Source organism: Streptomyces sp. WP-1 (assembly GCF_030450125.1).
GTDB classification, from domain to species: domain Bacteria; phylum Actinomycetota; class Actinomycetes; order Streptomycetales; family Streptomycetaceae; genus Streptomyces; species Streptomyces incarnatus.
Genome location: NZ_CP123923.1, coordinates 4,795,796 through 4,911,138, shown reverse-complemented (window position 1 = coordinate 4,911,138; position 115,343 = coordinate 4,795,796). Strand labels below are relative to the sequence as shown.

General features: G+C 71.7%; 87 protein-coding genes, 3 rRNA genes and 2 pseudogenes (2 of these 92 running past the window's edge). 46 read left to right on the top strand and 46 right to left on the bottom strand.

From position 1 onward, the window contains the following. The 4 genes from QHG49_RS21550 to QHG49_RS21535 form a co-directional block, all read left to right on the top strand. Positions 1–2,368 carry the 3' portion of an FHA domain-containing protein gene (locus QHG49_RS21550; protein WP_301490806.1) on the top strand. The gene continues 905 nt to the left of window position 1, outside the view, so 2,368 of the gene's 3,273 nt are visible here — the last part of the coding sequence; its start codon lies beyond the left edge, outside the window; the stop codon is at positions 2,366–2,368. Positions 2,369–2,586: 218 nt separating this feature from the next. Continuing rightward, positions 2,587–3,963 (top strand): ABC transporter substrate-binding protein, encoded by a 1,377-nt coding sequence (locus QHG49_RS21545; RefSeq protein WP_159701846.1) that lies wholly within the window; start codon positions 2,587–2,589, stop codon positions 3,961–3,963. A 7-nt stretch (positions 3,964–3,970) separates the two neighbouring features. Further along, positions 3,971–5,314 (top strand): carbohydrate ABC transporter permease, encoded by a 1,344-nt coding sequence (locus tag QHG49_RS21540; protein ID WP_301490804.1) that lies wholly within the window; start codon positions 3,971–3,973, stop codon positions 5,312–5,314. Next, the gene (locus tag QHG49_RS21535; protein ID WP_159701850.1) at positions 5,311–6,216 is read left to right on the top strand and encodes a carbohydrate ABC transporter permease; all 906 of its coding nucleotides are present in this window, start codon (positions 5,311–5,313) and stop codon (positions 6,214–6,216) included. Before QHG49_RS21540 ends, QHG49_RS21535 begins: the two co-directional genes overlap by 4 nt. Before the next feature lie 56 nt (positions 6,217–6,272). Here the strand turns inward: QHG49_RS21535 and QHG49_RS21530 are convergent, their stop codons facing one another. Then, positions 6,273–6,527: a GNAT family N-acetyltransferase gene (locus tag QHG49_RS21530; protein WP_301490803.1), complete on the bottom strand. Its 255-nt coding sequence runs from the start codon at positions 6,525–6,527 to the stop codon at positions 6,273–6,275. A gap of 112 nt (positions 6,528–6,639) precedes the next feature. Here QHG49_RS21530 and QHG49_RS21525 point away from each other — a divergent pair. The 6 genes and pseudogenes from QHG49_RS21525 to QHG49_RS21500 form a co-directional block, all read left to right on the top strand. Then, positions 6,640–6,897, top strand: a pseudogene (locus QHG49_RS21525) (Scr1 family TA system antitoxin-like transcriptional regulator); the annotation flags it as partial. Beyond that, positions 6,884–7,075, top strand: coding sequence for a DUF397 domain-containing protein (locus QHG49_RS21520; protein WP_159701854.1), 192 nt, complete (start codon positions 6,884–6,886; stop codon positions 7,073–7,075). The pseudogene QHG49_RS21525 and the gene QHG49_RS21520, both read left to right, overlap by 14 nt. Before the next feature lie 177 nt (positions 7,076–7,252). Next, complete coding sequence (locus QHG49_RS21515) at positions 7,253–7,696, top strand: NUDIX domain-containing protein (protein ID WP_301490800.1); 444 nt, start codon at positions 7,253–7,255, stop codon at positions 7,694–7,696. A 287-nt stretch (positions 7,697–7,983) separates the two neighbouring features. Next, positions 7,984–10,233 carry a bifunctional glycosyltransferase family 2 protein/CDP-glycerol:glycerophosphate glycerophosphotransferase gene (locus QHG49_RS21510; RefSeq protein WP_301490798.1) on the top strand — a complete coding sequence of 750 codons (2,250 nt, stop codon included), beginning with the start codon at positions 7,984–7,986 and terminating at the stop codon, positions 10,231–10,233. A gap of 166 nt (positions 10,234–10,399) precedes the next feature. Continuing rightward, positions 10,400–12,601: a bifunctional glycosyltransferase/CDP-glycerol:glycerophosphate glycerophosphotransferase gene (locus QHG49_RS21505; RefSeq protein WP_301490796.1), complete on the top strand. Its 2,202-nt coding sequence runs from the start codon at positions 10,400–10,402 to the stop codon at positions 12,599–12,601. A 2-nt stretch (positions 12,602–12,603) separates the two neighbouring features. Continuing rightward, on the top strand, positions 12,604–14,808 hold the full coding sequence (locus QHG49_RS21500; protein WP_301490795.1) for a bifunctional glycosyltransferase/CDP-glycerol:glycerophosphate glycerophosphotransferase: 2,205 nt from the start codon (positions 12,604–12,606) through the stop codon (positions 14,806–14,808). 112 nt (positions 14,809–14,920) lie between these two features. Here the strand turns inward: QHG49_RS21500 and QHG49_RS21495 are convergent, their stop codons facing one another. Then, positions 14,921–15,334 carry an organic hydroperoxide resistance protein gene (locus QHG49_RS21495; protein WP_111584347.1) on the bottom strand — a complete coding sequence of 138 codons (414 nt, stop codon included), beginning with the start codon at positions 15,332–15,334 and terminating at the stop codon, positions 14,921–14,923. Between the two features lie 123 nt (positions 15,335–15,457). On the opposite strand from QHG49_RS21495, the gene QHG49_RS21490 reads away from it, so the two are divergent. After that, positions 15,458–15,943: a MarR family winged helix-turn-helix transcriptional regulator gene (locus QHG49_RS21490; RefSeq protein ID WP_159701865.1), complete on the top strand. Its 486-nt coding sequence runs from the start codon at positions 15,458–15,460 to the stop codon at positions 15,941–15,943. Here QHG49_RS21490 and QHG49_RS21485 read toward each other — a convergent pair. After that, the gene (locus QHG49_RS21485) at positions 15,888–17,468 is read right to left on the bottom strand and encodes a glycosyltransferase family 39 protein (RefSeq protein WP_301490793.1); all 1,581 of its coding nucleotides are present in this window, start codon (positions 17,466–17,468) and stop codon (positions 15,888–15,890) included. The two genes, QHG49_RS21490 and QHG49_RS21485, sit on opposite strands and share 56 nt — an antisense overlap. A gap of 204 nt (positions 17,469–17,672) precedes the next feature. Here QHG49_RS21485 and QHG49_RS21480 point away from each other — a divergent pair, with 204 nt between their 5' ends. From QHG49_RS21480 to QHG49_RS21465, 4 genes and pseudogenes are all read left to right on the top strand, one after another. Continuing rightward, complete coding sequence (locus QHG49_RS21480) at positions 17,673–18,944, top strand: glycosyltransferase 87 family protein (protein WP_301490792.1); 1,272 nt, start codon at positions 17,673–17,675, stop codon at positions 18,942–18,944. Between the two features lie 43 nt (positions 18,945–18,987). After that, positions 18,988–20,628 carry a glycosyltransferase family A protein gene (locus tag QHG49_RS21475; RefSeq protein ID WP_301492878.1) on the top strand — a complete coding sequence of 547 codons (1,641 nt, stop codon included), beginning with the start codon at positions 18,988–18,990 and terminating at the stop codon, positions 20,626–20,628. Positions 20,629–20,729: 101 nt separating this feature from the next. After that, on the top strand, positions 20,730–21,725 hold the full coding sequence (gene galE / locus QHG49_RS21470) for a UDP-glucose 4-epimerase GalE (protein ID WP_145485228.1): 996 nt from the start codon (positions 20,730–20,732) through the stop codon (positions 21,723–21,725). 236 nt (positions 21,726–21,961) lie between these two features. Further along, a pseudogene (locus QHG49_RS21465) lies at positions 21,962–22,463 on the top strand (ADP-ribosylglycohydrolase family protein); the annotation flags it as partial. Positions 22,464–22,483: 20 nt separating this feature from the next. On the opposite strand, the gene QHG49_RS21460 reads toward QHG49_RS21465, so the two are convergent. Continuing rightward, on the bottom strand, positions 22,484–23,122 hold the full coding sequence (locus tag QHG49_RS21460; RefSeq protein ID WP_145485227.1) for a TetR/AcrR family transcriptional regulator: 639 nt from the start codon (positions 23,120–23,122) through the stop codon (positions 22,484–22,486). Positions 23,123–23,331: 209 nt separating this feature from the next. Between QHG49_RS21460 and QHG49_RS21455 the strand changes: the two genes are divergently transcribed. The 4 genes from QHG49_RS21455 to QHG49_RS21440 all read left to right on the top strand — a co-directional run bounded on the left by QHG49_RS21455 (position 23,332) and on the right by QHG49_RS21440 (position 29,170). Beyond that, positions 23,332–24,243, top strand: coding sequence for an ABC transporter permease (locus QHG49_RS21455; RefSeq protein ID WP_159701874.1), 912 nt, complete (start codon positions 23,332–23,334; stop codon positions 24,241–24,243). 58 nt (positions 24,244–24,301) lie between these two features. Then, positions 24,302–25,123: an ABC transporter ATP-binding protein gene (locus tag QHG49_RS21450; RefSeq protein ID WP_159708233.1), complete on the top strand. Its 822-nt coding sequence runs from the start codon at positions 24,302–24,304 to the stop codon at positions 25,121–25,123. Positions 25,124–25,304: 181 nt separating this feature from the next. Then, positions 25,305–27,500, top strand: coding sequence for a CDP-glycerol glycerophosphotransferase family protein (locus QHG49_RS21445; protein WP_145485225.1), 2,196 nt, complete (start codon positions 25,305–25,307; stop codon positions 27,498–27,500). Next, a complete protein-coding gene (locus tag QHG49_RS21440; RefSeq protein WP_159701880.1) occupies positions 27,497–29,170 on the top strand; it encodes a glycosyltransferase family 2 protein in 1,674 nt (557 codons plus the stop codon). Before QHG49_RS21445 ends, QHG49_RS21440 begins: the two co-directional genes overlap by 4 nt. Before the next feature lie 111 nt (positions 29,171–29,281). Here the strand turns inward: QHG49_RS21440 and QHG49_RS21435 are convergent, their stop codons facing one another. Both QHG49_RS21435 and QHG49_RS21430 read right to left on the bottom strand, forming a co-directional pair. Beyond that, positions 29,282–30,796: a hypothetical protein gene (locus QHG49_RS21435; protein ID WP_301490787.1), complete on the bottom strand. Its 1,515-nt coding sequence runs from the start codon at positions 30,794–30,796 to the stop codon at positions 29,282–29,284. A 182-nt stretch (positions 30,797–30,978) separates the two neighbouring features. Then, on the bottom strand, positions 30,979–35,940 hold the full coding sequence (locus QHG49_RS21430; protein ID WP_159701883.1) for an NAD-glutamate dehydrogenase: 4,962 nt from the start codon (positions 35,938–35,940) through the stop codon (positions 30,979–30,981). 582 nt (positions 35,941–36,522) lie between these two features. On the opposite strand from QHG49_RS21430, the gene QHG49_RS21425 reads away from it, so the two are divergent. Next, positions 36,523–37,089, top strand: a complete 567-nt coding sequence (locus QHG49_RS21425) for a DJ-1/PfpI family protein (protein WP_301490786.1) — start codon at positions 36,523–36,525, stop codon at positions 37,087–37,089. A gap of 226 nt (positions 37,090–37,315) precedes the next feature. Here the strand turns inward: QHG49_RS21425 and QHG49_RS21420 are convergent, their stop codons facing one another. Both QHG49_RS21420 and QHG49_RS21415 read right to left on the bottom strand, forming a co-directional pair. Continuing rightward, the gene (locus QHG49_RS21420) at positions 37,316–37,984 is read right to left on the bottom strand and encodes an HAD family hydrolase (protein WP_145485221.1); all 669 of its coding nucleotides are present in this window, start codon (positions 37,982–37,984) and stop codon (positions 37,316–37,318) included. Positions 37,985–38,042: 58 nt separating this feature from the next. After that, positions 38,043–38,546, bottom strand: a complete 504-nt coding sequence (locus QHG49_RS21415) for a hypothetical protein (protein ID WP_159701889.1) — start codon at positions 38,544–38,546, stop codon at positions 38,043–38,045. A 287-nt stretch (positions 38,547–38,833) separates the two neighbouring features. On the opposite strand from QHG49_RS21415, the gene QHG49_RS21410 reads away from it, so the two are divergent. Next, positions 38,834–39,334: an Rv3235 family protein gene (locus QHG49_RS21410; protein ID WP_159701892.1), complete on the top strand. Its 501-nt coding sequence runs from the start codon at positions 38,834–38,836 to the stop codon at positions 39,332–39,334. A gap of 139 nt (positions 39,335–39,473) precedes the next feature. On the opposite strand, the gene secA is transcribed toward QHG49_RS21410, so the two are convergent. Then, a complete protein-coding gene (gene secA, locus QHG49_RS21405; RefSeq protein ID WP_145485218.1) occupies positions 39,474–42,287 on the bottom strand; it encodes a preprotein translocase subunit SecA in 2,814 nt (937 codons plus the stop codon). A 252-nt stretch (positions 42,288–42,539) separates the two neighbouring features. Here secA and QHG49_RS21400 point away from each other — a divergent pair, with 252 nt between their 5' ends. Continuing rightward, complete coding sequence (locus QHG49_RS21400) at positions 42,540–43,112, top strand: GNAT family N-acetyltransferase (protein ID WP_301490784.1); 573 nt, start codon at positions 42,540–42,542, stop codon at positions 43,110–43,112. Positions 43,113–43,160: 48 nt separating this feature from the next. Beyond that, complete coding sequence (locus QHG49_RS21395) at positions 43,161–44,336, top strand: winged helix-turn-helix domain-containing protein (RefSeq protein ID WP_301490782.1); 1,176 nt, start codon at positions 43,161–43,163, stop codon at positions 44,334–44,336. A 16-nt stretch (positions 44,337–44,352) separates the two neighbouring features. Here QHG49_RS21395 and QHG49_RS21390 read toward each other — a convergent pair whose 3' ends face one another. The 7 genes from QHG49_RS21390 to mtnA all read right to left on the bottom strand — a co-directional run bounded on the left by QHG49_RS21390 (position 44,353) and on the right by mtnA (position 53,277). Further along, on the bottom strand, positions 44,353–45,108 hold the full coding sequence (locus QHG49_RS21390) for a response regulator transcription factor (protein ID WP_037661626.1): 756 nt from the start codon (positions 45,106–45,108) through the stop codon (positions 44,353–44,355). Between the two features lie 205 nt (positions 45,109–45,313). Continuing rightward, a complete protein-coding gene (gene hpf, locus QHG49_RS21385; protein WP_145485215.1) occupies positions 45,314–46,006 on the bottom strand; it encodes a ribosome hibernation-promoting factor, HPF/YfiA family in 693 nt (230 codons plus the stop codon). 313 nt (positions 46,007–46,319) lie between these two features. Continuing rightward, positions 46,320–47,165, bottom strand: a complete 846-nt coding sequence (locus QHG49_RS21380; protein WP_159701898.1) for a ComF family protein — start codon at positions 47,163–47,165, stop codon at positions 46,320–46,322. A 194-nt stretch (positions 47,166–47,359) separates the two neighbouring features. Next, positions 47,360–49,192: an LpqB family beta-propeller domain-containing protein gene (locus QHG49_RS21375; protein ID WP_201300573.1), complete on the bottom strand. Its 1,833-nt coding sequence runs from the start codon at positions 49,190–49,192 to the stop codon at positions 47,360–47,362. Then, the gene (mtrB, locus tag QHG49_RS21370) at positions 49,182–51,299 is read right to left on the bottom strand and encodes an MtrAB system histidine kinase MtrB (RefSeq protein WP_301490778.1); all 2,118 of its coding nucleotides are present in this window, start codon (positions 51,297–51,299) and stop codon (positions 49,182–49,184) included. The genes QHG49_RS21375 and mtrB overlap by 11 nt, the downstream gene beginning before the upstream one ends. Position 51,300: 1 nt before the next feature. Beyond that, positions 51,301–51,990, bottom strand: coding sequence for a two-component system response regulator MtrA (gene mtrA, locus QHG49_RS21365; RefSeq protein WP_187279108.1), 690 nt, complete (start codon positions 51,988–51,990; stop codon positions 51,301–51,303). 144 nt (positions 51,991–52,134) lie between these two features. Next, on the bottom strand, positions 52,135–53,277 hold the full coding sequence (mtnA, locus tag QHG49_RS21360) for an S-methyl-5-thioribose-1-phosphate isomerase (RefSeq protein ID WP_145485212.1): 1,143 nt from the start codon (positions 53,275–53,277) through the stop codon (positions 52,135–52,137). Positions 53,278–53,417: 140 nt separating this feature from the next. Here mtnA and QHG49_RS21355 point away from each other — a divergent pair, with 140 nt between their 5' ends. From QHG49_RS21355 to QHG49_RS21335, 5 genes are read left to right on the top strand one after another with little or no spacing between them, the layout of a single operon-like run. Then, entirely contained in the window at positions 53,418–54,773 is a 1,356-nt protein-coding gene (locus QHG49_RS21355) for a hypothetical protein (RefSeq protein WP_301490774.1), read from the top strand. A gap of 52 nt (positions 54,774–54,825) precedes the next feature. Next, positions 54,826–55,557 (top strand): DUF4129 domain-containing protein, encoded by a 732-nt coding sequence (locus QHG49_RS21350; RefSeq protein ID WP_370530493.1) that lies wholly within the window; start codon positions 54,826–54,828, stop codon positions 55,555–55,557. Then, a complete protein-coding gene (locus QHG49_RS21345; RefSeq protein WP_301490772.1) occupies positions 55,554–56,750 on the top strand; it encodes a DUF4350 domain-containing protein in 1,197 nt (398 codons plus the stop codon). The genes QHG49_RS21350 and QHG49_RS21345 overlap by 4 nt, the downstream gene beginning before the upstream one ends. Further along, positions 56,750–57,739 carry a MoxR family ATPase gene (locus QHG49_RS21340; protein WP_159701909.1) on the top strand — a complete coding sequence of 330 codons (990 nt, stop codon included), beginning with the start codon at positions 56,750–56,752 and terminating at the stop codon, positions 57,737–57,739. The genes QHG49_RS21345 and QHG49_RS21340 overlap by 1 nt, the downstream gene beginning before the upstream one ends. Then, the gene (locus QHG49_RS21335) at positions 57,739–59,049 is read left to right on the top strand and encodes a DUF58 domain-containing protein (protein WP_301490769.1); all 1,311 of its coding nucleotides are present in this window, start codon (positions 57,739–57,741) and stop codon (positions 59,047–59,049) included. Before QHG49_RS21340 ends, QHG49_RS21335 begins: the two co-directional genes overlap by 1 nt. Before the next feature lie 113 nt (positions 59,050–59,162). Here QHG49_RS21335 and rrf read toward each other — a convergent pair. The 4 genes from rrf to QHG49_RS21315 all read right to left on the bottom strand — a co-directional run bounded on the left by rrf (position 59,163) and on the right by QHG49_RS21315 (position 65,855). Beyond that, a 5S ribosomal RNA gene (gene rrf / locus QHG49_RS21330) occupies positions 59,163–59,279 on the bottom strand. A gap of 71 nt (positions 59,280–59,350) precedes the next feature. Further along, positions 59,351–62,471, bottom strand: a 23S ribosomal RNA gene (locus tag QHG49_RS21325). 285 nt (positions 62,472–62,756) lie between these two features. Further along, positions 62,757–64,281 (bottom strand): 16S ribosomal RNA (locus tag QHG49_RS21320). The 16S, 23S and 5S rRNA genes sit together here, the layout of an rRNA operon. Positions 64,282–64,847: 566 nt before the next feature. Then, positions 64,848–65,855 carry a stage II sporulation protein M gene (locus QHG49_RS21315; protein WP_301490768.1) on the bottom strand — a complete coding sequence of 336 codons (1,008 nt, stop codon included), beginning with the start codon at positions 65,853–65,855 and terminating at the stop codon, positions 64,848–64,850. Positions 65,856–65,955: 100 nt separating this feature from the next. Between QHG49_RS21315 and QHG49_RS21310 the strand changes: the two genes are divergently transcribed. Next, positions 65,956–66,840, top strand: coding sequence for an RDD family protein (locus QHG49_RS21310; protein WP_301490767.1), 885 nt, complete (start codon positions 65,956–65,958; stop codon positions 66,838–66,840). Positions 66,841–66,939: 99 nt separating this feature from the next. Here QHG49_RS21310 and QHG49_RS21305 read toward each other — a convergent pair whose 3' ends face one another. The 8 genes from QHG49_RS21305 to QHG49_RS21270 form a co-directional block, all read right to left on the bottom strand. Further along, complete coding sequence (locus tag QHG49_RS21305; RefSeq protein WP_301490765.1) at positions 66,940–67,551, bottom strand: hypothetical protein; 612 nt, start codon at positions 67,549–67,551, stop codon at positions 66,940–66,942. Positions 67,552–67,735: 184 nt separating this feature from the next. Next, the gene (gene ahcY, locus QHG49_RS21300) at positions 67,736–69,193 is read right to left on the bottom strand and encodes an adenosylhomocysteinase (RefSeq protein WP_301490763.1); all 1,458 of its coding nucleotides are present in this window, start codon (positions 69,191–69,193) and stop codon (positions 67,736–67,738) included. 296 nt (positions 69,194–69,489) lie between these two features. After that, the gene (locus QHG49_RS21295; protein WP_301490762.1) at positions 69,490–70,470 is read right to left on the bottom strand and encodes a cation diffusion facilitator family transporter; all 981 of its coding nucleotides are present in this window, start codon (positions 70,468–70,470) and stop codon (positions 69,490–69,492) included. Between the two features lie 129 nt (positions 70,471–70,599). After that, complete coding sequence (gene manA / locus QHG49_RS21290) at positions 70,600–71,751, bottom strand: mannose-6-phosphate isomerase, class I (protein ID WP_301490761.1); 1,152 nt, start codon at positions 71,749–71,751, stop codon at positions 70,600–70,602. Positions 71,752–71,873: 122 nt separating this feature from the next. Further along, a complete protein-coding gene (locus QHG49_RS21285; protein ID WP_301490760.1) occupies positions 71,874–73,001 on the bottom strand; it encodes an SIS domain-containing protein in 1,128 nt (375 codons plus the stop codon). A 112-nt stretch (positions 73,002–73,113) separates the two neighbouring features. Next, positions 73,114–73,284: a Trm112 family protein gene (locus tag QHG49_RS21280; protein ID WP_014673093.1), complete on the bottom strand. Its 171-nt coding sequence runs from the start codon at positions 73,282–73,284 to the stop codon at positions 73,114–73,116. A gap of 438 nt (positions 73,285–73,722) precedes the next feature. Continuing rightward, positions 73,723–75,087, bottom strand: coding sequence for a phosphomannomutase/phosphoglucomutase (locus QHG49_RS21275; RefSeq protein ID WP_159701930.1), 1,365 nt, complete (start codon positions 75,085–75,087; stop codon positions 73,723–73,725). A gap of 184 nt (positions 75,088–75,271) precedes the next feature. Further along, a complete protein-coding gene (locus QHG49_RS21270) occupies positions 75,272–75,694 on the bottom strand; it encodes a DUF3499 domain-containing protein (protein WP_145488916.1) in 423 nt (140 codons plus the stop codon). Positions 75,695–75,988: 294 nt separating this feature from the next. Here QHG49_RS21270 and QHG49_RS21265 point away from each other — a divergent pair, with 294 nt between their 5' ends. After that, positions 75,989–76,444 (top strand): metallopeptidase family protein, encoded by a 456-nt coding sequence (locus QHG49_RS21265; RefSeq protein ID WP_145489085.1) that lies wholly within the window; start codon positions 75,989–75,991, stop codon positions 76,442–76,444. A gap of 38 nt (positions 76,445–76,482) precedes the next feature. Here QHG49_RS21265 and QHG49_RS21260 read toward each other — a convergent pair whose 3' ends face one another. Continuing rightward, positions 76,483–76,875 carry a nuclear transport factor 2 family protein gene (locus QHG49_RS21260; RefSeq protein ID WP_159701936.1) on the bottom strand — a complete coding sequence of 131 codons (393 nt, stop codon included), beginning with the start codon at positions 76,873–76,875 and terminating at the stop codon, positions 76,483–76,485. 98 nt (positions 76,876–76,973) lie between these two features. Between QHG49_RS21260 and QHG49_RS21255 the strand changes: the two genes are divergently transcribed. After that, positions 76,974–77,432 (top strand): MarR family winged helix-turn-helix transcriptional regulator, encoded by a 459-nt coding sequence (locus QHG49_RS21255; RefSeq protein ID WP_145488920.1) that lies wholly within the window; start codon positions 76,974–76,976, stop codon positions 77,430–77,432. A gap of 93 nt (positions 77,433–77,525) precedes the next feature. Here QHG49_RS21255 and QHG49_RS21250 read toward each other — a convergent pair whose 3' ends face one another. From QHG49_RS21250 to QHG49_RS21240, 3 genes are all read right to left on the bottom strand, one after another. Beyond that, positions 77,526–79,043 carry a DUF5719 family protein gene (locus QHG49_RS21250; RefSeq protein WP_301490754.1) on the bottom strand — a complete coding sequence of 506 codons (1,518 nt, stop codon included), beginning with the start codon at positions 79,041–79,043 and terminating at the stop codon, positions 77,526–77,528. Continuing rightward, positions 79,040–82,804 (bottom strand): glycosyltransferase, encoded by a 3,765-nt coding sequence (locus QHG49_RS21245; protein ID WP_301492873.1) that lies wholly within the window; start codon positions 82,802–82,804, stop codon positions 79,040–79,042. The genes QHG49_RS21250 and QHG49_RS21245 overlap by 4 nt, the downstream gene beginning before the upstream one ends. 224 nt (positions 82,805–83,028) lie before the next feature. Beyond that, the gene (locus QHG49_RS21240; RefSeq protein WP_003975777.1) at positions 83,029–83,292 is read right to left on the bottom strand and encodes a WhiB family transcriptional regulator; all 264 of its coding nucleotides are present in this window, start codon (positions 83,290–83,292) and stop codon (positions 83,029–83,031) included. A gap of 688 nt (positions 83,293–83,980) precedes the next feature. On the opposite strand from QHG49_RS21240, the gene QHG49_RS21235 reads away from it, so the two are divergent. The 4 genes from QHG49_RS21235 to QHG49_RS21220 all read left to right on the top strand — a co-directional run bounded on the left by QHG49_RS21235 (position 83,981) and on the right by QHG49_RS21220 (position 87,937). Then, positions 83,981–84,499 carry a cysteine dioxygenase family protein gene (locus QHG49_RS21235; RefSeq protein WP_159701942.1) on the top strand — a complete coding sequence of 173 codons (519 nt, stop codon included), beginning with the start codon at positions 83,981–83,983 and terminating at the stop codon, positions 84,497–84,499. A 34-nt stretch (positions 84,500–84,533) separates the two neighbouring features. Then, positions 84,534–85,493, top strand: a complete 960-nt coding sequence (gene cofD, locus QHG49_RS21230) for a 2-phospho-L-lactate transferase (protein ID WP_159701945.1) — start codon at positions 84,534–84,536, stop codon at positions 85,491–85,493. Beyond that, positions 85,490–86,812 (top strand): coenzyme F420-0:L-glutamate ligase, encoded by a 1,323-nt coding sequence (locus QHG49_RS21225; RefSeq protein WP_301490714.1) that lies wholly within the window; start codon positions 85,490–85,492, stop codon positions 86,810–86,812. The genes cofD and QHG49_RS21225 overlap by 4 nt, the downstream gene beginning before the upstream one ends. Positions 86,813–86,896: 84 nt before the next feature. Beyond that, positions 86,897–87,937 (top strand): DNA-3-methyladenine glycosylase, encoded by a 1,041-nt coding sequence (locus QHG49_RS21220; protein WP_301490713.1) that lies wholly within the window; start codon positions 86,897–86,899, stop codon positions 87,935–87,937. Positions 87,938–88,081: 144 nt separating this feature from the next. Here the strand turns inward: QHG49_RS21220 and QHG49_RS21215 are convergent, their stop codons facing one another. Then, a complete protein-coding gene (locus QHG49_RS21215; protein WP_145488930.1) occupies positions 88,082–89,164 on the bottom strand; it encodes a sugar phosphate nucleotidyltransferase in 1,083 nt (360 codons plus the stop codon). A gap of 183 nt (positions 89,165–89,347) precedes the next feature. Between QHG49_RS21215 and QHG49_RS21210 the strand changes: the two genes are divergently transcribed. The 4 genes from QHG49_RS21210 to QHG49_RS21195 all read left to right on the top strand — a co-directional run bounded on the left by QHG49_RS21210 (position 89,348) and on the right by QHG49_RS21195 (position 95,323). Beyond that, the gene (locus tag QHG49_RS21210; RefSeq protein WP_301490712.1) at positions 89,348–90,094 is read left to right on the top strand and encodes a TIGR03089 family protein; all 747 of its coding nucleotides are present in this window, start codon (positions 89,348–89,350) and stop codon (positions 90,092–90,094) included. Positions 90,095–90,304: 210 nt separating this feature from the next. After that, positions 90,305–91,483 (top strand): LCP family protein, encoded by a 1,179-nt coding sequence (locus QHG49_RS21205; protein ID WP_145488933.1) that lies wholly within the window; start codon positions 90,305–90,307, stop codon positions 91,481–91,483. A gap of 231 nt (positions 91,484–91,714) precedes the next feature. Continuing rightward, complete coding sequence (locus QHG49_RS21200) at positions 91,715–93,562, top strand: LCP family protein (RefSeq protein ID WP_159701957.1); 1,848 nt, start codon at positions 91,715–91,717, stop codon at positions 93,560–93,562. An 87-nt stretch (positions 93,563–93,649) separates the two neighbouring features. Further along, entirely contained in the window at positions 93,650–95,323 is a 1,674-nt protein-coding gene (locus tag QHG49_RS21195) for an LCP family protein (RefSeq protein WP_370530492.1), read from the top strand. 87 nt (positions 95,324–95,410) lie between these two features. Here QHG49_RS21195 and QHG49_RS21190 read toward each other — a convergent pair whose 3' ends face one another. Further along, a complete protein-coding gene (locus QHG49_RS21190) occupies positions 95,411–96,436 on the bottom strand; it encodes a glycosyltransferase family 2 protein (RefSeq protein WP_301490710.1) in 1,026 nt (341 codons plus the stop codon). Between the two features lie 246 nt (positions 96,437–96,682). On the opposite strand from QHG49_RS21190, the gene QHG49_RS21185 reads away from it, so the two are divergent. After that, positions 96,683–98,065, top strand: a complete 1,383-nt coding sequence (locus tag QHG49_RS21185; RefSeq protein ID WP_301492871.1) for an LCP family protein — start codon at positions 96,683–96,685, stop codon at positions 98,063–98,065. Between the two features lie 16 nt (positions 98,066–98,081). Here QHG49_RS21185 and QHG49_RS21180 read toward each other — a convergent pair whose 3' ends face one another. Then, positions 98,082–98,639 (bottom strand): acyl-CoA thioesterase, encoded by a 558-nt coding sequence (locus QHG49_RS21180; protein WP_370530491.1) that lies wholly within the window; start codon positions 98,637–98,639, stop codon positions 98,082–98,084. Between the two features lie 119 nt (positions 98,640–98,758). Here QHG49_RS21180 and QHG49_RS21175 point away from each other — a divergent pair, with 119 nt between their 5' ends. Next, a complete protein-coding gene (locus QHG49_RS21175; RefSeq protein ID WP_301490709.1) occupies positions 98,759–100,012 on the top strand; it encodes an LCP family protein in 1,254 nt (417 codons plus the stop codon). A 183-nt stretch (positions 100,013–100,195) separates the two neighbouring features. Here QHG49_RS21175 and QHG49_RS21170 read toward each other — a convergent pair whose 3' ends face one another. Both QHG49_RS21170 and QHG49_RS21165 read right to left on the bottom strand, forming a co-directional pair. Next, positions 100,196–100,561 (bottom strand): four-helix bundle copper-binding protein, encoded by a 366-nt coding sequence (locus QHG49_RS21170; RefSeq protein WP_145488943.1) that lies wholly within the window; start codon positions 100,559–100,561, stop codon positions 100,196–100,198. Between the two features lie 154 nt (positions 100,562–100,715). Then, positions 100,716–101,873, bottom strand: coding sequence for an acyl-CoA dehydrogenase family protein (locus QHG49_RS21165; protein WP_037660888.1), 1,158 nt, complete (start codon positions 101,871–101,873; stop codon positions 100,716–100,718). A 199-nt stretch (positions 101,874–102,072) separates the two neighbouring features. Here QHG49_RS21165 and QHG49_RS21160 point away from each other — a divergent pair, with 199 nt between their 5' ends. Further along, entirely contained in the window at positions 102,073–103,416 is a 1,344-nt protein-coding gene (locus QHG49_RS21160; protein WP_145488971.1) for a UDP-glucose/GDP-mannose dehydrogenase family protein, read from the top strand. A 124-nt stretch (positions 103,417–103,540) separates the two neighbouring features. Here the strand turns inward: QHG49_RS21160 and QHG49_RS21155 are convergent, their stop codons facing one another. Continuing rightward, the gene (locus QHG49_RS21155; RefSeq protein WP_301490708.1) at positions 103,541–104,047 is read right to left on the bottom strand and encodes a CGNR zinc finger domain-containing protein; all 507 of its coding nucleotides are present in this window, start codon (positions 104,045–104,047) and stop codon (positions 103,541–103,543) included. A gap of 83 nt (positions 104,048–104,130) precedes the next feature. Here QHG49_RS21155 and QHG49_RS21150 point away from each other — a divergent pair, with 83 nt between their 5' ends. Together QHG49_RS21150 and QHG49_RS21145 are read left to right on the top strand one after the other, a co-directional pair. Beyond that, entirely contained in the window at positions 104,131–104,499 is a 369-nt protein-coding gene (locus QHG49_RS21150; RefSeq protein ID WP_301490707.1) for a VOC family protein, read from the top strand. Between the two features lie 25 nt (positions 104,500–104,524). Continuing rightward, on the top strand, positions 104,525–104,917 hold the full coding sequence (locus QHG49_RS21145) for a VOC family protein (RefSeq protein ID WP_159701972.1): 393 nt from the start codon (positions 104,525–104,527) through the stop codon (positions 104,915–104,917). A gap of 72 nt (positions 104,918–104,989) precedes the next feature. Here the strand turns inward: QHG49_RS21145 and QHG49_RS21140 are convergent, their stop codons facing one another. From QHG49_RS21140 to QHG49_RS21130, 3 genes are read right to left on the bottom strand one after another with little or no spacing between them, the layout of a single operon-like run. Continuing rightward, positions 104,990–106,168 (bottom strand): dipeptidase, encoded by a 1,179-nt coding sequence (locus tag QHG49_RS21140; RefSeq protein WP_145489099.1) that lies wholly within the window; start codon positions 106,166–106,168, stop codon positions 104,990–104,992. 5 nt (positions 106,169–106,173) lie between these two features. Next, positions 106,174–106,695, bottom strand: a complete 522-nt coding sequence (gene purE, locus QHG49_RS21135; RefSeq protein ID WP_159701975.1) for a 5-(carboxyamino)imidazole ribonucleotide mutase — start codon at positions 106,693–106,695, stop codon at positions 106,174–106,176. Then, positions 106,692–107,885, bottom strand: coding sequence for a 5-(carboxyamino)imidazole ribonucleotide synthase (locus tag QHG49_RS21130; RefSeq protein WP_145488980.1), 1,194 nt, complete (start codon positions 107,883–107,885; stop codon positions 106,692–106,694). The genes purE and QHG49_RS21130 overlap by 4 nt, the downstream gene beginning before the upstream one ends. A 205-nt stretch (positions 107,886–108,090) precedes the next feature. Here QHG49_RS21130 and QHG49_RS21125 point away from each other — a divergent pair, with 205 nt between their 5' ends. Continuing rightward, a complete protein-coding gene (locus QHG49_RS21125; protein ID WP_145488982.1) occupies positions 108,091–108,597 on the top strand; it encodes a GtrA family protein in 507 nt (168 codons plus the stop codon). 56 nt (positions 108,598–108,653) lie between these two features. Here QHG49_RS21125 and QHG49_RS21120 read toward each other — a convergent pair whose 3' ends face one another. After that, positions 108,654–109,925: an ATP-binding protein gene (locus QHG49_RS21120; RefSeq protein WP_301490705.1), complete on the bottom strand. Its 1,272-nt coding sequence runs from the start codon at positions 109,923–109,925 to the stop codon at positions 108,654–108,656. A gap of 40 nt (positions 109,926–109,965) precedes the next feature. Further along, on the bottom strand, positions 109,966–110,643 hold the full coding sequence (locus tag QHG49_RS21115; protein ID WP_020940464.1) for a response regulator transcription factor: 678 nt from the start codon (positions 110,641–110,643) through the stop codon (positions 109,966–109,968). Between the two features lie 498 nt (positions 110,644–111,141). Between QHG49_RS21115 and QHG49_RS21110 the strand changes: the two genes are divergently transcribed. Further along, the gene (locus tag QHG49_RS21110; protein WP_159701978.1) at positions 111,142–112,647 is read left to right on the top strand and encodes a peptide MFS transporter; all 1,506 of its coding nucleotides are present in this window, start codon (positions 111,142–111,144) and stop codon (positions 112,645–112,647) included. A gap of 101 nt (positions 112,648–112,748) precedes the next feature. Here the strand turns inward: QHG49_RS21110 and QHG49_RS21105 are convergent, their stop codons facing one another. The 3 genes in view from QHG49_RS21105 to QHG49_RS21095 are tightly spaced (at most 2 nt apart) and all read right to left on the bottom strand, a layout consistent with a single transcriptional unit that may run on beyond the window. Beyond that, entirely contained in the window at positions 112,749–114,023 is a 1,275-nt protein-coding gene (locus QHG49_RS21105; RefSeq protein WP_301492870.1) for a hypothetical protein, read from the bottom strand. Positions 114,024–114,025: 2 nt separating this feature from the next. After that, positions 114,026–115,084 (bottom strand): hypothetical protein, encoded by a 1,059-nt coding sequence (locus tag QHG49_RS21100; protein ID WP_145488991.1) that lies wholly within the window; start codon positions 115,082–115,084, stop codon positions 114,026–114,028. Continuing rightward, positions 115,081–115,343, bottom strand: the 3' end of a protein-coding gene (locus QHG49_RS21095; protein ID WP_301490693.1) for a hypothetical protein. Its footprint extends 664 nt past the window's final position; the window shows 263 of its 927 coding nt (coding positions 665–927); its start codon lies off the right edge, out of view; its stop codon occupies positions 115,081–115,083. The genes QHG49_RS21100 and QHG49_RS21095 overlap by 4 nt, the downstream gene beginning before the upstream one ends.

Sequence of the window (115,343 nt, the reverse complement as noted above, 5' to 3'; positions counted from 1 at the left end):
GCTGGCCGGCGGGCGCGGGGAGCAGCCGGCGGACGGCGCGCCGTCGTACGGCGAGGCGCTCCCGGCCGGTGGCGCCCCGGACGCCGGGGTCCCGCAGCGGCCCGACACCTGGCCGGATCCCGCCGCGCTGCTGCTCACCGCGCTCGGCCCCGGGCCCCGGCTGTGGGAGCGCGGCCCCGGCCACCCGGAGGCGCTGGCCGTACGGCTCGGCACCGCCGACCGGAGCGCACCGGACGGCTCGGGCCTGCTGCCCGCCGTACCGGTGACCGCCGCGCTGCGGGAGGCGGGCGCGCTGGGCCTCGCCGGTCCCCGGCCCCGGCTGTCCGGGCTGGCCCGCGCGGTGCTGGCGCAGCTCGCCGCGCTGCACTCCCCCGATCTGCTGGAGATCGTGCTGATCAGCGCGGACGGCTCCCGGCCGGTGGCGGAGCGCGCGGCCGAGTGGTCCTGGCTGGGCTGGCTGCCGCACGTCCGTCCGAACCACGGCCAGGACTGCCGCCTGCTGCTGGCCTACGACCGCGAACAGGCCGCCGCCCGCGCGGAGGAGCTGCTGCGCCGGGTGGACGACCTCACGGCGCGCGGCGCGGGGACCGCCCGGCCCCATGCGATCCCGGCGCAGAGCACGGGGGGTGCCGGGGCGCGGTCGTACCCGCGGCCGTACGACGCCCCGCTGATCCCCCACCAGAGCCAGGCCCCCGGCACACCCGCCGCGCCCGCCGGTCCCCTCGGCGGCCCGGTCCCCGGCTCCCTCTCCCCCGCCTTCGGCGCGCCGCCCCGGAGTCCCCGCCGCCCCTCCTGGGCCAAGGACGAGGCCGACCTGGGCGGCACCGGCTTCCCGGGCCCGTACACGGTGGTCGTGGTGGACGGCGACCCCGGCGGGACCGGACTCCAGGAGGCCCTGGCCCGGCTCGCCGCGGTGGGCCCCCGGGCCGGGGTGCATGTGCTGTGTCTGGCGGAGGTCTCCGCGTCCACGGCGTCCTCCCCGGTGGCCCGTACCTACGACACCGCGTGCACGGTGACCCCGACGCTGCGGCACTGCGGGGCCGTGGCCCTGCTCAGCGGCGATGTGGCCGGCACCCTCCAGCTGATGCGGGTCGCGCCGGGCGGGCCGGTGACGCCCGGGGTGCTCGCGACCGTGGACGCGGTGTCTTCGGCGTGGGCGGAGCGGTTCGCGCGGGCGCTGGCGCCGCTGCGGCCGGACGGACCGGCCGGTGCCGGGCACGCGCGGGTGGCGGCGCCGCTGCCGCAGTCGGCGCGGCTGCTGGACGAGCTGGGCCTGGCCCGGGCCACCCCGGCCTCGCTGATGGCCCGCTGGGCGGACGCGGCCGACGATCCGGAGGCGCTGGGCGGCCGGGCGCGTGCCGTGCTCGGCGCCGGACCGCACGGCCCGGTCACCGCGGATCTGGTGGCCGACGGCCCGCATCTGCTGATCGAGGGCCCGGCGGGCAGCGGCCGTACCGAGCTGCTGCGGGCCGTGGTGGCCTCGCTGGCCGCGGCCGAGCGGCCGGACCGGCTCGGCCTGGTGCTCATCGACGGCCGGGACGGCGTGGGCACCGGCACCGGGCGCAACGAGGGCCTGCGGGTCTGCGTGGAGATACCCCATGTGACGACCCACCTGATCGCCAACGACCCTGTGCGCATGCGGGAGTTCGCGCAGTCGCTCGGCGCGGAGCTGAAGCGGCGCGCGGAGCTGCTGGGCCGCACCGACTTCGCGCAGTGGCACGCGGGGCGGGCGCTGCCGGGCCGCGTCGTCGCGCAGCGCACCCCGCCCGGCGCGGGCGACATCGAGACGCCGCCCAGCTCCACGCTGCGGCTGCGGCCGGGCGCGGCGGCACGCCAACGCGCCGAGGCGGTACCGCCGTTGCCCCGGCTCGTGGTGGTCGTCGACGACCTGGACGCGCTGGTCTCCCCCGCGCTCGGCGCCCCGGGCCGGCCCGCCGCCGGTTCGGTGACCCGGGCCCTGGAGGCGGTGGCCCGGGAGGGCGAGCGGCTCGGCGTGCACCTGGTGGCGGCGGCCGGCACGGACGGCCGTACGGCGGACAGCGAACCGGCCCGCCGGGCGACCCTGCGCGTCCGGCTCGCGGCACCCCAGCAGGGGCCCGACGAACCGGCCCCAGGACGAGGCGAGTTGAACCGCTCGGGCGCCCCCGCGGTGGAGTTCCAGGCGGGCCGGGTCACCGGCCGTATCCCGCGCACCGCGACCCAGCGCCCCACGGTCGTCCCGCTGGACTGGCACCGCATGGGCGACCCGCCCACCCGCCGCCCCGTCCGCGAACTCGGCAACGGCCCCACCGACCTGGCCCTGCTGGCCAGTGCCGTGGAACGCGCCGCCCGCCAGGTCGCGGCCGCCCAGGTGCCCTCGCTGCTGTAGACGCGGGCGAGTCCCAACTCGGCCTGGATCACGGCGCATACGCCTCTGATCACGACCCGGTCACGATCACCCCTTCCCGGACGCAGGCGCTCTTGCCCCGCCCCCACGGCCCGCGTACACCGGAGCGCACGGACAGCGTTCCGGCGTTCACGGTGCACGGACGTTCCCGGCGCCCGGACGTTCCCGGTGCGCGACGGAGAACGACGAACGGGGAAGTGATGCACAGCAGGAGCAGCACCATCCGGACCGGCCGGGCCGCCGGCGCGGTCGCCGCGTTGCTCGCGGGGGGCCTCGTGCTCGGCGCGTGCTCCGGCGGGGGCGGCGACGGCCGGAAGGACAAGGGGAGTTCGCCGTCCGCCGGCGGCTCGGTGTCGCTGCCCCGGCTGGACGGCGCGCATCTGGAGATCGCGGCCGTGTGGACCGGGCAGGAGCAGACGAACTTCAAGAAGGTGCTGGCGGAGTTCGAGAAGCGGACCGGCGCGAAGGTCACCTTCGTGCCCGCGCAGGACCCGATCATCAACTTCCTCGGCTCCAAGATCGCGGGTGGGCAGCCGCCGGACATCGCGCTGCTGCCGCAGCCCGGCGCCATCAAGCAGGCCGTGGACAAGGGCTGGGCCAAGCCGGTCGGACCGGACGCGCTCAAGGAGGTGCGGAAGAACTACTCGCCGGGCTGGCAGGACATCGGCAAGGTGAACGGCAAGGAGTACGGCGTCTACTACAAGGCCGCCAACAAGTCGCTCATCTGGTACAACGCCAAGGTCTTCGAGAACGCGGGCGCCAAGGAGCCCACGACGTGGAAGGACCTGCTGACGACCGCGCAGGCCGTCTACGACTCCGGGGTCACGCCCTTCTCCGTGCCGGGCGCGGACGGCTGGCCGCTGACGGACTGGTTCGAGAACGTCTACCTCTCGCAGGCCGGCCCCGAGAAGTACGACCAGCTGGCCCAGCACAAGATCAAGTGGACCGATCCCTCCGTGAAGCAGGCGCTGGAGACGCTGGCGCAGATCTGGGGCAAGAAGGACTACCTGGCGGGCGGGCAGGACGGCGCCCTCCAGACCGAGTTCCCGAACTCGGTCACCCAGACCTTCACCGGCGGCGACCAGCCGAAGGCCGCGATGATCTACGAGGGCGACTTCGTGCAGGTCAACATCGGTGAGACCAAGGCGAAGGTGGGCACGGACGCCAAGGTGTTCCCGTTCCCGGCGGTCGGCTCCACCGCGCCCGTGGTCTCCGGCGGCGACGCGGCGGTCGTCCTGAAGGACTCCAAGGCGGCGCAGGCCCTGATGACCTTCCTCGCCTCCCCGGACGCGGCCACCATCCAGGCGAAGCTGGGCGGCTACCTCTCGCCGAACAAGAACGTGCCCGTCTCGGCGTACCCGAACAGCGTCCAGCAGAAGATCGCCAAGTCGCTGATCGCGTCCGGCGACGACTTCCGCTTCGACATGTCCGACCAGGCCCCGCAGGCGTTCGGCGGCACCCCCGGCAAGGGCGAGTGGAAGGATCTCCAGGACTTCCTGAAGAACCCGGGCGATGTCGCGGGCGCCCAGGCCGCGCTGGAGAAGGACGCGGCGGCCGCGTACGGGAACGGGAGCTGAGCCGGCGATGGCTTCGGCAGCGGCGGCCGGGGCCCCACCGGGTCCCGCCGCACCCCGCGCGCGCAAGAGCGTGACCGGCACCCGCAGGACCGTGGCAGTGCTGTTCCTGCTGCCCGCCCTGGTGCTGCTGGGCGCGCTCGTGGTCTACCCGATCGGGTACTCGGTCGTCCGCAGCTTCGGCACGAACTCCGGGCACGGGTTCGCCGGATTCGACAACTACAGGACGGTCTTCACGGACGACGGCATCCTCACCGCCCTCAAGAACAACGTCATCTGGGTGGTGTTCGCGCCCGCCGTCTCCACCGCGCTCGGGCTGATCTTCGCGGTGCTGACCGAACGGGTGCGCTGGGGAACGGCGTTCAAGCTGGTCGTCTTCATGCCGATGGCTATCTCGATGCTCGCGGCCGGGATCATCTTCCGGCTGGTGTACGACCAGGACCCGGACAAGGGCGTCGCCAACGCCGCGTGGGTGTCGGTGCACGACACGTTCGCGCGGTCCTCGGCGTTCCCGATGGCCCACCCGGGCCGCGAGTCGCCGCTCGTCCCGCAGGGCGGCGGCTTCGTCACCAGGGCCGCCGTGCACGCCGGGCAGCCGGTCACCCTGCCGCTCGTCGGGGTCGCCCCGGACAAGATGCCCGGCGACGCGAAGAAGGCGACGGCCGCGACGGCCGAGCCGGGCAAGGTCACCGGCACCACCTGGCAGGACTTCACCCGCGGCAAGGGCGTCGGCCGGCTCGGCGCGCCCGACCCGGGCGAGCTGGGCTATCCGGGGATGCGGATCGAGGCGGTGAAGGACGGCAGGGTCGTGGCGTCCACGAAGGCGGCGGCGGACGGCACCTTCACGCTGCCCGCGGCGGCCGACGGCGCCCGGCTCCGGCTGCCCGCGGGCAACTTCCGGGAGCCGTACAACGGCGTGGAGTGGCTCGGCCCCTCGCTGGTCACCCCGGCGATCATCGGCGCGTACGTCTGGATGTGGGCGGGCTTCGCGATGGTGCTGATCGCGGCCGGGCTCGCGGGCATGCCCCGGGAGCTGCTGGAGGCCGCGCGGGTGGACGGCGCCAACGAGTGGCAGGTGTTCCGCAGGATCACCGTGCCGCTGCTCGCGCCCGTCCTCGCGGTCGTCGCCGTCACCTTGATGATCAACGTGCTCAAGGTCTTCGACCTCGTCTACATCATCGCCCCCGGCTCCTCCCAGGACGACGCGAACGTGCTCGCCCTGGAGCTGTACCGCAGGGGCTTCGCGGAGGGCCAGCCGGGCGTGGCGAGCGCGATCGCCGTGTTCCTGCTGGTGCTGGTGATCCCGGTGATGCTGTTCAACATCCGACGGCTTCGGCGGGAGGTACGACGATGACGGCACTCGCCACCGGCACCCGGGGGGCGACCCCGCCCGCCGCAGCGGCCCGGCCCTCGCTCGGCGCCCGGATCACTCGCGGCCTGGGCGGCCCCCTGGTCCGCGTCCTCCTCGTCCTCGTCGGCCTCTTCTGGCTGATACCGACCATCGGCCTGCTGATCTCCTCCCTCCGCTCCCCCGACGACATGAGCGCGAGCGGCTGGTGGACGGTGTTCACCAAGCCCTCCCAGCTGACCTTCGCCAGCTACCAGAAGCTGCTGGAGAACGGCGACATCACCCACTCCCTGCTGAACACGGTCCTGATCACGGTCCCGGCGACCGTCCTGGTCGTGGTCATCGGCTCCCTCGCCGGATACGCGTTCGCCTGGATGGAGTTCCCGGGCCGGGACTGGTGGTTCCTCGCCGTGGTCAGCCTGCTGGTGGTGCCGGTGCAGGTGGCGCTGATCCCGATCGCCGAACTCTTCGGCAAGATCGGCCTGTTCGGGACGATCCTCGGCGTGGTCCTGTTCCACACCGGCTTCGGACTGCCGTTCGCGGTGTTCCTGCTGCGGAACTTCTTCGCCGAGATCCCCCGCGAACTGCTGGAGGCGGCCCGCCTGGACGGCGCCGGCGAACTGCGCCTGTTCGCCCGCGTGGTGCTGCCCCTGGGCGGCCCGGCCATCGCGAGCCTCGGCATCTTCCAGTTCCTGTGGGTGTGGAACGACATGCTGGTCGCCCTGGTCTTCACCAAGTCCGGCACCCAGCCGATCACGGTCGCCCTCCAGACCCAGGTACGGCAGTTCGGCAACAACATCGACGTCCTGGCACCCGGCGCGTTCATCTCCATGGTGATCCCGTTGGCCGTCTTCTTCGCGTTCCAGCGGCAGTTCGTGTCGGGGGTGATGGCGGGGGCGGTGAAGTAGGCCCTGGCGGACGTGGCCGGCGGCCCTGGTGCCCCGTTCGCGGGGGCCGGGGCCGTCTACGACTCCAACGGGACGATCACGGAGGGACCGGCGAACTCGGCGGCGAGCGCGTCCATGATCAGCTCGTCACAGACCTGGCCGAGCCAGTACCCCGCCTGGCGGAGCCTTCCGGCGGCGCGGAAGCCGGCCTTCTCGTAGGCGTGAACGGCGGAGTCGGGCAGCAGGGTGGCGATTCCGGCGGGGACCGGTACCTCGCCGGTGAGGTCGTAGACGGTGAAGCGGATGTTGTCGCCCCGGATCTGGTGGGCCATGCCCTCGGTGCGGGCCTCCAGTGACCCGGGCTGCTGACGGCCGTAACCGACGAGGACGACGGGCGGCCTCCGATGGTGAGGACGGGCATGTAGACGAGGGTGGACTCGGGCGCCCTTCGCTGCTGGTATGCACTTGGGAGTTGTCACGGGCCCGTTTGCAGTCCTCCGCTTCCCGTTGACCGGTGACGGGGTCGCCACGGAACCGCCGACGGTCTACGCGGACGGGTACACCGGCGGCCTGTACCTGGACAAGGAGCGGGAGGTACAGCAGTACGACGCGGCCTTCAACGACATCTGGGAAGCATCGCTGGACGAGCAGGCGTCAAGACGCCTGATTGCCGAGGTAGCAGGGAGCTATGAAAAGGGTTGAGAAGGCCGAGTGGTTCAAGTCGAGCCACAGCAACGGAAACGGCTCCTGCGTCGAGGTGGCACACCTTGACGACGCAGTCGCCACACGAGACAGCAAAGAGCAGGCGGGACCGATCTTGACCAGCACCTTCGAAGGGTGGCAGGCATTCATCGGAAGCGTGGTCAAGGGCGAGCTATAGGGACTGCCCTCAGCGATCTGAAGGACGACGCGCCCCCCTGTACGGCTGCCTGTGGCCGCACAGGGGGCGTTTGTCAATTCTTACCGAAGAGGCCAGCTACCAGCCGGATCACCGACACAGCCCCGCTCTCCCATCACCGTCAGACGCCTCAGCCACCACCCCGACCCCCCAGGAACCATGAGCGGACAGCCGGCACAGCCCATCATCGACACTCACGTCCTTCTCCTCGACAGCGAGAAGGTCCTTCTCTCGCAGCGAGGCGGCCCCTACGGCTACCGCCGGTGGCACCTGCCCTCCGGCAAGCTCGACCAGGGCGAATCCCTCACCGTCGGGGCAGCCCGCGAGCTGTTCGAGGAGACCGGCGTCACGACCGACCCCGGCCACCTGGAACTCCGGCATGTCGTGCACCACCGCCAGGAGGACGGTTCCGAGCGGATCGGGTTCTTCTTCGTGGCCACCAGGTGGGCGGGGACACCCGTCAACAAGGAACCCGAGAAGTGTCTCGCGCTCCAGTGGTTCGCCACCCATGATCTCCCGGAGGACGTCATCGAGTATCCCTACGCGGGCCTGCACGGCTGTCTCGGCCGGTCCGGCTCCCTGACGCTGCACGGGTGGCAGTAGCCACAGCACCAGCCGGTCGGCCCTCAGACCGGCCCCGCTCGCTCACCGGGCGGGCTGCCCGGCGTAAGACATCACAGAACGACAGAACGCCCTTCGTGCGGCCGCGCGGGGGGCGTTTCTCATGGCCAGGCGGCGAACTGCCGCTGGGACAGCGCCCGTCGGGCAGGACGGAGCCGTCCCCCACGCGTTCACCGGCCGTCCCCCGAATGCCGTACGGGCCGTAACCCCGTCACCCTTTCGGCCGTTCCCGGGCAGAACGCCCGCGCCGTCAGACCCATGGATGTCCCGTGCCCAGGTTCAGTGTCATCGTCCCCGCGTACCAGGTCCAGGCGTATCTCCCCGAGTGCCTGGACTCGGTGCTGTCGCAGTCGTACCCGGATCTCGAAGTCATCGCGGTGGACGACGGTTCGCCGGACGCGTGCGGGGAGATCATCGACGAGTACGCGGCCCGGGATCCCCGGGTGAAGCCGTTACACCTGGGCGAGAACCGGGGGCTCGGGCGGGCCCGCAATGCCGGGATCGCGCAGGCCACCGGGGAGTATCTGGTCTTCCTGGACAGCGACGACACCCTCACCCCGGGCGCGCTCGCGGCGGTCGCCGAGCGGATCGACGCGACCGGGGCGCCGGATGTGCTGGTGTACGACTACGAGCGCACGTACTGGGACGGGCGGCGGGTGCGCAACCATCTCGCGGCCGAGCTGAGCGAGTGGGGCCGGGCGCCCTTCCGGCTCACCGACCGGCCGGGGCTGCTGCGGGTGCTGATGGTGGCCTGGAACAAGGCGTACCGGCGGGAGTTCGTCGCGGCGGAGGGCTTCACCTTCCCGCCGGGCTACTACGAGGACACCCCCTGGACCTTCCCGGTGCTGATGGCGGCCGGTTCGATCGCCACGCTGGACCGGGTGTGCGTGCACTACCGGCAGCGCCGCCAGGGCAGCATCCTGTCCACCACCAGCCGTAAGCACTTCGACCTGTTCGACCAGTACGAGCGGGTCTTCGCCTATGTCGCCGACCATCCGGAACTCGCCTTCTGGAAGCCGGAGTTGTTCCGGCGGATGATCGACCACTACGGCGTCGTGTTCACCCGCCCCGGACGGCTGCCGCGCGGCAGCCACGGGGAGTTCCTGCGCCGGGCCCGCGACCACCACCGCCGCTACCGGGTGCCGAAGGCGCGGCTGCGGCGCAGGCATCTGCTGATCCGGTTCGGGCTGCACCGCACCTTCCGGGCCCTGCGGTACGTCGCCGCCGCCCGCCGCCGCCTGCGGGGACTCGTGCTGGGCCCGGCGCGCGCCGTGCGCTCCGCCGCGCTGCGGCTGCACTACCGGATCCAGCTGCGGCTGCCGCTGCGGCCCGAGCGCGCGGTGTTCGCCGTCGAGGGCGGGTACGGCGGCGACCCGGCCGCGCTGGAGGAGGCGATGCGCCGGTACGCCCCGCATGTGCGCTCCTCCTGGATCGCCGACCCGGCGCACCCGCGCCCGCTCCCGGCCGACCCGCGCCTCGTCGTCCCCGGCACGGCCGCCCACTGGACGGCGCTCGCCCGCTCCACGTACCTGTTCGGCGACGCCCACCTCACCCGGGGACTGCGCAAGCGGGACGGGCAGATCCTCGTCCGCACCCTCGGCGGAACCCCCCTCGGCCATACGGGACTCGATCTGGTGGAGCGTCCCGCGGCCGTGCCCGGCGCCGACCCCGTGGGCCTGCTGCGGGACGTCGACCAGTGGGACCACGTCGTCTCCGGCAACCGGCACTCCACCCTGACCTGGCAGCGGGTCCACCCGGGCCGCTGGACCGCCCTGGAGTACGGCAGCCCGCGCACCGACGTCTTCCAGCGGGCCACCCCGGACGACGTGGCCCGGCTGCGCGCCACCCTGGGCATCCCGGCGGGCGCGGTCGCAATCCTCTACGCGCCCGCCCGCCGCGAGCACCGGCGCACCCAGCACCTCCCGCTGGACCTGCCGCGGCTCGCGCGCGGACTCGGCCCGCGCTTCGTGCTGCTCGCCCGCGCCCACGGGGACGTGCCGGTCGAGGGCCCCCGGGTCATCGACGTCTCCGCGCACCCCTGTCCCGAGAGCCTGTGTCTGGCCGCGGACGCGCTGCTCACCGACCAGTCGCCGCTCATGTTCGACTACGCCGGGCTCGACCGGCCGATCGTGCTGCACACCGGGGACTGGACGGCGTACACGGCCGTCCGCGGCGCCTATGTCGACCTGCCCGGCGCCCCGCCCGGCGCGGTGGGCCGCGACGAGGACGAACTGGCCGAGGTGTTCACCGACGGCCACTGGAACGGGGCACGGGCCGCGCTGCTGCGGGCCGCGTTCCGGGAGCGGTTCTGCCCGTGGGACGACGGGCGGGCCGCCGAACGGGTCGTACGGCACATCGTGCTGGGCCGCACCGAGCCGTCCCCGGTGGTACCGCTGGGCGAGCGCCGCCCGGTGCGCTCCGCCATGGCGGACACCCCGTGCCCGGCGCGGTCCCCGCTGGCCACCGTGCCGCATCCGGCCGGCCACCGCCCCGTCACCAGGGCTGCCGAACACCGTTGACTGCACCGGAAGTTGCCATGCCCCTCGGCCCGACCCGGCCCACCCCGAGCCGGCCGCCCACCTGGCGCCCGGCGGGCCGACCGGCGGGCCGACCGGGGGGCCGGGTGCGCGCGGCGCCGTAGAGACACGTCCGCAGGACGACAGGAAGAACGACAGAAAGAGCAGAATGCCCCGCTTCAGCATTATCGTCCCCTCCCATGGCGTCGCCGGCCGGCTGTCCCAGGCGCTGGACTCGGTCCTCGGCCAGTCCTTCGGCGACCTGGAGCTGATCCCGGTCTGCGACGCGCCCGACACCCCGGCCGCCGAGGTGGCCGCCGGGTACGCCGGGCGGGACCCCCGGGTGAAGCCGGTCCACTCACCGCCCTCCGCCGGGCTCGCCGGGGCGCGCGACGCCGGGACGCGGGCGGCGGGGGGCGCGTACGTGCTCTTCCTGGACGGCGACGACCTGCTGCTGCCGGGCGCGCTGGCGGCCGTGGACGCCCGGCTGACGGAGACCGCCGGAGTGGATGTGCTGTACGTGGAGCACGAGCGCGCCCCCTGGTGGGAGGGCGATCCGGTGAACCCGGTCGAGCCGCTGTTCGCCGGTGCCCCTAAGGGCGCCTTCGCCCCCGCCGAGCTGCCGGGGCTGACCGGCGCCGCGCTGCCCGCGTGGAGCGCGGTGTACCGCCGTACCTTCCTCGCCGAGCACGAACTCGTCTTCCCCGAAGGCCACTTCACGGACCTCGGCTGGGGCGGCCTGGTCACGGTCGCCGCCCGGCGGATCGCCGTACTGCGCCGGGTGGTCGTGCGGCACCGGCTGCGCCGGCAGGGCAGCCGGCTGAACCTGCCCGGCGAACCCCAGCACGCCCTGCTCGACCAGGTGGAGCTGGTCCTCGCGCGGGCCGCCGCGTGCGCCCTGCCCGCCGAGCGCACCGGCCCCCTCTTCGACCAGCTGTTCGCGCTGGTGCTGAAGACCGCGGCCCGGCCGGAACGGCTGGCCCACGGGCACCGGGCGTTCTTCCGCCGCGCGGCCCGCCTGTACCGGCGGTTCCGGCCCACCGGGCACCGGCTGCCGCGCGGCAGCCTCGGGGTGCAGCACCGGCTGCTCGCGGTCGGCGCGTACGACGCCTTCCGCGCCCTGCGCGACGCGAACCGGCTCGCGGGCAAGGCCGCCGAGACCGTGCCGCGCCCGCACGCGGTCCGCACCCGGCTGCGCTACCGTGCCGCCCTGCGCCGCCCCCTCGACCCCAACCTGGTGGTGTACTGCGCCTATTGGGGCCGCGGCTACACCTGCAACCCGGCCGCGATCCACGCCAAGGCCCGCGAACTCGCCCCGGGGCTGCGCCAGGTGTTCCTGGTGGAGGCCGGGCAGGAGCACACCCTGCCGAAGGACGTGGAGTACGCGGTGCTCGGCTCGCACCGCGCCTGGGAGCTGCTGGCCCGCGCCACGTATCTGGTCAACAACGCCAACTTCGCGGAGGGCGTGGTCAAACGGCCCGGCAGCGTCCACCTCCAGACCCAGCACGGCACCCCGCTGAAGACGATGGGCGTGGACCAGTCGACGTACCCGGTGGTGGCCGCGCGCTCCGGCAGCTTCACCAAGCTGCTGGGCCGGGTCGACCGCTGGGACTTCAACCTCTCCTCCAACCGGCACTCCACCCGCATGTGGGAGCGCGCCTTCCCCGGCTCCTGGGAGGCGCTGGAGTACGGCTATCCCCGCAACGACGTCTACTGCACGGCGACCGCCGACGACGTGGCCCGCATCCGGCGGGAGCTGGGCATCCCGGAGAACCGGCTCGCCGTGCTCTACGCCCCGACCCACCGCGACCATCACAGCGGCTTCGAACCCGGCCTGGACCTGGCGGAGTTCTGCGCGGCCGCCGGCGAGGACGTCGTCGTGCTGCTGCGCGCCCACTACTTCTACGACCAGGGCCGCACCCGGCACTCGGACCGGATCATCGACGTCACCGCGCACCGCAGCGCCGAGGACGTGTGCCTGGCCGCGGACGTGCTGATCACCGACTACTCGTCCATCATGTTCGACTACGCCAACCTGGACCGGCCGATCGTGATCTACGCCGACGACTGGGAGGTCTACCGGCAGTCGCGGGGCGTCTACTTCGACCTGATGGCCGAGCCGCCGGGGCCGGTCGCCCGCACCCCCGGGGAACTGGCCGCCGTCTTCCGCGACCGCGCCTACGCGGACCCGGAGTCGACCGCGCTGCGGGCCCGATTCCGGGAGCGGTTCTGCGAGTTCGACGACGGGCGGGCCGCCGAACGCGTCGTACGGCGGGTGCTGCTGGGCGAACCGCCGCAGGCGCTCCCGCCGGTGCTGCCGCTCGCCGAACGCGTCCCCGCCCCCGCCGCCGTGACCCTCGTGAGGAGCTGACCGTGCCCCGCTTCAGTGTGATCGTGCCCTGCTACCGGGTGCAGGCGTACCTCCGCGAGTGCCTGGACTCCGTGCTTTCGCAGTCGTACCGGGACCTGGAGGTGATCGCCGTGGACGACCGCTCGCCGGACGACTGCGGCGCGATCCTGGACGAGTACGCGGCGCGCGATCCCCGGGTGAAGGTGCTGCACCTGCCGGAGAACGTGGGCCTCGGGCGGGCCCGCAACGCCGGGCTGCCGCACGCCACCGGGGACTACCTCTTCTTCCTGGACAGCGACGACACCCTCACCCCGGGCGCGCTCGCGGCGATCGCCGACCGGCTGGCGGAGAGCGGCGATGTGGACGTGCTCGTGTTCGACTACGCGCGCACGTACTGGTGGGGCGGCACCCGGCGCAACGCCCTCGCGGAGGTGCTCGCGCAGGCGGGCCCGGACACGTTCACGGCGGCCGGGTATCCGCGGATCCTGGATCTGCTGATGGTGGTGTGGAACAAGGTCTATTGGCGGGAGTTCGTCGCGGCGCAGGGCTTCGCCTTCCCGCCCGGCTACTACGAGGACACCCCCTGGACCTTCCCGGTGATGCTCAGCGCCGGGCGGATCGCCGCGCTGGACCGGATCTGTCTGAACTACCGCCAGCGCAGGCAGGGCAACATCCTGTCCACCACCAGCCGCAAGCACTTCGACGTCCACGACCAGTACGAGCGGGTCTTCGCCTTCCTGGACGAGCACCCCGAACTCGGCTCCTGGCGGCCGTACCTGCACCGGAAGATGGGCGAGCACTGCCTGGACGTCCTGGCCAAGCCGGACCGGCTGCCGCCCGCCGACAAGGCCGAGTTCTTCCGTCGTACGGCCGAGCTGTTCGCCCGGCTGAAGCCCGAGGGCGCCCAAGTGGAGGGGGAGGTCGCCCTGCTGGAGGGCAGCTGGGCGGCCTACCGGCTGCGGCGGCAGGCGGCCCGGGCCGGGCGCGGGGCGGCACGGCGGGCGGGCGCGGTACGACGGGTGGCGGCCGGGCGGGCCCGCACCGGCTGGGCCGCGCTGCACGCGCGCCGTCCGCTGGACCCCGAGCTGGTGGTGTACTCGGCGTCCGGGCACCGGGGCCTGCTCGGCGACCCGGCCGCCGTCCACCGCGCGGCCCTGCGGATCGCGCCGCGGCTGCGCGGGGTGTGGGTGGTGCGGGACGCGGAGACGGCGGCGGGGCTGCCGCCGGACGTGGAGCATGTGATCGCGGGCACCCGGCGCTGCGCCGAGGTCATGGCGCGGGCCACGTTCCTGGTCAACGACGTGCCCTGGACCGGCGTCCCGGCCAAGCGGCCCGGCAGTGTGCACATCCACACCCACCAGGGCACCCCGCTGAAGTACCTGGGCGCCGATCTGCTGGACAAGCCGGGCGCCCGGCTCGGCGTGGACGTGCCGCAGCTGCTGCGCCGCGCCGACCGCTGGGACCACAGCCTGGTCGCGAGCCGCTACGCGGAGCTGGTGTACGAGCGGGCCTACCCCTGCCACTTCGCCTCGGCGCGCACCGGCAGTCCGCGCAACGACGTGCTGGTCAACGGCGGTTCGAGCGACTTCCGCGCGCGGCACGGCATCCCGGACGACCACACGGTGGTGCTGTACGCGCCGACCCGCCGGGACTACCGCAGGGGCGGGCACGTGGACCGGATCGACGTGGCCCGGCTCGCGGCCGACCTCGGCGAGGGCCACACGCTCGTGGTCCGGCTGCATCCCGCGCCGGCGGCCGGTCCCGCGCGCGGCCTGGGCCTCGCGGAGCTGGCCCGGCGCGGTGCCGTGCTCGACGCGAGCGACGAGCCGGACCTGGCGGGCGTGCTGCTCGCGGCGGACGCCCTGATCACCGACTACTCGTCCGTGATGTTCGACTACGCCAACCTGGACCGGCCGATCGTGATCCACGCCGACGACTGGGACGTCCTCCGGGGGACCCGGGGCGTCTACTTCGATCTGACGGCCGAGCCGCCCGGCCATGTCACCCGCTCCCAGCGGGAGTTGGCCCAGCTGTTCGGCTCCGGGCGCTGGCGGGACGAGGAGTCGGCGCGCCTGCGCTCCCGGTTCCGTTCCCGCTACTGCGAGTTCGAGGACGGCCGGGCCGCCGAACGCGTCGTACGCACCCTGCTGCTGGACGAGCCGATGCCGGGCGCGGTACGGCTGCCCGGACAGACGGCGGCCGGGCGGGGCGCGCTGACGTCGGCGTGAGGGCCGTACGACGGGAGCGCGGAAGCCGTACCGGCCGGTGGCGGGGGACCACGGCCGGTACGGCGGCTACGGGACCTGCCCGTTTCCTCACGGCCTGCTCGACCTGCTCGACCTACTCGACGACGAGGTCGACCTCGATGTTGCCGCGGGTCGCGTTGGAGTAGGGGCAGACCTGGTGGGCGGCCTCGACGAGCTTGCGGCCGGTCTCCTGGTCCACGCTCTCGGGCAGCTCGACGCGCAGGGTGACCTTCAGGCCGAAGCCCTCGCCCACCTTGCCGATGCCGACCTCGGCGGTGACGGCGGCGTCGGTGACGTCCACCTTCTCCTTGCGGCCGACCACGCCGAGGGCGCCGCCGAAGCAGGCGGCGTAACCGGCGGCGAAGAGCTGCTCGGGGTTGGTGCCCTCGCCGTTGCCGCCCAGCTCCACCGGCGGGGCCAGCTTGACGTCGACCTTGCCGTCGGAGGAGACGGCACGGCCCTCACGGCCGTGGGTGGCGGTGGCGACGGCGGTGTAGAGCGCGTCCATGACGAACCATCCCTCTCGATGTGTCCTGCGTCGTAGTGCTTCACGGCTTCCTGCCGGACACAATTAGAGCACACAATTTAGTTGTGCACAATCAAGTGTCGGGCGAAGAGTTACCCTGGACCCATGACCGCTTCTCCCGCCGAGACCGAGACGGACTGGCTCCGCCTGGACAACCAGATCTGCTTCTCGCTGCACGCCGCGTCCCGCGCCTTCAACGGCGTCTACCGCGTGGTCCTCAAGGACCTCGGCCTCACCTACCCGCAGTACCTGGTGATGCTGGTGCTGTGGGAGCAGGGCGATCTGCCGGTCAAGAAGCTCGGCGAACAGCTGCGGCTGGACTCCGGCACGCTGTCCCCGCTGGTCAAGCGGCTGGAGGCGGCGGGCCTGGTGCGCCGGGAGCGCAGCGTCGAGGACGAGCGCTCGGTGCGGGTCCTGGTCACCGAGGAGGGCGCGGCCCTGCGCGAGCGGGCCCTGGAGGTGCCGCGCCGGATCATGCGCTCCACCGGCTTCGACCGCGCCGAGATCGCCGATCTGCGCGCCCGCCTCGACCGGCTCACCAGCGCACTGGACGCGGCGGCAGCGACGGAGGCCGCAGACCCGCGGGACTGAGGGGCCGTACATAGAGCCGTACGACGGTCCGCCCGCGCACGGCCTCGCCGGCCACGACGAACTCCTTCTGGAGCGCGTCGAGTTCGGCCCGCTCGCCGGGGTTGCGCGGGGTCCACCGCCCGACCAGTACGGCGTGGTCGGCGACGACCCACACCCGCTGGATCCCGGCCATCCGCCGACGCACTTGAGCGGCCGGGACCTCCACCCCGTACAGGGTCCCGGACACGTCCCCGGCCCGCGCGAGCAGCAGATCCCGCGTCCCGCGGAAGGGCTCCGGGTACGCCAGCGCGGTATTGCGCGTGTACGCCGGCAGGTACAGCACCGCGTCCCCCTTCCGCACCCCGTGCGCCGCCGCCCGCGCGATCGCCGCGAGGTCGTCGGGACGCCGGGCGGGGTCGCGGTCCTGCTGGAGGAGGGGGAACTGCTGGAGGGGGACGAGGACGAGGGCGAGAAGGCCGAGGAGGGTGACGGAGTGCGCCCGGAGGGGAAGGCGCCCAACCGATACCCGGAGGGGGAGGCGCGCAACCGGCGACGGCGGCTCTGGGCCTGCTACCGGCCCGGTGACCCCGCGCCGGCCACCGGGCCGAAGTCGCCCCGCGGCCCCCGCCGCCCACTCGGCCCCCGCCGCGACCAGCAGCGGCGCCCCCGCCAGCGCGTACAGCACGTACCGGTCGACGTACAGCGGCGGGGAGGACTGCGAGGCCAGCATCAGCACCCCCGGTGGCACCACCACCAACGGCGCCGCCACCCCCGCGAGCGCGAGCTGCCCCCTGCGCGCGCCCCTCCACCCGGCCGCCCCCGTCGCCAGCCCCGCCACCGCGAGCCCCAGGCAGACCCAGTACACGCCCTGCGACGTCCCGAAGAACTGCCGGGCGAGTCCCGCCACCGTCTCTCCCGTCGGCCTGCGCAGCCACGCCACCTGTGCCGCCTGCGCCCGGGACACCACCACCATCGGCAGCAGGGAGACCAGGACCGCCCCGGCCGCGCATCCCCATCCCCGCCACACCCGGCCGCGCACCCGGGCCAGCGCCAGGGACACCCCGTGGGCCAGCACCACCAGCACCGCGAACTCGTGCAGCCAGCAGGTGACACCCAGGACGAGGCCGTACCCCCACCACACCCCGCGCTCCACCCCGCGCAGGAGCAGCAGCGTCGCCCCCATCACCCCGGCCGCGACCAGCGCGTAGGAGCGGCCCTCCTGCGCGTAGTGGCCGGCCATCGGGTTCACGGCGTAGAGCAGCCCCGCCCAGAGCCCCACCCGCGGCCGGGCCAGCCGCGCCCCGACCTCGGCCACCAGAGCGGCGGTCACCACCGCCCCGGCGACCGACGGCAGGCGCAGCACCACCTCGTCGGCGCGCACGGCGAGCACGGCGTGCAGGAGGACGTAGTAGAGCCCGTGCACCGCGTCGACCCCGTGCACGAGCCGCCAGATCTGGGGCACGGTCCGCCCCGCGACCTGGAACGTGACCGCCTCGTCCCGCCACATCCCGCCCCGGTCCAGCCCCCACAGCGCGAGTGCCAGCATCACCGCCGCGGGTACCGCCGTGACGGCCGGCCGGCGCCCCCGCCCCCCGGGCGGCTTCCGCGACGGCGCTGGCACAGCTTCGACAGCTTCCACAGGGAGCCCGACGTTCACCACGGCCCGATCTTTTGCGATGAGACGATGTTTGCGGGTGATTGCGGCGTATCGCCGCCGATACTCCATCCACCCGGCTTAGGCTCCAACGCGATGAACGGTCCCCGTGTCACCCACGACCCCGTCCTCAGGCTCACCCTCGGCTGGCTCGCCACCCGCGCGTTGATGCTGTGGCTGCTCGCGCACGACAGTTCGCCGCTGCTCAGCGGTGGTTCGGTGGCGCGGGAGGTAGGGCGGCTGTACGTCCACTGGTACGGCGTGCTCGAACAGGGGTCGTACCCGGTGCACGACACGCTGTGGCAGTACCCGCCGGGCGCGGGCGCGGTGCTGCTGGCGCCGGGGCTGGTGCCCGGGCTGTCGTACGTCCAGGCGTTCGTGACGCTCACGCTGGCCGCGGACGCGCTGATCGAGGTGGCGCTGGTGCGCGCGGGGCGGCGGCCGGGGCGGAGTCTGCTCGGCGCGGCGCTGTGGACGGGCGGGCTCCCGCTGCTGCTGCATCTGCCGCTCGCGCGGTACGACGTCCAGGTCACCGCCCTCGCCGTCCTCTCCCTGCTGGCGCTGGCGCGCTCCCCGCGCGCGGGCGGTGTGCTCGGGGTGCTCGGCGCGCTGGTGAAGGGCTGGCCCGCGCTGGTGCTGCTGGGCACGCCCCGGGGCGCGGCGACGCGGAGCGCGTGGACCTGGGCGGCGGGCGCCGGGGCCGTCGTCCTGGGGCTGCTGTCCCTCGCGTTCCGGCATCCGCTGTCCTTCCTGGCGGAACAGGGCGGGCGCGGGGTGCAGATCGAGTCGCTGGGCGGTACGGCGCTCAACCTCGCCCGGCACGCGGGCTGGTCGGGGCGGCCCCATTACCAGTACGGCGCCATCGAGCTGGTGGGCCCGTACGTGCCCGTCGTCGCCGCCGTCTCCCTCGCGCTGACGGCGGTGGCGTTCGGGCTGCTGGTGCTGTGGCGGGTGCGGGCGCGGCACTGGACCGAGGCGACGGCGGCCGACGCGGCGCTGTGCGCGGTGCTGCTGTTCACGGTGACCAGCCGGGTGATCAGCCCGCAGTACATGGTCTGGCTGCTCGGGCTCGCCGCGGTGTGCCTGGTCTCGCGGCACACCGGCCAGCGCCCGGTGGCGGTGCTGGTCCTGGCGGCGTCCGCGCTGAGCACGGTGGTGTACCCGCTGTGCTACGGGCAGGTGATCGGGGGGAGTTGGGCCGGCTGCCTGCTGATGCTGGGCCGCAACGGGCTGCTGACGGCCGCGGCGGTGCTGTCCTTCGCCAGGCTGTGGCGGGCCACGGCCGCACCGACGGTAAAGGGTGGGCAAAGAGCACAACCCCGCCCCGATTCCGACCGTCTACCAGACCGAGCACTAAGCCTCTCTTAACGGCGTATTACCGAACATTTCTACGCTCCGGCCTGTGGACCCCATGCTTCCCGACTCGCCCGCCCAGTCAGAGAACACACAGACCCCACAGAACACACCGCCCACCGGCGCCGTCGGCGTCGTCGTGATCGGTTACGACGACCGCGCCCATGTGGCCGACGCGGTGCGTTCGGCGCTCGCGCAGGGCCCCTCGGTCGCGGAGGTCGTCGCGGTGGACGACTGCTCCACGGACGGCAGCGCCGAGCTGCTCGACCGGATGGCCGCCGACGACACCCGGTTGCGGGTGGTCCGGCGGGACGTCAACAGCGGTGGCTGCGGCAGCCCGCGCAACACCGGGATCGACGCGGTGACGGCGCCGTACGTGATGTTCCTGGACAGTGACGACGTGCTGCCGCCGGGCGCGGTGGACGCGCTGCTGACCGCCGCGGAGGGGGCGGGCGCCGCGGTGGCGAGCGGGCTGTGCGTGCGCCGGGAGCTGCCCTCGGGGCGTGAACAGCCCTGGCAGGAGCCCCTCTACACGGCGCACTCCGTCCTCGCGCGCCCCGCCGAGCACCCGCGCCTGGTCCACGACACGCTGTGCGTCAACAAGCTGTACCGCACCGGCTTCCTGCGCGAGCACGGCATCCGCTTCCCCGAAGGCCGCTTCCTCTACGAGGACTTCGTCTTCACCGCCCGGGTCCTGGCCGCGGGCCCGCGCATCGCGCTGGTGCCGGACCGGGTGTACGTCTGGCATGTGCGCCGCGCCGCCGAGCGGCTGTCGCTCTCGCTCGACCGGGGGCACATCGACAACTGGGAGGCGCGTACGCGGGCGTGCGCGCTGGCGTACGACGCTCTGCTGGCCGCCGGTCAGAAGGAGCTGGCGCGGGCGGCGCGGGCCAAGTTCCTCGACCACGACGTGCGGATGTACGCGCGCGAACTGGGCCTGCGCGACGCGGAGTACCGGCGCGCGTGGTGGACGCACACCCGTGCGTACCTCGGGCGTTACGACGCCGCCGACTGGGAGCAGGACCCCGCTTCGCCCGGCCGGCTGCTGGGCCGGCTGCTCCTGGAGTCGCCGGAGCCGCGCGATCTGCCCCGGCTGCGGGACCTGGCCGCGCGGCCGGGCCGGCTGCTCCCGCCGTACGCCCGCACCCCGGACGGCATCCCGGTCTGGTCCGCCGACCTCCCCCAGGTGTCCCTCGCCCCCTTCCTGACCAGCCCCGTCGAGGCGCTGCCCCTCGCGCTGGACGCGGAGGTGCGCCCGCGCGCGGGCACCGGGGCGCTCACGCTGCGGCTGCACGAGCTGTACGGCAGGGTGGCGGAGGCGGGGCCGCGCGAGGTGGACGTGCGCTGGGAGTCGCGGGACGACGCGCGGGTCCGGGGACGCACGACGGCCGCCCTCGCGCCCGCGGGCCCGGACCTCTGGGTGGCCGAACTCCCCCTGGACGTCGGCAGGTTCGGTGCGGGTGTCTGGGATCTGCGGCTGACCGTGCGCTTCGCGAACGGCGCGCGGCGCGAGGTCACGGCGGCGGCCCGCGCGGGCGCGGGACGGCTCCGCCGACGGGCCGTGCCCGACCTCCGGCACGGTGTGCTGCTCGTACAGCCGTACGCGACGCACTCCGGCGCGCTGGCGCTGCGCGTGGCGACGGGGGTGCGCGGGCTCGCCCGGATACTGCGCGGACGGCTGCGGAGGCTGCTGCGCTGACGGGCGGCGCGAGGTCGCGGCGGGGCTTGCCCTTACTGTGTCCGGAACTGCTGGCCGTCTGGAACTACTGGGTCTGGAACGAGACCGGGAAGCGAATCAACGTGTCTGTCCTTATCGCCGGTGGAGCGGGTTACATCGGAAGCACCGTCGCGTCGGCCTGTCTGGACGCGGGCATCACCCCGGTGATCCTCGACAGCCTGGTCCGCGGCCGGGCCGAGTTCACCGACGGGCGGATCTTCTACGAGGGCGACATCGCGGACGGCGCCCTGGTCGACCGGATCTTCGCCGAGCACCCGGACATCTCCGCGGTGGTGCACTGCGCGGCGCTGATCGTGGTGCCGGAGTCCGTGGCGGATCCGATCGGCTACTACGAGGCGAACGTCACCAAGAGCCTGGCCTTCGTCGGGCATCTGCGGCGCAACGGGTGCGACCGGCTCGTCTTCAGCAGTTCGGCGTCCATCTACCGGGCCGCGGACGGCTCGCCGGTCACCGAGGACTCGCCGCTGGCGCCGCAGAGCCCGTACGCGCGGACCAAGGCGGTGTGCGAGGAGATGTTCGCGGACATCGCGGCGGCCGGGCAGCTGCGGGTGCTGTCGCTGCGGTACTTCAACCCGGTCGGCGCGGATCCCCTGCTGCGCACCGGTCTCCAGCTCAAGCGGCCCACCCACGCGCTGGGCATGCTGATCCAGGCCCACCAGGCGGGGACGCCGTTCCCGGTCACCGGCGTGAACTACCCGACCCGCGACGGCACGGGCATCCGTGACTACGTGCACGTCTGGGACCTCGCGGCGGCCCACATCGCGGCGATCGAGCGCTTCGACTCCATCCTCACCCCGTCGGCGCCGTCGATCGCGATCAACCTGGGCACGGGCTCCGGTACGACGGTCCGCGAGCTCTGCGCGGCCTTCAACAACGTCGTGAGCACGCCCCTGACCACGATCGACACGGATCCCCGGCCGGGGGACGTGGCCGGCGGCTACACCACGAGCGACCGCGCCTCCCGCCTGCTGGACTGGACCCCGGCCCTCTCCCTGGAAGAGGGCATCCGCTCGGCCCTGGACTGGATCCCGGTCCGCGACAAAATGCTGAAGGACTGAGCGGGGTCACGCCGTAGGGGGCGGGCCGTAGGGGGCAGGCCGTCCGCCGGGTGCGGGCACGCTGTGGCTCATCGCGCGGTTCCCCGCGCCCCTGAGGGAACTGCGCGGACCGCCCGCCGAAAACGGACCGGTGCTGCGTCTTGGCCACGGGCCACCGCTCGCGCTGCCGCCGTCGTACGGCACCCACCAGCGCGGCCAAGCACTCCGGTCCCCGGCCCACCTCGGCACCCGTGCCGGAGCGCGGCGGGCTGAACCTGTCCGACGTCTTCCGGCGCTTCCAGACACCCCTGGGACACCGCCGCGGCCCTGCATTTCCGGAGCAGTCAACGGGCCGCCGGGAACGGTGCGCCGATGCGGGCCGCGCCCTCCGCCGTGTCCTTCGCGCGTACGGCCGTACCGCGCGAAGGACGCCGCCCGCCGCCTCTCCGCGCTGACCCACGGCGACCCCGCCGCCGGCGAGGGCACCGCCGTGCTGCACGACCTGGCCTGGGGTCCGCCGTGTGGGCGTCGCGGACCGCGGCGCCGTACGAGGAGGCCGTGCGCGCGGCCGTCGACCCGGGCGGCGACACGGACACCGTGGCGGCGGTCACCGGGCCGCCGGCGGGTGCCGTGCACGGGATCGGGGCCGTACCGCAGCGGTGGACGCGTGCCCCGCACGTGCCGCTCCCCGGCTTCGGCGGGCGGGTGCTGCGGACGCCGGAGCTGACCGCCCTCGCCCGGCGCCTCAGCTCACCCTGAGCCCCCGAACTTGCGGCCCCTCACAACGCCTTCAGCGCCCCCGCCGTGGCCCTGGCCAGGTTGTCCAGGTAGCCCTTCGGGGGTTTCGGGGAGCGGATGACCACCGAGCGCCAGTAGAGCGGGCCGGAGATGAGGTCGAGGGCGAGGTCGGGGTCGAGGGTGGGGGTGAGTTCGCCGCGGGCGGTGGCCGCCGCGATGACCTTGCTGGCCACGCCCTCCTGGCCGTCGCGCAGCGCCTTCTGGAACGCCTCCGCGATCTCGGGGTTGCGGGCGGCCTCCGCCTGGAGGTCGGGGATGATCTGCGAGGCCACGGGGTGGCGCAGGGCGCGCGAGGTCACCTCGTACAGGAGCCGCAGATCGCCCTCCAGGGAACCCGTGTCCGGCGCCGGCAGGCCGAGGACCGCCATCGCGGAGACCACGTCGAGCACCAGGTGCAGCTTGGAGCGCCAGCGGCGGTAGACCGCCGTCTTGCCGACCCCCGCCCGCCGCGCGATCCCCTCGATGCTCATCCGCGCGTAGCCGACCGCCGCCAGCTCCTCGAAGACGGCCGCCCGGATGGCCTCGGTCACATCCGGCCGCAGCACCGCGGCCCCGGCAGGAGTACGGCGGCGCGCGCGCTGCGGCGGTTCGGCGGCGGTCCCGGCGGCGTTCGTGGTCATGGCACCCAAGCATAGGGCGTTACGACGAAACGGTTGCGTTGCGACGTCAATACGTTCTACGCTCACGTTGCGACGATACGGTCCCGTCCCGTCGTAAGAGAACGTGAAGAGAAACGTAAGGAAACGCCGGACGACGGGACCGGCCCGCCCTGGTTACCGACACAGTCGGAGCCGTGGCACCCCCCTCCCCCCGAGCGAAAGCAGCGGATGTGAGCCAGGTCCTCGACACACCGCCCCCGACCCAGGCCCCGGCCGACGACCTCAAGGCGCTGGCCGCCCGGCACGGTCTGTCGGTGAGCGGCGCCCGCCCCTCCCTGCCGGAGTACGTCCGCCAGCTGTGGGCCCGGCGCCACTTCATCACCGCCTTCGCCACCGCCAAGCTGACCGCGCAGTACAGCGAGGCGAAGCTGGGTCAGATCTGGCAGGTCATGACCCCGCTGCTGAACGCGGCGGTCTACTACTTCATCTTCGGCGTCCTGCTCGGCACCAAGAAGGGCGTCCCGGACTACATCCCCTTCCTGGTCACCGGCGTGTTCGTGTGGACGTTCACGCAGAGCTCGATCCAGGTCGGCACCCGGGCGATCTCCGGCAACCTCGGCCTGGTGCGCGCCCTGCACTTCCCGCGCGCCGCCCTGCCGATCTCCTTCTGCATCCAGCAGCTCCAGCAGCTGCTGTTCTCGATGGCCGCCCTGGTCGTCATCCTGCTCTGCTTCGGCGTGCCGGTCAGCGCCTCCTGGCTGCTGGTGATCCCCGCGCTGATCCTCCAGTTCACCTTCAACGCCGGCGTGGCGATGATCATGGCGCGCTGGGGTGCCAAGACCCCGGACATCGCCCAGCTGATGCCGTTCATCCTGCGCACCTGGATGTACGTGTCCGGCGTGATGTGGAGCATCGAGAAGCTCACCAAGAACGACCACCTGCCGCACACCGTCACGGTCCTGCTCCAGACCAACCCGGCCGCGGTCTACATCGACCTCATGCGCTTCGCGCTGATCGACAGCTTCCACTCCAAGCAGCTGCCCCCGCACGTGTGGCCGATCGCCATCGGCTGGGCCCTGCTCGCCGGTGTCGGCGGCTTCATCTACTTCTGGAAGGCTGAGGAGACGTACGGCCGTGGCTGAGCAGAGCGAGCGGATCGAGCAGAGCACCCCCCATCGGACCCAGCAGACCGGGCAGAGCATGCAGAGCGAGCGGATCCCCACCGTCGTCGCCGACAGCGTCGACATCGTCTACCGGATCAACGGCACCGGCTCGGGCCGCGGCTCCGCCACCGCCGCCCTCAACCGCATCATGCGCCGCAAGCAGGCCGAGCAGGCCGCCGGTGTGCGCCGGGTGCACGCGGTGAAGAAGGTGTCGTTCGTCGCCTACAAGGGCGAGGCGATCGGGCTCATCGGGACCAACGGCTCCGGCAAGTCCACCCTGCTCAAGGCCGTCGCCGGTCTGCTGCCGGTGGAGAACGGCCACATCTACACCCACGGCCAGCCCTCCCTCCTCGGCGTCAACGCGGCGCTGATGAACGACCTCACCGGCGAGCGCAACGTCTACCTCGGCGGCCTCGCCATGGGCATGTCCCGCGAGCAGGTCAGGGAGCGCTACCAGGGCATCGTCGACTTCTCCGGGATCAACGAGAAGGGCGACTTCATCACCCTGCCGATGCGCACGTACTCCTCCGGCATGGCCGCCCGGCTGCGCTTCTCCATCGCCGCCGCCAAGGACCACGACGTACTGCTCATCGACGAGGCCCTGGCCACCGGCGACCGCAGGTTCCAGGTGCGCTCGGAGGAGCGGATCCGCGAGCTGCGCGAGACGGCGGGCACCGTCTTCCTGGTCAGCCACAACAACAACTCCATCCGCGACACCTGCGAGCGGACGCTGTGGCTGGAGCGCGGCGAGCTGCGCCTGGACGGCCCCACCGAGGACGTCCTCAAGGAGTACGAGGCCTTCACCGGCGACAAGTCGAACAAGACGGCGAAGAACCCGGCCCCGAAGAAGGCCGCGTAGCGCGCTCACAAACCCCTCACCACATCGAGGTGGCCGAGAGGGCAACCTGGGACCCGGGACGGCTGTCTAACACCCGGGTCCCCTTCTTCTTACCCCGAACGTGTTCATCCCTTTCATCCGCTTAGTGACAGTATGTTATGAAGGGTGATCCTCCACCGACGAGCCGAAGGAGTCCATCGCGATGCCCCAACTCAGCGTCATCGTCTACGGACCCAACGCGCAGGGGCATCTGACGGAACTGCTCGACTCCCTGGAAGCGCACCCCCTGTCCGACGCCGAGATCGTGGTCGCCGCGGTCGGTGACTGGGCCCGGGAGACGGCCGAGGCACACGCCCCGGACACCGTCGTGGTCCCGTTGCCCGACGGCACCACCGACGCGGCCGCCCGGTCCGCGGGCGCCGCGCACGCCACGGGCCGCTGGCTGCACTTCGTGCACGCCAAGGACGGACTGCCGGCCGGCGCCCCCCGCCTGATCGCCGAGCGCGCCGCCGAGCTGGACGACTCCGTGGACGTCCTCCTCCTCGACCACCTCACCACCACCTGGCAGGCCGCCGCCCGGCCCTCCCGCGACGGCCGCTTCCTCGCCGCCGTCGGCCGCGCCGCCCTCCCCCTGGATGAGGCCCCCGACCTGCTCCGCATGACCCCGCTGCTCGGCAACCGCGCCCTGCGCAGGGAGTTCTGGACGGCCCACGAGGAGCGGCTGACCAGCGACGACGAACCGCGCGCCGCCCACGCCGCCCTGCTGTGCGCGGACCGCGTCGCCTGCCTCAACCAGGTGGCGTACGAGAACCGGGAGCTGCGCCCCGAGAGCCTGCCGCCGCTCACCCCCGAGGACCGCTTCGAGCTGGTCGAGCGCTACGAGTCGCTGATGCCGTCGGCCCGCGACCGCCGCGCCCCGCGCGTGGTGCTCTACGACCTGATGATGCGCGACCTGGTGCGCACCTTCGCCGGCGAGAACCTGCCCGACGAGGTGGCCCGCGAGTTCTTCCGCCGCGCCTCCCTCGCCGCGGTGCGCTGGCGCCCCGAGCGCCACGAGCACCCGGCGGGCGTGGAGGGCGTACGGCACGCGCTGCTGGAGGAGGGCGCGTACACGAAGTACCGCGCGTTCCAGGCCGCCAACCGCGCCCGCCGCGCCGCCCGCAAGACCGTCCGCACCCGTAAGCGCCAGGTCGGCGCCAAGCTGCGCGAGCAGCAGTACCGGCGCGCCCTGAGCCGCCCCGTCGACCCGGATCTCGCGGTGTTCGCGGCCTACTGGGAGCGCGGGGTGGCCTGCAACCCGGCCGCGATCGCCGCCAAGCTCGCCGAACTCGCCCCGCACATCCACCCGGTGTGGGTGGTGTCCAAGGACAACACGGCCCTGCTGCCGCCCGGCACCGACCATGTGGTGCCCGGCACCCGCCGCTACTGGGAGGTGCTGGCCACCGCCAGGTACCTCGTCAACAACGTCAACTTCCCCAACGCGGTGGTCAAGCGGCCCGACGCGATCCACCTCCAGACCCATCACGGCACCCCGCTCAAGCGCATGGGCCTGGACCAGATCGAACACCCGGCCGCCGCCAAGGGACTGGACTTCGACGCGCTGCTGGCCCGTATCGACCGCTGGGACTACAGCGTCAGCGCCAACAGCCACTCCACCCGGATGTGGGAGCGCGCCTACCCGGCCCGCTACACCTCGCTGGACCACGGCTATCCACGCAACGACGTCTTCTACACCAGCGGCGCCGACGCGGTGCGCGCCGCCCGCGCCCGGCTCGGCATCGCCCCCGGCAAGACGGCGATCCTCTACGCCCCCACCCACCGCGACTACGAGGCCGGCTTCACCCCCCGCCTCGACCTCGCCGAACTCGCCGACCGGCTCGGCGAGGACACCGTCCTGCTGGTGCGCGCCCACTACTTCTACGGCGGCGCCACCTCCCCGCTGACCGGCCTGCGCCGCTCCGGGCGGCTCATCGACGTCTCCTCCTACGACCCCGTCGAGGAGCTGTGCCTGGCCGCCGACGCGCTGGTCACGGACTACTCGTCGATCATGTTCGACTACGCCAACCTGGACCGCCCGATCGTCGTCTACGCCGACGACTGGGAGACCTACCGCACCACCCGCGGCGTCTACTTCGACCTGATGACCGACCATCCGGGCCAGGTCGCCCGCACCCAGGAGGAGCTGACGGAGATCTTCCGCTCCGGCGCCTGGCGCGACGAGACCGCGGCCAAGGCCCGCACCGCCTTCCGGCGCCGGTTCTGCGAGTACGACGACGGCCGCGCCGCCGAACGGGTCGTACGACGGGTGTTCCTGGGCGAGCCGGAGGACGCGCTGCCACCGGTGCTGCCGATCGAGGACCGCACCCCCGCCCCGACCCCCGAGGAGGCCACGGCATGACGACCCCGGCCACGACCCCCGACGTCACGGTCACCGTCATCGTGTTCAACGACGCGGCCCGCCTGCCCCGGGCGGTCGCCTCGCTGCGCGCGCAGACGCACGCCAACATCGAGATCGTCATCAGCGACGACCACTCCACCGACGACACGCCCGCGGTGGCGCGCCGGCTGGAGGCGGAGGACCCGCGGGTGCGCTATCTGCGGCTGCCGGAGAACAGCGGCGGGTGCAGCGCCCCGCGCAACCGGGCCATCGAGATCGCCCGCGCGCCGTATCTGATGTTCCTGGACAGCGACGACGAACTCCCGCCGCAGGCCGTGGAGTCGCTGCTGGCCGCACACCGCGAGCGCGAGGTCGACTTCACCATGGGCGCGGTGCGCCGGGTGCGGGTGGACAACGGCCGCCGTACGACCTGGATGCCGCACCTGGTCGCCGAGCGGCGCACGGTCGAGGGCATCGAGGCGGACCCGCGGCTGCTGTTCGAGCACCTGTCGACGAGCAAGATGTACGCGCGTTCCTTCCTGGACCGGCACGAACTGCGCTTCCCGGAGGGCATCCACTACGAGGACCAGCTGTTCTCGGCCCAGGCGTACTGTCTGGCGAAGGCGTTCACGATCATCCCGGACCCGGTGTACGTCTGGTACATCGACCCGTTCGCGGCGGCCGCGTCGGCGTCCATCTCCAACCAGCGGCACAAGGTCACCAATGTCCGCGACCGGGTCCATGTGCAGCGGCTCATCGACGACTTCCTGGTGGAGAGCGGGCACGAGGGGCTGCGCGAGGACAAGGACTTCAAGTTCCTCAAGCACGACTTCCGGATGTACGCGGGCGATCTGCCCTACCGGGACGAGGAGTGGCTGACCGCGTTCGCGGACATCATGAACCCCTACCTCGACACCCTGGCCCCGGGCGCGTTCGCCCGGCTGCCCCGGCCCGAGCGGGTGATCATCGAACTGCTGCGCTCCGGGCGCCTCGCCGACGCGCGGCTCGCGGCGCGGGGGCTGGGCCAGGAGGTGGCACCGCGCCAGGTCACGACGGACGCGGCGGGCGTGCCGTACTGGGGCGGGAGCGTCCCGGACACCGAGCGCGGCCGGCGTGAACTGTCCGTCGCCGACCTGGAGCTGGAGACCCGGCCGTTCCCGACGGCGCGGTTCCGGCACGAGATCACGGAGCTGAGCCGGGGCAGCGGGGCGACCCTGACGCTCGCCGTCCGCACGTACGACCCCGGGCTGCGGCTTCCCGTCGGGCCGCAGCGCGCCCAGCTGATCGTGTCCCCCGGCGGGCGCCGGATGACGGTGCCCTTCCGTCTCGACCCGGTCAGCCCCGGTGTCTTCGAGGGCACGGTGCGGCTGGATCTCTCCACCGCGCGGCTCCCCCTCCAGGGCTTCGAGGGCATCCGCCATCCGCTCGTCCGTCTGAACCAGCAGGGCCTGTGGAACTCCGGGGTCCTCCTGGCCCCCCTGGACTTCCCCCCGGCCACGACCCGCGTCGACTACCGCTCCGGTACGACACCGCACGCGGTCACGGTGGAACCGGAGGGGCGCAACCCGGGCCGCTTGCAGCTGCGCTGGGAGCCGGTGGGGGTGACGGCGGTGATCCGCCCGGTCCTGCACAAGGTCGCGCGACCTCGGGTCCGCAGGGCGGCGAAGCTGGTGGCGAGCCTGCTCAAGTAGATCCCGGCGGCCGGGAATTCAGCGCCGTAGCACTGCGGGCCCGTGGACATCCACGGGCCCGTTGTGGCTTGTCGCGGTTCCCCGCGCCCCTTACCGGGCGCCGGCCTCGGCTCAGGGCACCACCCGGTACAGGACCTGGTCGGCAGGACCCGCCGTCACCTTCCGCAATCCGGGTCCGGCCACGTCCGCCGAGCCCACGACCCACCGCACCCCGTACTCCCGCAGGATCCCCCGCCGCTCCGCCGCCGACGTCCCCGCCGCGAAGAACCGGTCCACCGCGGCGGAGCGCCGCGCGGAATCCCGTAGGAACACGTCCGGATACCCCGGCGCCACCGTGTACCCCCCGTACGCCGGAATCTGCCGCGCCGGAACCGTCCGCGCCATCACCACGTCCCCGTACCGCACCCACGGCGTGATCCAGTGATAACCGACCCACGGTGTCTGGTACTTGTCCGCGAGAACCGACGGCAGCGCGGACCTCCCCGTCGCATACCCGATCGTCCCCGCCTGCCCCCAGAACCCCACCGTCAGCGCGAGCCCGAGCACACACGCCCACCCGGCCCGCACCGCCCGCCGCCCCGCGGACACCGCCTCCAGCGCGGCCGCGAGCTGCGCCGGGATCAGCGCGGCGGGCAGCGCGCGGCCCCAGGAGTAGTGCCCGCTCAGCCCGCCGGCCGCGACGACCAGCGCGCCGAGGACGAAGAACAGCACCAGCGCGTCCCACCGGTCCCGCCGCAGCCGCAGCACCAGCGCCGCCACCCCCAGCAGCACCAGCCCGAACCGCGCGAACAGATGCTGGTAGAGCGACTTGTGGATGGCCTCCAGATCGGCCCCGGCGGAGAACAGCGAGAAGAAGTCGTAGTACGGCCACACCCACAGCAGCACCGCCCCGAGCACCAGCCCGGCCCCGAGCCGGAGCCACACCTGACGGCCCGGGCGGGCGGAGACGACCATGGCCAGCGCCCCGAGCGTGGCGACGACGCCGGTGAACTGGTGGCAGAGCAGGATCAGCGCCCACAGCAGCCCGAGGGCCAGCCACCGTCCCCAGGACGCCTCCGCGCGCAGCGCCCGGGTGAGCCAGGCCCAGAAGTGGAAGCTCAGCCCGAGCGCGAACACGCTCGGGTAGGAGATGGTCAGGGCGAGCGAGTGCAGCCCGATGAACCCGCTCCAGTTGAGGACGGCCGTCCCCCACAGCAGCACCAGGCTCAGCAGCGCGAGCGCCGGCGCCGCGCGGTGCGCGGTGAGCGTGCGGACGTACCGCCACACCCCGGTGACCAGCAGCGTCAGCCCGGCCAGCGCCCCGATGCGCAGCACCACGAACACCGACAGGCCGCTCACCTTGGCGAGCGCGCCCAGCAGCAGCATCCACGGCGAGTAGTAAGGACTCGGTGTGTCCGCGTCGACCAGCGGATTGCCGGGATGCACCAGGCTGTGGGCGAGCCGCTGGATCGTCGCCGCGTGCATGCCGAGGTCGCCGATCCACGGCAGGCGGACGATCACCGCCAGCAGCAGCGCCACCACCAGCACCGCGGCCACCTGCGGCACCGCGCGGGCCACCCGCGCGCCGCCGCCCGCGGACTCCGGGCTGCTCAGCTGTTCTTCGAGGTCGGACTGTGCTGCATGCATTCTGCTGGAACACCCAATCGCGGAAGCCCAGGTAATTACAGCGCAGACCCTATCCGAAACGCACCGATAAGCAGGAAACGGTAAATCCGCCTATCCCGTTTGTACAAAGGACGGCAAGAAAAGGAACGCCCCGGACCGATTCTCCATCGGCCCGGGGCGTTCCGTCCGCCCGTGCGGTATCGCTACGAGTGCGTGCGCAGCAGCGTCCGCATCGTCCGCATCGCCACCGACAGGTTGGCGAGGTCGAAGGAGTCCGAACCGCGGATCTCCTCCAGGGTGGTGCGCGCCCGGCCCAGGATCGGGGCGTTCTTCTGCTCCCAGTCCGCGAAGCGCTGCTCCGGCGAGGAGGCGCCGTCGCCCGCCGCGAGCACGTCCGCGGTGAGCGCCGCGTGCGCCGCGTAGAGGTCCTCGCGGATGGAGGCGCGGGCCATGGACTGCCAGCGGTCGTTGCGCGGCAGCTCGATGATGCGGTCCATCAGCTGGGTGATGCCGAGGCGGTCGGCGAGGTCGTAGTAGACCTCGGCGACGTCCAGCGGCTCCTTGCCCATGCGGTCGGCCACCGAGACGATGTCGAGCGCCGGGAAGGCGGAGGAGAACCCGGCCACCCGGGTGGCGAGTTCGTCCGGGACACCGGCCGCGGACAGCTCGTCGTACACGTGCTGGTACCACTCCAGGTCCGCGCCGCGCACCAGCTTGGGCAGCTGCTGCCAGACCTGCTCGACGCGCTCGGCGAAGAACTCCACCGTCTCGGCGAGCTGGAGCGGCTGCGGCCGGTTGTTGAGCAGCCAGCGGGTGCCGCGCTCGACCAGGCGGCGCGAGTGCAGCCGGATGCGGGTCTGCACGGCCGCCTCGACCTGGTTGTCCAGGGCCTCCACCGCGTCCCACACCGGGGCCGAGCAGAAGATCGCGCGGGCCGCGGTCTGGGCGCGGACGATCTCCTCCAGGGAGGCGCCGGTCTCCTCGCGCAGCCGGTGCAGATACGTCGTACCGCCCGTGTTGACCGTGTCGTTGACCAGCACCGTGGTGGTGATCTCGCGGCGCAGCGGGTGGTTGTCGACGGCCTCCGCGAACCGCTCGCGCAGGTCGCTCGGGAAGTACGCGTGCAGCAGACCGCGCAGGTACGGGTCGTCGGGCAGCGAGGTGGCCAGCAGCTCCTCGGCGACCGTGATCTTGGTGTACGCCATGACGACGGCCGTCTCCGGGCCGGTCAGGCCCTGGCCCTGGCCCAGGCGCTCGCGGATCTGGCGGTCGGTCGGCAGGAACTCCAGCGCCCGGTCCAGGTGGCCCTCGCGCACCAGGTGGCGCAGGAAGCGCTGCTGGGCGTGGAGCATGTCCTTGGCCTGGAACAGCGCGTTGGCGAGCGCGGTGTTCTGCGCGTAGTTGTTGCGCAGCACCAGCGCGCCGACCTCGTCGGTCATCCCGGCGAGCAGCTTGTTGCGCTGCTTGACGGTCATGTCGCCGTCCGCGACCAGGCCGTTCAGCAGGATCTTGATGTTCACCTCGTGGTCGGAGGTGTCCACGCCGGCGCTGTTGTCGATCGCGTCGGTGTTGATCTTGCCGCCCTGGTGGGCGAACTCGATGCGGCCGAGCTGGGTCAGGCCCAGGTTGCCGCCCTCGCCGACGACCTTGACGCGCAGGTCGGCGCCGTCGACGCGGATGGCGTCGTTGGCCTTGTCGCCGACGTCCGCGTTCGACTCGGCGGACGACTTCACGTAGGTGCCGATGCCGCCGTTCCACAGCAGGTCGACCGGCGCTTCGAGGATGGTCTTCATCAGGTCGGCCGGGGTCATCTTGGCGATCTTGGCCTCGATGCCCAGGGCCTCGCGGATGTGCGCGTTGAGCTGGATCGACTTGGCGCTGCGCGGGAAGATCCCGCCGCCCGCCGAGAGCAGCTCGGTGTTGTAGTCGGCCCAGCTGGAGCGGGGCAGCTCGAACAGGCGGCGGCGCTCGGCGTAACCGGTCGCCGCGTCCGGGTTCGGGTCGATGAAGATGTGCCGGTGGTCGAAGGCGGCGACCAGGCGGATGTGCTCGGACAGCAGCATGCCGTTGCCGAACACGTCACCGGACATGTCGCCGATGCCGACGACCGTGAAGTCCTCGGACTGGGTGTCCACGCCCAGCTCGCGGAAGTGCCGCTTGACGGACTCCCACGCGCCACGCGCGGTGATGCCCATGCCCTTGTGGTCGTAGCCCGCCGAACCACCGGAGGCGAAGGCGTCGCCGAGCCAGAAGTTGTACTTCTCGGCGACCCCGTTGGCGATGTCGGAGAAGGTGGCGGTGCCCTTGTCGGCCGCGACGACCAGGTAGGTGTCGTCGCCGTCGTGCCGCACCACGTCCTTGGGCGGGACGACCTCGCCGCCGACCATGTTGTCGGTGATGTCCAGCAGCGCCGAGATGAACGTCTTGTAGCTGGCGACGCCCTCCGCGAGCCACGCGTCCCGGTCCTGCGCCGGGTCCGGCAGCTGCTTGGCGACGAAGCCGCCCTTGGCGCCGACCGGCACGATGACGGTGTTCTTGACCATCTGCGCCTTGACCAGGCCGAGGATCTCGGTACGGAAGTCCTCACGCCGGTCGGACCAGCGCAGACCACCGCGCGCGACCTTGCCGAAGCGCAGGTGCACGCCCTCGACCCGCGGCGAGTACACCCAGATCTCGAACGCCGGGCGCGGCGCGGGCAGGTCCGGGATGGCCTGCGGGTCGAACTTCATCGACACGTAGTCGTGGGGGTGGCCGTCGGCGCGCCGCTGGAAGAAGTTGGTGCGCAGGGTCGCCTTGATGACGGTCAGGAAGGAGCGCAGGATGCGGTCCTCGTCCAGGCTCGCCACCTGGTCCAGGGCCGCGTCCAGCTCCTCCAGCAGCGCGTCCGTCAGCTCCAGCCCGGCCTGCTGCCGCTCCGGCGACATGCGCGCCTCGAACAGGGAGACGAGCAGCCGGGTGGTGTGGACGTTGTTGCGGAGGGTGTCCTCCATGTAGTCCTGCGAGAAGGTCGAACCGGCCTGGCGCAGGTACTTGGCGTAGGCGCGCAGCACCATCGCCTCGCGCCAGTTCAGGCCGGCGCTGAGCACGAGGGCGTTGAAGCCGTCGTTCTCCGCGTGACCGGTCCAGGTCGCGGCGAACGCCTCCTGGAAGCGCTCGCGGCCGTCGTCGCCCAGGTAGTCGCCGTTGCCGGCGCCGGGCGACTTCGGCAGCCGCAGCCCGAAGTCGTAGATCCAGCCGGTGGAGCGGTCCGAGCAGCGCAGCTCGTACGGCCGCTCGTCCACGACCTCGACGCCGATGCGCTGGAGGACCGGCAGCACGGCGGACAGGGAGACCGAGGCGCCCTTGCGGTAGATCTTGAAGCGGCGCTCGTCGGGGGCGGCGCCGACCGGCTCGTACAGGCTCAGCGCGAAGTCGTTGCCCGGCTCCTCGGTCAGCCGCTCCAGGTGCACGAGGTCGGCCACGGCCGCGCGCGGGGTGTGGTCGGCCTTGTAGCCCTCGGGGAAGGCGTTGGCGTAGCGGCGCAGCAGCTCGGCGGCGCGCTCCTCGCCCAGCTCGGCGTTGAGCGCCTCGGTGAACCCGTCCGTCCAGGAGCGGGCGGCCTCGACCAGGCGGGCCTCGATGCGGTCCTTGTCGGCGTCCGACAGCTCGGGCAGCTCGGTGCCCTGCGGGACGCGGACGACGAAGTGCAGCCGGGACAGGATCGACTCGGTGTTCCAGGCGGTGAAGTCGACGCTGGTGCCGCCGAGCTCCTCCTTCAGGATGTCGATGATCCGCAGGCGCACGCCGGTGGTGTAGCGGTCGCGCGGCAGGTAGACGAGGGCCGAGTAGTAGCGGCCGTACTCGTCCTGGCGCAGGTACAGGCGCAGCCGGCGGCGCTCCTGGAGGTAGAGCACGCTGGTGACGATGGACTGGAGCTCGGCGGCGGGCGTCTGGAACAGCTCGTCGCGCGGGTAGGTCTCCAGGATCTGGAGCAGGTCGCGGCCGTCGTGGCTGTTGGGCGAGAACCCGGCGCGGTCGAGGACCTCGGCGACCTTGCGGCGGATGACCGGGACGCGGCGCACCGACTCGGTGTACGCGGCCGAGGAGAACAGGCCGAGGAAGCGGCGCTCCCCGACGACATTGCCGTCCTTGTCGAACTTCTTGACGCCGATGTAGTCCAGGTACGACGGCCGGTGCACGGTGGCCCGGCTGTTCGCCTTGGTCAGCACCAGCAGCTTGTGCTCGCGGGCCTTGGCGCGGGCGTCGGCCGGCAGCCGCTCGAAGGAGGGGCTGACCGGGTGCTGGTCGTCCTCGGCGTGCTGCGGGTCGGAGCGCAGGATGCCGAGGCCGGTGCCGGGCACGGCGGCCAGGGTGTCGTCGCCGCGCAGTTCGTACTCGCGGAAGCCGAGGAAGGTGAAGTGGTCGGTGGCGAGCCAGCGCAGCAGCTCGCGGGCCTCCTCCACCTCGGCCTTCGGCAGGTCGGCCGGGACCGGCTCGCTCTCCAGCTCGCCGGCGACCCGCGCCGCCGCCTCCCGCATCTTGTCCCAGTCCTCGACGGCCTCGCGGACGTCGGAGAGGACGCGCAGCAGGTCGGAGGTGATCTGCTTGAGGTCGGCGCGGTCGGTCTCGCGGTCGATCTCGACGTGGATCCACGACTCGATGTGCGCGTCGTGCGGCAGGTCGGCGGGATCGACGGAGGTGGCCGGGGTCGGCAGGATCTCCTGCAGCTTGCCGGTGAGGTCGCGGCGGACCACGAACTGGGGGTGGATCACGACATGGATGCCGCGCCCGCCCCGGGTCAGCTCGTTGGTGACGGAGTCGACCAGGAACGGCATGTCGTCGGTCACGACCTCGACGACGGTGTGGCTGCACGTCCAGCCGTTCTCCTCGACCGTCGGGGTGTGCACCCGGACGTTCGCGGTGCCCTGGGGGCGGTTCTCGGCGAGACGGTAGTGCGAGACCGCGGCGCCGAAGGCGTCCACCGGGTCGCGGTCGGCGAGGTCTTCCGGTGCGGTGTGCAGGTAGTAGCGCTGGAGGAACGCGAGGGTTGACTCACTGTCCGGGGTGTCCGGGGAGCCCTCGCCCGTCGACCCGGTCGGTAGGTTCCCCCCGACCGGGCTGTTCTCAGCTACCCGAGCGGCCCGTTCGAGCATCTCGGCCTTGGCTTCGTCCAGCTTGGTCTGCATTGTCCTCTGGCTCCTGTCGCGCGCCGTTGCGTGACGTAGAAGGAAGTACTGGCTCTTCCCCTGCGGCTCGACGCCACGGCCCGGAGTTTCCGGTCCGTTCCGACGCTATGCCGACAGGTGAGATGAGCGGGGGGTATTCGGCCATTTCCGACACGACCACAGGGTGTGACGCTGCTCTCGGCACCGTCGTGTTCCGAGCCGGTTCCGGCGTCCTGGGGGCGGCGGCGCCCCCGTCCCGCCCGCGAGGACCAGCGAGCGCCGCCCGGTCACGGAGGTCCTCCGTGCAACCCGGGCGCAGGGCGGGAGCCTGATCGCTCCCGCGAGCTATCGCGCTGATCACGCCACCAGGCTATCGCCCCTGACCCCGGAACCGTCATGAGCCGTATGTGTACAAAACAGGGGGTCAAAGTTTGACGTTCTGCACAGCACCGGGGACCGCCCGGGTGGCGTAACCGGATTCGGCCAGGTGAGAGGCGGGGTGGGGTAGCGGCCCCGCGTCTTCCGCCGCACCCTGAGAGCTATGGCCCAGGGGGACCGGCCGAGGAGTCCGGCCCCGTCCGTCCGTCCCGGAGGAGCGCCGACATGCCCGCGAAGATCCTCATCGTCACCGGCGACGCCGCGGAGTCCCTGGAGGTCATGTACCCCTACCAGCGCCTGCGCGAGGAGGGCTACGACGTCGACATCGCGGCCCCCGCCTGCAAGACGCTCCGCTTCGTCGTGCACGACTTCGAGCCCGGCTACGACACGTACACCGAGAAGCCCGGGTACACCTGGCCGGCCGACCTCGCCTTCGCCGAGGTGGACCCCGGCGCGTACGCCGCCCTCGTGATCCCCGGCGGCCGGGCCCCGGAGTATCTGCGCAACGACCCCGAGCTGCGCAAGATCCTCAAGGCCTTCTTCGACGCGGACAAGCCGGTCGCCCAGATCTGCCACGGCCCGCTGCTGACCGCCGCGATCGACACCCTGCGCGGTCGCCGTGTCACGGCCTACCCGGCGCTGGAACCCGACATGCAGGCCGCCGGCGCGAGCTTCCAGGACACGGAGACGGTGACGGACGGCACGCTGGTCTCCGCGAGGGCCTGGCCGGATCACCCGTCCTGGATGCGGGAGTTCATCAAGGTGCTGCGGGCGAAGGCGCCGGTGAACTGAGATCCGCTTGGCTGGGGGCAGGCCGACTTCCGGGCGTCTTTCGGTTCCGGTTCCGGTCGTCTTCCGGTTCCGGTCGTCGTCCGGTTCCGGTCGTCTTCCGGCTCCGGGCGTCGTCCGGTTCGGGTCGTCGTTCAGTCCCGGTTCCGGTCGTCCTCCGGCCGCGGCTCCGTCGTGGTCGCTCGCGCGGTTCCCCGCGCCCCTTCGGGCGCTTCGGGCGCGGGTCCGGTCACACGGCTATTCGCTGCGCGACCTCCACCGCCTCCGCCAGCGTGTCCACCACCGGGACGCCGGCCTCCTCCAGGCTGGCCCTGCCGTGCGACCCCCCGGTGTACAGCACCGCCCCGGCCCCCACATGCCGCGCCGCGACCGCGTCGTCCGCCGCGTCCCCGATCACCACCGTCCGGCCCGGATCCACCGCGCCGGTGAGCAGCGACAGGTGCCGCACCATGTGCTCCGCCTTGCTCCCCCCGGACGGCCCCGTCCGCCCGTCGACGCGCACGAAGTGCTCCTCGATCCCGAACCCCCGAACGAGCGGCACCAGTTCCTCGTGTCCGTACATGCTCAGCAGCGACTGGCTGTGCCCCGCCGTCCGCCACCCGCGGAGCAGCTCCGCCGCCCCGGCGGTCAGCGCGCACCGCGCCCGCCGCTCGGTGTACCGCTGATGGAATATCCCGTCCATCAGCTCCCACTCGGCCTCGCTCGGCAGCCGCCCCATCAGCCGCTCGTAGAACTTCGGCACCGGCACGCAGTACAGCGCGCGGTACTGCTCCAGCGTGATCGGCGCCAGACCCAGCTCCGCGAAGGCGGCGTTGGTCGCCTCGATGATCGCCTCGTTGTCATGGAACAGCGTGCCGTTCCAGTCCCAGACGATGTGCGCGCGTGCGTGCTTCCCCATGCCCAAGACCGTACCCGCCCCCACTGACAATCCCCTCGGGGCGGCACATCCTGCCTGGTCAGGGCCGCCCGAGGAGGTTGGGGATCTCCTGCGTGGCGAACCACAGCAGCTCGTGGTCCTCGGCGTCGTCCACGGCGGACCGCGCGTCCTCGTCGCCGCCGTCCGCCGCCGCCAGCGCCCGCGCCGCCGCGGTCACGTCCGGCTCGGCGTCATCGGCGTCGGCGTGGACCGCAGCCGCCTTCGCCAGCGGCACCGTGACCTTCACGGTCACCTCGCCCGGCTCGGCCCCGCTGTCGGGCGCGGCCACGACCGCGCCGTCGGCCACGTCCACGGCCACCACGATCCGGCGCCGCGGCGCGTCCGCGGCGGCCGCGAGCAGGCGCAGGGAGGCCAGCGCGGCCCGGCCGAGCGCGGCGTACTCCAGTTCCTCGACGTCGTCGGAGCGGTACCAGGCGCGCAGGGCGGGCGTGACGGCGTACGCGGCGAAGGGGCCGGCCCCCAGCTCACCCGTCCTGTGCGCCTCGGCGAGACCGGGGAGGGTCAGGGGGACGTAGACGCGCATGCTTGCCGCTCTTTCCTGGTCGTTCCGGGGGCTTCAGGATACGTGCGGCTGTCCCCTTTCGAGTCCCTGCCCACACCCCGTAAATGTCAGCCCCGCACGCCGTACTTCACCCGGTGCACCCGCATGAACTCGGGGCTCAGCCCTCTGTCCATCCCCCCGGAGGGTGAACCCACCAGCGCCCTCGCCACCAGGGCCCACCTCCTTGCCGCGCGCTCCCCGGCCCCGTACAAGATCCCCACCACCTAGTTACCGCCCGGTATCCCCCGGGCCGTCGAACGGGGACCCCCATGAACAAGGTCATGAGCCGCACCCCTCACCCGCGCCCCCGGCACCGCCCGCCGACCCGCCACGACACCCGACGCCCGGCCCCGGGCCCGCGCCGGGCGTCCGCCGACAGCCGTACGGCCTCCCGCGCGGCACGCCCCCAGCCGCCCCGTACGGCCCCTCAGACGCCCGCCCGGCCCACGCGCCCCACCGACCTCTTCGCGGACCGTCTGCTGGCCGTCCTGAGCGGTCAGCGCCCGGTCCACTGGATGCTCCGCCACACCGCGGGCCGCGCCTACGACGACCTGGCCCGTCTCGCGGCCGACGGCCCCCTGCGCACGCGGGGCACCCGCCCGGCCGTCCGCGACATCGGCTATTACGTCGCCGGCGAGGGCGCGCTGGAGGTCTTCGCCCGCATCTCCGCGGGCACCCAGCTCCGCGCCCTGGCCTTCCGCCTCGAACTGGGCGCGGACCTGCGCTGGCGCTGCACAGCCGTGGAAACGGGGCCGCGCCCCATGCCGTAGCCGAGGGGCGCTCCTGCGCTCTGCCGGGTGCGGCCGCAGCGTGGCCGCCCGCGCGGTTCCCCGCGCCCCTCCACGAGCGACCGGCAGCACGAAGGGGGCCGGGCTCCAAAGGAACCCGGCCCCCTTCACGGAGTGCGCGTCACTTCTTGCGACGCCGCCCGCCCTTCGCCTGCTTACGGCGCTCCGCCCGCGTCAACCCGTCCGACTCGGACCGCACCGGCCCGTCGTCCTCCAGGTCGCGCTCGACGATGCCGCCCTCGCCGTCCACCGTCGGCGCGGAGAAGTGCAGATCCCGGCGCTGCGGAACATCGAGCCCCTTGGCCCGGATCTCCGGACGCCCCGCACCCGCCTGCGCCGGCACCGCGTCCTCGACACCCTCGCCGACGTGCTCGGCCTCCTCGACCGGCACCTCCTCGACCTGCTGCTCGACCTGGACCTCCAGGTTGAACAGGTAGCCGACGGACTCCTCCTTGATGCCCTCCATCATCGCGGTGAACATGTCGAAGCCCTCGCGCTGGTACTCGACCAGCGGGTCCTTCTGCGCCATCGCGCGCAGGCCGATGCCCTCCTGGAGGTAGTCCATCTCGTAGAGGTGCTCACGCCACTTGCGGTCCAGGACCGACAGCACGACCCGCCGCTCCAGCTCACGCATGATCTCGGAGCCGAGCTGACCCTCGCGGGCCTCGTACTGCTCGTGGATGTCCTCCTTGATGGACTCCGAGATGAACTCGGCGGTCAGACCGGCACGGTCGCCGGCCGCCTCCTCCAGCTCCTCGACGGTGACCTTCACCGGGTAGAGCTGCTTGAAGGCGCCCCACAGCCGCTCCAGGTCCCAGTCCTCCGGGAAGCCCTCGGCGGTCTCCGCGGCGACGTACGCGTCGATCGTGTCGTCCATGAAGTGCTGGACCTGCTCGTGCAGGTCCTCGCCCTCCAGCACGCGGCGGCGCTCGCCGTAGATGACCTCGCGCTGCCGGTTGAGCACCTCGTCGTACTTCAGGACGTTCTTACGCGTCTCGAAGTTCTGCTGCTCGACCTGCGACTGCGCGGAGGCGATCGCGCGGGTGACCATCTTGTTCTCGATCGGCACGTCGTCCGGCACGTTCGCCATGGACATCACGCGCTCGACCATCTGGGCCTTGAACAGGCGCATCAGGTCGTCGCCGAGGGAGAGGTAGAAGCGGGACTCGCCGGGGTCGCCCTGACGGCCGGAACGACCGCGCAGCTGGTTGTCGATGCGCCGCGACTCGTGCCGCTCGGTGCCCAGCACGTAGAGGCCGCCGAGCTCCTCGACCTCGTCCTTCTCCGCCTTGACGGCCTGCTCGGCCTTCTCCAGGGCGGCGGGCAGCGCCGCGGCCCACTCCTCGATGTGCTCCTCGGGGTCGAGGCCGCGCTGGCGCAGCTCCGCCTCGGCGAGGTCCTCGGGGTTGCCGCCGAGCTTGATGTCCGTACCGCGGCCGGCCATGTTGGTGGCGACCGTCACGGCGCCCTTGCGGCCGGCCTGGGCGACGATCGACGCCTCACGCTCGTGGTGCTTGGCGTTCAGCACCTCGTGCTGGATGCCGCGCTTGCTGAGCTGCTGCGAGAGGTACTCGGACTTCTCGACCGAGGTGGTGCCGACGAGGATCGGCTGGCCCTTCTCGTGCTTCTCGGCGATGTCGTCGACGACCGCCTCGAACTTGGCCACCTCGGTGCGGTAGATCAGGTCCGACTGGTCCTTGCGCACCATCGGCCGGTTGGTCGGGATGGGGACCACGCCGAGCTTGTAGATCTGGTGGAACTCGGCGGCCTCGGTCATCGCCGTACCGGTCATGCCGGAGAGCTTGTTGTAGAGGCGGAAGAAGTTCTGGAGGGTGATGGTGGCCAGGGTCTGGTTCTCGTCCTTGATGTCCACCCCTTCCTTCGCCTCGATCGCCTGGTGCATGCCCTCGTTGTAGCGGCGGCCGGCGAGGATACGGCCGGTGTGCTCGTCGACGATCATGACCTCGCCGTCGATGACGACGTAGTCCTTGTCCTTCTTGAACAGTTCCTTCGCCTTGATGGCGTTGTTCAGGTAGCCGACGAGCGGGGTGTTCACCGACTCGTAGAGGTTGTCGATGCCCAGCCAGTCCTCGACCTTGCTGACCCCGGACTCGTGGATGGCGACCGTGCGCTTCTTCTCGTCCACGTCGTAGTCGCCGGTTTCCTCGACGCCCTTGAGCGGGTTTCCGGCCTCGCCCTTCTTCAGGCGCAGGACGAGCTTGGCGAAGTCGCCGTACCACTTGGTGGCCTGGTCGGCCGGGCCGGAGATGATCAGCGGCGTACGGGCCTCGTCCACGAGGATGGAGTCGACCTCGTCCACGATGGCGAAGTTGTGGCCGCGCTGCACCAGTTCGTCCTGCGACCACGCCATGTTGTCGCGCAGGTAGTCGAAACCGAACTCGTTGTTGGTGCCGTAGGTGATGTCGCAGCCGTACTGCTCGCGGCGCTGGGCCGGCGTCATGTTGGCGAGGATGACGCCGACGTCGAGGCCCAGGAACTTGTGGACGCGGCCCATCATCTCGGAGTCGCGCTCGGCCAGGTAGTCGTTGACCGTGACGATGTGGACGCCGTCGCCGGACAGCGCGTTCAGATAGGCGGGCAGGGTGCCGACGAGGGTCTTGCCCTCGCCGGTCTTCATCTCGGCCACATAGCCGAGGTGGAGCGCGGCGCCGCCCATCAGCTGGACGTCGTAGTGACGCTGGCCGAGGACGCGCTTGGCGGCCTCGCGGACGGTGGCGAACGCCTCGGGGAGCAGGTCGTCCAGGCTCTCACCATCGGCATACCGCTGCTTGTACTCCTCGGTGAGGGCCCGCAGCTCGGCGTCGGAGAGGTCGACGAAGTCCTCTTCGATGGAGTTGACCTGGTCCGCGATGCGGTGCAGCTTGCGCAGGATCTTGCCTTCGCCTGCACGCATGATCTTCGAGAGGACGGACACGGGGGCTGGTCTCCTTGCCGGTCGGGCCTGGGACGGTCGGTTGTTCCATGACGTACTGAGCAACGGCCATCGTATGCGAGGACCCCGCCGCGCCGGGAGTGCCTGGTGTCCCGGCCGCTGCTTCACAGGGACAACGGACGGGATACGCGGATAGTGCCGCATCGGCGCAGGGATTTGTGCGAAATGTGATCGCGCGCTCACGGAACGCGGAAATCGATGGCCCCCGCGGGACGGTACGAGCAGAATCGCCCGATGGAACCCGTCACGCTCACCACCGGCCGGCTTCGGCTGCGCGCCGTCGGACCGGCCGACACCGAGGCCGTGTACGAGGCCGCCCAGGACCCCGACATCCAGCGCTGGACCACGATCCCCTCCCCGTACCTGCCCGAACACGCGCGCGGCTTCACGGAGGAGATGGTCCCGGACGGCTGGGCGCACGGCGGGATGTTCACCTGGGGGATCTTCCTCGCCGGCGGGGAGCTGGCCGGCATGCTCAGCCTGACCATGCGCGCCCCCGCGGCCGCGGAGGTCGGCTTCTGGGCCGCCGAGGAGCACCGCGGGCTCGGCTATGTCACGGAGGGCGTGCTCGCCGCCTGCCGCTGGATCTTCACCGACCTGGGCGTCGACCGGGTCGAATGGCGCGCCGAGGTCGGCAACCACGGCTCGCGCGGGGTCGCCGAGCGCGCGGGTTTCACCCTGGAGGGCACCCTGCGTTCCGCCGTCAACAACAAGGGGGTGCGCCGGGACTGCTGGATCGCCTCCCTGCTCCCCTCGGACCTCGGTCTGCCGTCCACCGCCCCCTATCTGCCCGGGCCGGCCCGGTAGACCGCGGCTCAGGACGGGTTGTCAGTGGCGCCCACTATCGTCCGGGGCATGACGACCCTGCCGCGCCCGACCACCACGCTCACCGCGGACGACGCCCGCCGTATCGCCCTGCGGGCCCAGGGCCTGCTCGGCGCGCCCGACCGGCGGGCCGGGGTGCGCGGGGTGCTGCGCCACCTCGGCGCGGTCCAGCTCGACACGATCTCGGTCCTGGCCCGCTCGCACGAACTGGTGCCGTACGCCCGCCTCGGCGCCGTCGGCCGCACCGCGGTGGAGGACGCCTACTGGAAGGACGCGCACGCCTTCGAGTACTGGTCGCACGCCGCCTGCCTGCTGCCCGTCGAGGAGTGGCCGCACTTCGCCTTCCGTCGCCGCGCCTACCGCAACCGCCCGCACTGGAACCACGAACTCCCCGACGGGGTCTACGAGCAGGTCGTCAAGCAGCTGCGCACCGAGGGCCCGCTGACCGCGACCGAACTGGGCGGCGCGAAGCGCACCAGCGACTGGTGGGACTGGTCCGGCACCAAGGTCGCGGTCGAGCGGGCGCTGATGTACGGCGAGGTGGTGTGCGTCGAACGCCGCGGCTGGAAGCGGGTGTACGACCTCGCCGAGCGCGCCGTCCCCGCCGCGCTGCTGCACGACGAGCTGGACGACACCGAGTGCCTGCGCCGCCTGGTCCGGCTGGCCGGCGAGTCCCTGGGGGTGGGCACTCGTTCGGACATCGCCGACTACCACCGGCTGAAGGGCGAGCAGGTGGACGCGGTGCTCGCGGACTCGGGTCTGGTGCCGGTCGAGGTGGCGGGCTGGGGCAGGCCGGCCTGGGCGGATCCGGCGGCCCTGGCGACCTTGCCGCGCGGCCGCCACCGCACCACCCTGCTCTCGCCCTTCGACTCGCTGGTCTGGGAACGGGCGCGCACGGAACGGATCTTCGGCTTCACCCACCGCCTGGAGGCGTACACCCCCAAGCCCAAGCGGGTGTACGGCTACTTCGCCATGCCGGTGCTCGCGGGCGGCCACCTCGTCGGGCGTGTCGACCCGGCCCGGGAGGGCCGCACCCTGGTGGCCCGGCAGGTCACCCTGGACGGCCCCAGGGCGGTCCCGGCGGTCGCCCAGGCCCTGCTGGAGGCCGCTGCCTGGGTGAACTGCACGAACGTCCGGGTGGAGCGCGTGGACGACCCCGCCCTGCGCGGCCCGCTCACCGCGGAACTCGCCCGCGCCCTCGGCTGAGGAGCGGCGCCCGCGGCTAGCGGATCTCCAGGATCTTCTCCCGCATCGCGTAGACCACGGCTTCCATCCGGGAGTGCAGCTGGAGCTTCTCCAGGATGTTGCGGACGTGGTTCTTCACGGTGTTCTCGGAGATGAACAACTCCTTGGCGATGTCCCGGTTGTTCATGCCCGTGGCGACGAGTTTGAGGACTTCCAGTTCACGGTCGGTCAGCCGGGGCGCGGGCACCAGCCGGCGCTCGTCGGTGCGCTGGATCATCGACTTGAACTCGGTGAGCAGTTTCGACGCCATGGACGGGCTGATCTGCGACTGTCCGTCGGCGACCGCGCGAATGGCGGTGGCCACCTCGTCGGTGGAGATCTCCTTGAGCAGATATCCGGTGGCGCCCGCCTTGATCGCGTCGTAGAGGTCGGCCTCCTCGTCGCTGATCGTCAACATGATGATCTTCGCGCTGGGGGCGACCTCCTTGATGGAGGTGCACGCCTCGATCCCCCCGCGCCGCGGCATCCGGACGTCCATCAGCACGATGTCCGGCAGCAGATCGGCGGCCTTGTCCACCGCCTCGGCGCCGTCGCCGGCCTCGCCGACGACCTGGATGTCCTCCTCGGCCGCGAGCACGATCTCCAGGCCGCGCCGGAAGAGCGCGTGGTCGTCCACCACCAGGACTCTGATCGGTTCATCGCGCGAAGAGCCCCCGTCGAGGCATCTGCCGAGTACACCGTCGTCGGTGTCGTCGGCCTCCTCGCTCCGCATCGGTCCGAAGGTGTCCGCCATCGTTCCTCCCCCTGAAGGCTGTGGCCTGTGTGGTCCCGTGCCATCGCCAACCCAAGGCAGCGGCCCACCGGTTGGGCCCTTGCGGCCATGATTTCATGCCGGAACGGCACCGAGGCGCCGTGCGCGGCGCGAAGTGGTCGCACACTGGTGCCCCGGGGGCGCACACGCGCTCCAGGGGCACCGGTCGGGCTTCGAACCCGGGCGGTCAGCCGCCCAGCGTGCCCCCTGCCGCTGGGGGCTGCGCCTCGGCGACCATCGGGTCGGTGTTGAGGTGGATCACGCCGTAGTCGTAGGCGTGGCGCCGGTAGACGACGCTCGGCTCCTTCGTCTCGGAGTCGACGAACAAGTAGAAGTCATGGCCGACCAGTTCCATCTCGTAGAGGGCCTGGTCCAGGCTCATCGGGGAGGCGACATGGGTCTTCTCGCGGACCACGAGCGGGCCCTCGCCCTTGATCTCCAGCGAGCCGATCTTCGTGGTCGGCACTCCGTCGGTCTCGTCCTCCCCCACCGGGACGCCGTTCCCGTCGAGCGTCGCCGCGCCCGGGACGTGGTCGGGGACCTCCGCCGCCGAGATCCGCCGTGCGCCACGGCGCGAGAACCGCTTGTCGTGCTGCTTGCGCAGTCGCGCGTCCAGCTTTTCCGCCGCCATGTCCAGCGCCGCGTACGGGTCGCTGGCCGCTGCCTCCGCCCGGATCACCGGGCCCCGGGAGCGGAGCGTGATCTCCACCCGGTCGCAGCGGTCGGCCTGTCGAGGGTTGGGCTCCTTGGACACCTCGACGTCGAGGCTGATCACCTTGCCATCGAGCTTCTGGATCTTCTCCAGCTTCAGCTTCTCGGCCACGTGCTTGCGGAACCGCTCGGGCACCTCGGTCTTGCGGCCTTTGACGACGATGTCCACGCAGAACTCCGTTCCCGGATCGCTCCGCTGCTTCGGCGGAGCATCTCCCTTTCACACCAGGTCCGGTGAGCACCGGACCTCGGACTCGGTGACGTCCACCTCCTCCTCCCCCAGGGCGAGATCTCCACCCCGCCGGCGCGGGTGTTTGCGGAAAACCCGCAGCACGGCATTCGGATATGAGAGGTGTGGCCTGCGCCTCTTTCCTCACAACCGAACATATCTCGCCCGGACGGATGTCGTCACCCTCTACTGCGGCGTACCTCCGTTCAGGTGAATTAACCCTCTCACCACCTGCAACGATGCAGGTCGGCGGTCAGTTCCTGTTTATCTCGAAAGAATCTACGGGCGCGGCGATCACCGCCGCGCGCAGCGGCGGGTCGAGGGCGTTCACCGGCGTCTTTTTCGCTGCACCATGCACCCACTTCCCGTTCTCCCGCTTCGCCTTCTGCGGCCCTCCGGTGCTTCGTTCCTCCCTTACTTCCCGAGTTGCGTTCTCGTACACAACTCTTCTCTCCCCGATTCGCAGGGCCCGTGCCGCCTCCGCGAGACTGGCGCCGGTGGTGACGAGGTCGTCGACCAGCACGACCCGGCCCCCGGCGAGCAGCCGGTCGCCGCCCGCCGCCACCTCCAGCGCGCCCGCCAGGTTCGCCAGGCGCCGCCGCGCGTCCAGGCCCGCCTGGTCCGCGACGGGTCTGCGCTGGCGCAGCACCGCCGCCACCCGGGCCGGTGTCCCGGTGCGCCGCAGCTCCCCGGCCGCCGCGAGCGCCATCCGCCGTACCGGGTCGTGTCCCCGCGCCCGCACGGCCCACCGCGCGGAGGGCACGGGCACGAGCACGACGGTCCCCGAAGTCCCGGCCCCGGCCGCCGCGTCGAGGCCCGCCCGTACGGCCCTGGCCAAGGCCGCGCCCAGCGCTCCCGTGAGCGTCAGCGCGCCCCGCTCCTTGTGCGCGAGAAGCAGCGCGCGCACCGCCTCCGCGTACGCCGCCGACGCGTACACCGCCGGAAGTCCCGGCGGCTCCGGCTGCGGCCGCACCCGCCGGGGCGCGCTCCCGGCCAGTGCGGTCCGGCAGCGCGCGCAGAGCGTCGTACGAGGTGCTCCGCAGCCCGCGCAGTCGGTCGGCAGCACCAGGTCGGTGAGGTCCCGCCACCACCCCCGCATGACCACCACTGTGCCAAGGCCGGAGCCGGCCCACCACCCCTGTGGACAACGGCCTGTGGACAACTCGCACAGGCCGTCGCCGGGGCCCTCGACCAGGCTCTTTCGTCCAGCCCGGTCGGTCCGGTCGGTCCGCTCGGTCCGGTCGGCCCGGTCGTTGCGGAAAGCCCAGTGGGCCAGTCGGCCAGTCGGCCCGGTCAGCCCGGGTAGACCGGTGCCGTCCCGTCCTTGTCGACCTTCTGCCACTGCGCCCCGGTGGGCAGCCGGACGATCCCGTCGTCCGAGTAGGCCACCAGCGGCGCCCGGTCGTCCTCGGAGGCGGCGATCGCCTTCACCCCGGGCAGCGCGCCGGGCGCCGGTCCGTCGAGGGTGGCGCCGTCGACCTGGACGTACCGCATCTGCTGCACGCCGCCCTGCTCCTGGCCGACCACCAGCAGCTGGCTGTCCCCGGCCCAGGTCATGGCGCTGACCTGCTCCAAGTCGGGCGCCGCGGGACGGAGTTCGACCACCGAGGGCGCCTCTCCGGTCCGGTCCTCGCGCTCGATCCGGCCGATCTGCAGGGACTGCTTGCCGTCCTTCTCCACGACCAGCGCGATCCGCACACCGTCGGCGGCCACCCGGACGTCCTTGATCCGGCCGGGCAGGTCCGGGACGGTGACCTTCTCCGCCTTGGCGCTGCCGTGCTCCACGACGTACAGACCCGTGGCCTGCGGGTCGCGGTCGGCCACCCACAGGTCACCGCGCGCGTCCCAGCTGGGCGTGGTCAGCCGGTCGGCGGGCGTCGGGCCCTTGCTGGTGACCAGCGCGCCGCCGAGCGAGCCGTCCGAGGCCAGCGACGTCACACGCAGCGTCACGCCGTAGTCGTCGACCGCGGCCACGCTGCGCTCGTCCCGCGACACCGCCACCGACTGGAGCGTCTTGTCGCCCTCGCCGAGCACGCCCGGCACCTGCACGGACCCGGTGCCGGTGCTGCCGGTCGGCATCCGCACCAGCCGGTGCCTGCCGTCGACGTAGTACAGGTATTCGGGCCGCTTGGACGAGCCGTGCCAGGCGGCGGACTCGGCGCGCTCCTCGGTCAGATCGCACAGCCGGTGGCCGCCGGTGCCCTGCAACTCGACGGACTCCAGGGTCGGCGCCAGATTCCGCAGCGTGAACAGCAGCTGGGTGGCCATCTCGGTGCACTTGGACGCCGAGACGCGCGACTCCTTGAGATTCAGGGGCACCGTCAGCCGGTTCTGGTCGTCCGGCGCCAGCCCGGACACGCCCTTCTGGAGGGCCGTACCGGTCGGGAAGCTGGAGCGCACCACCGGACCGAGCCAGGTGGACGGCCCCTTCAGCACCGAGCGGACCATCTGCGTCATCGCGTCGACCTTGCTGCGCACGAACACCGGATCGGCGACCGCCACCGGCTCCCCGGCCGACCCGACCGACGTACCGGAGGCGAAGTAGTACTTGTCGACGGACGTGTAGTTGCGCTGGAAGTCCGACTTGCCCATGACCACGCCGTCGGGCAGCTCGTCGATGCGCCACTGCCCGGACTTGCTGTCCCGGCTCAGATGCACCTTCTTCCGGTAGGTGCCGCCCGCGGGCCGGTACGCCTGCTGCCAGTCGACCGTGGCCACCCGGGCGCCGGTCAGCACACAGGTGACGCTGTTGGCCGCCTCCCGGCTGCCCGCGCGGCAGTCGGTCTCGATGCTCGGCCCGGTCGCGAGGACCGTGGTCGACCGCTCCGGCCGCCAGGTGCGCGCGGCATCGTCCGCCAGGTACTTGCGGGCCGTGTCGTACGACGGGTCGTCGCTGGTCAGCGCCTCCAGGAAGCCCTGCATGATCTCGCCCGGGTTGGCGTCCTCGGCGGGCGGCATGGCGAACACCCGTACTCCGGTGTCCTGCCGGGGCGTGGACTCCACGTCCCGCAGATCACCGCTGTCGGGCATCGAGGCGCACCCGGCCAGCAGAACGACCCCCAAGGCGGTGTACGCCGCCGCGCGCCACGACTTCCGCCGGGCGCCCCCCTCGCGGTCAGCGCCCACGAAATGCCTCCCCTGGCTCGGTCGAATCCTGTGGCCGCGCCGTCCCCCACCGATCGGACTCCGGTCGTACGGCTTCGCTGCCCGCCTCCGGGTCCGCGGCGGGCCGCTCCTCCGGGCGCCGTACGGCCCCCGTGGGCCGGGGCACCACGCGCGCGCCGTTGCCGTTGCCCGGCAGGGCGGTCGGGTCGGCGGTGGGCGCGACAGGGGCGCGCGGGGGCAGCCCGGGCGCGTGGCCGCCGTTCTGCTGCGCCGGAACGGTCGCCCGCTTCTCCGTGCGGGGCGTCCCGGAGTCGTCGGGGCGGCGCCTGCGGCGCGCGTCCTTGGGCTCCAGCGGTATCGGCGAGCCCCGCAGCGGCTCGTCCGCGGTCCTGGGCAGCGTCAGCCGGAACTGCGATCCGCCGCCCGGCTCGCCCCACGCCTGGAGCCAGCCGCCGTGCAGCCGCGCGTCCTCCAGGGCGATCGACAGCCCGAGGCCGGTGCCGCCGGTGGTGCGGGCGCGGGCCGGGTCGGCCCGCCAGAAGCGGCTGAACACGCGGGTCGCCTCGCCCGGCTTGAGCCCGACGCCGTAGTCGCGCACCGCGACGGCGACCGCGCCGCCGGCGGCGGCCAGCTTGACGATGACGTCCTTGCCCTCGCCGTGCTCGACGGCGTTGACGACGAGATTGCGCAGCACCCGCTCCACCCGCCGGGCGTCGGCCTCGGCGACCACGGGCTGGAGGTCGCCGACCACCCGTATCCGGGTGCCCTTGCGCTCGGCGAGCGGCTCGGCGCCGCCGACCACGCGCCGCACGACCTCCCTGAGGTCGATCGGCTCGGCCTCCAGGGCCGCCGCGCCCGCGTCGAAGCGGCTGATCTCCAGCAGGTCGGCGAGCAGCGATTCGAAGCGGTCCAGCTGGTCGGCGAGCAGTTCGGCGGAGCGCGCGGTCACCGGGTCGAAGTCCTCGCGGGCCTCATGGATGACATCGGCGGCCATCCGGACCGTCGTCAGCGGGGTGCGCAGCTCGTGCGAGACGTCCGAGACGAACCGGCGCTGCATCCGCGACAGGTCCTCCAGCTGCTGGATCTTGCCCTGGAGGTTCTGCGCCATCTTGTTGAACGCCTCGCCCAGCCGGGCGATGTCGTCCTCGCCGGTGACCTTCATGCGCTCCTGGAGCTGACCGGCGGACAGCCGCTCGGCGATCCCGGCCGCCATCCGCACCGGCGTGACGACCTGCCGCACCACCAGCCAGGCGATGGCGCCGAGCAGGACGACGACGAAGAGCCCGGCGGTCGCCAGGGTGCCCTTGACCAGACTGAGGGACTTCTCCTCCTGGGTGAGCGGGAAGAGGTAGTACAGCTCGTACGGCCGCCCGTTCGGGTCGTTGACCTGCTTGCCGATGACGAGCGCGGGCTGCGGGTCCTTGCCGTTGGAGTAGACGATCCGGGTGTAGCTCTGGGCGGCCGTCGTGCCGCTGTTGACCCGTTCACGCAGGTCGGCGGGGACGCTGGAGGTCGGGTTGACGTTGCCGGAGCCGCGCGGGCTGCGGCCGCCGCCGCTGTCGTCGCCGACGGGCAGCGTCACCACGTCGAAGGCGCCCGCGCCGCCGCTGGACAGCGACTCCACGAGGTCGCTCATCCACTGGATGACGTTCTGCGTGGGCCGGCCGTCCGCGCCCGCGGTGCCGTCCGTGCTGCCGTCGGCGGTGCCGGGCGCGGTGCCGGTGCCCGTGCCGTTGGTGCCCGCCGCCTCGTCGGCGCGCTGCTTGGCCACCGCGAAGCCGCCCGTGGCCTGGCTCTGCGAGGCGCGTACCTTCGCGTCCAGCAGGCCGTTGCGCACCTGCCCGATCACGACGAAGCCGAGCAGCAGGACGACGCCCAGCGACATCAGCAGCGTGGTGGCGACGACCCTGAGCTGGATGTTGCGCCGCCACAGCCGCATCACCGGCAGCAGCGGCCGGCGCACCCAGCGCAGGAAGAGCCGCAGGACCGGGCTGCCCTGCACCCCGCCCTGAAGCAGTCCGCCCTCGAAGAGACGCCTCAAGCGGGTACCCGCCGCCGTCCGGCCGACAGGCCGCTTCGGACGGTCCCCGGGCATGCCGGACCCCGAAGCGACACTGTCCCCTGACATGTCAGCTCGGTCCCGCCTTGTAACCGACACCACGGACGGTCACCACGATCTCCGGCCGCTCCGGGTCCTTCTCGACCTTGGAGCGCAGCCGCTGGACATGCACGTTGACCAGGCGGGTGTCGGCGGCGTGGCGGTAGCCCCACACCTGTTCCAGCAGCACCTCGCGGGTGAAGACCTGCCAGGGCTTGCGGGCGAGCGCGACCAGCAGGTCGAACTCCAGCGGGGTCAGCGCGATCGACTGCCCGTCCCGCTTCACCGAGTGCCCGGCCACGTCGATGACCAGGTCACCGATGGTCAGCTGCTCGGGCGCCGGCTCCTCGGAGCGCCGCAGCCGCGCCCGGATCCGCGCCACCAGTTCCTTCGGCTTGAACGGCTTGACGATGTAGTCGTCCGCGCCCGACTCCAGGCCGACCACGACGTCCACGGTGTCGCTCTTGGCCGTGAGCATCACGATCGGCACACCGGACTCGGCACGGATCAGCCGGCACACCTCGATGCCGTCCCGTCCGGGCAGCATCAGGTCGAGGAGCACCAGGTCGGGCTTGCTCTCACGGAACGCGGCCAGCGCCTTGTCGCCGTCGGCTACGAAAGACGGCTCAAAACCTTCACCACGCAGCACGATGCCGAGCATCTCGGCCAGTGCGGTGTCGTCGTCGACGACAAGGACTCGTCCCTTCATAAACGACATCATCCCATTCTCGTAACGACGACAGAGGTGCAGGTGAGCAGGCTCACTGGCCTGTGACGATAGTCGTACGGGACCGTCACTGTCTGCCCCCGACCGTCTCACGGGGCGTTCCGCGGCGCCGGACGCGGGTCCGGCGCCGCGCTCCGGTCAGCCGGCCGGGGCCTCGCGCGCCCGCTCGCAGACCCCCGCGAGCGCCTCGCCCGACACCGGGGTGACCGCACCCTCTTCGGTGACGATGGCCGTCACCAGCTCGGGCGGCGTCACATCGAACGCCGGGTTGTACGCCTGCGTCCCCAGCGGCGCCACCGGGATCCCGCCACCGGGCCCCGTGAAGTGCGCCTGCGGTGCCGTCACCTCGGTCACCTCGAAGCCGGGACGCTGCTCGACCTCGATGGACGCGCCGTCGGGAGTGTCCGGGTCGACCGTGGTCAGCGGCGCCACCACGATGAACGGCACCCCGTGATGACGCGCGAGCACGGCGAGCGGATAGCTGCCCACCTTGTTCGCGACCGAGCCGTCCGCCGCGATCCGGTCCGCCCCGATCAGCACCGCGTCCACCTCACCGGCCGCGAACAGCGAACCCGCCGCGTTGTCGGTGAGCAGGGTGTACGCCATCCCGTTGCGGGCCGCCTCGTACGCCGTCAGGCGCGCGCCCTGGAGCAGCGGACGCGTCTCGTCCACCCACAGCCGCCGCAGCCGCCCCACGCGGTGCGCCGCGAGCGCCACCGCGAAGGCCGTGCCCTCACCGCCCGAGACCAGCGCCCCGGTGTTGCAGTGCGTGAGGATGCGGTGCCCGCCGCCGGGCAGCAGCTCGTCCAGCAGCGCCAGACCGTGGGCCGCCATGCGGGCGCTGGCCTCGGCGTCCTGCCGGTGCAGCGCCCTCGCGGCGGCCAGCGCGGCCGCTGCCGCCGCGGCCGGGTCGCCGCTGCGGGCCAGTTCGGCCTCGTGCGCGGCCCGGGCCCGGCGCACTCCGACGGACAGGTTCACCGCGGTGGGCCGGGCCTCCTCGATGGAGCGCGCCGCCTCGGGCACGTCGAAGCCCCGCGCGGCGGCGAGCGCGACGCCGTACGCCCCCGCGATGCCGAGCAGCGGCGCCCCGCGCACGGCGAGCGAGCGGATCGCCTCCACCAGCGCCGACGCGTCCGTGCACACCAGCTCGGCCTCCTCCACGGGAAGCCTCGTCTGATCGAGAAGGACCAGTACGGGACCTTCGGGTGGTTCCTCCCATCGGATCGCCGGTATTCCGGACGGCCGTTCGTCCCCGCCGCTTCGTGCCTGATGATCAGCCATGCGGTCAGTCTGCCCCGGACAGCGCGGCCAACTGAAGGGATCCGGCCCGTACCTCGCCCGGACCCGACGTGACCACGCCATGGCACGATGTCCACCGACCTGCCGCCGCGACCGCGGACGGGCACCGAGAAGGAGCTCCGATGACAGACACTCCGGGCTGGGCCTCGCCCGGATCCGACCCGACGCCCGAGGGACGGGAACCCGGCGCGTCCGACACCGCCGGCCGGCCCGGAAACGGCTCCGTCGCACCCGCGCCGCAGCCGGGCCCGCAGCCGCAGAGCCCAGGCGCGCAGTGGTCCGGCCATCAGCCGCCACCCGGCCAGTGGTCCACGCCCACCGGTGCCCCGGGCCAGACCCCGCCGCCCGGACCGGGCTGGAGCGGCCCCCGGCCCGGGGCACCCGGCGGATACGGAGGTCCCCCCGGCTACGGCGCCCCCGGCTACGGGGTGCCCGGCGGATACGGAGCCTGGGGCGGCGGCTGGGGCGGTCCCCCGCCCGCGGCCAAGCCCGGTGTCATCCCGCTGCGCCCGCTCGGCGTCGGCGAGATCCTCGACGGCGCCGTCTCCACCCTGCGCACCTACTGGCGCACGGTCCTCGGCATATCCCTCGTGCTCGCGGTGGTCACGGAGATCGTCGCGATCCTCGTCCAGGGCTACTTTCTGAACAGGACCACCACGAAGGCGTCCCTCGGCGACCCGACGATGCCGCCCGGCGAGGCGCTCCGTCTCATGGGCGAGTCGTTCCTCAGCTCCGTCATCCTGGGCCTGATCACCCTGGTCGGCACCCTCATCGCCACCGCGATGCTGACGAGCGTGACCAGCCGCGCGGTCCTCGGCAGGCCGGCCACCCTGGGCGAGGCGTGGCGGGAGGCCCGTCCGCAGCTGCTGAAGCTGCTGGGCCAGATGCTCCTGCTCGGGCTGCTCGGCCTCGGCACCATGCTGGTCGCGTCGCTGCCCGGCGCCATCGGCTTCCTCGCCGGCAGCCGGGTCGCGGGAGCCGCGCTCCTGGTCCTCGGCTTCGGCGCCGGGCTGGTCGTGCTCATGTGGCTGACGGTGCGTTTCTCGCTGGCCGCGCCCGCGCTGATGCTGGAGAAGCAGGGTGTCATGCACTCCCTGCGCCGCTCCGCCAAGCTGGTGCACGGCTCCTGGTGGCGCATCCTCGGCATCCAGCTGCTCGCCGGGCTCATCGTCGGCGTCGTCCGGGTGGTGATCTCGATCCCCTTCACCGTCATCGCCCTGATCGTGGGCGACGACGGCCTGTCCGGTCTGCTGGGCCAGAACGGGGGGCACCTCAGCTGGACCTTCCTGATCATCGTCGGCATCGGCGCGACGATCGGCGTCACCATCACCCTGCCGATCTCCGCCTGCGTCACCGTGTTCCTCTACATCGACCAGCGCATCCGGCGCGAGGGCCTCGACCTCGAACTGGCCCGTGCCGCCGGTGTCCAGGGCACCCCCGCCCCCGCGGGCGTCCCCGGCCCCGTCCCGGGGAGCTGAACGGGTGCTTTGCACGGGGGGATCGGTCACGGCGCCGGGTTCGCCCGGCGCCGTGACCACCGTCGTACACGGCCTGCTGCGCGCCTCGGGCACGTCCGTCCTCGCGGCCGGCGGCCCCGGTGACACGAAACCGGTGACCATCCCGCGCGACCCCGCCCGCGAGGCGGCCCGGCGGGAACTGGCCAAGCGCATGTACCACCAGAACGACCCCAGCCTGTTCGAACGCGCCCTGAAGGCGTTCTGGAACTGGCTCGACGACCTGTTCGGCAGCGTCGCCGGACCGACCCCCGGCGGCGCGGTCGGTCTCCTGGTCGTCGTCCTCTTCGTCCTCGCCGTACTGGCCGCCCTGTGGTGGCGCCTGGGCACCCCGCGCCGCCACCCGGCCCGCACCGCCGCCGTCCTGTTCGACGACGGCCCGCGCAGCGCCGCCGAACACCGCGCGGCCGCCGAGGCGCACGCGGTCCAGAGACACTGGAGCCAGGCCGTCCAGGAACGCATGCGCGCCGTCGTCCGCTCCCTGGAGGAGCGCACGGTGCTCGACATCCGGCCGGGCCGCACCGCCGACGAGGCCGCCGCCGAGGCCGGCCGCGCCCTGCCCGCGCACACCGGCCGACTGCGCGCCGCCGCCCGGGAGTTCGACGACGTGACATACGGCGGGCGCGCCGCGAGCGAGCAGTCGTACCAGCGCCTCGCCGCACTCGACCGCGACCTGGAACGCGCCAGGCCCGCCCACGCGGACAGCACGGCCGCCACCGCCCACAGCAGCAGCCAGGGGGCCGAGTGACCACCGAGGCCGCGGCGCCGACCGCCGCCACCTCCACCGCGCCCCCGGCCCGCACGGTGTGGACGCGGACGCGGGTCATCGTCCTCGCCGTCGTACTCCTCCTGGCCGCGGCCGTCGCCATGGCCGCCGTACGCTCCACCGAGCAGCACGGCCGGCTGGACCCGCGCTCCGCCGACCCCTACGGCAGCCGTGCCGTCGCCCAGTTGCTGGCCGACCGCGGGGTCACCACGCGCGTGGTCACCACCCTGCGCGCCGCCCGCGCCGCCGCGGGCCCCGACACCACCCTCCTGGTCGCCGTCCCCGACCAGCTCACCGGCGGCCAGCAGAGCGAACTGCACCGGGCGACCGCCCCCTCCGGCGGACGCACCGTCCTCGTCGCGGCGAGCGGCTGGTCCGTCGGCCGGCTCGCCCCCGGGGTCAGCGCCGACCCCGCCGACAGCCTCGGCTCCGCCCTGGCCCCCGACTGCGCCCTGCCCGAGGCCCGGCGCGCGGGCAGCGCCGACACCGGCGGCGTCCGCTACACCACCACCCGGCTCGACGCCGACTCCTGCTACCCCAGCGCACGGCTCGCCACCCTGCTGCGCGTCCCGGCCGCCGCCGGGGGCGACACCGTCGTGCTCGGCGCGCCCGACATCCTCTACAACGACCGCCTCGACGAGCGGGGCAACGCCTCGCTCGCCCTGCAACTCCTCGGCTCCCGCCCCCATCTGGTCTGGTACCTCCCCTCGCTGTCCGACGCCCCCGCCGCCGACAGCGACGACAAGAGCCTCTTCGACCTGATCCCCTCGGGCTGGCTGTGGGCCACCCTCCAGTTGTTCATCGCGGCCGTGCTGGCCGCCTTCTGGCGGGGACGCCGCTTCGGACCTCTGGTGCCCGAACGGCTCCCCGTCGCGATCCGCGCCTCCGAGACCGCCGAGGGCCGCGCCCGCCTCTACCGCAAGGCCAACGCCCGCGACCGCGCCGCCGCCGCGCTGCGCTCCGCCGCCCGCACCCGCCTCGCCCCGCTCGTCGGGGTGCCCGTCGCCCAGGCGCACACGCCCGAGGCCCTGCTGCCCGCGCTGTCCGCCCATCTCGCGGGCGACGGACAGGACTTGCGCCCCCTGCTCTTCGGGCCGCCACCCGGCGACGACACGGCCCTGATCGCACTCACCGACCGACTCGACGCCCTCGAAAGAGAGGTACGCCGTTCATGATGGACCCGACCACTGACAACGCCGGGCCGACCAAGGTCGCGGACGATCCCCGCGCCGCCCTGGAGTCCCTGCGCGCCGAGATCGCCAAAGCCGTGGTCGGCCAGGACCCCGCCGTGACCGGACTCGTCGTCGCCCTCCTGTGCCGCGGGCACGTCCTGCTCGAAGGCGTCCCCGGAGTCGCCAAGACGCTGCTCGTGCGCGCCCTCGCGTCCGCCCTCGAACTCGACACCAAGCGCGTCCAGTTCACCCCCGATCTGATGCCGAGCGACATCACCGGCTCACTCGTCTACGACACCCGCTCCGCCGAGTTCTCCTTCCAGCCCGGCCCGGTCTTCACCAACCTCCTGCTCGCGGACGAGATCAACCGCACCCCGCCCAAGACCCAGTCCTCCCTCCTGGAGGCCATGGAGGAACGCCAGGTCACGGTCGACGGCACACCCCGTCCGCTCCCCGAGCCGTTCCTCGTCGCCGCCACCCAGAACCCGGTCGAGTACGAGGGCACCTATCCCCTCCCCGAGGCCCAACTGGACCGGTTCCTGCTCAAGCTGACGATCCCGCTGCCGTCCCGTGAGAACGAGATCGACGTCCTCACCCGCCACGCCTCGGGCTTCGACCCCCGGGATCTGCGCGCCGCGGGCATACGCCCCGTCGCCGGCCCCGCCGACCTGGAGGCGGCCCGTGCCGCGGTCGCAGGGACGACCGTCTCCCCCGAGATCACGGCCTACGTCGTCGATATCTGCCGTGCCACCCGTGAAACCCCTTCCCTCACCATGGGCGTGTCCCCCCGCGGGGCCACCGCCCTTCTGTCCACCGCTCGCGCCTGGGCCTGGCTGACCGGCCGGGACTACGTCATCCCGGACGACGTCAAGGCCCTCGCCCTGCCGACCCTGCGCCACCGCGTCCAGCTGCGCCCCGAGGCGGAGATGGAGGGCGTGACGGCCGACGCGGTCATCAACGCCGTCCTCGCCCACGTCCCGGTCCCCCGCTGATGGCGCTCACCGGACGCGCCGCCCTGCTCGCCGCCCTCGTCTCCATCCCGGTCGGCATCCTGGAGCCGGGCTGGACGGGCATCCTCGCGGTCAACGGTCCGCTGGCCCTGGCCTGCGCCTGCGACTTCGCGCTGGCCGCGCCCGTACGACGCCTGGTCCTGAACCGCTCGGGCGACACCACCGCCCGGCTCGGTGAGGCCGCCGATGTGACGCTCACGGTCGCCAACCCGTCGCGCCGGGTGCTGCGGGCGAAGCTCCGGGACGGCTGGCCGCCCAGCAGCTGGCTGCCCGGGACGGAGGTCGAGTCGGCCCGGCACCAGCTGACCGTGCCTTCAGGTGAGCGCAGGCGGGTCATCACCCGGCTGCGTCCCACTCGCCGGGGCGACCGCCAGGCCGACCGTGTGACGATCCGCTCCTACGGCCCCCTCGGGCTGTTCTCCCGCCAGGGCGCCCATCGGGTGCACTGGTCTGTACGGGTTCTGCCCCCGTTCACGAGCCGAAAGCATCTTCCGTCGAAACTCGCTCGATTGCGTGAACTCGACGGTCGTACAAGCGTTTTGACGCGGGGTGAGGGAACGGAATTCGACAGCCTCCGCGAGTACGTCCCCGGCGACGACACCCGCTCGATCGACTGGCGGGCCACCGCCCGGCAGTCCACGGTCGCCGTGCGTACTTGGCGCCCGGAACGCGACCGCCACATCCTTCTCGTACTGGACACCGGCCGCACCTCGGCCGGCCGGGTGGGCGATGCCCCGCGGCTGGACGCCGCCATGGACGCCGCGCTGCTGCTCGCGGTGCTCGCCTCCCGGGCCGGCGACCGCGTGGCCCTGCTCGCCTACGACCGCCGGACACGCGCCCTGGTCCAGGGCCGCTCCGCCAACGAGTTGCTGCCCTCTCTCGTCGACGCGATGGCCACGCTCGAACCGGAACTCGTGGAGACCGACAACCGGGGCCTGACCTCCATGGCCTTGCGCACGGCGCCCCGGCGTTCCCTGATCGTCCTGCTCACGACGCTGGACGCGGCACCGGTGGAACAGGGGCTGCTCCCGGTGCTCCCTCAACTCACGCATCGCCATACGGTCCTTGTCGCCGCGGTGGCCGACCCGTATATCGCCCAGATGGCGAAGGCTCGGGGCAGTGCGGAGTCAGTGTACGAGGCCGCGGCGGCGGCCCAGGCGCAGAACGAACGCCAGCGCACCGCGGACAAGCTGCGCCGGCATGGCGTCACCGTGGTCGACGCGACCACGGAGAATCTCGCGCCGGCCCTGGCGGACGCGTATCTGGCTCTGAAGGCGGCGGGTCGGCTGTAAACGGCCGTCGATTCGCTGCCCTTCGGGGTATTACCGTGCCGACCGTGCCGGAAAACTGTCCTTGAACGCAGAAAACCCCCGCACCACATGGTGCGGGGGTTTTCCCAAAAATTGTTCGGCGGCGTCCTACTCTCCCACAGGGTCCCCCCTGCAGTACCATCGGCGCTGAAAGGCTTAGCTTCCGGGTTCGGAATGTAACCGGGCGTTTCCCTAACGCTATAACCACCGAAACACTATGAAACTATCAACCAGCAAATGGTTGTTCGTGGTTTCAGAACCAACACAGTGGACGCGAGCAACTGAGGACAAGCCCTCGGCCTATTAGTACCGGTCACCTCCACCAGTTACCTGGCTTCCAGATCCGGCCTATCAACCCAGTCGTCTACTGGGAGCCTTACCCCATCAAGTGGGTGGGAGTCCTCATCTCGAAGCAGGCTTCCCGCTTAGATGCTTTCAGCGGTTATCCCTCCCGAACGTAGCCAACCAGCCATGCCCTTGGCAGAACAACTGGCACACCAGAGGTTCGTCCGTCCCGGTCCTCTCGTACTAGGGACAGCCCTTCTCAAGACTCCTACGCGCACAGCGGATAGGGACCGAACTGTCTCACGACGTTCTAAACCCAGCTCGCGTACCGCTTTAATGGGCGAACAGCCCAACCCTTGGGACCGACTCCAGCCCCAGGATGCGACGAGCCGACATCGAGGTGCCAAACCATCCCGTCGATATGGACTCTTGGGGAAGATCAGCCTGTTATCCCCGGGGTACCTTTTATCCGTTGAGCGACGGCGCTTCCACAAGCCACCGCCGGATCACTAGTCCCGACTTTCGTCCCTGCTCGACCCGTCGGTCTCACAGTCAAGCTCCCTTGTGCACTTACACTCAACACCTGATTACCAACCAGGCTGAGGGAACCTTTGGGCGCCTCCGTTACCCTTTAGGAGGCAACCGCCCCAGTTAAACTACCCATCAGACACTGTCCCTGATCCGGATCACGGACCCAGGTTAGACATCCAGCACGACCAGACTGGTATTTCAACGACGACTCCACCCACACTGGCGTATGAGCTTCACAGTCTCCCAGCTATCCTACACAAGCCGAACCGAACACCAATATCAAACTGTAGTAAAGGTCCCGGGGTCTTTCCGTCCTGCTGCGCGAAACGAGCATCTTTACTCGTAGTGCAATTTCACCGGGCCTATGGTTGAGACAGTCGAGAAGTCGTTACGCCATTCGTGCAGGTCGGAACTTACCCGACAAGGAATTTCGCTACCTTAGGATGGTTATAGTTACCACCGCCGTTTACTGGCGCTTAAGTTCTCAGCTTCGCCCCACCGAAATGGAGCTAACCGGTCCCCTTAACGTTCCAGCACCGGGCAGGCGTCAGTCCGTATACATCGCCTTACGGCTTCGCACGGACCTGTGTTTTTAGTAAACAGTCGCTTCTCGCTGGTCTCTGCGGCCACCCCCAGCTCGAACAGCAAGTGTTCTCACCAGATGTGGCCCCCCTTCTCCCGAAGTTACGGGGGCATTTTGCCGAGTTCCTTAACCATAGTTCACCCGAACGCCTCGGTATTCTCTACCTGACCACCTGAGTCGGTTTAGGGTACGGGCCGCCATGAAACTCGCTAGAGGCTTTTCTCGACAGCATAGGATCATCCACTTCACCACAATCGGCTCGGCATCAGGTCTCACCCTCATGAATGGCGGATTTACCTACCACTCGGGCTACACCCTTACCCCGGGACAACCACCGCCCGGGATGGACTACCTTCCTGCGTCACCCCATCACTCACCTACTAACCGCTCGGTTCAGCGGCTCCACCACTCCCCTCAACTCCGAAGAGATCAGGGCGGCTTCACGGCCTTAGCATCACGATGCTCGATGTTTGACGCTTCACAGCGGGTACCGGAATATCAACCGGTTATCCATCGACTACGCCTGTCGGCCTCGCCTTAGGTCCCGACTTACCCTGGGCAGATCAGCTTGACCCAGGAACCCTTAGTCAATCGGCGCACACGTTTCTCACGTGTGTATCGCTACTCATGCCTGCATTCTCACTCGTCAACCGTCCACAACTACCTTCCGGTGCTGCTTCACCCGGCAGACGACGCTCCCCTACCCATCACAACACCCGTTAGGGCTACATGCTGCAATGACACGACTTCGGCGGTACGCTTGAGCCCCGCTACATTGTCGGCGCGGAATCACTAGACCAGTGAGCTATTACGCACTCTTTCAAGGGTGGCTGCTTCTAAGCCAACCTCCTGGTTGTCTGTGCGACTCCACATCCTTTCCCACTTAGCGTACGCTTAGGGGCCTTAGTCGATGCTCTGGGCTGTTTCCCTCTCGACCATGGAGCTTATCCCCCACAGTCTCACTGCCGCGCTCTCACTTACCGGCATTCGGAGTTTGGCTAAGGTCAGTAACCCGGTAGGGCCCATCGCCTATCCAGTGCTCTACCTCCGGCAAGAAACACACGACGCTGCACCTAAATGCATTTCGGGGAGAACCAGCTATCACGGAGTTTGATTGGCCTTTCACCCCTAACCACAGGTCATCCCCCAGGTTTTCAACCCTGGTGGGTTCGGTCCTCCACGAAGTCTTACCTCCGCTTCAACCTGCCCATGGCTAGATCACTCCGCTTCGGGTCTTGAGCGTGCTACTAAAATCGCCCTGTTCGGACTCGCTTTCGCTACGGCTTCCCCACCCGGGTTAACCTCGCAACACACCGCAAACTCGCAGGCTCATTCTTCAAAAGGCACGCAGTCACGAGAATGTGCAAGCACATTCCGACGCTCCCACGGCTTGTAGGCACACGGTTTCAGGTACTATTTCACTCCCCTCCCGGGGTACTTTTCACCATTCCCTCACGGTACTATCCGCTATCGGTCACCAGGGAATATTTAGGCTTAGCGGGTGGTCCCGCCAGATTCACACGGGATTTCTCGGGCCCCGTGCTACTTGGGTGTCTCTCAAGCAAGCCGCTGACATTTCGACTACGGGGGTCTTACCCTCTACGCCGGACCTTTCGCATGTCCTTCGTCTACATCAACGGTTTCTGACTCGCCCTACGGCCGGCAGACCGTAGAAGAGAGATCCCACAACCCCGCACACGCAACCCCTGCCGGGTATCACACGCATACGGTTTGGCCTCATCCGGTTTCGCTCGCCACTACTCCCGGAATCACGGTTGTTTTCTCTTCCTGAGGGTACTGAGATGTTTCACTTCCCCTCGTTCCCTCCACTTGCCCTATGTGTTCAGGCAAGGGTGACAGCCCATGACGACTGCCGGGTTTCCCCATTCGGAAACCCCCGGATCAAAGCCTGGTTGACGACTCCCCGGGGACTATCGCGGCCTCCCACGTCCTTCATCGGTTCCTGGTGCCAAGGCATCCACCGTGCGCCCTTAAAAACTTGGCCACAGATGCTCGCGTCCACTGTGCAGTTCTCAAACAACGACCAGCCACCCATCACCCCGAACCATCAACAGGTCCGAGTGCACTGGGGCCGGCGACTGAGGAGAAGATCAGATCATTCCCTCAGACACCCAACAGCGTGCCCGACACCCCTCGCCGCATCCTTCATCCGTTCCACGCCGAAGCAGTACTAGGAAGAGAAGCCATCCGAAGAGTGCCGAGTAGTCAACGTTCCACCCATGAGCAACCGTGCAAGACATTTGCTTGCAGTCGGCCATGTGCTCCTTAGAAAGGAGGTGATCCAGCCGCACCTTCCGGTACGGCTACCTTGTTACGACTTCGTCCCAATCGCTGGTCCCACCTTCGACAGCTCCCTCCCACAAGGGGTTGGGCCACCGGCTTCGGGTGTTACCGACTTTCGTGACGTGACGGGCGGTGTGTACAAGGCCCGGGAACGTATTCACCGCAGCAATGCTGATCTGCGATTACTAGCGACTCCGACTTCATGGGGTCGAGTTGCAGACCCCAATCCGAACTGAGACCGGCTTTTTGAGATTCGCTCCACCTCACGGTATCGCAGCTCATTGTACCGGCCATTGTAGCACGTGTGCAGCCCAAGACATAAGGGGCATGATGACTTGACGTCGTCCCCACCTTCCTCCGAGTTGACCCCGGCGGTCTCCCGTGAGTCCCCAGCACCACAAGGGCCTGCTGGCAACACGGGACAAGGGTTGCGCTCGTTGCGGGACTTAACCCAACATCTCACGACACGAGCTGACGACAGCCATGCACCACCTGTACACCGACCACAAGGGGGGCACTATCTCTAATGCTTTCCGGTGTATGTCAAGCCTTGGTAAGGTTCTTCGCGTTGCGTCGAATTAAGCCACATGCTCCGCCGCTTGTGCGGGCCCCCGTCAATTCCTTTGAGTTTTAGCCTTGCGGCCGTACTCCCCAGGCGGGGCACTTAATGCGTTAGCTGCGGCACGGACAACGTGGAATGTTGCCCACACCTAGTGCCCACCGTTTACGGCGTGGACTACCAGGGTATCTAATCCTGTTCGCTCCCCACGCTTTCGCTCCTCAGCGTCAGTATCGGCCCAGAGATCCGCCTTCGCCACCGGTGTTCCTCCTGATATCTGCGCATTTCACCGCTACACCAGGAATTCCGATCTCCCCTACCGAACTCTAGCCTGCCCGTATCGACTGCAGACCCGGGGTTAAGCCCCGGGCTTTCACAACCGACGTGACAAGCCGCCTACGAGCTCTTTACGCCCAATAATTCCGGACAACGCTTGCGCCCTACGTATTACCGCGGCTGCTGGCACGTAGTTAGCCGGCGCTTCTTCTGCAGGTACCGTCACTTTCGCTTCTTCCCTGCTGAAAGAGGTTTACAACCCGAAGGCCGTCATCCCTCACGCGGCGTCGCTGCATCAGGCTTTCGCCCATTGTGCAATATTCCCCACTGCTGCCTCCCGTAGGAGTCTGGGCCGTGTCTCAGTCCCAGTGTGGCCGGTCGCCCTCTCAGGCCGGCTACCCGTCGTCGCCTTGGTGAGCCGTTACCTCACCAACAAGCTGATAGGCCGCGGGCTCATCCTGCACCGCCGGAGCTTTACACCGTCAAGGATGCCCAAGACGGTCATATCCGGTATTAGACCCCGTTTCCAGGGCTTGTCCCAGAGTGCAGGGCAGATTGCCCACGTGTTACTCACCCGTTCGCCACTAATCCACCCCGAAGGGCTTCATCGTTCGACTTGCATGTGTTAAGCACGCCGCCAGCGTTCGTCCTGAGCCAGGATCAAACTCTCCGTGAATGTTTACTCGGCCGAAAAACATTTCAGCCGGTGACACATTGGAGAGCGGAACGGTCGGAGGAATAGTCCGACCGTTCACAGCGTCCTCGCTGTGTTTATTTCAAAGGAACCACGTCCCGGTCGTGATGACCGGAGACGGGGTATCAACATATCTGGCGTTGACTTTTGGCACGCTGTTGAGTTCTCAAGGAACGGTCGCTTCCTTTGTACTCACCCTCTCGGGCTTTCCTCCGGGCTTCCCTTCGTGTTTCCGACTCTATCAGATCTTTTCTCGATCCGATTTCCTCGGCGCTTTCCAGGTTTCCGCTCTCGCGTTTCCCTTTCCGGCGGTTCCGACTTTATCAGAAGTTCTTGACCGGTCTGACCGGCCGCTCATTTCTGAGTAATCGGGAGGATGCTTCTTTTGAATGTCGATAGCGACTTCTTGGAAGCTAGCAGAGTCTAGCGGTCGCCACTGGACGTGTCCAGTTCTAGGCAACTGTTTGAATCTACCTCCCCACGCGACCCGTGTCAACAGGTCCTGTGGGCGAAGAGGACACTAGCAGCTCAGAGGGGCCGGACGCACATCAGGCGGCGGTGGGCACGGAGGAACTGCGGTCCGCCGCGTCGAGATCACCCGTCTCGCCCTCTCGTACCGCGCGGCCCCCGAGGACGTACACGTACGTCAGGAAGGCCGCCTCGGCCACGACACCGATGCCGATGCGGGCCCAGGTGGGCAGGCCGGACGGTGTCACGAAGCCTTCGATGGCGCCGGAGACGAACAGGACCAGCGCGAGGCCGATCGCCATGCCCACCGCGGCCCGGCCCTCCTCCGCGAGCGCGGCGCGCCGGGTGCGGGGGCCGGGGTCGACGAGGGTCCAGCCCAGGCGCAGGCCCGTACCGGCGGCGACGAAGACCGCTGTCAGTTCCAGCAGGCCGTGCGGCAGGACCAGGCCGAGGAAGGTGTCGAGGCGGCCTGCGGAGGACATCAGGCCGAAGCCGACACCGAGGTTGAGCATGTTCTCGAAGAGGATCCAGAGGACCGGCAGCCCCAGGAAGACGCCCAGGACCAGGCACATCGCGGCGGCCTCGGCGTTGTTCGTCCACACCTGGGCGGCGAAGGAGGCCGCCGGATGGCTGGAGTAGTAGGTCTCGTACTCACCGCCGGGACGCGTCATCTGGCGCAGCTGGGCGGGGGCGGCGATGGACGCCTGCACCTCCGGGTGCGCGCCGATCCACCAGCCCAGCAGGATCGCGAGGGCCGTGGAGACCAGCGCCGTGGGGATCCACCAGCGGCGCGCGCGATAGACGGCGGCCGGGAAGCCGCGGGTCAGGAAGCCGGTCACATCGCGCCAGGAGGCGGTGCGGGCACCGGTGACGGCGCTGCGCGCACGGGCGACGAGCTGGCTGAGTCGTCCGGTGAGCTGCGGATCGGGCGCGCTGGACTGGATGAGCGAGAGATGGGTCGCGGTGCGCTGGTAGAGGGTGACGAGTTCGTCGGCCTCGGCGCCGTCGAGGCGGCGCCGGCGGCTGAGCAGGGCGTCGAGGCGGTCCCATTCGGCTCGGTGTGCGGAGACGAAGACGTCCAGGTCCATCGGGTCTGCCTGCTCCTCGGCCGGTCGCCGACCGGTCGTCGTCGATGATCGCGTTTGCTGTCGGCTTGTCGGGGCCGGACCAGGGGAAGGACGGGCGGGCGTGAGCGAGCTGGTGACCGGCGAGGCGGTGGCGCTCGAACTGCTGCCCGCGAAGTTTCCGAGCAGGGCGTTGGCCGTACTGCTCGATCTGGCGGCGGTGGTGATCACGTACATCGCGGTCACCATGGTGCTCGTGGTGACGACGTCCTCCCTGGACGGTGCCGCGCGGACGGCGCTGGGCATCGCGACGTTCCTGCTGGTGCCCGTCGGTGTGCCGATCGCGGTGGAGACGCTGAGCCACGGCCGTTCGCTCGGGAAGCTGGCGCTGGGGCTTCGGGTGGTGCGGGACGACGGCGGGCCGATCCGGTTCCGGCACGCGCTGGTGCGGGGTGCGATCGGTGTGGTCGAGATCCTCATGACGTTCGGGACGATCGCGTCGATCGCGTCGCTGGTCTCGGCGCGGGGGCGGCGGCTCGGGGACGTCTTCGCGGGAACTCTTGTCGTGCGGGAGCGGATCCCGGTGGGGCGGACCGGCCTCGTCGCGCCTCCGCCGCCGCATCTCGCGCAGCGGTTCACCGGTCTCGATCTGTCGGCGGTGCCGGACGGGCTGTGGCTGGCCGTACGGCAGTACCTGACGCGGATGCGGCAGCTGGATCCCGGGGTGTCGTCGGACATGGCGCGGCGGCTCGCCGGTGATCTCGCGGCGCGTACGGGGGCTCCGCTGCCCGTCGATCTTCCTCCGGCCGTCTTCCTCGCCGCCGTGGTGCACGAGCGGCAGTCGCGGGAGGCGCGGCAGGCCCGGCAGTCGCTCGGTACGGACGGTCCCGTGGCGGGCGGGGTCCCGGCGCCGGTCCGGCCGGAGTCGCCCGGCGTGCCGTCGGCGGCGCTCGCCTCGAAGGAGCAGCCGGGCGAGCGTCCGGCCACGGGGTTCGCGCCGCCCGCGTAGGCCGAGTGCGGCTTTCCTGACTTCCCCGCGGCTCCTCCGCGACGCCCCCGCGCTTCCTCGCCTCCCGCGCAGGAGAACGGGTCTCGTACGCCCCGCCGCTCAGCGGAACGTCGACGGCGGTGACTCCAGGTCCTCCAGCTCGATCCCGGGCGCGGCCAGGACCACGTCGCCGGCGATGTGGACGGTGTGCTGCTCGCCCGTGTCCAGGGCAGTGACCTGGTATTCCTCCACGGTCAGGGGGCCGTTGTCAGTGGCGTGTGCTTCGCTGTTCACCAGTGCCCAGGACTGGTCCACGGTGCGGGGGGCGAGGACCGGATCCGTGAGGGCGACGAGTCGTACGCGGGTCGCGGAGGAGGGGGTGAGGCGCAGGAGCCGAGCGGTGGCGACGAGGAACGCGGGGGACGTGCCGGTGAAGGCGTGGGCGCGCACATTGCCTTCGGCGGCATGGGTTCCGGTGGGGTCCGTGCGGACCCAGGTGACGCCGTCGAGGGCGGCACCGCGCACCTGCCAGCCGCCCGCGTGGAGTTCGAGGCGGATGGGACGGCCGAGGTCGTCCAGGGCGAGGTCGACCGAACCGCGCCGGTCGCCCGCGGGGGTCGTCAGCCGGGAGACATAGCGCCAGCCGGACGGGCCGGGGGCGCACTGGAAGTGTTCCTCACCGAGGGGGGCGTGATCGTGCGGATCGTGGAGCGAATAGCGGCCGCGGGGCATGGGGGTCCTGGGTCGTGACGGGCTCGGGGCGTCGCCGCGGTATGTCGGTCCGGGGGCGTGAGCGCCGGGCGGGTGCGTGAAGCCGGACCGGACCGGCGAAAGGGGCAGGCCCCCGGCACGGGGGTGCGGGGGCCTGCCTCTGCGGACTACCTGGCCGAGACGCGGTGACGCGGCTCGGGGGCGGTCAGTAGCGGTAGTGGTCCGACTTGTACGGACCCTCGACCTCGACGCCGATGTACGCGGCCTGCTCCGGGCGCAGCGTCGTCAGCTTGACGCCGAGCGCGTCCAGGTGGAGACGGGCGACCTTCTCGTCCAGGTGCTTGGGCAGCACGTACACACCGGTCGGGTACGCGTCGGGCTTGGTGAACAGCTCGATCTGGGCCAGCGTCTGGTCCGCGAACGAGTTCGACATCACGAACGACGGGTGGCCCGTGGCGTTGCCCAGGTTCAGCAGACGGCCCTCGGACAGCACGATGATCACCTTGCCGTCCGGGAACGTCCACGTGTGGACCTGCGGCTTGACCTCGTCCTTGACGATGCCCGGGATCTTCGCCAGGCCGGCCATGTCGATCTCGTTGTCGAAGTGACCGATGTTCCCGACGATCGCCTGGTGCTTCATCCTGGCCATGTCCGAGGCCATGATGATGTCCTTGTTGCCCGTCGTGGTGACGAAGATGTCGGCCTTGTCGACGACCTCGTCCAGCGTCGTGACCTGGTAGCCGTCCATCGCCGCCTGGAGCGCGCAGATCGGGTCGATCTCCGTCACGATCACCCGCGCGCCCTGGCCGCGCAGGGACTCGGCGCAGCCCTTGCCCACGTCGCCGTAACCGCACACGACAGCGGTCTTGCCGCCGATCAGGACGTCGGTGGCACGGTTGATGCCGTCCACCAGCGAGTGCCGGCAGCCGTACTTGTTGTCGAACTTCGACTTCGTCACCGCGTCGTTGACGTTGATCGCGGGGAACAGCAGCACACCGTCACGCTGCATCTCGTACAGACGGTGCACACCCGTCGTGGTCTCCTCGGTCACGCCGCGGATCTCGGAGGCCAGCTGGGTCCACTTCTGCGAGCCGTCCGTGATGGTGCGGTGCAGCAGTTCGAGGATGACGCGGTGCTCGTCGGACTCGGCGGTCTCCAGGCCGGGGACCTTGCCGTCCTTCTCGTACTCGACGCCCTTGTGGACGAGGAGGGTGGCGTCGCCGCCGTCGTCCAGGATCATGTTCGGGCCACCGGTGGGGCTGTCCGCCCAGGTCAGCGCCTGCTCGGTGCACCACCAGTACTCGTCCAGGGTCTCGCCCTTCCAGGCGAAGACGGGGACGCCCTGGGGGTTGTCCGGCGTGCCGTTCGGGCCGACGGCGATGGCGGCGGCGGCGTGGTCCTGGGTGGAGAAGATGTTGCAGGAGGCCCAGCGGACCCGGGCGCCGAGGGCGACCAGGGTCTCGATCAGCACGGCGGTCTGCACCGTCATGTGCAGGGAACCGGTGACACGGGCGCCGGCCAGCGGCTGGGACTCGGCGTACTCCTTGCGGATCGCCATCAGGCCGGGCATCTCGTGCTCGGCGAGGGTGATCTCCTTGCGGCCGAACTCGGCCAGCGAGAGATCGGCGACCTTGAAGTCCTGTCGGTTGTCGACAGTCGTCATGACGAGCTGCTCCTCGGAATAGGGGCGAGGGGTGGGTACGGCTGGTCTGCGCGGCGGCGGACATACGGATGCCCGGGAAGAGGACACAGGCATGCCCACGTGCGCGCAGCGCAGTCCGTCGGAGGCCCTCTCTCCCTCGGACGGTCCGTGATGCGACCGCCCGACCGCCATCAGCAGCGACGTCTGGCTCCGTCCCAAGCTACACCGGACCGCCCGGTGGCCCACAGTCCGCGTCCGCGTGGTTCCAGCCGTATCCGAGGCGGGCGCGAGGTCCGGGGCGGGGTGGGCGGTGCCGGTCAGTGGCCGTCGACGTGTGGGTTCGGGCCACCGGGGGTCGCCAGCGGGTCCGGGCCCTTGGCGGCCTCGGCCTCGCTGTAGATGTCGGGTTCGAGGTAGATCACACGGGCGATCGGGACGGCGGTGCGGATGCGGTCCTCGGCGGCGTCGATGGCGGCGGCGACCTCGGCGGCGGTGTCGTCGTGCCGTACCGCGATCTTGGCGGCGACCAGCAGTTCCTCGGGGCCGAGGTGGAGGGTGCGCATGTGGATGATGCGGGTGACGGAGGCGCCGTCGACGGTCGCGGCCTCGATCTTCTTGATCACGTCGAGGCCGGCCGCTTCGCCCAGCAGCAGCGACTTGGTCTCGGCGGCGAGGACCAGGGCGATGCAGACGAGCAGGACACCGATGCAGACGGTGCCGACGCCGTCCCAGACGCCGTCGCCGGTGAGCAGGGAGAGGCCGACGCCGCCGAGGGCGAGGACCAGACCGATGAGCGCGCCGAAGTCCTCCAGCAGGACGACGGGCAGTTCGGGGGCCTTGGCGCGGCGGATGAACTGCGACCAGGACAGCGAGCCGCGCAGCTCCTTGGACTCCTTGATCGCGGTGCGGAAGGAGAAGCCCTCGGCGAGGATCGCGAAGATGAGGACGCCCACCGGCCAGTACCAGTTCTCCAGGGCGTGCGGGTGGGAGACCTTTTCGTAGCCCTCGTAGATGGCGAACATGCCGCCGACGGAGAAGAGGACGATCGAGACGAGGAAGGCGTAGATGTACCGCTCGCGGCCGTAGCCGAAGGGGTGCTGCGGGGTGGCCTCGCGCTGGGCCTTCTTGCCGCCGACGAGCAGCAGGAACTGGTTCCCGGAGTCGGCCAGCGAGTGGACGCCCTCGGCGAGCATCGAGGACGAGCCGCTGAAGGCGAACGCCACGAACTTCGATGCCGCGATCGCGAGGTTGGCGCCGAGTGCCGCCACGATCGCCCTGGTACCGCCTGACGCGCTCATGTGTCCGCGTTGTCCCTTCGGTCTCTGCTCGGTCTCTGGGCCTTTGCGCGGCCTTTGCCGGTGGGTCATTGTTGCAGCCCGGCCGGGCCCCGGCGCGTCAGGTATCCACAGCCCCGGTCATACGATCCGTCAGACGCGCACGGTGGCGCGGAAGACCGTACCCGCGCCCGAGATCTCGGCCTTGTCGCCCGCGGGGACGAACACCGACTGTCCCGGGCCCAGTTCGTGCTCGCCCGCGCGGACGGAGCCGGCCGTGCACAGCAGGATCTGCGGGGTGTCCCGGGTGAGGTCGCGGGCGGTGCCGCCCTCGGCCAGGACGTAGCGGGAGAGCCGGAACTCGTCGATCGGCGTCTCGTAGACCTCTTCGCCGTCGGGGGCTGCCTCGGGCCGCAGTACGCCGGGGTCGCCCGCCTCGAAGCGGACGACGCGCAGGAGTTCGGGCACGTCGACGTGTTTGGGGGTCAGACCGCAGCGAAGGACGTTGTCGGAGTTGGCCATGATCTCGACGCCCAGGCCGTCGAGATAGGCGTGCGGGACGCCGGCGCCCAGGAACAGGGCCTCGCCGGGCTGGAGTCGGACGTGGTTGAGCAGCATGGCCGCGATGACGCCGGGGTCGCCGGGGAAGTGGTGGGCGAGGCCGGCGTACGGGGCGTGGTCGCCGCCCAGGCGGGCGCAGGCCGCGGTGGCCTCGGCGACCGTACGGGCCATGTCGTCGCGGTCCGCGGAGAGGATCGCGGTGAGGACCTCGCGCAGGGCCGCTTCCTCGGGGCGGGCGCCCAGGAGATCGACGTACGGCTTGAGGGAGTCGACGCCGAGGGCGGCGAGCAGTTCGGCGGCACGGGCCGGTTCGCGGAAGCCGCACAGGCCGTCGAACTCGGTGAGGGCGCAGATCAGTTCGGGCTTGTGGTTGGCGTCCTTGTAGTTGCGGTGCGGCGCGTCGATCGGGACGCCTCTGCGCTCCTCGTCGTCGTAACCCTCCCTGGCCTGCTCCAGATCGGGGTGCACCTGGAGGGACAGGGGCGCGCCGGCGGCGAGGATCTTCAGCAGGAAGGGCAGCCGGGGGCCGAACCTGGCCACGGCCTCCTTGCCCAGTTCGCGCTCCGGGTCGGCGTCGATCACCTCGGCGAGCGTGCCGCGCGCGGTGCGCGAGGGGGCGCCGGGGTGGGCGCCCATCCACATCTCCGCCTGGGGTTCGCCGGTCGGCTCGACGCCGAGCAGGTGCGGGAGGGCGGTGGGGGAACCCCAGGCGTAGGGGCGGACGGTGTTGTCGAGGCGGTCCATGTGTCTTCTCTGTCTTCCGTGCGTGCGCTGCTCGGCCGGCGGGCCCCGCGCGGGGCGCGGTGCCGGTGTGCGGGCCGTGGAAGGGCGGGCCCGGGGCCGGTGCGGACCGGCCCGTAGCCAGATCAGGCCCCGGAAGCGAGCGCCAGGTAAACGGCGGCGAAATCCGTGACGGCGATCAGTTCCGCGAGGGTCTCCAGTTCGCCGCCCTCCTCGGGTTCGAGTTCGCTGATCGGCGTGTCGTGGCTGAGGGCCAGGTCACGGGCGGTGGGGGCGGCGGAGAGGCCGCCGCTGGGGCGGTCGCGCAGCAGCACCACGCGCGCGTGCAGGGCGGGCGCCTCCTCCACGCGGTCGCGGAAGAAGTCGTCCGGGTCGGCGCTGGCGGCGAGCGGGCCGGCCAGCAGGGTGCCGTGCGCGGCGAGTGCCTCGGGGAGTTCGGCGACGACGGCGGGGCGCCCGGCGAGTTCGGCGAGGGCGGCCACGAAGCGGCGGCCCGCGGGGCCCGCGGAGGCGCCCTCGGTCCACACCACGGGGAGCGCGTCGGCGAGTTCGGCGGCGACGGTCTTGGCGGGGTTGCTGTAGGCCACGATGGCGGGGCCGCAGCGCTCGGCGATCCGGTCGAGGCGGTCGGCGACCTTCTCCAGGGCCTCGGGCGGGGCGGTGAGCAGGCCGATCCGGTCGAGGAGGGCGAGCAGCGGGGTCAGCAGGGCCCAGAAGACGCCGGGCGAGGACGCGGCGAGCGGTTCCTCGTGGTCGTAGGGCGCCGTCGCCATCGGTACGAACAGTCCGTGGGAGCCGCCGGTGGCCTCGGCGACGGGGGTGCCGGAGGGGGCGACGGCGACGACGGTGAGGCCGCGGCGGTACGCCTGGTCGGCGAGGAGGGCGAGGCTGGGTTCGGTGCCGTCCGGGGTGGTGATCAGGAGGAGGTCGACCGAGCCGGCCCAGCCGGGGAGTTCCCAGCGCAGGGCGCCCGCGGCGGGGGCGATGCCGGTCGGGGCGAGGCGGACCACGGGGCTGCCTGGTCCCGCCAGGGTGCCGAGGAGGTCGGCGGTGTGGGTGGCGGCGGCGCCGGGTCCGGCGATCAGTACGGCGCGGGGGCGGCCGTCGGGTTTGAGGTTGCCGACGCCGGCCTCGGCGGCGTGCCGGGCGGCGGTGCGGACGCGGGCGCCGGCCTCGGCGGCACCGCGCAGCAGGCCCCGGCGGTCGGCCTCGGCGAGGCCCTCCGGGCTGTCGAGCAGCGATTCGTCCAACATGGGCGGCAGCCTCCGATGGCCGGGGAGTGGCTACGACGTCTACGACGCTACGGGGTGCGGGGGTCTTCCGGCGGTACGGCGGTGTCCTCGCCGGTACGACGGCCGGACCGCGTCACTCGGGGCGGCGGGCCTCGTCCACGAGGAGGACCGGGATGCCGTCGCGGACCGGGTAGGCGAGACCGCAGTCCTGGCCGGTGCAGATCAGCTCGGTGTCCTGCTCCTTGAGGGGGGCGTGGCAGGCCGGGCAGGCGAGGATCTCCAGGAGGCCGGCTTCGAGCGGCATGGGGTGTGTCCCTTCGAGGGCGAGGTTTCTTGGACCGCTGGTCAGCGTACCGCTGCGGGGAGGGTGGGGCGGGGGTCGCGGTAAGGCTTTGCCCGCCGGCCCGCTCGACTCGGTCGGCTGAGGGGCGGGGGTAGGGGCTCCTGCCCGGCCGCCCGAGCCGGGGTGGGAGGGCCGGAGCGGAGGGGCAGGGCTTGGCGGCCGGGCTTGGCGGCCGGGCTTGGCGGCCGGGCTTGGCGGCCGGGCTTGGCGGCCGGGCTTGGCGGCCGGGCTTGGCGGCCGGGCTTGGCGGCCGGGCAGGAGCCGGGGTGGTGGGACGCGGCGTCCTGTCTCGGGTCCCGGCTCCGCCCTTCCGCCCGGCCGAATCGCTCCGCCGAGAGGCCCGAGCGGTGGGCCGGGGCGGGAGAGCGGGGCGGGGCGGGGTAGGCGCCGGGCGCCCGGTCACGCCCTGATGATCGCCAGGGCCTCGTCGCGGATCTTGGCCATGGTCGGCTCGTCCTTCGCCTCGGCGTTCAGGCGCAGGAGGGGCTCGGTGTTGGAGGGGCGGACGTTGAACCACCAGTCGGGGGTGGAGACGGTGAGGCCGTCGAGGTCGTCCAGGGTGACGTCGGCGCGGTCCTCGTAGGCGGCGCGGATCGCGGCGAGGCGGGCGGACTGGTCGGCGACGGTGGAGTTGATCTCGCCGGAGCCCGTGTAGCGGTCGTACTGGGCGACGAGCGAGGACAGCGGGCCCTGTTGGCCGCCGAGGGCGGCGAGGACGTGCAGGGCGGCCAGCATGCCGGTGTCGGCGTTCCAGAAGTCCTTGAAGTAGTAGTGCGCGGAGTGCTCGCCACCGAAGATCGCGCCGGTGCGGGCCATCTCGGCCTTGATGAAGGAGTGGCCGACGCGGGTGCGGACCGGGGTGCCGCCGTTCTCGCGGACGACCTCGGGGACCGTGCGGGAGGTGATCAGGTTGTGGATGATCATGCCCGCGCCGCCGTTGCGCGCCAGTTCGCGCGCGGCGACCAGGGCGGTGATCGCCGACGGGGAGACCGGGTCGCCGTTCTCGTCCACGACGAAGCAGCGGTCGGCGTCGCCGTCGAAGGCGATGCCGAGGTCGGCGCCCTCCGCCGGGACCCGCTTCTGGAGGTCCACGAGGTTGGCCGGGTCGAGCGGGTTGGCCTCGTGGTTCGGGAAGGTGCCGTCCAGTTCGAAGTACATCGGCACGAGCGTCAGGGGCAGACCGGCGAAGACCGTGGGCACCGTGTGGCCGCCCATGCCGTTGCCCGCGTCGACGACGACCTTCAGGGGGCGGATCGCGCTCAGGTCGACCAGCGCGCGCAGGTGCGCCGCGTAGTCCTCCAGCGTCTCGCGCGAGGTGAGGGTGCCCGGCTCGGCGGCTGGTTCGGGGGCGCCCGACTCCAGCCACTTCTCGGCCAGTTCGCGGATCTGCGCGAGGCCGGTGTCCTGGCCGACCGGGGCGGCGCCCGCGCGGCACATCTTGATGCCGTTGTACTGGGCCGGGTTGTGCGAGGCGGTGAACATCGCGCCGGGCAGGTCCAGCGCTCCCGAGGCGTAGTAGAGCTGGTCCGTGGAGCACAGGCCGATCTCGGTGACGTCCACGCCGAGGTCCGCGGCGCCGCGCGCGAAGGCGCGGGACAGGCCGGGGGACGAGGGCCGCATGTCGTGGCCGACGACGATCGCCGAGGCGCCCGTCACCTGCGCGAAGGCGGCGCCGAACAGCCCGGCCAGTGTTTCGTCCCACTGGTCCGGAACCACTCCGCGTACGTCGTACGCCTTCACGATCTGCGACAGATCAGCAGTCACGGCCGGGCCCTCCTGAAGTTCTCTGGACCCCCACAAACTACCCGGCCGCGGTAAGGGGGAGGTGTGCGGACACCGGCGGAGCGCGCGGTCGTCACCGGGAGGAGTGGCGGGCGGGTGGCGCTCCGGACCTCCCCGCGGGGGCCGTCCCTACGGGGGCCGTCCGTCATCCCCCTGTGGGCGTCCGTCAGTTGTCGGGGGAGCGCAGGACCCGCAGATGGCCTCGGCGGGCCACCTCCATGGGGTCCGCGGTGCGGGCTCCGCCGCCGGCCTCGGCCGCGCGCTCCTGGGGGCGGGCGGCCTCGCGCACGGCGTTGGCGAGCGCCTCCAGGTCGTCACCGCTGGGGCGGGCGGGGGCGGAACCGTCGAGGAGACGGACGACCTCCCAGCCGCGCGGCGCGGTGAGGCGTTCGGAGTGCTCGGCGCACAGGTCGTAGCAGTGGGGTTCGGCGTAGGTGGCGAGCGGGCCGAGGACCGCGGTCGAGTCGGCGTAGACGTACGTCAGCGTCGCGACGGCGGGTCGGCCGCAGGCGGTGCGCGAACAGCGACGTACAGGGCTCACGAGGTTGGACGGTACCGCACTCTTGAGCGGGCCGCGACGACTCTCCACCAGGTCACTCCCCCGTGTCGTGCTGTGAGACGCCCCACATACCCCTGCGAACAAGCCCTGTTGGGCTGCGCGGAGGGGGAGTCGGAGGCGATCGGGAGGGACTGTTTCCGGTCATGAGTCGGTACAAACACGGTCAATTGCCTTGAGTTACCGGGACTTGAGGGATTCAGGGTCAGCTGCCGAAATGAGCCGGACCTTGGCCGGATCGGTCCTCCCGCGGCAGGAATTCGCCGGTGGCCGGTTGGCGCGTGCGGCCGGGCGGGCGGGGCGGCCGAGGACTACGCTTCACCAGTGATGGACAACCGTGTACCGCCCCGAGCCGCAGGCCCCGGGCCCCGTCGCCGTGATCGTCACGGGCGGGGCATGCGGGGGCCGATCGCACCCCCGCAGGTGCCGCTGGCGGCGAGCAGGGCGGAGGTGTTCGCGGATCTCGTGCAGGACTCCGTGGACCGGCTGGAGCGGCGGTGGCCGCAGCTCGCCGAGGTGGAGTTCCTGGTGCTGGAGGTGCCTCACCCGGAGGGGCGGGAGCCGGTCGCCCCGTGGGAGGACGAGGCGGTGCCCCTCGGCGGGATCGCGCCGGCGCGGGAGGGGCGGCGGGCACGGGTGGTGGTGTACCGGCGACCCGTGGAGATCCGGTCGAAGGGGCGGGACGAGCGCGCGGCGCTCGTCCACGAGGTGGTCGTGGAACAGGTCGCGGAGCTGCTCGGGCTGACGCCGGAGACGGTGGATCCGCGGTACGGGGAGGAGTAGGGCCGGGCACCTCTCCTCCCCTCCTCCGGGGGACATGACTAGCGGGCGCTGCCCAGGTCGCGGTCCGCGCTGGAGCCCTGGAGCATCAGGGTGGTCTCCTCGATGCGGCTGAACCGGCCGTCGGCCGCCAGGTCGGCGAAGACGTAGACCTCCATCTGCACGCTCGTGCCGTCCTTCTTCGTGATGTGCGCGGTGTGCCGGTCGGCGTACCGGCTGCCGTCGTACAGCTCCTCGTGGACCTCGACGTGCCCGCCGGCGACGAGGGTGCGCAGGTGGGCGATGTGGTCGAGGAACTCGCCGCGGTCCGCCCACTCCCCGTCCGTGCGCTGGCGGTACTCCGGGGCGAAGTGGCGGTCGGCGGCCTCCTGAAGGGTCAGCTCGCCGTTGAAGAGCAGGTCGGTCAGGGCGGCCTCGATACCGGTGCGGGTCATGACAGGTCCTCTCCGAAGAATCCGAGATGCGTGCGCCGCGCACGCTTCGCCCTGACTGTAGCACCGAATGCGTGCGCTGCGCACGCTATTCTTCGGGCATGGAGTCATCACGTACGGAAAACGAAGTCGGGCAGGAGATCGCGGACGCCCTGGGAGTGCTGCTGCGGCGCACCACCCGTGCGCGGCTGCACCAGAAGCTGACCGAGGGCATGGGCGAGGCGGTGGACGAACTGACCTACCCCGTCCTCAGCGCCCTCGCCCGGATCGGCCCCTGCAGCGCGGCCGACCTGGCACCCGAGGTGGGCCTCGACCGCTCCGGCGTCACGCGCCGGGCCTCCCGGCTCCAGGACGCCGGTCTCGTACGGCGCGAGCCCGACCCCGCCGACCAGCGCGCCCAGTTGCTGGTCCTCACCGAGCCGGGCCGGCGGGCCGTGGCCGAGCTGCGCGCGCGGCTGGCCGCCCAGATCATGGCGAGCCTGTCGGAGTGGCCCCCGGGAGAGGCCGAGGCCTTCGCCCGGGGGCTGCACCGCTTCACGCTGGAGGGCCCGTTCACCTGACGGGCGGGCCGGAGCAGGTCAGGTGAGGTCAGGGGGACGGTGACCGGGTGCCCCCTACTGCTGACCGGTTGCCCCCTGCTTCTGGAGGAACGACTACTTCTGGAGGATCGACAGGTCCTCGCTCGTCCTCGGGACCGAGACCAGGCCCCGGTCGCTCGGCAGGGTCTGGATGGTGAAGCCGGAGGGGTCGGTGGAGGTGAGGGTGCGGGAGGCGTAGAGGGGGGTGGTGGTGAGGGGTTCGACGGTCAGCGCGTAGGTGCCCTTGGCGCCGGCGGGGACCGGGGCGTCGATGTTCTCGGTGGTGCCGGCCTTGATCGTGTAGGTCCTGCTGACCGCCGTACCGCCGTCGCTGCCCGCCGAGGCGGTGACCTTGACCTTGGCCGTGGCGGTGGGCGCCGTCAGGGTCAGGGTGCTGCCCTTGGCGCTGTTGTCGGCCGCGGTGGCGCGCGCGCCGACGGGGGCGGTGGCCGGGATGAACGCGGTCTCCTGGTTCGCGCCCTTGCCCCGGACCACCCGCAGCGCGGCGACCACCGGCACCGACTCGTCGGTGGGGGTCAGCACCAGGGAACCGGCCTCGCCGCGGGTGAGCGGGCCGAGGTCGACCGAGGTGGTCATGCCGGACTTGACGTGCAGTTCCTCATTGCCCGCCGGGGTGATCAGACCGTCGGGCGAGGCGAGGCGGATCTTGAGGTCGGCGTCCGCGTCACCGGGGGTGAAGGCGATCAGGCGGACGTCGGTGGCGTCCTTCGGGATGCCGGGCAGCACCAGGCTGCCGGCCGGGTCGGCGGCCGCGGCCAGCCAGTCGCCGCCCGCCTTGTCGTCCAGCGCCTGCACCGTCGCGCCGACCCGCCCGCTGCGCACGCTGACATGCACGGTCAGGTCGTCCTGCCGCTCGTCGGTCAGCGTGGACAGCAGGATCGGCTCGCTGCTGTGCGGCGCGACCGTGAGGTTCTCCCCCAGCGACGACTTGATCGCGCCGTTCTTGCCGTACAGCTCGACGTCCACGACGGCGGCGGAGTCGTCCGGGTTGGTCAGATGGACGTAGTCGGTGCGGCTGGCGGCGGTGCTGGCGCCCGGGAACCAGAACTCGGTGTCCGCGGGCGTGCAGGTGACGCCCTGGAGGCCGCGGCCGGTGCCGGCGGCGATCTCGGTGGTCTCCTGCACGGTCCAGCCGGGCGCCAACTTCCCGTCCGCGGTGCCGATCAGGGCGGGTGTGTCGGCGCCGGAGGTGTCGCCGGTGACCGGGCTGCCGGGCGCCTTCGGGGTGAGCGCCGGCAGGTCGGCGGTCGACCTCTTGCCGCCCTTGCCCTTGCCCTTCCCCTGCCGGGTGCCGCCTGTACCGTCCGCCGACTGCTCGGGGGCGGCCTGGAATTGGGCCTTGCCGCCGCTCGACGCGCCCTGGGTGACGGGCGTGAACGAGGTGTACGTCGTGTCCGCGATGTCCGACACGCTGGGCGCCGGGCACAGCAGTCCGGTGCGCTGGACGGGCAGTTGGGCGGCGGCGCCGGGCGCGGCCGCGCCGGACGCGGACGGGGTGGCCAGCGCGGCGACCGCGGTGACGGCGGCCAGCGCGGTGGTGCCGGCGATCAAGGACAGGGTGGTGCGGTTCACTGCTGGCTCCCGTCGGGGCGCTCGCTGCCGGTGCCATGGGGCTGCTGGGCGGGGTCGTAGCCCTGCTGGGCGGGGTCGTACGCCGGGTCGTAGACCTGCTGCTGGTACGCCGACGGGTCGTACGGCTGCTGTTGCTGCTCGGCGGTGCCGCCGTAGGCGTACGGGTCGTACGACGCCGTGCCGTAGGGGTCGGCCTGGTACGCCTGCTGGTCGTAGCCGCCCTGCTGGTAGGCGTCGTTGCCGTAGCCGGGGTACGGGGTGTTCGCGTAGGGGGTGGCGTACGACTCGTCGTAGGCGGGGTCGTACGGCTGCTGGTGCGGGATCTGGGGTTCGGCAGGAGCCGGGGCCGGGGGCGCCTCCGGGGCCGCCCCTGCGGGCATCTCCCCTACGGGCGCTTCCCCTGCGGGGGTCTCCGCGGCGGCCTCCTCCTCGGCCTGGGCGCGCAGGCGGCGGGCGCGGCGGCCCTCGCCCGTGGGGATCTCCGCGGGCGGCGGCTCCTCCTCGGGGAGGTCGTCGTCCACGTCGCGGCGGCGGCCCGGCAGGGCGAGGACGACCAGGACGACGGCGAGCGCGCCCTGGGCCCACAGCCAGACGGTGTGGGTGAGCGGCGCGTCGTAGGTGACGTCCAACCGGCCGCCGGCGGCCGGGAGTCGGAAGCCCTGGGCCCAGCCGTCGACGGTGGTGCGGGTGAGCGGCTTGCCGTCGAGGGTGGCGGTCCAGCCGGGGGCGGCGCTGTCGGCGAGGCGCAGCACACGGCCGTCGGAGCCGGACGGGACGGTGGTGTGGATGTCCACCGGTCCGGCCTCGACCGGCCGGGTGCTGCCGGAGTCGACGGAGTCCGAGGTGCCGGCGGGCAGGATGACCGCGCGGGAGACCTCCTGGTCGACGCGCCACAGGGCGTTGCCGTTCTGCTGGCTGAGCCGGGCCAGGCCGGGGGTGGCGTCGAGGACGCGGGTGATGTCGCGGGGCGCGCCCTTGTGGACGAGGACGTAGCGCACGGCGAAGCCGCCGAGTTCGTCGGCCTGGTCGGCGCCGGAGCCGGCGACCAGATTGGCGACGACCTTGTCCAGGCGGGCGTTCTGCCCGTCGGCGGCGGCGAGTTCGGCGTCTCCCATGCGGGCGCCGGCGCCGCGCACCAGGGTGTAGCTGACGTGCGCGGTGGAGTCGCTGTCCAGGACGAGGGTGCGGGCCCGGTCGCCGGTGGTGGAGTCCTCGGCGACGAACGCGGGCACCTGGGCCGGGTCGCGGCGCTGCACGGGGCCGTCGGCGCCGCGGAACATCCAGGCGGCGGCGAGCAGCAGCGGGCCCACGGCGGCGGTGAGCGCGATCAGGGCGGCCACCGGCTGGCGCCAGCCGAAGCTCTGCTCGGCCACGCGCGCGCGGGCGCCGTCGGCGCCGAGGACGGCGGCGGCCAGCAGGGCGATGCCGTAGACGAGGGTGGCGGGGCCCGCCCAGGCGGAGCGGTTGGCGAGGACCGCGAGGACGAGGCCGATCAGGGCGACGACCCAGGCGGTGCGGATGCCCAGCTGCCGCTCGGAGCGCAGCAGTGCGGCGAGGGCGGCGAGCACGATGCCGAGCAGCAGCACGCCGCTCATGGTGCCGGGGCCGCCGGGGCTGGCGCCGAGCAGGTCGAGCGCGGAGGCGGACGAGGCGCCGTACGCCAGGCCCGCTTCCTTGAAGAAGCCGGTCGGCAGCAGGGTCAGCGACCAGGGGGCGAGGAGCAGCAGCGGGGTGCCGAGCTGGACGAGCAGGCGCAGGCCGTGGGCGATCAGGTCGGCGCGGCGCAGCACGAGCACACCGAGGCCGAGGATCAGCGCGACGGACCAGATGATCGGGGTGAAGGCGGTGGTGACGGTCAGCAGCAGCGCGTACGCCCAGGTGGCGCGCCAGCTGCCGCGGGCGCCGGTGCGGCTGGTGAGGCCGCTCGCGGCGATGCCCGCGCGGGCGATCAGCGGCAGCAGTACGGCGAGTACGGCGGTGCCGATGCGGCCGCCGGCCAGGGCGCCGGTGGTGGCGGGCAGGAAGGCGTAGGCGATGGCCGCCCAGGCGCGCAGCAGCCGGGAGGTGACCAGTGGCCGGGAGGCGAAGTAGGCGGTGATTCCGGCGAGCGGCACCGAGCAGACCAGCAGCACGGTGACCGCGACTCCGGCGGAGCCGAACAGCAGGGTGGCCAGAGTCGCGACGATGGCGAGGTACGGCGGTGCGGCGGGGGTGCCGCCGGCGCCGACCGGGTGCCAGGCGGCGGCGAAGCGGGACCACAGGTCGCCGGCGCCCGCCGGGGCGGGCAGCAGGGCGCCGCCGCCGAGCGCGCCGCCGGTGAGCAGGGCGCGGCAGGCGACCAGGGAGATGACCAGGAGGGCGAGGAAGAGCACCGGGCCGGGCCTGCGGGCGATCCGCTTGAGGCGGACGAACTGCTCGACCTCCAGGAAGTCGGCGTCGTCGCCGCCGGGGCCGGATTCCACGGCGCCGCCGTGCCGGCCGGCCGTGGTGTCGGTGTCGGAGGCGCCGGTGAAGTTGCCCGCGAACTGCTCCACGGTGACGCGGATGGTGGCGCCGGGCGGTGGGAAGAGGGCGCGTAGTTCGTCCTTGCCGATCCGCGGGGTGCCGCGGCTGCGCCGGGCGGCGATGATCCGCTCGGGGCGCAGCAGGGTGCCCAGCAGGCCGCGGATCTCGTCGACGGCCTGGCCCGGGACCTTGCCGACCAGGTAGGCGACGGTGCGCAGCAGGGTGCCGAGGACGATCCGCAGCATCACCCAGGGCAGCGCGGCGGTACGGGTGTTGACGAGCAGGGTGTGGACGGCGCCGGCCTTGTCGACCTTGTGCGGGGAGGCGGCGGTGCGGCCCACGCAGTCCACGGCGCGGCGCTCGCGGGAGGCGGCCTCGGCGTGCCGGACGACCGCGTCGGGGGCGATCAGGACGCGGTGGCCGGCGAGATGGGCGCGCCAGCACAGGTCCACGTCGTCGCGCATCAGGGGCAGCCGGCGGTCGAAGCCGCCGAGCTGTTCGAACACGTCGCGGCGGATCAGCATGCCGGCCGTGGAGACGGACAGCACGGTACGGACGTGGTCGTGCTGGCCCTGGTCCTGTTCGCGGCGGTCGAGACCGGTCCAGCGGCGGCCGGAGTCGGCGATGGAGACGCCGACCTCCAGCAGCTGCCTGCGGTCGTACCAGCCGCGGAGTTTGGGGCCGACGATCGCCACGTCGTCGCGGCCCAGTTCGAGTTCGTTCTCGACGACCCGGAGCAGCTGGGCGAGGGCGTCGGGTTCGGGTGCGCAGTCGTCGTGCAGCAGCCAGAGCCACTGGACCGGTTCGCCGTGGGGCAGTTCGGGCAGGTCGTAGGCGTCGTCGCGCCAGGTGCGGGTGACCGGGTCCCAGCCGCTGGGGCGCTTGAGGTACGGCAGCTCGTCCGGGGTGAGGACGGGGACCGCGCGGCTCGCCTCCTCGACGGCCTGGCCGAAGCCGGTGCGGCGGGCGAGGTGCAGCACGCCCGCGTCGCCGAGGGCCTCGCCGAGCAGCTGGGCGGAGTTGTCCGCGCTGCCGGTGTCGGCGGCCACCGCGTGCTGGACGGGGCGTTCCTGGCCGAGCAGCCCGGCGAGCGCGTCGGGCAGCCAGCGCGCGCCGTCGTGGGAGACGAGGACGGCGGTGACGACGTGACGCGGGAACTCGGGTGGGCGGGCCGGATCGAACGCCGCCTGGCGGGCTGGGTCGAACGCTGCTGCGGCGGCCGGGTCTTGGGCTGCCGTATGGCTGTGCACGGACATCGAGGTACGGGCCCCGGTTCGCTGGACTGCGGTGGACACCTGCGGTCCCCCGGCCTCGATGGGCTCGCGGGGACAGCGGGTCGTCTCGGACGAGCGACCACACTATCGGCTGCCCACGACGACGGCCCGCCGCCTGTGGACAACCCACGGGCCACGGGCCGTTCGTGATGTTTTCGCGGATATGGCGCGGGTATGTACCGGGTGCCCGCGGCGCCGGCGCGCGGTCAGACGGCGGCCTTCTTCAGGCGGCGGCGCTCCCGCTCGGACAGACCGCCCCAGATGCCGAAGCGCTCGTCGTTGGCGAGGGCGTACTCGAGGCATTCGGAGCGGACCTCGCAGGCGAGGCAGACCTTCTTCGCCTCTCTGGTGGAGCCGCCCTTCTCGGGGAAGAAGGACTCGGGGTCGGTCTGGGCGCACAGCGCGCGCTCCTGCCAGCCGAGTTCCTCGTCCGCGTCGTCGACCAGCAGTTGCTGCACCAGCTCGGTCATGTGCGCCCCTCGTCTGTCTTTCGCGTCCCCGTGCGTACGCCGTTACCGATTTCGGCTGAACGACACGAGTGAAATTACAAGTGTGCTGCTCCGGGCGAGTCAAGCCGAGATCTGCTATTGAGCCCGTTATTCACTCTGCGGAACCAAGGCCGTGCGGAAAGTGTTCAAATCGCCATAAACTCCGACACACGACCGGGCACGCCGCCGGACACCCGACCGGGGTCCGCCGGACCGCCGCGCTCCGCAGGCGCCTGCACGGCTCCTGACGCAGAGAAAGACGTCCTGACGTTCGATCGCGTTGCACGGCCCGTCGAGCGCTCGGATGTGCCCCATGTGTCCCGGTGCCCCGAGCACCAAACCTCATGCACGAGAGATGACCCGGATGGGGTGAAATGTGTCCCACATGGCGGGCATCGAGTTGACAGCACTGGTGTGAACCGTTGTCCTATTGGGCATGCTCGCGAACTCGGTACCCACCTCGACCCGCACCGCCGGGTCCCACGGTGCTGCCCGGGCCCGCTGTAGCTGTTGTCGCTGTTCCAGCTGTTGAGCCGGCCTCTTCCTCCTTCTCCGGGTCTCCGCTCCGGCTGTCGCCGATGCCTCGTCCTCGCGCGGCTCGGTCGTTCTTCCCTCGCAGCCCCTCCCGCCGGGCTTCCACACTTCTCCGCCGAGGAACCAGCACACCCCCATGAACAGCGACAACGACCTCCAGATCGCCGGTGACCTGCTTGAGGTCCCGCACCTGCTCCAGCCGCCGCGCGAGCACCCGGCCACCGTCGCCGAGTTCGCCGGCCTGGCCCGCGCCATCGCCGCCGACCGCGCCCAGTGGGCGGATCTCGTGCGCTACGACGCCACGACCCGCTGGTACCACCGGCTGCGCACCGGCCCCGGTTACGAGGTCTGGCTGCTGTCCTGGGTGCCGGGGCAGGGCACCGGGCGGCACGACCACGGCCGCTCCTCCGGTGTCCTCACCGTCCTGGAGGGCACGCTGACCGAGCACACCCGGCGCGGTGCCAGGACGCTCGCGCCCGGCGCACACCATGTGTTCGCGCCGGGGTACGCGCACGAGGTCGTCAACGACGCGCTGGAACCGGCGGTCAGCCTGCACATCTACTACCCGGGCCTCACCGAGATGCCCATGCACCCCGCGGCGCACGCCGGGGCGCACGTCGCCCCCTTCTGCGAGGCGCGTCCGGTGACTGCCTGACGCGTTGTCGGACCCTCCTGCAAGACTGGTGCCCATGCGCATTGTGGTTCTGGCAGGCGGTATCGGTGGTGCACGGTTCCTGCGTGGTCTCCAGCAGGCCGCGCCGGACGCGGATGTCACGGTGATCGGCAACACCGGCGACGACATCCACCTCTTCGGGCTGAAGGTCTGCCCGGACCTCGACACGGTGATGTACACGCTGGGCGGCGGCATCAACGAGGAGCAGGGCTGGGGTCGGTCCGCGGAGACCTTCCATCTCAAGGAGGAACTGGCGGCCTACGGGGTCGGCCCCGAGTGGTTCGGGCTCGGCGACCGGGACTTCGCCACGCACATCGTGCGGACGCAGATGCTCGGCGCCGGTTATCCGCTGAGCGCGGTGACCGAGGCGCTGTGCGACCGGTGGAAGCCCGGTGTGAAGCTGATCCCGATGACCGACGACCGCGTGGAGACGCATGTGGCCGTCCAGGTCGACGGCGAGCGCAAGGCGGTCCACTTCCAGGAGTACTGGGTGCGGATGCGGGCCGGTGTGCCCGCCGAGGCCGTGGTCCCGGTCGGCGCCGAGCACTCCAAGCCGGCCCCCGGTGTCCTGGAGGCGATCGCCGAGGCGGACGTCATCCTCTTCCCGCCGTCCAACCCGGTCGTGTCCATCGGCACGATCCTCGCGGTCCCCGGCATCAGGGAGGCCATCGCGGACGCGGGCGTGCCCGTGGTCGGCCTGTCCCCCATCGTCGGCGACGCGCCCGTGCGCGGGATGGCCGACAAGGTGCTCGCCGCGGTCGGCGTGGAGTCCACGGCCGCCGCGGTCGCCGAGCACTACGGCTCTGGCCTGCTGGACGGCTGGCTGGTCGACACCGTGGACGCGGCGGTGGTCGAGCGCGTGGAGGCCGACGGCATCCGCTGCCGTGCCGTACCGCTGATGATGACCGACGTGGCCGCGACCGCGCAGATGGCGCGGGAGGCGCTGACGCTGGCCGAGGAGGTGCGGGGCGCGTGAGCGTGGACCGCGCGGAGCGTCCCGCGTTCCAGGTCTGGGCGCCGGCCGGGCTGCCCGAGGTGCAGCGGGGCGACGACCTCGCCAAGCTGATCGCCGTCGCCGAGCCCGGCCTGGCCGACGGGGACGTGGTGGTCGTCACCTCCAAGATCGTGTCCAAGGCGGAGGGCCGGATCGTCCGGGCCACCGACCGGGAGGCCGCGATCGACGCGGAGACCGTGCGGGTGGTGGCCCGCCGGGGTGCCCTGCGGATCGTGGAGAACCGGCAGGGCCTGGTCATGGCCGCCGCCGGGGTCGACGCGTCCAACACCCCCGCCGGGACCGTGCTGTTGCTGCCCGAGGACCCGGACGCGTCCGCCCGTGCGATCCGCGACGGCCTGCGCGACGCCCTCGGGGTCGAGGTCGGGGTGATCGTCAGTGACACCTTCGGGCGACCCTGGCGCGCGGGGCTCACGGATGTGGCGATCGGCGCCGCCGGGGTGCGGGTGCTGGACGATCTGCGCGGCGGCACGGACGCGCACGGCAACCCGCTCAGCGCCACCGTGGTGGCCACGGCGGACGAACTGGCCGCCGCCGGTGACCTGGTCAAGGGCAAGGCCGAGGGACGGCCGGTCGCGGTGGTGCGGGGCCTGTCCCAGCTGGTGGGAGAAGGCGGCGAGCCGGACACCGGCGCGCGGGCGCTGGTGCGCGCCGCGGCCGACGACATGTTCCGGCTCGGCACCTCCGAGGCGGTCCGCGAGGCCGTGACCCTGAGGCGCACCGTGCGGGCGTTCACCGAGGAGCCGGTGGACCCGGGTTCGGTACGGCGCGCGGTGGCGGCGGCCGTGACCGCGCCCGCGCCGCACCACACCACGCCCTGGCGGTTCGTGCTGCTGGAGTCGGCCGGGTCGCGCACCCGGCTGCTGGACGCGATGCGGGACGCCTGGATCGCCGACCTGCGGCGGGACGGCAAGAGCGAGGAGTCCGTCGCCAAGCGGGTCCGGCGCGGCGAGGTGCTGCGGGACGCGCCCTTCCTCGCGGTGCCGTGCCTCGTCATGGACGGCTCGCACCACTACGGGGACGCGCGGCGCGACGGCGCCGAGCGGGAGATGTTCGTCGTCGCCATGGGCGCGGGCGTGCAGAACTTCCTGGTGGCGCTGGCCGGGGAGCGCCTCGGCTCGGCCTGGGTGTCGTCCACGATGTTCTGCCGGGACGTGGTGCGCGAGACGCTCGGGCTGCCCCCGGAGTGGGATCCGATGGGCGCGGTGGCGATCGGTCATCCGGCCCAGCCGCCGAGCCCGCGGGCGGACCGGGACGCGGAGGCGTTCATCGAGGTGCGGTGAGACGGGTCCGGGGGCCTAGTCTCTAAGGGCGGTACCGGCGGCAGTGCCGGTGCCGGTCGCATCGGCAATCCGAGGATCTGATCCGTGGCAGGACGTTTCGTTCAGCGGCCCACGCGTACGGCTGTGCGCGGTGGGCAGGCCGGCGTGTCCGCGGGCGGTACGGGTCGTACGGGTGCCGCGGCCGGGATACCGCGGCAGGTCGCGGAGGCCGCGCGGGTGCGGCGGTGGGTGCCCGAGGGGCCGCTCGATCTCGGGCTGGTGCTCGGGCCGCTGCGGCGCGGGCCCGCTGATCCGACGTTCCGGGCCACGGCGGACGGATCCGTGTGGCGGGCGTGCCGCACCCCGGCCGGGCCGGGCACGCTGCGGGTACGGGCGTACGGCGGTGAGGTGCTCGGCGAGGCGTGGGGGCCGGGGGCGGAGTGGCTGCTCGACGGCCTGCCCGCGCTGCTCGGCGCGGCCGACGAGCCGGACGCGTTCGTGCCCCGGCACCGGGTGGTGGCACTGGCCCGGCACCGGCGGCCGGGGCTGCGGCTCACGCGGACCGGGTTGGTGCTGGAGTCGTTGATCCCGTCGGTGCTGGAGCAGAAGGTCACGGCGGACGAGGCGTACCGGGCGTGGCGGTTGCTGGTGCGGCGGTTCGGGGAGCCGGCGCCGGGCCCCGCGGGGACCGGTGAGCGGCCGATGTCCGTCATGCCCGGCCCGCGGACATGGGCGTTGATCCCCTCCTGGGAGTGGCATCGGGCCGGGGTCGACGACAAGCGCGCGTCCACGATCCTGCGGGCGGTGCGGGTGGCCGCGCGGCTGGAGCAGGCGGCGGAGATGCCCCCGGGGCAGGCCCGGGCGCGGCTGGAGGTCGTGCCCGGGGTGGGGGTGTGGACGTCGGCCGAGGTGGTGCAGCGCAGTCATGGGGCGGCCGACGAGGTGACGGTCGGGGATCTGCATCTGCCGGGGATCGTGGGGTGGGCGCTGGCGGGTGACCGGCACGCGGACGACTCCGAGATGCTGCGTCTGCTGGAGCCGTACGCAGGGCAACGGCACCGTGCCGCCCGGCTGATCCTGCTGAGCGGTCTCGTCCCGGCCCGGCGCGTCCCGAAGATGCCTCGGGTGGACATCGGGTTGCTCTGAACCGGGGCTGGGCGGGGGTGGGTTCCGCTCACCGGCGCTGGCCGGGTGCCGCTGCGCCCACCCGTGCCGCCCCAGCGGCACGATTGCCCGCAGCTACGGGGACGTGGCGACCGGGACAGGCCACCCCGGCCGCCGTACCGCCCCCTACTGGTCGGAAGAGAACCGCACCGCCCCCGCCGGAATGCGCGCGTCGCACCACACCCGCGCCCCCTCGCGCAGCTCGTTGTCGGGGCCGATGACCGCGCCGTCGCCGATGACCGTGCCGGTGAGGACGGAGCGGCTGCCGACGCGGGCGCGGGTGCCGATCAGGGAGTCGGTGATGATCGCGCCCGGCTCGATGACCGCGCCCGGCAGGATCGTGGAGCCGAAGACCCGCGCGCCTTCCGCGACGAACGCGCCCTCCCCCACCACCGTGCCCCCGGTCAGCTTCGCGTCCGGCGCCACCTGGGCCGTCGGCAGCACCAGCCGGTCACCGCAGCGCCCCGGCACCGCCGGCGACGGCGCGCGCCCGAGCACCAGGTCGGCCGAGCCGCGCACGAACGCCGCCGGGGTGCCGAGGTCCAGCCAGTACGTCGAGTCGACCATGCCCTGAAGGTGCGCCCCGGCCGCGAGCAGCTGGGGGAACGTCTCGCGCTCCACCGACACCGGCCGGCCCGCCGGGATCGCGTCGATGACCGAGCGCCGGAAGACGTACGCCCCCGCGTTGATCTGGTCGGTGACGATCTCCTCGGGCGTCTGCGGCTTCTCCAGGAAGGCCAGCACCCGGCCCGTCTCGTCGGTCGGCACCAGGCCGTAGGCCCGGGGGTCGGACACCTTCGTCAGGTGCAGCGAGACATCCGCGCCCGTCGACTCGTGGGTGTCGACGAGGGCCCGGATGTCCAGGCCCGTCAGGATGTCGCCGTTGAAGATCAGCACCGGCTCGTCGGGGCCCGAGTGCAGCCGCGAGGCCACATTGCGGATCGCCCCGCCCGTGCCCAGGGGCTCCTCCTCGGTGACGTACTCGAGGTGGAGGCCCAGCGCCGAGCCGTCGCCGAAGTACGGCTCGAAGACCTCGGCCAGATAGCTGGTGGCAAGGACGATGTGCTCGACGCCCGCCGCTCTCGCCCTCGCCAGCTGGTGGGTGAGGAACGGCACGCCCGCGGCCCTGACCATGGGCTTGGGCGTGTGCACGGTGAGCGGGCGCAGCCGGGTGCCTTTGCCGCCGACCAGGAGGATCGCTTCTGTCACCTGTCGTCTCTGCTTCCTGCCGGGACCGGCCGAACTGACTCGTTCTACTCGTATCGGCCGGTCAGTGTATGCAGACCGTAGCGACGGAGGCCGTGACGGCCACGCGGTTTGCCGTGAGACGGGTGTGAGATCAGTGAGAGACGCGCCCCCGTCGCGCGTCCTCGCGCGCGTACCCTGTGCCGGGTGAACGCCACCGATCGCACCCCCGCCGACCTGCTGACTTCCGCCCTCGCCGCGGATCCCGGCCGCCCGCTGGTGACCTTCTACGACGATGCCACGGGCGAACGCGTCGAACTCTCGGTCGCCACCTTCGCCAACTGGGTGGCCAAGACCGCGAACCTCCTCCAGGGCGACCTCTCCGTGGAACCCGGCGACCGGGTCGCGCTGCTGCTGCCCGCGCACTGGCAGACGGCGGTGTGGCTGCTGGCCTGCGCCTCGGTGGGCGCGGTCGCGGCCATGGCCGGGGACCCGGCGGCGGCCGATGTGGTCGTCAGCGGGCCGGACGCGCTGGAGGCGGCGCGGGCCTGCCGGGGCGAGCGGGTCGCGCTGGCCCTGCGGCCGCTCGGCGGACGTTTCCCGCAGCCGCCGCAGGGGTTCCTCGACTACGCCGTGGAGGTGCCGGGCCAGGGCGACCGGTTCACGTCGCCGTACGGCGGGGAGTCGGCGCTGATCGTGGCCGGCGCGGAGTTCAGCGGGGCCGAGGTGGTGCAGAAGGCCCTCGCCGACTCGGCTGAGCTGGACCTTACGGGGCCCGGTTCGCGGCTGCTGTCGGGGTTGTCGTACGACACCTGGGAAGGGCTCAGCGCGGGCTTGTTCGCGCCGCTGGCCAGTGGGGGGTCGGTGGTGCTGTGCCGGAATCTGGAGCGGCTGGGCGAGGAGGCGCTGGCGAAGCGGATCGAGAGCGAGAAGGTGACGGCGGTACGGCGGTGACGGCGGTACGGCGGTGACGGCGGTACGGCGGTGACGGCGGCCGGATACCGGGTGCCGGTCCGTCGTGGCCGGTCGCGCCCACGCGGCGGAGCCGCACAGTGATGCAAGCCCCGCGCCCCTTGAGTTGGGATGCGTACCCCCTCTTGGAGTAGTACGAGGCGCCTTCTCTCGCTCTTCGCCCCATGGTCGAGAGGAGTACCTCCTACGACCATGGGGCCTTGCACCGTGATCCTCTCCCCTCCTCCCGCCGACGGTTCGTCCGCGACCGGGGCCGGGCTCGCGCGGCGGCGCCGGCGGCGGTGGGCCAAGGGGGCGGGGCTCGGCGCGGTGGTCCTGGTCGCGGCGGCCGTCGGGGCGGGGTGGACGGCGTACGCCCGGCTCAGCGCCAATGTCCGGCCCGACGACGCGGCGGCCGCCGAACTCGGCCGGTACGCCCGCGAGCGGCCCCCGGTCGTGGCGCCCGGGGCGCGGAACATCCTGCTGATCGGGTCCGACAGCCGGGCCGGGAGCGGCAACGCCCGCTACGGGCGGGACCTGGGCAGCCAGCGTTCGGACACGACGATCCTGCTGCATCTGGCGGCGGACCGGCGCAGCGCCACCGCCGTGTCCGTGCCCCGGGACCTGATGGTGGACGTCCCCGGCTGCCTCCGGGCCGACGGCACCCGGGGCGAGCCGGTGTTCGCGATGTTCAACCACGCCTTCGAGCTGGGCGGTTCGGCGTGCACGGTCCGTACCGTCGAGAAGCTGACGAACATCCGCGTCGACCACCACATGCTCGTGGACTTCAGCGGGTTCAAGGACATGGTGGACGCCGTCGACGGGGTGCGGGTCTGTCTGAAGGAGCCCATCGACGACAAGGCGGCGAAGCTCAGGCTGCCCGCGGGCGAGGTCACGCTCGACGGGGAGCAGGCCCTCGGCTATGTACGGGCCCGCGAGTCGCTGGGCGACGGCAGCGACACCGAGCGGATGCGGCGCCAGCAGCGTTTCCTCGGCGCGCTGGCCACCAGGGTGCGCGGCAATGACGTACTGCTGAACCCCTTGCGGCTGTACGCCGTGCTGGACGCGGCGACGTCCTCGCTCACCACCGATCCCGGGCTGGCGAACCTGAGCGATCTGTACCGACTGGTGCGGACGCTGCACGACATTCCCACCCGGCATATGCAATTCCTGACGGTGCCGAGGGAGCAGTACGTCTACGACGCCGATCGCGACCAACTCGTGGAGCCCGAGGCCGAGAAGCTCTTCGAACGGCTGCGCGCGGACCGGCCGGTGGTGGTCGCGGGGCAGGCGCCGGACAAGCCGTCGGCGCCGCGAAAGGGCACGAACGGCGGCCCCTCTCCCGCGCCCACCTACACCGGGAACACGGCCGCCGAGCGCGGTTGCGCGTAAGACGCCCACCAAGAGGCCGGTCTTCCGTTCAGAAAATGAGGCGGATTGCCCGGTTGTAGGGACGACGGATTTGTCACGGGCGTCCCTAGACGCTGAACTGGGCGGATAGTGTGAGCGATCCGGTGCACGTGGCCACGAGGTCCGACCTGGGGTCGTGCACTGTTTCACCTGGACCCGAGCGCCTTTGAGGGGGAAGGCGCCGCGTGGCCCCGACGGAGGATTCGGACAACCGTGGACGCGCAAGGCCGTGGGCGGGCGGACAACATCGATCCCGCAGACCAGTGGGTGCTCAATCCGAACACCGGCGAATACGAACTGCGACTGCCTCCTTCCGGAACGCAATCGGTTCCCGGTCCGCGCAAGCCGTCCGCCGAGGACGGCGGCGGTGCCCGGCGCCGTCGGCGCAACGACATGGCGCCCGGTGAGACCCGCGAGATGAGCAAGGTGCCCGCGCAGGACGGCGGGCCCGAGGAGGGCGGCGGGACGCGCACCCGGGAGGGGGGCCGTACCCGGGACGGGGACCGCGCCGGGGACAAGGCGCGCGCCGGGGACGTGCCGCCGCCGAGGACCTCCCGGCGGCGTACCACCGAGCCCGAGGGCGCGCCGGGACGGCGTGGCCGCCGGCCGGTGAAGAAGAAGTCGAAGGCGAAGAAGGTGCTGGCGTGGACCGCCGGCGGCACGGCCTTCGCGCTGGTCGCGGTCGGCGCCGCCGGGTACCTGTACCTCAAGCACCTTGAGGGCAACATCAGTTCGACCGATGTCGGGGACGCGGGCTCCAAGGGCTTCAGCAAGGACGACGCCTTCAACCTGCTGATCATCGGCACCGACAAGCGCACCGGCAAGGGCAACGAGGGCTACGGCGACTCCGGCAGCGTCGGGCACGCGGACACCAACATCCTGCTGCACGTCTCCAAGGACCGGACCAACGCGACCGCGCTGAGCATCCCGCGCGACCTGATCGTGAACGTCCCCGACTGCAGGACCATCCAGCCCGACGGCAGCAGCAAGGTCATTCCCGGCACCGACAACGTCCGCTTCAACACCAGCCTCGGCCAGGACGGCCGTGACCCGGGCTGCACCATGCGCACCGTCGAAGAGGTCACCGGCATACACGTCGACCACTTCATGATGGCCGACTTCAACGCGGTGAAGACGCTGACCAGCGCGGTCGGCGGGGTCGAGGTGTGTGTCGCGCACCCGGTGGACGACAAGGAGTCCCACCTCAGGCTGCCGGCGGGCAAGTCGGTGGTGGAGGGCGAGCAGGCCCTCGCCTTCGTGCGCACCCGGCACAGCTTCGGCAACCAGGGCGACCTGGACCGCATCAAGGTGCAGCAGCAGTTCCTGGGCTCGCTGATGCGCAAGATGTCCTCCAGTGACACCCTCACCAACCCCTCGAAGCTGTTGGACCTCGCGGAGGCGGCCACCAAGGCGCTGACCGTCGACACCGGCATAAAGAGCATCAACACGCTGAAGGACATGGCGCTGGAGCTCAAGAAGGTGCCGCCGAAGAACATCACCTTCACCACGGTGCCGGTGGTGGACAACCCCGCCGAGAAGGTCCACGCGACGGTGGTCCTCAACCAGTCGGCGGCGCCGTCGGTCTTCCAGGCGATACAGAACGACGTCTCCTTCACCGAGGTCAAGCGCAAGCAGAAGGCCGCCAAGGACGCACAGGCCGCCCGGCTCAAGGGCACCAGGTCCGCGCCCGGCGATGTACGTGTGCGCATCCTCAACAGCGAGGCGGCGCCCGGCAGCGCGCAGGCGGTCCTCGACTGGCTCCAGAACACCGAGGGCGTGCTGAAGTCGGAGAACGCGGGCAACGCGGGGTCCGGGCTGCAGAAGACCACCCTGGAGTACGCGCCCGACCAGGCCGCGCAGGCCCGGGAGCTGGCCGCGCTGATGGGGCTGCCCGGCTCGGCGCTCAAGCCGGGTTCGAGCGTCGTCAACTCCCAGGGACTGCCCGCGATGACCCTGACCCTGGGCAAGGACTTCAAGGCCGCGGGCACCCCGATCGCGGCCCCGGACACGGCACCGAAGGTCGACAAGTCAACGGCCGACGAGGTTAAGTGCGCCTCATAGGTAACCCTGCGGGCCCGTCGTGCGTCTAACTACTCGGCGCGGGACGGGCCCGTCGCATGGCGCAAAAGGGCGGGGAGGGCAGGGAGCGTGGCGCAGAGCGATGTGCGGGGTGACGGGGCCGACGTGGATGACACGATGGCGCTCAACCCGCGGACGGCGGACCCGGAGGCCGGGGCCGGACGGCACGGTGGCGGGCGGCGCAAGGGGGGCTCGGGCACAGGGGGCCCGGGCGGTTCCGGGGGTTCCACGACCAGTCGGCGCCGGCGGCGGCGCGCGCTGCGCTGGTCGGCGACGATCCTCGCGGTGGTCATACTCGGCACGGCGGGCGCCGGTTACCTCTACTACCAGCATCTGAACGCCAGCATACGCAAGGGCGAGCGCAGCAGCGGTGACGCCAAGGCGCGGAAGACCGCCCCGAACGCGGCCGGACAGACCCCGCTGAACATCCTGCTGATCGGCTCGGACAGCCGTAACTCGGCGGAGAACCTGAAGCTCGGCGGCAGCAAGAGCAGCGTCGGCGATCCCCCGCTCGGGGACGTGCAGATGCTCATCCACATATCCGCCGACCGCAAGAGCGCCGCGATGGTCAGCATCCCACGCGACACCCGCGTCGACATCCCCAAGTGCACGGATCCGGACACCGGCCGGGTCTACCCGGCGACCAACGACATCATCAACACCACTCTCGGCCGGGGCGGCGCCGGCTGCACGCTGGCCACCTGGGAGAACCTCACCGGGGTCTACATCGACCACTGGATGACGATCGACTTCGCGGGCGTGGTGAGGATGGCGGACGCCATCGGCGGCGTCGACGTCTGTGTGAAGCAGAACGTCTGGGACCGCCCGACCGCGGCCCAGCGCGGCGGCTCCGGGCTGAAGCTGACGGCCGGGACGCACAAGATCAAGGGCGTGCAGGCGCTCCAGTGGCTGCGCACCCGGCACGCCTGGGGCAGCGACCCGTTGCGGGCCCGCGCCCAGCACATGTACCTCAACTCCATGCTCCGCACGCTCAAGTCGCAGAACGTGTTCACCGACACCGGGCGTCTGATGGACCTGGCCGACGCGGCCATCAAGTCCCTCAAGGTCTCCGAGGAGATCGGCACGGTCAAGAAGCTCTACGACCTCGGCATGGAGATGAAGTCCGTGCCGTCGGACCGCATCACGAGCGTGACGATGCCCAACCTCCCGGATCCGCGCGACCCCGACAACCACGTCGTCGCGAACACGGCCGACGCCGACAGGCTCTGGGAGATGCTCCGGGACGACACCCCGCTCGACAAGAACGGCGGGGCCTCGGACTCCAGGCAGGCGGACAAGCCCCGGCCGACGAAGTCGCCCTCCACCGATCCGGCCAGGCTCGGCGTCCTCGTCCAGAACGGCACCGGCTCCGCCTCCGAGGCGGCGGTGCCCGGCCGGGCCCGCACCATCGCCCAGGCGCTGGTGGGCCAGGGCTACGGAAGGGCGACGGCCGACACCGCGCCCCCGCCGCCGCAGGACAAGACGGTCGTCGAGTACCCGAGCGCCGACCTCCAGGGCGACGCCCAGGGCGTGGCCAAGGCGCTGGGCCTGCCGGCGACCGCGGTGAAGCAGACCACCTCGGTCTCCGGCGTCACCCTGCTGCTGGGCTCGGACTGGCGCACCGGTACGACCTTCCCGAAGCAGTCCAAGCCCAAGGCCGGTGACCTCCCGTCCAACGCCGACGCCATCAACGGCGCGGACAAGGGCGGCTGCATGGACGTGTACAAGCCGTACCAGTGGTGAACGCCGTACCGGTACCGGTGGCGAACGAGGCGGGGCCCCTCCGGGAAGGAGGGGCCCCGCCTCGTTCTGCGCGGACGTTCGGGTCCGTCAGGCCTCCTGCACCGCCGGGCGGCGCGATGCGATGACCCGCTTCGCCAGGGACTTCGGGCTGGTCAGGAAGCCCCAGCCCCAGGACATGTGCATGGTGGCGAGGGCCACGGGGATCTGGAGGCGGGCCTTGAGGGGCAGGCCCTTGCCGGCGGGCAGCGAGCCGACGGCGATCGCGGCGAGGTAGCCGCCGGGGATCACCAGGCCCCAGGGGGTCAGGACGACGCCGACCACGATTCCCGCGGCTATCGCGCACACCGCGGTCGGCGGGGCGAGGTAGCGCAGGTTGATGGAACCGGAGTGGTAGCGGGCCACGACATGGCGCCAGCGGCCGTAGTCCTTGTACTGCTTGGCCAGGGCCCGCACCGAGGGCCGGGGGCGGTACGACACCTTCAGTTCCGGCGAGAACCAGATCAGGCCGCCCGCCTCGCGGATGCGGAAGTTCAGCTCCCAGTCCTGGGCGCGGATGAACTCCTCGTTGTAGCCGCCCTGTCGCTCCAGCGCCTCGCGGCGGAAGACACCGAGGTAGACCGTCTCGGCGGGGGCCGCGTCGCCGCCGGTGTGGAAGGCCGCGTTGCCGACACCGATCTTGGAGGTCATCGCGGCGGCGACCGCGTGCTCCCAGTCGTTCTCGCCCTCGGCGTGCATGATGCCGCCGACGTTCTGCGCGCCGGTCTCCGCGAGGAGCCGTACGGCGGTCCGGATGTAGTTCGGCGAGAGGATGCCGTGGCCGTCGACACGGACCACGATCGGATGCCGGGAGGCCTTGATCGCCGCGTTCAGCGCGGCGGGGGTGCGGCCGGTCGGGTTCGGGACGGTGTGGACGCGGGGGTCTTCGGCCACGAGCTCGGCGGCGATCTCGTCCGTGCGGTCCGTGGACGGACCGAGGGCGATCACGACCTCCATGTCGCCGCCGTACTCCTGCGCGAGGATCGCTTGGACGGCCCCGCGCAGATGCCGTTCCTCGTTGAGGACGGGCATGATCACGGATACGGCGGGGAACCGCACGTCGGGCTTGGCGTTCATAGGGGCCTCACGTTACCGCGAACGGGGGACACCGGTGCGCGCCGCCGGGGCTCTGACGCGGGATGGAGATCGTATCGGCCTACTGTGCTCATGGATCCCACGTACGGCCTCGTCCGGAGGTGTCCCTTGGCCAGCCCGCCCCGGTCCCCGGCGCGACCCCAGCGCCGCCCGCAGCCGCCCCGCCGGCTGCCGCCCCCGCCCGAGCGGCCGGAGCGGCCCGGGCGCCGACGACGACCGCGCTGGGCCATGCGGGCGATGACCACGCTGTCGGTGGTGGTGCTCGCCTCCGCGGGCATCGGGCACGCGGTGGTCACCAGCCTGGACGCGGGGATCTCCCGGGTCGACGCCTTCAAGGACATGAAGAACCGGCCGCAGGCGGGCCATGGGATGAACATCCTGATGGTCGGCACCGACGGCCGGGACAAGATCACCGAGCGTCAGCGGCGCGCCTTCCACCTGGGCGGACAGCCCTGCCACTGCACCGACACGATGATGATCGTGCACATCTCGGAGGACCGGGAGCGGGCCACGGTGGTGAGCCTGCCGCGCGACTCCTTCGCCGAGGTCCCCGCCCACCGGGACTCGGCCACCGGCCGGCAGTACGTCGCGCATCCGCTCAAGCTGAACGCGGCCTACGCCGAGGGCGGCCCCCAGCTGACCGTGCGCACGGTCGAGAGCATGACCCATGTGAAGATCGACCACTATCTGGAGGTCGACTTCACCAGCTTCATGAAGACCGTGGACGTCCTCGGCGGGGTCCGGATCTGTACGGCGACGCCGCTCAAGGACAGCTACAGCGGGCTCGATCTCGCCCCCGGCACCCACACCCTGATGGGCGGCCAGGCCCTCCAGTACGTGCGCTCGCGGCACCTGGACGGCGCCAGCGACCTGGGCCGGATGAAGCGGCAGCAGCGCTTCCTGGCCGCGCTGATCGACCGGGCGACGTCCTCGGGCGTGCTGCTGAACCCGATGCGCTTTCGCGATGTGACCCGGGCGGTGCTCGGCTCGGTGCGCGCCGACACCGGCTTCGGCACCGACGAGCTGCTCGACCTCGGCCGCGCGATGCGGAACTTCTCGCCCTCGTCCTCCGAGTTCACGACCGTCCCCATCGGGCGGATGGACTACCCGGTCAAGGGCGTCGGCTCGACCCTGAAGTGGGACCCGGCCCGCTCCGCCCGGCTGTTCCAGGCGCTGCGCGGCGACAAGCCGCTCACCGCGGCCCGCCCGCACCCGGCCGACGCCCCGACGCCCGTGGACACGGACCCCCGGGGCATCCGGGTCCAGGTGGCGAACGGCACCGGCACGGCCGGGCTGGCCAAGCGGATCGACGCCGAGCTGGCGGCGACCGGCTTCGCCACCACCCATGAGCCGGTGACCGCGCCCGCCCAGCTGCCGACCACCGTCATCACCTACGACCCCCGCTGGGACCGCTCCGCGCGCACCCTGGCCGCGGCCCTGCCGGGCAGCGAGCTGCGCGCGGCGCCGGGCCAGGGGCCGGTGCTGAAGGTGACGGCGGGCGCCAGCTTCAAGGCCGTACGGGCCGTGCGCTTCGAGGACCCGGGGCGGCAGGACCAGGGCGCCGCGAGCGTGGTGCGCGGCAACGAGGTGGTGTGCTCGGGGGACGCCTGAGCATCCGGGCCGGTCCTCAGTCGGCCAGGCCCTCCGCCGCCCGCTGCTCGCGCAGCTCGAGGATGGCGCGGCGGCGGGCCAGCCGGTGGGTGCGGCGGATCTGCGCCTCCTGGTAGCGGCGGCGGTCCCGGTCGGTCTCCGGCATCACCGGGGGCACCTGGCGGGGCTTGCCGTCGGCGTCCACGGCCGCGAAGACCAGATAGGCCGAGCCGACCTGGGTGGGCGGGTCGGACTCGTTCCAGCGCTCGGCGAGGACCCGTACGCCGACCTCCATGGAGGTCCGGCCGGTCCAGTTGACCTGCGCCTTCACATGGACCAGGTCACCGACGCGTACCGGTTCGAGGAAGGCCATCTCGTCCATGGACGCGGTGACGGCGGGGCCGCCGGAGTGCCGGCCGGCCACGGCGCCCGCCGCGTCGTCCACCAGCTTCATGATCACCCCGCCGTGCACCGTGCCCAGCAGGTTGGTGTCGTTGTGGGTCATGATGTGGCTGAGGGTGGTGCGCGAGGCGGACGTGGGCTTGCCCGGAATATCCGGTTCCACTGCTTCCGACTCCGTGGCCTGGTCTGTCATGCCCTCTACTTTATGCCGAAGCCGCATTCGCGGAATTTGTGTCAGCTTCGCAACAGCGCCGCCCTGATTTTCCGACAGGTCTTGTAAGCCATACGGCCGAGCCCTGCACACTGGTCCGCATGAATGACTGGCCCGAGGCATGGTCCGACGACAACCGCGGCCCCCGTTACGGACGCGGCAGTGGCGGCGCGCAGCCCGAAGGCGCCCGCTCGATGCGCCAGGTGCGGCGCGATCCGGCGGCACCGCAGTACGGGGCCGGCGTTCCGCAGCAGCCGTCGTACGCGAACGGCGGCTATGACGACGCGTACGACAGCGGTTACAACACCGGCCAGGTCTACGGGAACCCCGGCGGCCACGGTCCCGGTGGCGCTCCGGGGGCCGGGCAGAGACCCGCGCCGAACTGGCGGCGGCGGATCAAGTGGACCGCGATCACGCTGGTGACCGTGTTCATCGTCACCTCGGTGGCGACCTACTTCTGGGCCGACTCCAAGCTGCGCCGCGAGGTCGATCTCTCCCAGGTGATCGAACGGCCGCAGTCGGGCTCCGGCACCAACTACCTGATCGTCGGTTCGGACAGCCGCGAGGGCATGTCCAAGGCGGACGAGAAGAAGCTGCACACCGGCGCCGCCGAGGGCAAGCGCACGGACTCGATGATGATCCTGCACGTCGGCGACAACGGCGACACGCTGATCTCGCTGCCGCGTGACTCGAACGTGGAGATCCCCTCGTACAAGGGCTCGACGTCCGGGAAGGTCTACCCGGCCACGGGCCGCCAGGAGAAGCTGAACGCGGCCTACGCCGAGGACGGGCCGACGCTGCTAGTCCGCACGATCGAGTACAACACCGGGCTGCACATCGACCACTACGTGGAGATCGGCTTCCAGGGCTTCGCGGACATCGTGGACGCGGTCGGCGGGGTCCAGATCAATATCGACAAGGGCTTCAAGGACAAGTGGTCCGGCGCCGACTTCAAGGCCGGCGAGCAGACCCTGAACGGCCAGCAGGCGCTCGCCTTCGTGCGCACCCGGCACGCCTTCGCCGCCTCCGACCTCCAGCGGACCAAGAACCAGCAGAAGTTCCTGGCGGCCCTGGCCCACGAGGTGGCGACGCCCTCGACCGTGCTGAACCCGTTCAAGTTCTACCCGACCATGGGCGCGGGCCTGGACTCGCTGATCGTGGACAAGGACATGTCCCTGTGGAACCTGGCCTCGATGTTCTGGGCCATGAAGGGCGTCAACGGCGGTGACGGCACCTCCCTGAACATGCCCATCTCCGGCTCCGCCGGCGGCAACCTCGTCTGGGACAAGGCGAAGGTCAAGACCCTGGTGAACGAGCTGAACAACGACCAGAAGATCACGGTCACCGGCAACTAGCCGGACTCTCCGTCGTGCCGGTGCCGGTGCCGGTGCCGGTGCCGGTGCCGGTGCCGACGTCCGGCAGCCGGGGCACCGGGCGGGCACGGTGCCGCACCCGGCGGCGCCTGCTCAAGGGCATCCGGTGGCGCCTGCTCAAGGGCATCCGGCGGGGTGCCCCTGAGCGAGGCGGCGGCGCTCAGGTCACATCCGGGCGCCCGCCATCGCGCGACACATCTCGGCACACGTGCGACACGCCTCCGCGCAGCGCATCAGCTGCTGGTCGTCCGGCATGGACATACACGCCTCGGCGGCCATGTCGCAGGCCTTGGCGCACATCGCGCACATCCCGCCCGACATGGGCGAGCGGCGCATCATCATGTCGGCGCACATCCGCGTCGTCTCGGAGCAGTCCATGAGCGCGCGCATGATCTGCATCTGCGCCTGCCCGCCCTGCTGCATGCAGGAGCTCATGGTCTCCTCGCAGACGCTGTGGCAGTTCATGCAGGCCTCGATGCAGTCCTGCATCTGCTTGGTCATGGCGGGCATCGTCGTTCCGGGCTGGGCCATGGCTCCTCCTCGGAGCAGGGGGACCCGGGATCGGGCCCCGTGTGCTTCCGTCCTACGTCCCCCGGCCCGCCCCCGCATGTGACCGACCGGTCGTAAGGCCCCCGGAAGCACGGAAGGCGCCCCTGGGGACGCCTTCCGGTACCGCGTGCGGGGGTTACGGCAGGTTGCGCGCCATCACGATGCGCTGGACCTGGTTGGTGCCCTCGTAGATCTGGGTGATCTTGGCGTCGCGCATCATGCGCTCGACCGGGTAGTCGCGGGTGTAGCCGTAGCCGCCGAGGAGTTGGACGGCGTCGGTGGTGACCTCCATGGCGACGTCCGAGGCGAAGCACTTGGCGGCGGCGCCCAGGTAGGTCAGGTCGGCGTCGCCGCGCTCGGAGGCGGCGGCGGCCTGGTAGGTGAGGGCGCGGGCGGCGGAGATCTTCATCGACATGTCCGCGAGCATGAACTGGATGCCCTGGAAGTCGGCGATCGCCTTGCCGAACTGCTTGCGCTCCTGGACGTAGCCCTTGGCGTAGTCGAGGGCGCCCTGCGCGACACCGAGCGCCTGGGCGGCGATGGTGATGCGGGTGTGGTCCAGGGTCTTCATCGCCGTCATGAAGCCCGTGCCCTCCTCGCCGATCATGCGGTCGGCGGGGATGCGGACGTTGTCGAAGTAGACCTCGCGGGTCGGGGAGCCCTTGATGCCGAGCTTCTTCTCGGGGGCGCCGAAGGAGACGCCCTCGTCCGACTTCTCGACCACGAAGGCGGAGATGCCCTTGGAGCGCTTGGCCGGGTCGGTGACGGCCATGACCGTGTAGTACTCGGAGACGCCCGCGTTGGTGATCCAGCGCTTGACGCCGTTGAGGATCCAGTGGTCGCCGTCGCGGACCGCCTTGGTCTTCATGCCGGCCGCGTCCGAACCGGCGTCCGGCTCGGAGAGGCAGTACGAGAACATCGCGTCGCCCTTGGCCAGCGGGCCCAGGTACTTCTTCTTCAGCTCCTCGGAGCCGGAGAGGATCACCGGGAGCGAGCCCAGCTTGTTCACCGCGGGGATCAGGGAGGAGGAGACGCAGGCGCGGGCCACCTCCTCGATCACGATGACCGTGGCGAGCGCGTCGGCGCCGGCGCCGCCGTACTCCTCCGGGACGTGCACGGCGTGCATGTCGTTGGCCACCAGGGCGTCGAGGGCCTCCTGCGGGAAGCGGGCCTCCTCGTCCACCGCGGCGGCGTACGGCGCGATCTTCGCCTCGACCAGGGAGCGGACGGCGTCGCGGAGCATGTCGTGCTCCTCGGACGGGCGGTACAGGTCGAAGTCAGCCGATCCGGCCAAGGTCTCTCACGCTCCAAAGACGCAGTGCTGATGACGCATCACGGACATTACAAACGCTAATTACCGTTAAGTAACTCAAATTTTAGGGCCCTGGCCCCGACTCGCCTACGTGAGGTTGGCGACAGCGGGAAAGTTGCCCCCCGACCGGCCCGGCTATGCTCGGGCCCGCACGAGAGAATCCCCGAGCTGGAGCGCGTTCATGAGCCTGAAGATCACCGTGATCGGCACCGGGTATCTCGGCGCCACCCACGCAGCGGCCATGGCCGAGCTGGGATTCGAGGTGCTGGGCCTGGATGTCGTACCCGAGAAGATCGCCCTGCTGGAGCGCGGCGAGACCCCGATGTACGAGCCGGGGCTCGAGGAGCTGCTGCGCCGGCACGTGGCCGGGTTCGAGGGATCGACCGGGCGGCTGCGCTTCACCACCGACTGGGCCGAGGTCGGCGCCTTCGGCGATGTGCACTTCGTGTGTGTGAACACCCCGCAGAAGCACGGCGAGTACGCCTGCGACATGTCGTACGTCGACTCCGCGATCGCCTCTCTCGCCCCGCATCTGCGCGGCCCGGCCCTGGTGGTCGGCAAGTCCACGGTGCCGGTGGGCTCGGCCGACCGGCTGGCCGCCTACCTCGCCGAGCACTCCCCCGCGGGCGGCGACGCCGAGCTGGCCTGGAACCCGGAGTTCCTGCGCGAGGGCTTCGCCGTCGAGGACACCCTGCACCCGGACCGGATCGTGGTCGGGGTGCGCGGCGAGCGGGCCGAGAAGCTGCTGCGCGAGGTGTACGCGACGCCGATCGGCGAGGGCACCCCCTTCGTCGTCACCGACTTCCCGACCGCCGAGCTGGTGAAGACCGCCGCCAACTCCTTCCTCGCCACCAAGATCTCCTTCATCAACGCGATGGCGGAGGTCTGCGAGGCGGGCGGCGGCGACGTGGCCAAGCTGGCGGAGGCGATCGGGCACGACGACCGGATCGGCAGCAAGTTCCTGCGCGCCGGGATCGGTTTCGGCGGCGGCTGCCTGCCCAAGGACATCCGGGCGTTCATGGCCCGCGCCGGCGAGCTGGGCGCGGACCAGGCGCTGACCTTCCTGCGGGAGATCGACTCCATCAACATGCGCCGGCGCGGCCAGATGGTGGAGATGGCCCGTGAGGCGCTGGGCGGCGGCTCCTTCCTCGGCAAGCGGGTCGCGGTGCTCGGCGCCACCTTCAAGCCCGACTCGGACGACGTCCGCGACTCGCCCGCGCTGAACGTGGCGGGCCAGATACACCTCCAGGGCGGCCAGGTGACCGTGTACGACCCGAAGGGCATGGACAACGCCCGGCGGGTCTTCCCGACGCTGGGGTACGCCGAGACGGCCCTGGACGCCGTGCGCGGCGCGGACGTCGTACTGCACCTGACCGAGTGGCGCGAGTTCCGCGAGCTGGACCCGGAGCGGCTGGGCGCGGTCGCGGCGGCGCGGGTGCTGCTCGACGGGCGCAACACCCTCGACCCGGAGCTGTGGCGCCGGGCGGGCTGGACGTACCGGGCGATGGGGCGGCCCACCGCCTGACGGGCGGACGCCCGGGAGACCCGGGGAAGCGGCGCTGGTTCGGCCGAGGCTCAGTCGGCCGAACCGGCGCCGTCTCGCATTTTGCCCCAGGCCCCTGTGACCCAGGGGGCCGACTTCCCGCGTTTTACGCCCCCTTGGCCCGGTACCGCCGCATCTTCTCGCGCGCCCCGCAGACCCGCATCGAGCACCAGCGGCCGCGTCCGGCGGGGCTGCGGTCGTAGTACGCCCAGTGGCAGGTCGCGGCCTCGCACGCCTTGAGCCGCATCCAGGTGCCCGCCGTCAGCGCCTCGGCGACGGCGGCGGCGACCCGGGAGAGCAGCGAGCCGTCCGCGGCGGGGGCGAGGACCGCCGAGCCGTCCCTCTCGTCCACCGCGACGTACAGCGGGGCGCGGGCCAGCAGTTCGCCGAGCGGCGTGACCGGCCGGTGCGGCGGATGCCCGGCGTGGGCGAGCAGGGCGGCCCGCAGCGACTCCCGCAGCTCCCGCGCCCCGGCCAGCTCCCCCTCGGTGATCCCGAGGCGCCCGCGCCCCTCCCCGGTGTCCAGCGAGTCGGTGCCGTCCGCCAGGTCCACGGTGTTGACCAGGGACTCCACCAGGGCCAGGCCCCCGGGAGCGGCCGATCTCTCAGTCATGCTTGCGACGTTACCCCTTGTCCGGGAGTATGGGGTCACCGTTACTGGTTACCCGTGTCTACGGGTAACAGAAGGAGGTCGTCATGGCTCTCGCCGAGCTGGGTGCGGTGGTCCTGGACTGTCCCGATCCCGACGCGCTGGCCGGTTTCTACGCGGCCGTGCTCGGCGGCACGGTCGAGCGGGAGCAGGACGGCCGCTGGGTGGACCTGAAGGTGCCCGGCGGCCGGGCGCTGGCCTTCCAGCGGGCCGAGGGGCACACCCCGCCCCGGTGGCCGCGCGCCGGGAGCGACGGCCAGCAGTTCCACCTGGACCTGACCGTGCCGGACCTGGACGCGGCGCAGGAGGGCGTGCTGAAGCTGGGGGCGACGCTCCTGGACGCCGGGGAGCCCGGCCGCACCTGGCGGGTGTACGCCGACCCGGCCGGGCACCCGTTCTGCCTCTGCGCCTGCTGAGACCGTCCCCCCGAGGAGGAGAAACATGGCGTCCGTCGCCCATTTCCGCAATGTCGTGCTCGACTGCCCCGACCCGCGCGCCCTGGCCGCCTTCTACGCGGCGGTGGGCGGGGGCACGCCCGTGGCCGAGGACGACACCTGGGTCGTGCTCCAGGTCCCGGGCGGTCCCCGGCTGGCCTTCCAGCGGGCCGAGGGCCACACCCCGCCCGAGTGGCCGCGCGCCGACCACAACGGCCAGCAGCTCCATCTGGACTTCGACGCGGGCAGCACCTGGGCGGAGATGGACACGGCCCATGAGCGGGTGCTGGCGCTCGGCGCCCGCACGCTGGACGCGGAGGACCGCGAGAAGAAGGACTTCGTGGTGTACGCCGACCCGGCCGGGCATCCGTTCTGCCTGTGCCGGATCGAGCACCGGTAGGGCGCACCCGCCGGGACGGCGAAGGGGCGGGGCGGCCGACCGGCCGCCCCGCCCCTTTCACAGCGTCGCGCGTCAGCCGTCCAGCGACTCGATGGTCGCGTTGGACGGCGCCTGCTTCGACCGCAGGTCGCGGGCCACGTCCTCCGCCGCGCCCAGCACCCGTACCGCGTTCTGCCAGGTGAGCTTGGCGAGGTCGGTCTTGGACCAGCCGCGGTCCAGCAGCTCCGCGAGGAGGTTCGGGTAGCCGGAGACGTCGCTGAGGCCGTCCGGGGTGAAGGCCGTACCGTCGTAGTCGCCGCCGATGCCGAGGTGGTCGATGCCGGCGACCTCGCGCATGTGGTCCAGATGGTCGGCGATCACCGGCACCGTGGCGACGGGGCGCGGGGTGCGCTCCTCGAAGGCGCGGTGCACCTTCATCGCCTCGGCGGTGGTGTCCAGGTGGTGCAGGCCGTGGGCGCGCATGTTCTCGTCGGCCGCGGCCGTCCAGTCCACGGCCGCCTGGAGCACGAACTTCGGTACGAACGTCACCATCGCGACACCGCCGTTGGCGGGCAGCCGCTCCAGGACGTCGTCCGGGATGTTGCGGGGGTGGTCGCAGACCGCGCGGGCCGAGGAGTGCGAGAAGACCACCGGGGCGGTGCTCGCGTCCAGGGCGTCGCGCATGGTGGACGGCGCCACGTGCGAGAGGTCGACCAGCATGCCGAGCCGGTTCATCTCGCGGACCACCTCACGGCCGAACGCGGTCAGGCCGTTCGCCCTCGGGGTGTCGGTCGCCGAGTCCGCCCAGTCCACGTTCGAGTTGTGGGTGAGGGTCATGTAGCGCACGCCGAGCGCGTACAGACCGCGCAGGGTGCCCAGCGAGTTGGCGATGGAGTGGCCGCCCTCGGCGCCCATCAGGGAGGCGATACGGCCCTCACCGCGGGCCGCCTCCATGTCGGCGGCGGTCAGCGCGGGCGCCAGGTCCGCCTGGTAGCGGTCCAGCAGCTGCCGTACGCAGTCGATCTGCTCCAGCGTCGCGGCGACCGGGTCCGGCTGCTCGGCCGGCACGTACACCGACCAGTACTGGGCGCCGACGCCGCCCGCGCGCAGCCGGGGGATGTCGGTGTGCAGGTGCTCGTGCTGGTGGCCCGCGATGTCCAGGCGGTCCAGGTCGTAACCCGCCTTCTCGCGCAGCGCCCAGGGCAGGTCGTTGTGGCCGTCGACCACGGGGAACTCGCGCAGCAGGGCGCGGGCCTCGTCCAGATGCGTCACGGCGCTCACTTCCCGAAGCCGAAGCCGCCGGCGCCCTCGACCTTGGAGCGCAGCCGCTTGCCCTTCTCGGTGGCCTGCTCGTTCAGCTCGTGCTGGAAGTCGCGCATGCGGTGCAGCAGGTCCTCGTCGTGCGTGGCGAGGATGCGGGCCGCGAGCAGCCCGGCGTTGCGGGCACCGGCGACGGAGACCGTGGCGACGGGGACGCCGGCCGGCATCTGCACGATCGACAGCAGGGAGTCCATGCCGTCGAGGTACTTCAGCGGCACCGGCACGCCGATGACCGGCAGCGGGGTGACGGAGGCGAGCATGCCCGGCAGATGGGCGGCGCCGCCCGCCCCGGCGATGATCGCCTTGAGCCCGCGGTCGGCGGCCTGCTCGCCGTACGTGATCATCTCGCGGGGCATCCGGTGCGCGGAGACGACGTCGACCTCGTAGGCGATCTCGAACTCGTCCAGGGCCTTGGCGGCGGCTTCCATGACGGGCCAGTCGGAGTCCGACCCCATGACGATGCCAACAACGGGGCTCATTCGGTGATGGTGCCTCTCAGGTAGCCGGCTGCGTGACGGGCGCGCTCCAGCACGTCGTCCAGGTCGTCGCCGTAGGTGTTGACGTGTCCCACCTTGCGGCCGGGCTTCACGTCCTTGCCGTACATGTGGATCTTGAGCTTGGGGTCGCGGGCCATGCAGTGCAGATACGCGGAGTACATGTCCGGGTAGTCGCCGCCCAGCACATTGACCATCACGGTCCACTTGGCGCGCGGGCGCGGGTCGCCGAGGGGCAGGTCGAGGACCGCGCGGACGTGGTTGGCGAACTGCGAGGTGATCGCGCCGTCCTGGGTCCAGTGGCCGGAGTTGTGCGGGCGCATCGCCAGCTCGTTGACGAGGACGCGGCCGTCGCGGGTCTGGAACAGCTCGACGGCGAGATGCCCGACGACGTCCAGCTCCTTGGCGATGGTGAGCGCCAGCCGCTCGGCGCTCAGCGCCAGCTCCTCGTCCAGGTCGGGGGCGGGGGCTATGACCGTGTCGCACACGCCGTTCACCTGGCGGGACTCCACCACCGGATAGGCGACGGCCTGGCCGTGCGGGGAGCGTACGACGTTGGCGGCGAGCTCGCGGACGTAGTCGACCTTCTCCTCGGCGAGGACCGGCACGCCCGCCCGGAACGGCTCGGCGGCCTCCTCGGCGGAGCCGACGACCCACACGCCCTTGCCGTCGTAGCCGCCGCGGACGGTCTTCAGGACGACGGGGAAGCCGTCCGCCCGTCGCCCGCCACCGCCCTCGTCGGAGGGCACTGCGGGCCCGCCCCTTCGGAGTTCGTCCGCAAACCGCACCACGTCATCGGGATCGGCGACGATCCGGTGCCTGGGGCACGGGACGCCGATCGCGTCGAGCCGGGCCCGCATCACGCCCTTGTCCTGGGCGTGCACGAGCGCGTCGGGGCCGGGGCGGACGGGGATGCCGTCCGCCTCCAGGGCCCTGAGGTGCTCGGTGGGCACGTGCTCGTGATCGAAGGTGATCACGTCACAACCGCGCGCGAACTCGCGCAGCGTGTCCAGATCGCGGTAGTCGCCGATGACGACATCGCTCACGACCTGCGCCGCGGAATCCTGAGGGGTGTCACTGAGGAGCTTGAACCTGATGCCCAGCGGGATGCCCGCCTCGTGCGTCATACGCGCGAGCTGACCACCGCCGACCATGCCGACTACCGGGAACGTCACACCTACAGCGTATCGGCCACCGGGACCGGCCGGATCGCGTCCCTCCGCGCCGGCCCCGCCCGCGCCCGTTCCGGGCTCTTACCCGCCGCTTTCCGGCCTCTTTCCGACCTGTTTCCCCGCACTGGCCTGGTCCTCAGGCGGCGGGCCCCGCGCGCCGCTAGCATGGCCCAGTTGACCAAAACCTACCGACGGGAGCTGCAACGCCATGGAACAGCGTTCCTCGGGGCTGCAACGGCTCGTGGGCGAGATGGCCAAGTTCGGCGCCGTCGGCGGTGCCGGTGTCCTGGTGAATCTGGGCGTGTTCAACCTGGTCCGGCACGTTTCGACGCTGCCGGTGGTGCGCGCCAGCATCATCGCGACCGTGGTCGCCATCGTCTTCAACTACGTCGGCTTCCGCTACTGGACGTACCGGGACCGTGACCGCAGCGGCCGTACCAAGGAACTCACGCTGTTCCTGTTCTTCAGCGCGATCGGCCTGGTGATCGAGAACGGCGTGCTCTTCCTGGCCACCTACGGCCTCGGCTGGGACAGCCCGCTGGAGAGCAACGTCTTCAAGTTCCTCGGCATCGCCGTCGCGACCCTGTTCCGGTTCTGGTCGTACCGCACCTGGGTGTTCCGGGCGCTGCCCGCGCAGGAGGCCGAGTCGATCCTGGCGGCGGAGTCGCACCGATCCCCTAGCGAGCCCGAGCCGAGGACGCAGCGGGTTCCCTGACCGCTGCCCGGCTCAGCGGACCGCAGACACGCACGAGGGCCTGCCCGCCGTACCGCTCAGCGGACGGTGGGCAGGTCCTCGTCCGTCTTGCGGGCGGGGGGCGTGCGGGAGAGGAACAGGCCGAAGATCGGGGGCTGGGACTGGAGCAGCTCCAGGCGGCCGCCGTCGGCCTCGGCGAGGTCCCGGGCGACGGCGAGGCCGATGCCGGTGGAGTTGCGGCCGCTGATGGTGCGCTCGAAGATCCGCGCCCCGAGGTCGGCCGGCACCCCGGGCCCCTCGTCCGTGACCTCGACCACGGCCTGGTTGCCGGTGACCCGGGTGCGCAGGGCGACGGTGCCGCCGCCGTGCATCAGCGAGTTCTCGATCAGCGCGGCCAGCACCTGGGCGACCGCGCCCGGGGTGCCCACCGCCTGGAGGTGCCGCTTGCCGGAGCTGACGATGGCCCGGCCCACGTTGCGGTAGGCGGGCCGCCACTCGGCGAGCTGCTGCTGGATGACCTCGTCCAGGTCGAAGGTGACGGCGGAGCCGGTGCGCGGGTCGCGGGAGTTCGTCAGCAGCCGCTCGACGACGTCGGTGAGCCGCTCGACCTGGGTCAGCGCGACGTTCGCCTCCTCCTTCACGATGTCCGGGTCATCCGTGAGGGTGATCTCCTCCAGCCGCATGGACAGCGCGGTGAGCGGGGTGCGCAGCTGGTGGGAGGCGTCGGCGGCGAGCCGCCGCTCGGCGGTCAGCATCCGCGCGATCTTCTCGGCGGAGGAGTCCAGCACATCGGCGACCCGGTCCAGCTCGGGGACGCCGTAGCGCTTGTGCCGCGGGCGCGGGTCGCCCGAGCCGAGGCGTTCCGCGGTGGAGGCGAGGTCGGTCAGCGGGGAGGCGAGCCGGTTGGCCTGGCGCACCGCGAGCAGCACGGCCGCGACCACCGCGAGCAGCGCCACCAGGCCGATGATCAGCAGGGTGCGGCCGACCTCGCGGGTGACCGCGGAGCGCGGCTCCTGCACGGTGACGGTCTCGCCCTCCTCGCCGTGCTGGGTGGCGTGGATGACGTCGCCGACGGGCCGGGTGCCGATCTCGATCGGCGTCCGGCCGGGCATCTCGATCACCGCGTACTGCTCTTTGCTGACCGGGTTGCGCAGCGCGTCGGCGTTGACGTTCTCCGCGGCCAGGATGCGGCTGTCCACGATGCTGGCCAGCCGCGCCGCCTCCGACTCCACCCGCTCCTGGGCACTGTTGGTGATGGTCCGGGTCTCGACGATCACCAGGGAGACGCCGAAGACGGCGATCACCACGAGGACGACGGCGAGGGTGGATTGAATGAGACGTCGACGCATGTTCCGTTACCTGAGGTGACCGCCGGACCCCGGTCGGGGCTCAGCTCTTCTCGAAGCGGAAGCCCACGCCCCGGACCGTGGCGATGTAGCGGGGGTTGGCCGCGTCGTCGCCGAGCTTCTTGCGCAGCCAGGAGATGTGCATGTCGAGGGTCTTGGTGGACGACCACCAGGTGGTGTCCCAGACCTCGCGCATCAGCTGGTCGCGCGTCACCACGCGGCCGGCGTCGCGCACCAGCACCCGCAGCAGGTCGAACTCCTTGGCGGTGAGCTGGAGTTCCTCGTCGCCCATCCACGCGCGGTGCGACTCCACGTCGATGCGCACGCCGTGGGTGGCCGGCGGCTGCTGCGGCTCGGCGGCGCCGCGGCGCAGCAGGGCCCGTACGCGGGCGAGCAGTTCGGCGAGGCGGAAGGGCTTGGTGACGTAGTCGTCGGCGCCCGCGTCCAGGCCGACGACGGTGTCCACCTCGTCGGCCCGCGCGGTCAGGATGAGGATCGGCACGGTGTGGCCGTCGGCGCGCAGCCGGCGGGCGACCTCCAGGCCGTCCATGCCGGGCAGGCCGAGGTCGAGTACGACCAGATCGACGCCCCCCTGCATTCCGGCGTCGAGCGCGGTGGGTCCGTCCTCGCGCACCTCGACCTCGTAACCTTCCCGGCGCAGGGCGCGGGCCAGCGGCTCCGAGATGGACGCGTCGTCCTCGGCGAGCAGTACACGGGTCATGAGGTGATGGTAGACCGCCCACGTGCGGTGCCGGGGTGTGATCGGCTCCCGGGATTCTTACCTGGGGTGCCCCGCGGTACGAACCATCACCTGTGGGATGCGATCGTAGAAGGGGCCTTCGAATTCCGTCGCGCGGTTCCCTCGACACCTGTGATCCGCGTCTCAAGTCCTTCCATACCGGGCGGTGTCCTGACGTACAGTGACGTGAACGCCTGTAGTACACCCGGGGACCTTTGGCGGGCATTGACGCTGAAGGTCCTTCTTGTGTGCGGGCCGGTCGGGTCCGACCGGCCTTGAAAGGAATGACCTCTGGCCGGGCTCCGGACGCATCGTCGCGTCACGGAGCGTGGATCCCGGTGGTCGCCGTCCACCGCTTCGTGATCCGGAGCGGACTCCCCCCGGGCGTTGGGGGCGGACGACCGACCCCGCCGGTGCCGGCCGCTACCCCCACCGGGCGCGCAACGCTCCATCGCGCGTCCCGACCAGCAAGGAACGACCATGGCGTCCAGCCTGACGAAGGACTCGGTCCACCCGGGCACCCCCGGCACCGAGAAGACCTTCTTCGGCCACCCCCGCGGCCTGGCCACTCTGTTCATGACCGAGATGTGGGAGCGGTTCTCCTACTACGGCATGCGGGCCCTGCTCCCCCTCTACCTGGTGGCCCCGGGTGGTCTGCACCTGTCCGCGGGCACGGCGACGGCGATCTACTCCGTCTACCTGTCGCTCGTGTACCTGCTCGCGCTGCCCGGCGGCTGGGTCGCCGACCGGCTCCTCGGCCCCCGTAAGACGGTCGCGGTCGCGGGTCTGATCATCATGCTGGGCCATCTGTGCCTGGCCCTGCCGGCCGCCGCGAGCTTCTTCGTCGGCCTGGTGCTGGTCGCCATCGGCTCCGGTCTGCTGAAGGCCAACATCTCCACGATGGTCGGCCACCTGTACGACGGCCCGAAGGACCCGCGCCGCGACGGTGGCTTCACGCTCTTCTACATCGGCATCAACCTGGGCGCGTTCGTCGCTCCGCTGGTCATCGGCACCATCGGTGAGAACGTCAACTGGCACTTCGGCTTCGCGCTGGCCGCGCTCGGCATGGCGCTGGGTCTGACCCAGTACCTGCTGGGCGGCCGCCACCTGAGCGAGCAGAGCAAGGTCGTCCCGACGCCGATGACGGCCCAGGAGAAGGCCACCACCCTGCGCAAGGGCCTGATCTGGCTGGCCATCGCCGCGGTCTTCTACGGCATCGTCGGCTTCACCGGTCACTTCACCCTGAACTGGGCGCTGATCCCGCTGACCCTCATCGGTCTCATCGTGCCGATCCTGGTCATCGGCCGGATCCTGCGCGACAAGGACCTCGACGGCGAGGAGCGCTCGAAGGTCCGCGCGTACGTCTGGTTCTTCGTGGCCGCCGCGGTCTTCTGGATGATCTACGACCAGGGCGGTTCGACCCTGTCGCTGTTCGCCGATGCCTCCGCCAAGAACACGATCGCCGGCTGGAACTTCCCGGTCTCCTGGTACCAGTCGGTCAACCCGGTCATGATCATGGCCCTCGCGCCGGTCTTCGCCTGGCTGTGGCTGTGGCTGAACCGGAGCGGCAAGGAGCCGAGCACGATCGTGAAGTTCTCCTCCGGCCTGGTGCTGGTCGGCGCTTCCTTCTTCGTGTTCCTCGCCCCGCTGTCCATCGCGCAGGACGGCCACAAGGCCGCGGCGATGTGGCTGGTCGGCATCTACTTCCTGCAGACCGTCGGTGAGCTGACGCTGTCGCCGGTGGGTCTGTCGGTGACGACGAAGATGGCGCCGAAGAAGTACGCCTCGCAGATGATGGGCGTCTGGTTCCTCGCGGTCACCGCGGGCGACTCCGTGACCGCGTTGCTGTCGAACCCGGCGGTCGGCGGGGTGAACCTGGACAAGATGGGCTTCGTGATGCTGGAGGCCGTCCTCGCGGTGCTCGCCGGTGTGGCGGTGTGGATGTACCGCGGCAAGGTGAACAAGCTGATGGGCGACGTGCGCTAGTCGCTGGGACTTGGCCGAGAGGGCCGTCGCACCCCGGGTGGGTGTGGCGGCCCTCTCGGTTTTCCGCGGGGTTCCCCGCGCCCCCGAAAGACACAGGTTGGCTAGCGCGTCCGGCGTCGTGGCATGAAGGTGAAGATCGCGGTGCCCAGGAGGGTCGCCGTGCCCGCCACCAGGCCCAGGGCCTTCAGGGTCTCGTGGTCGTTCGCGCCCGTGTCGGCCAGGCCGCCGGAGGTGGAGCCCGTGGTGGAGCCCGTGGTGGTGGCTCCCGTCGAGCCGCCGGAGGTGGAGGATCCGCCCGAAGTGCCGCCCGGCTGACCGCTCGTGTCCAGGGTGAGGGAGACCTGTGTGGCGGCCGGGGTGCAGGTGGTCGTCGTGCCCAGGGCGTTGATCGTCAGGACGCCCGGGGAGAGGGTCGAGGAGCCGGTCGCGCCGGGTTTGTAGGTGCCGGTGAGGTCGGGGATCGCGATGGGGTCACCGGACTTGATGGGGGCGGCGTTGGCGGGGCCCGCCACAGGGACCGTGCCCTTGTCCGCGCCGCCGACGACCACCTCCATGGACGGCTTCACGGAGCCCGCGGGGATGTCGGCGGGGCTGTCCATCACCGACTTCTCGAAGCGCACGGTGAGGGCGTAGTCCCCGCCGTTCCTCCTCGCGTCGATCCGCACCGGCGAGGTGGCGCTCTTGTCGCCGATCGGGGTCTTGCACGCGTAGGGGATCCGCACCTCCTTGCCGGTGAAGTCGCTCTGGCCGGTGCCGCCCGTCGTGGACGGGGTGGGGGTAGGGGTGAGCGTGGCGGTGGGGGTCGGCGTCGGAGTGGGCGTGGGGGTGGGGGTGGGGGTGCCGTCCGCTGCCGTCACCTTGATCGTCGCCGACTGCTGAACCGTCTCCTTCGGAGTGCACTTCGTGTCCGTCGACATCGCGTTCACCGTGTACGCGTCCGGCGTCAGCGTCACCTCCCCCGGCGCCGTCAGCTTCACGCTGCCCTTCATGTCGGACAGCACCATCGGGGCGCCCTTGGGGATCGCGGGGTTCTGCCGCGTCCCCCGCATCGCGATGTCGGCGGTCTGCGCGCCGGCCGCCTTGAGCACGCCCGAGGGCTGCACCGAGTTCGCGGGCAGGCCGATGATGTCCGGGTTCCTGGACGCGGCCGCGACGAACTTCCACACGATGTCCACCGTCTCGCCCGCCTTCGCCGTCGCGGGCGCGGTGATCTCGACCTTCGTCGTGCCGTCCACGGGGCTGATGCCCGCGGGCGGCACACAGTGCGTGGCGTAGGCCACGGTCGCCGCCTGCGCGGGTGTCGCGGCCAGGCCCAGCAGGGCACCCGCGCCGCTCAGCACCAGCGCGGCGCCCACCGCCGTACCTCTCCTTCGCATGCTCACGTGGGTCCCTTCCTGGTGGGAGCCGTACGGGGGGTCGTACGGCTCGTCGGGCTGTCGTCGTGCGGTGCGGAGAGCGGGCCGGGTGCCGTGCCCGGGGTGAACCACGGGAGGGCGGCGGCCGGGGGTTCGGGAGGCGGTGAGGTCTTCGCACGGCGGGCGGGGCGCGGGGTGCGGGGGCGCGGGGTGCGGGGGCCGGCCGGGCGGCGGGGGCGTACCCGGTCGACCACCGCCATCCCGGCGCGGAACAGGGCCGCCGGTACGACCAGGCAGAGCAGGATCCAGAAGAGGGTCACGCCCCAGGGCCGGCCCACGCCCCAGGGCTGTTCGGCGAGGAGCTTGCCGTCGTACTTGAGGGAGACGGTGTAGTCGCCGTGCGCCCCGGCGGACAGTTCCACCGGCAGCTCGATCCGCGCCTTCTTCCCGGGCGCGAGGGTGCCGTGCCACTGCCGGTCGTCCCACTCGGGGGCGAACACACCGTGCGCGGTGCCGACATGGAAGACCGGGTCCTTGACGGGCGTGGTGCCGAGGTTGCCCGCGGTGAAGACCAGGGTGCGGCCCGGCGGGGCGCCGAACCAGGTCAGCGGGGAGCCGGAGCCGGTCAGCCGGGTGTCGGAGAGGATCGCCAGGCGCCCGCCGGAGGGCTCGGCGGGCAGCGGGGCGACGGGGTGCCCGGCGACGTCGAGGACGGCGTCCGCCTGCGCCGGGGTGCCGGTGACCGTGGCCACGTGCACCACACAGGGGCAGGGCACGGGCGGCTCGGCCACCGGCAGCTTCCTGGCGAAGGCGCCCCGGGCGTCGGTGGTGACGGCGCGGCCGTCGGCGTTGGCACAGGAGTTGGTGCCGCCGACGACACCCCGGGACGGCGTGGCCCGGCCGCAGACCAGCAGCATCAGCAGGGTGCGCGGGCGCCAGCCGGTGCCGTGGACGGTGACCGAGCCACCGGTCCCGGCCTGCGCCGCGGACAGCCGTACGGCCGGTCCGCCCGCCGCCGTCGCGGGGCCCGCGAGCGGCAGCAGGAGCAGCGCCGCGAGGGCCAGGACCACGATCCGCCTCACGCTGCCGCTCCCGTCGACTCGGCCTCGCGGGAGAGGGTTTCGCGCTTTCCGGTACGACGTCTGCGCCGCCGGACGAGGACAGCGGCCGTCGCCGCCGCGACCCCGGCGAGGGCGCCGAGCGTGCCCCGGGGCACGAAGGTGACCGCCGTGGCCGCCGTGGCGTGCGCCCCGCCCGCCGTCACCGTCAGCCGTACGCCGACGCGGTCCAGGAAGGGGCGGCCGTGCCACGGCTCGCCGAAGGTGCGCCGGGTGCCCGGGG

Excerpts from the sequence above, each read along its gene's own strand:
- QHG49_RS21545 (WP_159701846.1), top strand. The coding sequence starts at position 2,587 with ATGCACAGCAGGAGCAGCACCATCCGGACCGGCCGGGCCGCCGGCGCG.
- QHG49_RS21540 (WP_301490804.1), top strand. The coding sequence starts at position 3,971 with ATGGCTTCGGCAGCGGCGGCCGGGGCCCCACCGGGTCCCGCCGCACCC.
- QHG49_RS21535 (WP_159701850.1), top strand. The coding sequence starts at position 5,311 with ATGACGGCACTCGCCACCGGCACCCGGGGGGCGACCCCGCCCGCCGCA.
- QHG49_RS21530 (WP_301490803.1), bottom strand. The coding sequence starts at position 6,527 with ATGGCCCACCAGATCCGGGGCGACAACATCCGCTTCACCGTCTACGAC.
- QHG49_RS21520 (WP_159701854.1), top strand. The coding sequence starts at position 6,884 with ATGAAAAGGGTTGAGAAGGCCGAGTGGTTCAAGTCGAGCCACAGCAAC.
- QHG49_RS21515 (WP_301490800.1), top strand. The coding sequence starts at position 7,253 with ATGAGCGGACAGCCGGCACAGCCCATCATCGACACTCACGTCCTTCTC.
- QHG49_RS21505 (WP_301490796.1), top strand. The coding sequence starts at position 10,400 with ATGCCCCGCTTCAGCATTATCGTCCCCTCCCATGGCGTCGCCGGCCGG.
- QHG49_RS21495 (WP_111584347.1), bottom strand. The coding sequence starts at position 15,334 with ATGGACGCGCTCTACACCGCCGTCGCCACCGCCACCCACGGCCGTGAG.
- QHG49_RS21490 (WP_159701865.1), top strand. The coding sequence starts at position 15,458 with ATGACCGCTTCTCCCGCCGAGACCGAGACGGACTGGCTCCGCCTGGAC.
- QHG49_RS21485 (WP_301490793.1), bottom strand. The coding sequence starts at position 17,468 with ATGCTGGCACTCGCGCTGTGGGGGCTGGACCGGGGCGGGATGTGGCGG.
- QHG49_RS21480 (WP_301490792.1), top strand. The coding sequence starts at position 17,673 with ATGAACGGTCCCCGTGTCACCCACGACCCCGTCCTCAGGCTCACCCTC.
- QHG49_RS21475 (WP_301492878.1), top strand. The coding sequence starts at position 18,988 with ATGCTTCCCGACTCGCCCGCCCAGTCAGAGAACACACAGACCCCACAG.
- QHG49_RS21460 (WP_145485227.1), bottom strand. The coding sequence starts at position 23,122 with ATGACCACGAACGCCGCCGGGACCGCCGCCGAACCGCCGCAGCGCGCG.
- QHG49_RS21450 (WP_159708233.1), top strand. The coding sequence starts at position 24,302 with ATGCAGAGCGAGCGGATCCCCACCGTCGTCGCCGACAGCGTCGACATC.
- QHG49_RS21445 (WP_145485225.1), top strand. The coding sequence starts at position 25,305 with ATGCCCCAACTCAGCGTCATCGTCTACGGACCCAACGCGCAGGGGCAT.
- QHG49_RS21440 (WP_159701880.1), top strand. The coding sequence starts at position 27,497 with ATGACGACCCCGGCCACGACCCCCGACGTCACGGTCACCGTCATCGTG.
- QHG49_RS21435 (WP_301490787.1), bottom strand. The coding sequence starts at position 30,796 with ATGCATGCAGCACAGTCCGACCTCGAAGAACAGCTGAGCAGCCCGGAG.
- QHG49_RS21430 (WP_159701883.1), bottom strand. The coding sequence starts at position 35,940 with ATGCAGACCAAGCTGGACGAAGCCAAGGCCGAGATGCTCGAACGGGCC.
- QHG49_RS21425 (WP_301490786.1), top strand. The coding sequence starts at position 36,523 with ATGCCCGCGAAGATCCTCATCGTCACCGGCGACGCCGCGGAGTCCCTG.
- QHG49_RS21420 (WP_145485221.1), bottom strand. The coding sequence starts at position 37,984 with ATGGGGAAGCACGCACGCGCGCACATCGTCTGGGACTGGAACGGCACG.
- QHG49_RS21415 (WP_159701889.1), bottom strand. The coding sequence starts at position 38,546 with ATGCGCGTCTACGTCCCCCTGACCCTCCCCGGTCTCGCCGAGGCGCAC.
- QHG49_RS21410 (WP_159701892.1), top strand. The coding sequence starts at position 38,834 with ATGAACAAGGTCATGAGCCGCACCCCTCACCCGCGCCCCCGGCACCGC.
- QHG49_RS21400 (WP_301490784.1), top strand. The coding sequence starts at position 42,540 with ATGGAACCCGTCACGCTCACCACCGGCCGGCTTCGGCTGCGCGCCGTC.
- QHG49_RS21395 (WP_301490782.1), top strand. The coding sequence starts at position 43,161 with ATGACGACCCTGCCGCGCCCGACCACCACGCTCACCGCGGACGACGCC.
- QHG49_RS21390 (WP_037661626.1), bottom strand. The coding sequence starts at position 45,108 with ATGGCGGACACCTTCGGACCGATGCGGAGCGAGGAGGCCGACGACACC.
- QHG49_RS21380 (WP_159701898.1), bottom strand. The coding sequence starts at position 47,165 with ATGCGGGGGTGGTGGCGGGACCTCACCGACCTGGTGCTGCCGACCGAC.
- mtrB (WP_301490778.1), bottom strand. The coding sequence starts at position 51,299 with ATGTCAGGGGACAGTGTCGCTTCGGGGTCCGGCATGCCCGGGGACCGT.
- mtrA (WP_187279108.1), bottom strand. The coding sequence starts at position 51,990 with ATGATGTCGTTTATGAAGGGACGAGTCCTTGTCGTCGACGACGACACC.
- mtnA (WP_145485212.1), bottom strand. The coding sequence starts at position 53,277 with ATGGCTGATCATCAGGCACGAAGCGGCGGGGACGAACGGCCGTCCGGA.
- QHG49_RS21355 (WP_301490774.1), top strand. The coding sequence starts at position 53,418 with ATGACAGACACTCCGGGCTGGGCCTCGCCCGGATCCGACCCGACGCCC.
- QHG49_RS21340 (WP_159701909.1), top strand. The coding sequence starts at position 56,750 with ATGGACCCGACCACTGACAACGCCGGGCCGACCAAGGTCGCGGACGAT.
- QHG49_RS21335 (WP_301490769.1), top strand. The coding sequence starts at position 57,739 with ATGGCGCTCACCGGACGCGCCGCCCTGCTCGCCGCCCTCGTCTCCATC.
- QHG49_RS21315 (WP_301490768.1), bottom strand. The coding sequence starts at position 65,855 with ATGGACCTGGACGTCTTCGTCTCCGCACACCGAGCCGAATGGGACCGC.
- QHG49_RS21305 (WP_301490765.1), bottom strand. The coding sequence starts at position 67,551 with ATGCCCCGCGGCCGCTATTCGCTCCACGATCCGCACGATCACGCCCCC.
- ahcY (WP_301490763.1), bottom strand. The coding sequence starts at position 69,193 with ATGACGACTGTCGACAACCGACAGGACTTCAAGGTCGCCGATCTCTCG.
- QHG49_RS21295 (WP_301490762.1), bottom strand. The coding sequence starts at position 70,470 with ATGAGCGCGTCAGGCGGTACCAGGGCGATCGTGGCGGCACTCGGCGCC.
- manA (WP_301490761.1), bottom strand. The coding sequence starts at position 71,751 with ATGGACCGCCTCGACAACACCGTCCGCCCCTACGCCTGGGGTTCCCCC.
- QHG49_RS21285 (WP_301490760.1), bottom strand. The coding sequence starts at position 73,001 with ATGTTGGACGAATCGCTGCTCGACAGCCCGGAGGGCCTCGCCGAGGCC.
- QHG49_RS21280 (WP_014673093.1), bottom strand. The coding sequence starts at position 73,284 with ATGCCGCTCGAAGCCGGCCTCCTGGAGATCCTCGCCTGCCCGGCCTGC.
- QHG49_RS21265 (WP_145489085.1), top strand. The coding sequence starts at position 75,989 with ATGGACAACCGTGTACCGCCCCGAGCCGCAGGCCCCGGGCCCCGTCGC.
- QHG49_RS21260 (WP_159701936.1), bottom strand. The coding sequence starts at position 76,875 with ATGACCCGCACCGGTATCGAGGCCGCCCTGACCGACCTGCTCTTCAAC.
- QHG49_RS21255 (WP_145488920.1), top strand. The coding sequence starts at position 76,974 with ATGGAGTCATCACGTACGGAAAACGAAGTCGGGCAGGAGATCGCGGAC.
- QHG49_RS21245 (WP_301492873.1), bottom strand. The coding sequence starts at position 82,804 with ATGTCCGTGCACAGCCATACGGCAGCCCAAGACCCGGCCGCCGCAGCA.
- QHG49_RS21240 (WP_003975777.1), bottom strand. The coding sequence starts at position 83,292 with ATGACCGAGCTGGTGCAGCAACTGCTGGTCGACGACGCGGACGAGGAA.
- QHG49_RS21235 (WP_159701942.1), top strand. The coding sequence starts at position 83,981 with ATGAACAGCGACAACGACCTCCAGATCGCCGGTGACCTGCTTGAGGTC.
- cofD (WP_159701945.1), top strand. The coding sequence starts at position 84,534 with ATGCGCATTGTGGTTCTGGCAGGCGGTATCGGTGGTGCACGGTTCCTG.
- QHG49_RS21205 (WP_145488933.1), top strand. The coding sequence starts at position 90,305 with ATGGGGCCTTGCACCGTGATCCTCTCCCCTCCTCCCGCCGACGGTTCG.
- QHG49_RS21190 (WP_301490710.1), bottom strand. The coding sequence starts at position 96,436 with ATGAACGCCAAGCCCGACGTGCGGTTCCCCGCCGTATCCGTGATCATG.
- QHG49_RS21185 (WP_301492871.1), top strand. The coding sequence starts at position 96,683 with ATGCGGGCGATGACCACGCTGTCGGTGGTGGTGCTCGCCTCCGCGGGC.
- QHG49_RS21180 (WP_370530491.1), bottom strand. The coding sequence starts at position 98,639 with ATGACAGACCAGGCCACGGAGTCGGAAGCAGTGGAACCGGATATTCCG.
- QHG49_RS21175 (WP_301490709.1), top strand. The coding sequence starts at position 98,759 with ATGAATGACTGGCCCGAGGCATGGTCCGACGACAACCGCGGCCCCCGT.
- QHG49_RS21170 (WP_145488943.1), bottom strand. The coding sequence starts at position 100,561 with ATGGCCCAGCCCGGAACGACGATGCCCGCCATGACCAAGCAGATGCAG.
- QHG49_RS21160 (WP_145488971.1), top strand. The coding sequence starts at position 102,073 with ATGAGCCTGAAGATCACCGTGATCGGCACCGGGTATCTCGGCGCCACC.
- QHG49_RS21155 (WP_301490708.1), bottom strand. The coding sequence starts at position 104,047 with ATGACTGAGAGATCGGCCGCTCCCGGGGGCCTGGCCCTGGTGGAGTCC.
- QHG49_RS21150 (WP_301490707.1), top strand. The coding sequence starts at position 104,131 with ATGGCTCTCGCCGAGCTGGGTGCGGTGGTCCTGGACTGTCCCGATCCC.
- QHG49_RS21145 (WP_159701972.1), top strand. The coding sequence starts at position 104,525 with ATGGCGTCCGTCGCCCATTTCCGCAATGTCGTGCTCGACTGCCCCGAC.
- purE (WP_159701975.1), bottom strand. The coding sequence starts at position 106,695 with ATGAGCCCCGTTGTTGGCATCGTCATGGGGTCGGACTCCGACTGGCCC.
- QHG49_RS21125 (WP_145488982.1), top strand. The coding sequence starts at position 108,091 with ATGGAACAGCGTTCCTCGGGGCTGCAACGGCTCGTGGGCGAGATGGCC.
- QHG49_RS21120 (WP_301490705.1), bottom strand. The coding sequence starts at position 109,925 with ATGCGTCGACGTCTCATTCAATCCACCCTCGCCGTCGTCCTCGTGGTG.
- QHG49_RS21115 (WP_020940464.1), bottom strand. The coding sequence starts at position 110,643 with ATGACCCGTGTACTGCTCGCCGAGGACGACGCGTCCATCTCGGAGCCG.
- QHG49_RS21110 (WP_159701978.1), top strand. The coding sequence starts at position 111,142 with ATGGCGTCCAGCCTGACGAAGGACTCGGTCCACCCGGGCACCCCCGGC.
- QHG49_RS21105 (WP_301492870.1), bottom strand. The coding sequence starts at position 114,023 with ATGCGAAGGAGAGGTACGGCGGTGGGCGCCGCGCTGGTGCTGAGCGGC.